Consider the following 115,343-nt stretch of genomic DNA (forward strand, 5'->3'; position numbering starts at 1 on the left):
TTGGGAACCGCCCTGTGCGGAGCCGCATGCAGGGTGGTGTGGGGGCTGGAGGCTAGATACCTCCGGCTACCCGATTATGTTTTGTTTTCGATGAGTTCTCTAACTGCGTTAAATATTTCTGTACTATCACTATATTCTACATCTTTATCCTCAATAGATTCGAATAGGCTCAATACACCGACTAATTGTTGCATTAGTCGTATTATCTTATGTGATCTTTTTACTTTGTTATCATCTGCCTTTCTCCATTGCATTTTGCTTACAGAATATTGATTATTTCTGTAATCATACTCAACATCATTTGTTATGTTAGAAAGCATATGATTCATTATATCAATTGGAGTTTCCGACAGGTCTAAATACGTTAGCAATGCTTGTGGGTTTAGACCTATATTATTTTGAATACAGCATTGATAAACAAAAGACTCATCATGAATTGTTATCTTATTGTGCGCTATTGAAATATCAGCCTCATTTCTTAGCCATTTTTTTAGTAACAAATAAATAGATTCACAATGATTAATAACTGAAGGTTCTTCAATTAGTGAAGGGTCGATAATCGCGGAAGAATGTATGTGACAGAGAACTATTTCAATAAATACTTGTACTTCGGATAATAAACTATCTAATGCTCGATCGACCACATTTTCATATTGCCACCCCGGTGTATCTGTATCAGGGGACAAGTATTTTTTCTCTAAATTTGGAATCCGAGTGTGTATTAGATTTAATGCCTTTTCCGATTCTCTTAATACCTCAATGTTAAGTTTCTCTTTTACACTTTCTTTTTTTGAAATTTTAGCTTTATTCCAAAGGTTATAAACAACACTATGTGTTATAGAAAGATCTTTTTTTTCTTTAAGCTCAAGTAGTTTTTCAACATGACTATTCACCTCTAGAATTACAGGCGTCAAATCAGGTATAAAAACTTTTCCTAGGTCACCACTTGGAGCAATTAATGACAAAAAGTCACTGAGATCTCGCTCATCAATCGCTTTAATAAACCTACCTGTATCAGGATCAACTATCTGAGCTCTAACCCTTAATTCTTTAGTCATTTAAGTAATCCTAATAATAAATTGAATTGAAAAACATAACAGCTTATTCAATAGCAGCACAATAATGTTCCAGGCTGCTCAATTCAAACTTCAAAGGTACCACCGCTAAGTCCCTGTTGTAAATCGAATATTTTCGTGAAAACGTAAGTAATGCTCAAAATATTGCCGGAGAAAGAATGCGTCTTTGTTTACGCGGTCTATACAACACTTTAAAAAATTTCGCAGGAGATTGATATGTATGGGTTTTCTCGAATGTTACAAAATTATCGATGCGTAAAAAGCTCATTTTACGCATCCTTTGGCGCCAGAATTATCTCAATTTGGAGAAAATCAGTTATACCTGTATAGGCAACCAGTCATTTGGACGACAAGTAAGGCGGTCATAATCGATTAGAAAAAGTAAGGTTATGCTGATTATCCCATTGCTAGCACCAACTCATTTTGGGGCAAAATGTTTTACGACCACCAACTTTATACTTCATTTATATTGGATCCGTTACGGTAGTCCATTACTTCAATTTAATCCATTGCCTGCCGCAGGTGATGTATAGGATATACAAATGTCGCGATCACATGGTCAATGATGTTCCCGACATCATCATGACATTTCCCAAATCCCTATGGGTCAGATGTGAAAGAGCGACCTTTTGTGCAGATACAACTGCGAGACGCTGCACTCTTTATATAAATCAAAAGGTCCATGTAAGCTCTGCCAAAACAAATAACATCCATGTTAAACGGCCAGTTCGGCATCCTTGCCTCTCGCTCAGAGCGTTTCACACTGTGAAATTTCGCCATGTTTTGGTCAAATTTGTTCCAGACAAATAATGACATTCTTGCCATCCTTGGCAGTCAGAAGCTCGCTGCTGCATCTACACTGGGATTATTATCTCTTCGATTTGACTGTATTCGTGGCAATTAAAAAAGCTAAAAAAACCAAGAATCTAATCAGCTAAAGGACTCCCTTTGAATTGAGGACGCAGAGAAAATAGCGTGAGCTTGACAGGACGTCAGGCTAGCTTTCGCGGTGCAGGGTCACTCCTTAGCATCCATGCCACCGTGACATTTGTAAATCCATTTACTTCAGACTCACCATCGGAAGCGTTAGCATTTTCGAATAAGACCGAAGTTATCAACAAACGAAGTTAAAAGCTGGATCAATCCCCATCGAAAATCATGCGCTTTTCAGCATTTTTCGTTAGGGCGCTGAGGGTTTGTTAAGGGCTTCTTTTGTAAAATGTGTGCGCTTTCCCCCTTGACTCAGCTCTTTGCAAAAGAAGGGGCGAAGCGCCACGACGTTAATCCAAACGGAGTTTGGAATTACAGGCTGAAACCCAGATATCAAAATCAGCAGTGGGCAGAAAACCCACGATATTAATCCAAACGAAGTTTGGAAATGCAGAATAAAATCCACAGGTCAAAATCAGCTGTGGGTGGAAAACCACGACGTTAATCCAAACGAAGTTTGGAAATACAAAAAGGAAACCAATGGTCTAAATTAGCTAAGCGCCGAAAAACGGTTTAAAATCACAAAAAATAGCAATTATTTAATGCTGTTAAGATGTTCTATTTTTTATCATTTACAATGTCAGTCCGACAAGAAATAATAACAACAATAACGATTTCTCTTGAGCTTATCTATGCCTACTTCTAATAACACTGAAATTTTTGCTAAAGCAGAACAACTATGTCACGACAATGGTGTAAAGCTAACGGCAAAAAGAAAGAATGTTTTAGGTGTATTACTTAACTCTAGCAAACCCTTATCAGCCTATGAAATCGTTGATATTTACCGTGCGACACACCAAGAATCATTAGCACCGATGTCTGTTTATCGTATGCTGGATATACTCAGTGAACTGCCTTTAGTGCATAAGCTATCATCTGAAAATAAGTACCTTGCTTGTTCACACATCACTTGCGCTCACAAGCACCAAGTACCGCAGTTTTTGATTTGTAAAAGTTGCGGCAAAGTGGCCGAGAAGGGCATTCAAGCCAGCGTGATCGAGGCTTTAAAAGAGAGCATTCAACAAGCGGACTTTCAACTGCTCAACTCTCAAATAGAATTACAATGCTTGTGTAATGACTGTGCTAACCCTAGTGAAAAGCCCAATGAGTAACGCATTCTTTATATTTGACACTTGAGCCACTCAGCGCAACTGATAGATTCACCTCTGATATCCTCAACAAAAAAGCGACCCTAAGGTCGCTTAATGTCATTGTGGTACTAAAACAATGCAGTTTGAGTTTACACCGCGGACTTGCCCCTTGTCTGTCGGGACTAGTGACAAGGTTTAACGCTATCAAATTTAACTATCCAAATAGCGTTAGTGGCGATGCTAAGACAATGAAGTTTGGGGTTTACCGCGGAGTTGACTGATGTCAATGAGCAGTGAAAACCTTAAACAGAAGCCGTATTAGCAAGTCCAAGCAGCAATTAATGCTGAAAATTAGAATTGATACTTTACACTCGCGGTAAAGTTAATCGGCTCACCCGGCATAGTCCATAACCTGTGATAGGAGCTTTCAAAGTATTGCTCATTAAACAGGTTATTCACATCAAGCATTACACTAAACTTGCTGCTTAACTCTATCGCTGCGGATAGGTTCACTAAGGTGTATGCAGGTAAAATATAATCAGGTGATGTGGTTTCACCTAGACGGTCGCCAACGTAATTGACCGTAGCGCCAAAATAAGCTTCTTTACCCATAATGTCAGTATAATGTCTTAGGGCCACATGACCGACATGCTCTGCAACGTTGATTAAACGTGAACCTTTAGGGATTGGCACGCCCCAGTCATTATCAATCAAATCGTTTGCTGTTCTTGCATCGGTATAAGCGTAGGCTAACTCAATGCTGGTATCAGCCGTTAGTAAGGTGGTCAGCTGAAACTCAACTCCCTGACTTTCAACCTCACCTAAAGTCGCAGAAAGCCCTGTGTCTGGCTCTGCTGTTAACATATTGGTTTTGCTGGCATCAAACAGTGCAAGGCTACCGGAGAACCTGTCAGCGACATTTTGCCATTTAAGACCGACTTCGAAAGATTTAGTTTGTTCTGGGTCAAAAGCATTTCTGTCTGAATCAAGCCCAGGATTAGGTCTGAAACCTTCAGCGTAGCTGGTGTAAATATTGATATTGTCATCCAATTCATAGACAAAACCGAAACGAGAAGATACTTCAGTTTGATCTTGCTCTTGAGACTCATTATCCAGTTTATTGACAATGTGCTGATTAAAGCTATCGACTCTGAAGCCCAATAACAGCTTGGCTTTATCAGTCAACTCAATTAAATCTTGGGCGTAAAAACCAAGGCCTTTTTGCTCTTCAAAGGTTAAGGTTGTTGGTGTGGTTTCAGGCTGATACATAGTGTAATCAGGGTTATTAGGGTTGATTGAGTATGTCGCATCGCCTGAACCCCAAGCGGTTCGCCACACTCTATAATCAGTATCTAGCTGGAAGTTATAATAATCTAACCCAATTAATAGATTATTGGTCATTCCACCAAGCTCTACGTCACCGCTAACTTCAAAACGCGCCGAGAAGTCTTGCGCCTGATAATCACGCTCTCTTCTTTGTCTTGATAAGGTATTTGGGTCGCTATAAATCAGCTGGCGGCCGTCAGATAGTTCAGCATCTGAAGATTGACCTTTAAAGGATGAATCCCGATAAGCTAAACCGGCTAATAAGTGCCACGAGTTATTAAGCTGATGATTTAATAGTAGTTGGTGTCCTAGCGCTTCAACTTTATGGGCTCCGTCTCGGGTATCACCATAAAATGCGGCAGTATCGACAGCGTCAAAATCATTATCTAATACATAGACACCGCGATCTAACGGCTTGCTTTGATGTAGAATTTCCATTTCATAACTTAAGCTGGTGGCGTCAGAGATATTCCACAAAAGTGACGGGCTTAAATTCAAGCTTTCAATATCAACATGGTCACGAAAGGTATCTGAATCTTCGTAAAAGCCATTGATGCGGTAAGCAACATCGTCACTAATGCCTTTGGTGTGATCAAATTCCACTTGTTTTTGATTGAAATTACCTAAGGTTCCCTGAATATAACCTTGTTCATCAAATTGCGGCTTTTTAGTGATGATATTGACCGTGCCACCCGGTTCACCTTGTCCGTACAGTGCTGAGCCTGGCCCTTTCATTACTTCAATGGTTTCAATATTGGCGGTATTTCTGTTGCCGTTATAACCTCGCGAGTTAAAGCCATTTACTAAGTAACCTGTCGGGTTATTTTCGTCGCCCGAAAAACCGCGAATAGCAAAGCTATCAAACATACCGCCAGAGTTATTTTGCCTTACGATACTAGGCGAAAAGTCCAAGGCGTCCATGAAACGAGTAATGCCCTCGTTTTTGATGGTATCGGCATTAATTCTATCTACTGCTTGGGGAGTATCAATCAATGGTACGTTGCCTCGGTAAGGCTGCCAAAGTCTATTTACCTCAATGCGCTCAATATCATCATTAGTTTCTGAGGTTGGGTTATTGCTATCTTGCGCTAACGCACCATTAGAAATGACAATAATTGAATATAGAAAATGCTTTTTCACGTGCTTTGCCCTATCAAGGATGGATTAAAAAGGCAATGTTATAACATATCATTTATTTCGTCAAAGTGAAGCCAGTAACAAACAGTCACTTTGGCCACTTAAGGGTTTTGAAATACATAAAGCTATTGAGAACGGCAAACAGAAAGTCCGCTGCTGGTACTTTTTAGCGGGGACAGTGAAAAACCAGTTAATCCCAAAGGAGTTTCGAGGTTCAGAAAGGGCGCATCTGGCTTAAACAGGAGATCTTTATTAATCCCATAGTTAAATACAAATAGTTAAATACAAATAGTTAAATACAAATAGTTAAATACAAATAGTTAGATGCAGAATGTTAAATAAAAACATTTAAATACAGTAGGTTAGGCGAAATCTGTTAGGTGGAATTAATTAGAGACAAATAGTTAGGTGCAATTTATTAGGTGGGATTAATTTGGGACATATAGTTAGATGCGATTTGTTAGGTGAAATTAATTCGAGACAATTAGTTAGATAGCATTATTAAACTATAAATAGTTAGCGGCAAATTGCGCTAATATCGCACCTTTTTCCTGTCGATTTAGAGTCCTTATCAAAGGCTATTTTAAGTTTTACCATTGAGTGTGTTACTGCTGCAGATAAGTTCACATTTTCAATCACGAAACAGCCTTTCGACTCGCATCTTTTATCAAAACCTATGTGTTCATCACCATGGGATCCTATTCCGTAGCTGTCAATAACGATAAAGGCGGGCGCGTTAAGTAGAATTTGCTCAATAGCATCACTGGTTAGCGCAGTATTCATAACGCCATAGTTTGGCGTGCCGTAACCATTTTGCTCAATGTTTGCGGTAAAAAGTACCAATGCTTTGTCTGCTAACGCTAAAGGCTCTAAATCATCCACTGACGGCATTTCGTGAGTACAATTTATAACAACGACATCGACTTCATACTGTGCTTCTAATGGCTCTGAATCGTAACAATCAATATGAGTACCTATGTGACCAAAAGCGCCGACGGCGTCAGACTGCTTTTTTGCCCATTCATAGGCAGGGTGGCCGCTTTCAATAACAAGGCTTAGCTTTTGTTCATGCATATGTCATCTCTTTAGGATTCATCGCCAACGAGTATTGGGCGGGGGCAACTAATGGGCAATATATAGATTATTATATGATTATATAAGCAGTAGTGTCCTAACTTATGTGTCCTAACTTATGTGTCCTAACTTATGTGTCCTAACTTATGTGTACTAACTTAGAGTTTATGGCTATGCATTGATTACTCTGTTGCAAGCGCCAATGATAAGCAAACTTTAAATTAGACAATAAAAAGCCCCTTAGAATATTAATCCTAAAGGGCCGATTATTGCTCTATGTTGCAAGAGCTGTTTTGCGCTAACAAAACATCAAGGGTAAACGTCCAACGGATTTAGCAAGCAATTGCATACTTAATGCGTCTTTAGTTTTATTGCTGCTAACACTCACCTAAATTGTAGGTATTGATGCTAGCAACAACATAATAGCGTTTAGTACGATTTGTGCATTTCAACAAAGATACGTTTGTAGCTGTTGATTACGCGATCAAATAATTTAGTCATCTTTTAAATCTCCACTCAGTAATAATTTCAAATTAGTAGAGTTGGGGATGTAACTTGAAATCCATTCTGTTCAAGTCCAATCGACCTTCTCTCAACACGGGGCGAATATTAAAGCCTGCCGATGTTTTTCTCAAACGAGTTAAATTAATCTCACGCATTAGCAAAACTAATGAGTGAGATGTGGCTGTCTGCTTTGTTTTTGAACTATTATTTTTATTTGTTGTTTGTATTCAATTGTTTAATTATTTAAATTGAAGCCGTAAGGGTTAAAATATGTATCCCATGGTTTTGTTTTGATCTAATTTTGTTACTTAGGCTAAATTCATTAGCAAAACATGGATTAGGGAACACTATTTTAAAAAAATGTAAAAAAATCCCTAGCAATATTCGGGGTATTGGTCAATACATAAAAGTTGGTAGTTTGCGCTATTGCCCAAAACCCACAGAAAACCCATTAAGGGTGGCAAGTTTGATTGATTTGAATCAAATTTAGATGATATAAAATAGAGGTGTGCACCATTAATTATTTTTATAAGTAACTGTTTTTGCTGATTTTATGATTTTGGTGGGCTTGGTTTATTTGCGCTGTGTCACCCTTTGCTATCTTGGTGTGACAAACGTCTCACTATTGTGGTGCTAAGGCGAAATAAACTAAAAACGAAATTGAGTTACGGTAGTCTTAAAATAACAATTCATTAACCTGTTTTTTTGGGTGCTGCTTTAGATTAATAAATTTATTTCCTGCAATAACACTTTTGTTTTTGAGGAAGTCGACATGACATTTGGATGTACTGGGTAAGGAGTCGCCAATGATTATTGAAGAGGTTGTTGAACTGTCACGGTTACAGTTCGCGCTAACAGCCATGTACCACTTTATATTTGTACCTTTAACCTTAGGTCTAGCGTTTATTTTGGCTATTATGGAATCCGTTTACGTGATGACTAATAACCAAATCTACAAAGACATGACTAAGTTTTGGGGTAAGTTATTCGGAATTAACTTTGCTTTAGGTGTTACCACCGGTTTAGCAATGGAATTCCAGTTCGGTACTAACTGGGCGTATTTCTCACATTATGTGGGTGATATTTTTGGTGCTCCACTGGCGATTGAAGGCTTAATGGCTTTCTTCTTAGAATCTACCTTAGTGGGTATGTTCTTCTTCGGTTGGGATCGCTTTAGTAAGCGTCAACATTTAGCGGTTACTTGGTTAGTTGCTATCGGCTCTAACATGTCAGCTTTATGGATCCTGATTGCTAATGGTTGGATGCAAAACCCAGTAGGGTCAGTGTTTAACTATGAAACAATGCGTATGGAAATGACCAGCTTCGCTGAAGTACTGTTCAACCCTGTTGCGCAAGTTAAGTTTGTTCATACAGTCGCATCAGGTTATGTTGCCGGCGCGATGTTCGTCTTGGCAATTAGTTCTTACTTTATCCTTAAAGGTCGTGATTTACCGTTTGCCCGTCGCTCGTTTGCGATTGCTGCAAGTTTTGGTATGGCGTCAATCCTATCGGTAATGGTACTAGGCGATGAGTCTGGCTATGAAGTAGGTGAAGTACAGCGCGTTAAATTAGCGGCAATTGAAGCGGAATGGCACACTGAGCCAGCACCAGCGGCCTTTACTGCAGTGGGTTTCCCAAATCAAGAAACCATGCACACTGACTACGCGATTAAGATCCCATACGTAATGGGGATCATTGCAACGCGTTCTTTAGATGAGCAAGTGACTGGTATTATCGACTTAATCGACGAGCATGAAATTCGTATCCGTAACGGTATGATTGCTTACTCTTTACTAGAACAACTTCGCGCAGGTAATGAAACAGAGCAAATTCGTGCTGATTTTGAAATGACCAAAGGCGATTTAGGCTATGGTCTACTGCTAAAACGTTACACAGAAAATGTAGTCGATGCGACAGAAGAGCAAATTAAAGCTGCCGCTAAAGACTCTATTCCTAACGTTGCCCCTATGTTCTGGTCATTCCGTATCATGGTTGCGTGTGGCGTGATTATGCTATTGGTATTTGCTGCGGCATTCTGGCAAAGCACCCGTCATAAAATTGAAGAAAAACCATGGGTATTACGTGCAGCGCTATACAGCTTGCCACTACCTTGGATTGCAATTGAATGTGGTTGGTTTGTGGCAGAGTATGGTCGTCAACCTTGGACCATTTCAGAAGTCTTACCGACCTTTATGTCAGCATCAACGCTAACGCCAGGTGATATATGGTTCAGTATCATTTCAATCACTGTGTTCTACTCAATACTATTAGTGATCGAAATGTTCTTAATGTTTAAGTTTGCTCGTCTTGGCCCATCATGCCTTAAGACAGGTAGATATCATTTTGAAAACCAAGATGCTTAATCTGAGGACCTGATTATGTTTGATTATGAAATGCTAAGATTTATCTGGTGGGCTCTGGTTGGCGTATTGCTAGTTGGGTTTGCTGTGACAGATGGTTTTGATATGGGTGTGGGTGCGTTATTACCAATTATTGGTAAAGACGACACTGAGCGCCGTATCATGATTAACTCGATTGCCCCTCACTGGGATGGTAACCAAGTTTGGTTAATTACTGCAGGTGGTGCGTTATTTGCCGCTTGGCCAACAGTATATGCCGTGTCGTTCTCGGGTTTTTATGTGGCAATGATGTTGGTGTTATTCGCCTTATTCCTGCGCCCTGTTGGTTTTGATTACCGCTCAAAAATTGAAGATCCAAAATGGCGTAAGTCGTGGGATTGGGCCTTGTTTGTCGGTGGTTTTGTACCTCCATTAGTTATCGGTGTTGCTTTTGGTAACTTATTACAAGGTGTACCGTTTGAGTTCGATGAATACCTACGTGCAACTTATCAAGGTGGCTTACTAGGCCTACTAAACCCATTTGGTTTATTAGCTGGCTTAATCAGTGCACTTATGATGATGATGCAAGGTGCTTCATGGTTACAAATGAAAACCGAAGGTGAGCTACGTGTTCGCGCTGCTAAAGCATCACAAGTGTGTGGTTTGTTAGTGACAGTGTTGTTTGCTGCTGCGGGTGTTTGGTTAGTAAATGGTATTGACGGTTATGTGGTTACTTCAGTAATCGATACTGCTGGTCCTTCTAATCCAACGGCTAAAACTGTTGCTATAGAAGCAGGCGCATGGTTAGTTAACTATGACAAGTATCCTCTGACTATGCTGTTCCCAGCATTAGGTTTGTTGATGCCAATCTTGGTGATTCTAGCAAGTCGCTTTAACCGAAGTGGTTTTGCATTCTTATTTAGCTCACTAGCTATTGCAGGCATTATCGTGACATGTGGCGCATCAATGTTCCCATTCGTCATGCCTTCATCGCTTGATCCAAATGTGAGCTTAACGATGTGGGATGCAACCGCAAGTGAAATGACCCTTAATGTGATGACTTGGGCGGCGATTATTTTCGTACCGACAGTATTAAGTTACACCATTTGGACTTACTACAAGATGTTTGGTCGCTTAAACCGCGACTTCATTGAAAAGAACAAAGCATCACTTTATTAATTAAGGAGCCATTATGTGGTATTTCGCTTGGATTTTAGGTGTATTACTGGCCTGTGCTTTTGGCATCATTAATGCGCTTTGGCTTGAAAACACTGAAAACTTAGACCGTATTAGCGAGTCTGAAGCTAAAAATAAGTAAGTGTTTTAAGTTGTAAAATATCAAACCCTGCCTAGTGCAGGGTTTTTTATTGTTTAAAATTAGCTGATGGGTGAAATAAGGGAAGCAAGCTTACAAAGGTTGAATGAGTTATCGTTTTTAAAGCGCTTAAATAGACTGGTACTGGGCTGCGGTAATAAACTGACCAAAGCTTTCACACCAAATAATGATGGTGTTGTAAGTTGCGATATCCACCTCTTTTGGTATTGGCACTAAGAAATTGTCGAAGGTTTTGATGTCGGCCACTTGCACCATCGTTGATTTTAAACGGTTAAAATCCGCTTCTGTTTCTACAAACTCTTTGGCCAAATACACTTTAAAGTCAGGACCTGGTGACAGCTTGCCATTCAGTGCAATAAATTCATCGCCTAGGGTCACTTTGCCTTCGCCCCAATGCAATGCGTCGCTATCTTTGAGGTTACGGCTGAATTGACCTGTAAAGCGTTGCACAGAGTCAATTGACTGCACTTGCTCGCGACTTGGTGCATCTGGTGCAGTAAGAATAGGTAAGGTATAAATGCCCGCGCCAAAGCCAATGGCGAGTACGAGTGCATGGGTTGAAAGTAGTGCGATAACGGTGCGTTTTTTCATTCTGTACCTGTTCTGTCATTAAAGTGGTAGTTAATCGTAACCTCATTATCAAATAAAGGGGCATGAACTTTACCGTTCATGCCCCATATAACGACCTGAGTTAACAATCTTTTATTACAAACAAATGATTAAATTTTAAAGAAGTTAATCTTGGTTTTTAGCTCTCCTGCCAGCGCTGTTAGTCCGTCAGCGACTTCAACTGTTTCTCCTGCGCGCTCTTGGCCTTCATTGGCAAGGGATGATATCTGATGCAAGTTACGGGTGATTTCATCAGCAACGGCGCTTTGCTGCTCTGTGGCGCTAGCGATACTGCTAGTGAAAGTGCTAGTGAAAGTGCTAGTGAAAGTCGCTTGCCCTAACACAGCACAATGCTTTGATTATGCATCAGTGCAGGGCGATATTACTGTAGGTTTAAAAGCTAACTTCTACACTTAAGCCGGGCTTATTATCATGTAATGCTATTTTGCCGTTATGCAGTTGAATAATGGCTTGTACTAAGGTGAGTCCTAAACCAAAACCGGCGATTTGACGACTTTTTTCGATGCGGTATAAACGCTGAAATACCTTGTCTTTCTCGCTATCACAAATACCTGGGCCGTTATCACTAATGATAAAACCGTTGGCGGTTAGCTCAACGTTAATGGCGGCATTAACGCCTGCGTATTTAGTGGCGTTTTCTAATAGATTATATATGGCCCGAAACAGGAGGGTGGCATCGCCTTGAATAGACAGAGCGTGAACGCTTTTTATCTTGACCACTTGCTGGTTTTCTTCCGCTAGCGGCTCAATTAAATCCACGGCATCGATAATGACGTCATGTAAATCAACCATTTTGAACTGTTGGCTATTATCGTGCTGTTGTTGCTGGAGACGGGTGAGTTCAAGCATTGCACTAAAGGTAAATAATATTTCGTCGAGCTTATTGAGCATATTCTGCAGCGGCTCAGTGGGCAAATTATGCTGTTGTTTATCCAGTAGTTCAGATTCAATTTGTTGCCTTAAATGGCCAAGCGGGGTGCGTAAGTCATGGGCAATGGCATCAGTAATGCCGGCAATGGTGTCAAAGGAGTGCTGTAATTGGCTAAGCATGGTATTGATATGCAATGCCATATGGTCATATTCATCATTTTGTTCAGAGACCGTCACCCGCGCGCTTAGCTCGCCCGATTCAACCCGTAATGCCACTTGGTTAAAGCTATTAATTCGCTTTAATACCCGCATAGAAAAAATCAAGCCTGTGAGTAAACCCAATAAAACAGCCAATAATAATGCTATGACTGAGGCACTGATAAATTGCGCTTTAAGTTCATGTAATGACTCATCATCTACCGCAATAATCAGCGTACCTGTAGCGGTTGAGTGAGCACAGCCTGAAACCAGTCTGATTTCATCATATTGATCAAGCCAAATAGGAAAGCGCGTTAAGCTTGGGCACTGGGATAGCGCAGTCGGGACTTCACTCAGCCTGCCTATAAGCTGTTGCTTGGTTTGATAACTGAGAATGTACTGCCGTGAGCTTTGGGCTTGCAGCTCAAATTGTTCACTAAACTGCTCGGGGGTTAATTGCTCAGCAAGTAAGGTTTGCTGCGCAATCAGGTTATCCATTTGCAACTGCTGTTGGCGGTTCATTTGCCCAATACTTAATTGGTACAAAACCACCAGTAAAATGCTGACAACCGCTAATAATAAAACGGTATATAAGCGGGTTAAACGCCAAACTGAATGGGCGCTTTTAACCCTGTGCCACCATTCTGTAACCAACGCCACGTACCGTTTCCAGTAAAGGGGGAAGACCATCAAATTCTACCTTTTTACGCAATCGTGCCATATGCACATCAATAACATTGGTTTGTGGATCAAATTGATAATCCCAAACGGCTTCAAACAGTAACGAGCGAGATAGTACTTGGCCACTGTGCTCCATTAAATGGCGTAACAACTTAAACTCTTTGGGTTGTAGTGAAATCTCAGTTAAGCCTCTAAACACCTTATGGGAAAGCAGATCCATTTTAAGATCGGCGACCTGTAACGTGCTGATGATTTTTTCATGATGGGTGCCTTTGCGCTGAATTAATATTTCAATACGCACCAGTAGCTCAGAAAGGGCGAAGGGCTTAATCAAATAATCATCCCCGCCTTCACGCAGGCCTTTTACACGCTCAGATACACTGTCTAAGGCACTTAAAAATAGCACTGGGGTTTGCTTGCCTGCATTTCTTAGGGTGCTTAATACACTTAAGCCATCTAATTTAGGCAGCATCCTGTCCAGTACAATTAATTGGTAATCACCCTCTAGGGCTAAAAATAACCCGTCTTGGCCATTATCCGCTAGGTCGATTTCATAGCCTTGTTCTTGCAGGGCTTTTTGCAAGTATTGCTGGGTTGTTAGATTATCTTCAATAACAAGAATGCGCAAAATACTCTTCCTCAAGGGGAGTTACCTCCCCAAAAAACAATGCTGAATTAGTGCTTTATAACAGGAATGATGGTGCCAGTTTTTACATCCACTATGATGCGTTTTGCGCCTTCTTCACCCATCAGTTTAAACTTGTAGAAAGTAATGCCTTTTTTGTTCTCTAATTCAAATTCAAAGATATCAGCCTGGTATTTTTGCTTTAATGTAGCAATGGTTGTTGCTAAGTTAAAGTCTGAAGCTTGCAACTCTTGTAATGCTAATAGCTCATCATCATCTAAGCGGCTTAGACTATTTTTGGTTTTGTGTTTTAGCACTGCGCCATCTTCAAGGCTGAGTTCAAGCTTATGCTTCTTTTGGGCATCAAGATTGACGGCTTCCATTTCATAGATGGCTTGATTGTTATGCTCATCAATTTCAAATTCAGTAATGTGCTTTGCATAATCAGTGCTGACCTTTTCAATCGCTTGCTCTAAGCTGAAGTTAGCCCGTTGCATTGCCAGTGTTGCCAATACGTCGTCTTCTTGTCCTGCGAATGCCGATAATGAGGTAATGGCCAATGTGGCGCAAATGAGTTGAGTCAATTTCATGTTATTTCCTAGTGATTTGTCTGTTGAGAACTGAATTGTACGCGTTAATCCATTTCAGCAGGGTGGACAAAAAATTACAAAAAGTTAATGTTCGAATTTAGGCTGCAATACAGGCGTTGATCTAAGTGTAGCGTAATGCAATAAGCTACTGCATCAACATGGTTAGGCAAATATAAAAAACGGCGCTTAATAGCGCCGTTTTTTATTGCAGAGGTAGCGACTAATATTAGGCGCTTATTGGTGTAAGGCTTGGCTGTTGCTGTGGCCTTTTCTTCATTAATAAAAGGTACATAGTTGGCACCCAAATTAACGATAACAAGGTGGTGAGTAAGGTGCCGCCAGCAATCGCTATTGCAAAGGGAGGCCAGAAACCGCCGCCTGCGATAATCAGTGGCAAGAAGCCGCCAATGGTGGTGATGGTGGTTGAGCCAATATGTCTGCCGCAGCCGCTAACAATGTTGATGATGGTTTCAAGGTTGCCAAGTCTTGCCTCTGGCATGTCTTCAAGTTCTGCCAAAATAACAATAGCGGCATTAATGGCCAGCCCCATTAGGCCTAATAAGCCGATAATCACGGTAAAGCCAAACGGAAACCCAAACACATACACTGCCAGCAGACCAAGCCCAGCTGATTGAAATGCGCTTAATAAGATAATCGCAGTTAATCTAAATGAGTTAAAAGACAGCACCACTGTTGCCAGTAATAAGGTCACCACCACTACGATGTTTGACAGTAAATTGCCCACCGCTTCATTGCGTTTGGCGTTTTCACCGCCGATCTCGATATGGTAACCCGCTGGCAACTCAATTTGGGCGAGTTTATCTTTAACATCATTGAGTACTTTTCCGGGCAGTACGCCACTGACAATGTAGGTTTCAATGGTGTTAACTCGCTCGCCATTGCGCCTTGGGATCCCGCCGCGACTGACATTGATTTCATTGTGGGAAATGGCTGACAGCGGAATAATATTGCCATTATTAGACAGTAAATTAAGCTCAGATAAACGAGTGGCTTGCTCTCTTGAGCTATCTGCTAACCTTACTCTTACTGGTAGCGATTCAGTTTGCTCTAAAATACTGCCGCCTATGATACCTGTGGTAGACATTTCAATTTGTTTGGCGATATCAGTTAAGCTTAAGCCGCTCATTAAGCTGGCATCTTCATTGATTTGCATCCACACCTTTGGTGAGCCTGCACTTAAGGTGGCGCGGGTATGGATCACATCTTTGGTTTGCATAAACAAGCCGCGGGCCTGTTCTCCTAGCTGAGTTAATACATCTAATGATGGCCCGTAAATGCGTAATTCAACTGGGGCGTTAAATGGTGGGCCCTGTTCTAGTTTTCTCACTAAAATTTGCGCTTGGGGAAAAGCATCATCAAACTCAGCTTGTAGCGATAAAATCAGTCGATTCGCCGCATCAAAGTCGGTCACTTTGACCATGGCTTGGGCGTAGTTAGCCGCCCCTTGTTGGCGCTGGGTCAGGTTGTAATAAAACGATGGCGTATTGCCGCCAATGACCCAAGTGCTCATTTCAACATCTTCAAGCGCCCGTAAACGCTGATCAATTTGTTCAACTTGCTGACGGGTATTGGCTAAGCTCACATATGGCGCTAAATACACTTCAATTTGAAACATATCCCGATCCGATGGCGGGAAAAACTGCTCGGTCATTTTAGTTGAAGCAACAAAACCGACAACCGGCAAAATACCAATCAGCACAGCGGTGATCACCGGTCTTTTTAAGCCAATGCGTAAACTGGTTTGAAAAGCATGACTAAGACGCGGGAAGGCCATGCCTTTTTGATACCACGCCATAGACGCATTATCTTGGCTAAAACGCCCCGCCAAACCAGCAATGATGGTGTGTGAAATTAAGTATGAGCCCAGTAGAGCAAACATCACTGAAATGGCGATACCACCAACAAACTCACCTGCTGCGCCGGGCATTAAAACTATCGGAGCAAAGGCCAACATGGTGGTAATGGTTGAGCCCGCAAGCGGCAGCCATAAGTGGTGCAAGGTTTTACTCACGGCTTCAAGTTTACTTAAGCCTTGTTTGCGGCGCTGGGCAATAGCATCAACAATTACAATGGCGTTATCCACCATAATCCCCAGTGCCACCACTAAACCAGTGACTGACATTTGGTGGATGGGCAGTCCGGTGTACTTCATACAGGCGAGGGTAAACAAGGCCGTTAGCGGCAGTGATAATGCCACAATCAGCGCATTTCTTAGCCCAAGGGTGAGCATCAGTACCAGTAAAATAATCACAAAGCCTTGGATTAAATTAATGACTAAATCCCCTAGGCGCACACTGGTATAGCCTTGTTGATCAAACAGCCATTGCACTTGAATGTTAGCCGGTAAGTTAGCGCTAAAGTCATCGACCACTTGGCTTACTTGCGCTTGCCATTGATCAACTCGGTTATCGTCAAGCATTCGGGCCGACACCAATACCCCTTCAGCGCCATTAATCAGCGCAATGCTGGTGGCAGGTGTTTTAGGTTGACGGCTAATATTGGCGACATCACCTAGGCGAATGATCTGACCATTAGTATCAATTTTTAACGGCACTTGGCCCACGCGAGTGATTGAATCAAGCTCGCCTGATACTTCTATCAGCGCTTTAAAGGTAGCGTTATGGATTTCACCAGCTGATATTTTACTGTCTGCATTAGACAAAATAGCGGCAATAGCAGCGGGAGTTAATTTAAGTTGACTGATTTTATTGCCATCAAGCTCAACCAGAATCTCTTCATCTGGGGTGCCAGACAAGTTGACGAAGTCAGTGCCATTAAGTACCCGTAACTTGCTTTGCAGCTCTTTAGCATAACGCCTGAGTACGTCAGTTCGAATTGGGCTGTCGTTTTGCCACACTAAGCCTAAAATCGCGGTGTTGGCGTAACCTGTTTGGTCATCCAAAATGCTGTTTTGCGCCGGTATCGGCAGTGTAGATTTACTGTCGGCGACTAAATCACGGGCTCGAGACCAAACCGGAGCTGTGTCAGTTACCGTGTCTTTAAGCTCTAACTGGATAACGGAAATGCCCGGGCGCGAGGTAGATTGCACTAGCTTTAATTCTTCTAAGCGGCGCAGTTGATTTTCTAACACTTCAGTGACCAAAGCTTCCACTCGCTCAGCCGATGCGCCAGGGTAATGAGTCACCACCGAAGCAAAGCGGTTGGTAATGTTAGGGTCTTCAGTGCGGGGTAAACTGCTAATGGCGCCTAACCCCGCCACCAATAGCAGGGCAATCATTAAACTTGCTAGCCTGCCATTTTCAACAAAGGCCTTAATCATAATGACCTCGCAACAGCTTGTGAGCTTGGGCTAACAATTTGGCCAACCACCAATTTATGTAAGCCCTGAGTGACTATGACATCATTTTTATCAATCGCGCCATTAATAAAGGCTTGTTGCTGGTTGGTGTAAATAATATCAACGTCGCGGCGCTCTAGTTGGGCTTGTCCGTCAGCATTTTTGGTGACCACAAACACATTCCATAAGCCTCGCATACCATCAGTGAGTGCGGAAATGGGCACCCAGTAACCGGCGCTATTGACCTGTTGTTGGTATTCAAGATAAGCGATTTCACCATTGATCAAGCGGCTGTTATTGGGTAAGTCTACCCGCAGCTGCACAGTGCGAGTGACCGCATCGATTTCTGCGCTGATCCCGGCAATGGTGCCAGTGTAGGTTTGATTGCCAACAGTGATGTTGACGCTTTGATTGGTTTGCATGGTCATCGCGACCGTGTTTGGCACCCCAATATAAGCCTGCTGCTGGTTGTTACCAATTAAGGTAAACACCGGACTACCCAAGGCGATAACTTCGCCGATATTATGGTGACGCTTACTGATGTTGCCATCAAAAGGCGCCACTAATGTGGATTTTGCTAGCTTTAATTCGGTGGCATGAAGCGAGGCTTGTAGGCGTTTTTGATTGGCTTGCAGGCTGGCGACTTGCTGCTGGCTTTCATCAAACTGCTGCTGGGATACATACTGCTTTTTCTTCAGCTTAACGGAACGATTAAAATTACTTTGCGCTAAATCTAAATCGGCTTGGGTTTGCAGTAGTGACGCCGCTAATTGTTGCTGCTCAGCCTGAAGTAATTGGGTATTAAGCTTGGCCAGTTGTTGCCCTTTAATGACGCTATCGCCACTATCAACAACAATGTCGCTTAATTTGCCCGCCAGTTCAAAGCCTATGGCGGTGGTATCGCTTGAGCGCACAATACCCGTGTATCGCTGCTGCTGAAGGTAACTGCTACTGGCATTAAGTGGCTGGGTCATCACATTAGGAATAGTCACTGTTGCCGTATTGGATATTGCGGCCTCATTACAGGCCGTTAACAAAATCAAACTGATGATAATGCCAAGCTTATTGACGCGACGCTGTACGGTGACTTTATTCATGGTGAACATTCCTATTGCTACTGCAACTTCCTTAATTTCAATTAAACCAAGGCTTAATAGCATTGACCAATTGAATACATCATGTGATGCTGGGCTAATAAAGAACTAGACTGTCTAGTCTATTTGGGTTTTAGTTTATTTCTATAAAACTAGACTGTCCAGTCTAATTTGTGATTAGATGTTATTTATTGTTAAGGCGTGGTTGCGCTTGTAGCGAAAACAAACATAAATACAAGAAGATGTGATTATGATAAATGAGGCAAACTCAGCACCGTGCAATCATGGTGCGGTGAAAACTCGTAGCGAACAAAAACGAATGCGGATTTTAGATGCAGCCATTGAGCTTTTTTGCGTGCAAGGTTTTCCTAATACCAGTATGGATTTGGTCGCGAAAAAAGCTGAAGTCTCTAAGCAAACGGTGTATTCACACTTTGGTTCTAAAGATGAGTTATTTGTCGCGGCGATAGAATCTAAGTGTGTGGTGCATCAACTGACCGGCAACTTATTAAATGACTCACTCAATGCTGAGCAAACAATAGTTACCTTTGCGAAACAGTTTAGTGATTTGGTTGTGAGTGAAGAAGTATTAGCAGTTTTCAAAACTTGTCTTGCTCATGCTGATAGCCATCCTGAGTTATCAAAGCTGTATTTTGATGCCGGCCCTAAGCATATTTTAGCCTTGCTGGCGGATTACTTTACCGCGGTGAATCAGCACGGTGAGTATTATTTCCCCCAGCCCCATGACTGCGCCGTTCGCTTAAGTTTAATGCTTTTTGGTGAGCTGAAGCTGCGTTTAGAGCTGCGCCTAGATGCCACAGACTTAATGCCTAAACGGGCGCAATATATTGAAGATACCACGCAGATGTTTTTAAAAGCCCATCGAGTGTAGCAGCGGTAAGCTGGGTTATCGCAAACTGGCTTAGATAACATGGTTATCAGCGCTGAAAAGTGTCATAAAATATTGAAATAGTGATCCAATTTAAAAGCGTTCCAGTATAGACGTTATGATTTATACCTGATAATTTCGATCGATATAATAATGAGAAAGGAAGCGATTAATGAAAACGATTTCAAGTTTGTCCCTCGTGCCAGAGCAAACTGCCTTTGAAGTTAAAAAGCGTTATTCAAAAAGGCTTTCTATTCCCTATGTTGCCAAGCTAGCAGCAGTGTCTAGCTTAGCGTTTAGCGCAACCGCTTCTGCCTACGATTACTCACCGTTTAAGTTTCATGTATCGCGCACTTCAACTGAAGCGGCTCAAGTCGGCAGCTCAGATACCGAACTGCAACGTGATGTATGGCGCATGAAGCTGTCGGCATCGATGCCTATTGGCAAAGAGTGGTCTATCGGCGCCAATGTAGGTTATGACAACCTCGATTATGGCTTTAAAAATGTTGGCGCAGGCCTACTGCAAGGTAACGTTACCCCTTGGAGTTCCATCAATAAATACAGTGCCGGTTTATCTTTAAGTTATCGCCCTAATGCCCAGTGGATGTTTTTATTCGCACCGAAATTACAATATTCCTATGCTAATACGGCATCGTCTTCAGATGCGCAAAGTTATGGGGTTGTGGCTTCAGGTATGTACCGCTTTAAGTCAGGTAACATGCTTGGGGTTGGGGTGGCGTACTTAAATGATATCTCTGAAGTAAAAACCATTCCTTACCTAGCGGTAAAATGGAACATAACCGACAAACTGTCGTTAAGTAATCCATTCCAAGCAGGCTTTAGTGGCCCAGCAGGTTTGGAGCTATCTTATAAACTTGATGACAAATGGAATTTTGGTTTAGGGGCTTCAAGACGTACCGAGCGCTTTCTAGTGACTGATGCTGAGCAAACTATTGAAGTAGAAGAGTGGGTTAGTTTTATTCGTGCGGGCTGGAATATCAGCAAGAAAGTATCGATTAATGCCTATGGTGGTTACTTCTTTGCTGGTGAAATGGAGCTAAGTCAACCTAAGGTGTCTGATGATATTGAAAATCAAGCGGCAGCAGGTTTAGCCATTGATATTAAGTTTTAAGCTTTATTAACTAGCCTTTTAGCAAAGGTGTTACATAAAACTAGCTATAAAAGCGACCATCAGGTCGCTTTTTAGTGGCTGTGGATTAAGCGCTATTAACAGCGTTTATTTTGCCAGCATGTTTTTGCGTAAGCTTTTTTGAGCAGGCTCATCGCCTAGCCAAATCTTGATTAACGCTTGTCTAAACGCTTCATTGGCAATTGTGGCTTGTTCTTGACCATTTTTAAAGCTGGTTACCCCAGCGTCTTTATGGGTGACAAAGGTAAATTGATCGCCTTTGCTGACTTCTTCGTTAAATAGTCCCATAAACGCATCAATACTGCTTTGAATGGATGCGCTATCGCCATTGGTGGCGGCATCAAAACCTTCGACAATGGCATCAGTCATTTTATCTGCGGTGATCATTCCAGAAGTGATATTGAGCCTAATCACTGATATCGGCTGGGCGATAACCGCATCTACATTGGTTGCAGGTGTTGCTAAGTACAAGCTGCCAACATATAAGTCCATAAAGAACTTGCTGCGCACCCCTGCGCCATTAAGGGCAAGCTGTTGCTCTGCAATCGTCATATTATCCGCCAGCTCAACACCTGAAACGGTTTTAGCTTCAGCCATTTGTGGTAACACTAACGCAGCGGTGAGGGCAATTATTGAAAGTCGTTTCATGGGCAACTCATTTTATAAAGTGTGATTTATACGGGCTGTATGCTGATTTTGCACAACAAGACTACGAACGCGTTCCTAGCTTATATTGGCCATTTTGCTCGAACATAATGGCTTGTTTCTTTTTCGGGGCGATCAAAATTGGACCATCATCGAAAAACAAAAAGGCTTTCCAGTTTTGAGCAAACACTGCCCAGGTGGTTTCGATGATTTGGTATTTTTCATAACAGAAAAATACTTGGGTATCGTCACTCCAGTCAATAAACTCAGCAATCGGTTCTGGCAGGGTATTATCTTCAGAGTCCCATGCCGCTTGCCAGTGCTCGGTTTGCTTCCAAGCATCTTGCTTAGCGGCCCAGTCACCCTTAGAAAATAATTCAGCACGATTACACTTATTACTTATCCATTGATTCCAAACCATCATGGCACTTTTGTCCGTTAACGGTTTGATTAATGCTTTGTCTTCATCAGCAACAGGCAAATCTTTATGGTTAAAAATCCACTTGCGCTTATACACATCTAGCGGGATGTAAGTGTGTGCCAAAAATAGCTCCTAGGGTTTAAAGGGTAATTAAGTGGCCAATTATAACTTTTCGCTATAAATAGTGCTAGCTATTGCCTAGCTTTGGGATAAGAACACAGAGAAGGGCTTTATTGAGGCTGGCTTGTTTTGGGATCAGCCTGTATTGCATCGCTTGATATTGAAACAGGCAGATTGAAGCAGGCTCATTACACAAGCTTGCCAAGAGGGTTATCATGACTTCAGTGCGCCCAATACAGCGCACTGAGATCAGTTTTCCCTATAGCGGCTTATAATTTAAAACGGCGAATAAGAGAGTGAAATACCTTGATGGTTTTTTCTAACTCCTCACTGGCATTGAGTGACTTATTGGCCGCAGAGCCCGTATCTGTTGCCCCATCAGCAATTTCAATAATTTGCTGGTTGATGTGCTCTGCAACAGCGCTTTGCTCTTCAACTGCTGAGGACATTTGAAAGGTCATATCGGTAATATTCGTCACCGCACCTTTTATTTTTTCCAGTGATGAGCGAGTTTTCTCAACTACTTCAAGGCCATTTTTAGTGGCAATTTCACCTTGGTGTGACATATCAACAGCGGCATTAGTACGAGCCGACAACTGCTTAATGACACTGTGGATTTGGTCGGTTGATTCACGGGTTTTTAAGGCAAGGGCGCGCACTTCATCGGCGACAACACTGAAGCCACGGCCTTGCTCTCCAGCCCGAGCCGCTTCAATGGCAGCATTGAGAGCCAGTAAGTTGGTTTGTTCAGCAATGGAGGAAATTAAATTGGCCGCTTGACCGATTTCTTCAGTTGAGGTGGCTAACTCTTTAATCGTAATAGCAATGCTGTCAACCGCATGACTTAGCTGGTGGATTGAGCTTAGGGACTCATCGGCCAGCGCTGCGCCAGAATCAACAAAGCTAATGGCATTTTCTGCACTGTGAGAGTTTTCTTCAATTTTTTGGGCGACTTCTTGAATAGCTTGGGACATCTGGGTGATCGCTGAGGCAATTTGTTGAGTCGCTAAGCCTTGATGCTCTACCGCTGCTTGAGTCACTGACACTTGAGTTTTACTGATATTGGAAATTTTGTCTAAGCCACTAACTGACTCATCGATACGAGTTAATGCTGTGCGGCAGCGGGCTATTTCACTAATGAAAGCCATTTTAGCTTGGGCGCTGGTGCCAGTATCATCAAAGTAGGTTTGGGCAACAGTTTCATTGGCAAATGATTTAGGGCTAATTAATAGTAGTTTATTCCACTGACTAGCTTGTTGCTGCAAACTCCAGCCAAGGCTTACTAGTCCAGCGATTAAGCTGGCTGTAGCCGCGACGCTGTTACCTTGCCAAGCAAGCATTAAGGTGAGTATTAGTGAGGGCAGAATAATTGGTAATGCTTTAGTGAAGCCCAATTTTAGGCGACTGCGCAGCGATGATGCTGACTTGCCAGCATTGATGCGCGCATAAGCACTGCTCGCACGTAGTTTTTCATCGGGTTCAGCTTGCACACGTACCGACTCATAGCCCACCAGTTTATTACCATCATAAACTGGAGTGACAAAAGCACTCACCCAGTAATAGTCTCCATTTTTGCGGCGATTTTTTACCAGCCCCATCCATACCTTGCCAGACTTTAATGTCTGCCACATAGTTTCAAATACCGCTTTGGGCATATCTGGGTGGCGAACAAGGTTATGCGGCTGACCAATTAGCTCTTCTCGGCTATAGCCACTGGTGTCGATGAATGCTTGGTTACAGTGGGTAATAACCCCTTGTGGATCAGTGCTGGAAATTAATGGTTTATCAGGTGAGAACAGATATTCTTTATTACTTGTTATACGTGCTGTCATATTTTTTCTTATTATTTTGTGACTAAGATCAAGTAAACTTGGGTGGTGTGACTCTGACCTCACTTTAAGGTAAATGCAATTTAAGCAACAAATAATTAACAGTGTAAATTCGGTTAGTTACGGTTTTATCGATAACAAAGAGATTTTAAGTGTATTAGAAACAGTTATTAAAACAATCGTTTAAATATTTATGGGTTATTTAACGGGTGATTCAAATTGTTACATTTGGCTGGGTGATATTAGGATGCTTTTAGCATTAGTTGCTGATTTTAAATACCTTACCTATCCCAATAAATCATATTGAGAAGACAAAAAAGCCCTGATGTCGCGAGCTACATCAGGGCTTTGTTACTGTTATCAATAAATCAGCGGGCTAGTATTACAAACCGTTGATGTACTGATCAACCGTTGACTCTGGCACCATAGTGGCAAGCTCTGATTTAACGTTTTGGTTGCCTTGTAGCAATTGCTCAAACTGTTTTATCAATGCCAGCTTGTCTGGTGAGACTCTATCGCCTGCCCCAATGTTGGTTAAATCAATCATGAAGCCGTCAAATAAATCAGCTAAATCGTCAACGATATCCATGTTCAAGAATTGGTCTTGATTATAAATACTTGGGTAACCTGCTTTTTGCTTATCAATGGCAAAAGAGTCACCTTTTAAGTTTTTAATGCTGGTGGATTTATCACATGACAACATACAACCATTATCAATTCGTGGTTTTTCACAGCCAACACTTTGTTGGAAGAAGCATTGTCTGCTGGCCATTAACAAAATTGGATGATAAATGCTGTAAAGCATTTTAAAGTCTTTAGGTCGGGCTAGTTGCTTCATTTGTTGGCGGTTAATTTCATTTGAAATAAACGCACCGCTACAATCAAAGCCTTCTTTTAAGGCTAATAAAGCGTATGAGTTGGTGGTATTTAAAAATGGTCCAGCAATCCATTTAACACCTAGCTTTTGGGCGTGATAAGCAATACCTGTATTGTTAGTTACGATAAGCTCAGGTTTTACTTGTTGTAAAATATTAAGCGCTGCATCGTAATCTTTACCAATCAATACTGGCGGGAACCATGGAATTAAGCGTGGGTTTTGCTTGAAGAATTCCACATATTTAGTGCAGCCACGTTTATAGGCATCTGGCAGTTTGAAATAAATATCAGCATCGGTTGCTTGGGCTAGTGCCACATCCGCTTCATCACAAATCAAAATAGATAACTGTGGCTGGGCTGTTTCAGCGTCAGCTTTTACTGCCACTTTAGGGTGGCGTTCAAGTTTTGGTAACTCAACCGTTGGGATCACTTCAATGCCATCGTTTAAATAAGCTAACAGCTGATTTTTAAGGGTGGTGATCTCGCGATATGGAATACTTAAGCCATCTGCTAAACCACTGCAATCTAAGCTGATTAATTCATAATTGGCGTTATTGATATTTTTAAACCGCTTTTCAATGGCTTCTTGGTCAACACTGAGTTTTTCGCTTGGCAGCATACTGCTGCTTGAATGCAGCACTAAGGTTTGCTGCTCTGCCGAGGCCAGTTTACTGCTCATTTGTTCAGTGGTAACAGTCAGGCTTAAGGGCTGACCTTGTTCACTGGCAAAGGCCAATGATAGCTTGATTTTCTCAATACTTAAGTGGGCAATTTTATCATCCACAGAGGCATTTATTTGCTGCTTATCGATTTGCAATTGCTGCTGGGCATCGTGGATTTGCACCACTGAAATCGACTCACCTTTTTCTGCTTTTAATTGCTCAACCAAATGATTTTTAGAGTTATCCCGTGGGTTATCAATAAACATTGATTGATTTAAATCGCCGCGTAAAAAGGCGTTGGTAAAGTCGCGGTTAAATACTTTATATAAGCGCTCGCCATCTTGGGTCAATTCACCTGTTTCAACATAGCCATCAATTTGCTTACGGAAACTATCAATCACAGTATGTACGTAACTGGCACCTTTAATACGGCCTTCAACTTTAAATGAATACACTCCAGCTTCAATTAACGCCGGTAGGTCAAAAAAGGCGGAGTTATCTTTAATGTTTAGCGGAAAATTATTACCTGATTCAGTGGTTTCATACTCTTCACGACAAGCTTGGCTACAGCGGCCTCGGTTACCTGAGTTACCCGCGCTGGCTGAGGTTGAGTAACATAAACCTGAAAACGCCACACATAATGAGCCATGGACAAACACTTCAAGGAGCATGTCATGCTCGCGGCCAACTTCAGCAAGGGTAGTGATTTCACGTAGGTTTAGTTCACGGGATAAATTCACCCGCTCTGCGCCTAAATGCTTTAAAAACGGGATTTGGCCTGCATTGTGGGTGGTTAACTGGGTTGAAGCGTGAATAGCTAAAGTCGGAAAATGTTTTCTCAGTACATACAGTAAGCCCAAATCTTGCACAATAACGCCGTCTAAGGTGGTATTTACCAACTTATTAAGTAACTTCATTAAGGTTTTAAATTCTTGCTCAAGAATAACGATATTCAAGGTTAAGAAGATTTCGCAGTCGTACTGATGGGCAAGTCGAATGATCCCAACCAATTGGTCAAAAGAAATATTAGCAGCGCGATTACGAGCGTTAAAGGTATCTAAGCCGCAATAAACAGCATCTGCACCAGCAATAATTGCGGCTTTAATCGCCTCGACATCACCGCCAGGGGCTAATAATTCAATCTTAGGTTTCATGTTTTAGACTTGCTCCGTTAATTTTAATGCAGGGATGTTACCCGTATATTTTACTAATGAATATGGTTAAAGTAGATAATTAATTAGCCAGTGTGCATATATGTAGTTGGGATTAACATATAACAATGAATAAAATCATAGATTTACCTGTACTCTATTCTCTAAGGAATTGCCCCTTTGCCATGCTAGCAAGAATTGCCATTTATAAGTCAAATCAGCCTATTTGGCTTAGAGATATTGTATTAAGTGACAAACCCGCTGAAATGTTAGCTGCTTCCCCTAAGGCCACAGTGCCGGTGATCGTGACCCCAAAAGGGCAGGTGATAGAAGAAAGTTATGAAGTGATGTTGTGGGCATTAAGCCAAAGCGATCCTGATGATTTACTGTTTGCCACTGACGCCGCTAAATTTGATTCGATGCTTGCGCTTATCTATCGTTTTGATAGTGAATTTAAGTCCTGCCTTGAAAACTACAAATGCGCCAAACGCTATAGCGAATCAAATATTGTGGAATGTCGTCTGGCCTGTGAAGTCTACGTACAACAACTTGAGCTGTTGTTATCCGAGCATGAATTTTTGTTTGCGGATCGTGAGAGTTTAGCTGATATCGCATTGTTACCTTTTATCAGGCAATTTGCCCGAGTAGAGCGGCAATGGTATTTGCAGTCGCCATATCCACATGTAAGAGCATGGCTTAATGCTTATCTGCAAAGTAAAATGTTCAGTAAAGTGATGACTAAATATCCTCTATGGCTTGAAAGCCGACAAGATGTAATATTTCCTGATTTACACTTTTAGCGATTATTACTTCTAGCGACTATCACTTCTAGCGATTGCCGAGCCCATAGTTAACAGCAAAAAGCCCGCAAATGCGGGCTTTATTTGTTGTTAACAGCAGTGCTTTAAGGCACTCCTGTTAAAACCAGCTGAACTAATTTAAGCGCTGATTAAACAGGGCTAATTAAAGCTCTACGTTAATCCACACTAAACGGTGATCTGAAGACAGCCACTTTCCGCCGCCCTTACTATAACCTGTACCAACACGTTCGTCATTCATCATCAAACGACCTTCTTCAAAAGTCGCCGGCCAGAACACCCCTGAGTCAGTGACATTTAAATCACTTGATGGAATAACATGGTCTAAGCGTAAACCTGAAGTACTGGTTACCGCATCTGGGTATTTAGTGTCCCAGTTTTCTTCTTTACATTCGCCGTTAGACAAACACTCTGGTCCGCCTAAGCTACTTGGTGCGTAAATTCCGTGAGTAGCAAGTTGGTTAACTTGATCGCTATACATTAAGTCTTTAATGGTATCTAAATAGCCGTCACCGCTTTCTGGATCGGCATTTAGATCACCTAAGATAACGAATGAGGCGTCATCTTTAAGGCCACCTTTTTCGCCTTCGTCATCATAAATGTAACTACCATCTCCAGAGGTGTAATCGTCCCAGAACTTAATCTCAGCGCGGTTAAGTGATTTATTGTTATCCGTCAGCGTGTCAAAAACAGGTGGTGTTGGATGAGACAGTAATAAGTGAATCACTTTGTCGCCATCAGCGGTTGGGATGACAATAGGCGCATCAACGTGGTTTTTTGATGACATTGGTTTGTCAGCCCAAGCGTCAGCAGTGTACCACTCATCGCCACAAGCCAGACCTTCCGGAATTGGGTTGTTTTCATCATCACAGTTAGTAATGATTGGGTTGGTTTCACCCGGCATGTCTTTCCATTTAAAATCTTGGAAAGTACGGATGTTTGCGGTATCGATTGGGTACTGAGACAATAAGCTGAAGGCATATTGACCGTGGTAGAAACCGAAGCCCCAGGCGTCATTAGGTAGCGCTATTTTGCCATCACGGTTTAAATCGTGACCACTTAATAGGCCTGTATTAGTGGCGAAGTTTTCAAAATAACCAAACTGGATTGGCTCAAGGGCTTTAAATTCTTCAGACGTTGAACCTAAAGCATTTTGTGGCACAGTTAGGTAGTTTAAACGGAAACCTTGGATTGCTTGTTGGTCTTCTGCTGTACCATCGTTATTGAATTCACCCATCCATAAGATTGCAGGTCGTTCAGTTTGGATAATTGCTGCAACGTTACGAATTTGAATAACCTTTTCTGCCACAGCGAGTTCTTCGTCGCTAAGTGACTCATCGAACCATTTATTCATTAATTCATCTTGTGCAGCAACGGTAAGCGTCATCTCTGCTACAAGATCTGTGAAAGTGCTTCTGTCAAAAGATAAGTTATAAGCACCGATACGAACATCTGTGGTTTCAGGTGTAGGCTCGCCTGGGTAGTAATTATTAGTTTCGTCATTGCAACCAGCAAGTAAAGCAACACTCACTGCCATGGCAGCAGCTGTTTTTAACACTTTCATTTTTAACCCCATTATTATAAATATATGCCTCCTTTCTTGGAAGCTAAGGGATTTTAAACACCTGAAAAGCTGGCTAACAAGTATAAATTGAAGTTGTGACTAGCTTGTTGCCACAGAGCTTTTTATTTTAAAGTTACGTTTCGCGCTTGGTGTTATTGTGTTTTTGTTTGGTTGTATTTGTTGGGGTTTATCAGCAGTAACTAAACTGATACATACTGACATTAGCTTTTAGTATGCTAGCGTATAAGCGAAACAAAGCGCTTTAATGAAAACTACTTTCACTTTTAGATGCTGACTTTAAAACCCAATGAGCTGCTAATTAATATTTTTTAGCTTATGTGACAATAAATAATGTAAATTTCCGGCTGCTTATTCAGCAGCGCGAACGATTTAATTAATGATTTTAGGTTGCACCATCAAGTGCCTGTCATTTCCCTATTTTGTAAAACATATAAAGAGGTAAATCATGAGTCGCTTGTTTTCTTCTGATAGCAAACAACAACATCAGAGCCAGCTAGATAGTAAGTTGCCAGATGCTAGTAACAAAGTGCCTTTAGGGAAAAAGATCTTCGGCTGGTTAAAGCAAATCGTCATACTGATTGTGTTCGTGATGGTCATTACGGGTTTAATGGATTTATGGCGCGGCAAAGACATTCAGCATGATAACTTACCTGAATTACAGGGAGTAACCCTTAAAGGTGAAAGGGTCGATGTATTGGCGATTAGCCAAGATAAGCCGGTGTTGGTGTATTTTTGGGGAAGCTGGTGCCCAATATGCCGCACAGTAAGCCCAGCCGTTGAAACCATGTCGGCTTATTATCCGGTGATCAGCGTGGCAATGGCGTCAGGCAACAATCATGAAATACAAGCTTACCTTGATGATAAAGGCTATAGCTTTGAAGTGATAAACGATCAGCAAAGTGAACTCAGCAATGACTGGTCGGTACAAGTCGCGCCAACCATTATGGTATTTAATAAAGGTAAACTCACATCCTATACAACAGGGATGACTAGCGTAGTGGGCCTGTGGTGGCGCATGCTGCTGGCATAATTTAGTTGTTGATAGCTAATCAGTTGTAGATAGTTAATCGGTTGTAAATAGTAAAAGCTCCCAAAGCAAAAGGTTCGAGAGCTTTTATTATGATATTTAAAACGAGTTAACAGAGATCTTTTATGGTGGTAGAGCTACCATTATCCATCACTGAACGAATACCATTATCTCGTGATGCGACACTGGCATACATCTGACTGGTACCAATAATTTGATGATTAGCCGCTTTAAGGTTGAAATAGGGCTTATCATTTTTAGCGGTTTCTTTAGTGAATTTATCTTCGCTTTGAGAATTGACTTGCACCGAGGCGATACCATTATTAGCGCCACTTTTAGCGGCATATAGCTCACTGGTCAGTATCACCTCGCCATTGCCAGCCTTTAATGCAAACTTGAACTGACCATTATTGCCTTTGCTTAACTCGAACCATCCAGACATAACACGCTCCTAATTACAGTGCTTATAGTGCTTATAGTGCTTATAGTGCATATAGTTAGTGCATACCAAAAATGGTATGCACTATGTTTTATGAAATTAAGTCTAGTAAAAAGAACGTTTAGCGGTAGCAACTTTAGTTTGAGATTTAGGTAAGGGAACTGAGTAAGCGGCGGATATCGTAAGTGGAGTAAGCAAGAGGCTAGTTGATTCACTGAGTCGTTATAATGCGGGGGATAAGGTTTTATTGGATGAGCAAAACGACCTGTAGCTGACAGGGTCATCGCTTTCTGTCGTGAGGCTGAGCAGAGGTCTAAACAAGAGTTACAACAGTCAGTGCCACTACAGCTTTCGAGGAAGTTAACAGCCAACTTATTCCCTTAATGACTCTGGCTGCTAGTTAGCACGACAAGCTTGAGGTGTATTCATGTGATGATTGAGAAACATAATTAGCAACACATTAGCAAGTGCGAATGTGGTTAATATCCCTTATGTTAGTTTTTTACTAAGGAAGCTAACCCTTTAAGGATTACCATGAATAAAACCCTCATCGCATCATTATTAGTCACTGCCACAAGCCTGTGTTCTTTTTCATCTATTGCAGCACTTACCCCCTTTCAAAAAGATGTCCTCAAAGTGATGAAGATGGAGCATCGCAATGCAGCTGATAAGGAACGCGATGATAACCGAGTGCCATATCAGGCTTTAGCGTTTTTCGGCTTAGAAAAAGATATGAAAGTGATAGAGTTTGCGCCAGGAAATGGTTGGTATAGCAAAATTCTCGCACCACTGCTTAAGGATGATGGCGAGCTACATCTGGCGTATAAAAAAGAATGGTTAGAGGGAATGAATGACACGCTAGCGATTGATGTCATGAGCAAAGCTAAGAAGCTGCCTATTGAACTTGATTGGAACCCTGAGGCGCGAAGCTACAAATTAGGTACGATTGATTTTGGCATGGCTGACGCTGATATGATGCTGAGTATTCGTGAATATCATAACTTTAACCTTGAGGATAAAACCAAATTAAACAAAGCCACATTTGATGCATTAAAGCCTGGTGGGACTTATGTTATCGTCGATCATTCTCGTAGACACATGATGCCAGAAACCGATGAAATGCGTCGCCGTGAAGATCCCATCGATGTCATTTTAGAAGTTCAAGCTGCAGGATTTGTATTAGAAAAATCATCAAAGATGTTTTATCGACCTGATGATGAGCTACGTTATGAAGTGGGTCGCAAATCGGTGACAGGTAATACCGATAGATTCACCTTGGTGTTTAAGAAACCTAAATAAATTATTCAAGTTAGATTGACGAAGCCTAAATAGTACTTGAAGTCAGTTTTTTGCTTTCAGAAAGTGTATTAAGTCTTTAATTAAAGATCCAATACAGAACTTCGATGATTAGTCATCATGTCAACGATTTGACGCTTGATTTTTTGAAGCTATAAAATTGCTTTTTACTAATAAATTACATTTAAATTAAATGAAATATTCAATTTTTAGACTAGTACGATCAATGTCTCATAAATAAAAAAATTATTTTAAGTCTATAAATTTTAAGATTTTTATAAACCTATATCGTAAGCTGCATTATGCTTGGTAATATACAGTATTTTCAATATAATAGATTGAAAGAATTTTTGGTGTGATTTTTGCTTTGTTTGTGTTCAGTTGTAAACTTAAAGTGAAATATTAAGAATTAATACAATAATAACTTGGAGAGTACATGTTTGATAATCAATCTATTCTGATAACAGGCGGTACTGGCTCGTTTGGTCGGAAATATACCAAAACAATTTTAGAGCGGTACAAGCCTAAAAGGTTGATCATCCTTTCCAGAGATGAGCTGAAGCAGTATGAAATGCAACAAGTTTATAATGATCCTTGTATGAGATATTTTCTTGGGGATGTGCGCGACGCTGACAGAATGTTACAAGCTTTTAAAGATGTTGATTATGTTATTCATGCTGCAGCAATCAAACAAGTTCCCGCAGCTGAATACAATCCAATGGAATGTATTAAAACCAACATTCATGGTGCTGAAAATGTCATCAAAGCTGCCATAGCCAATAATGTTAAACGTGTTATTGCACTCTCTACAGATAAAGCCGCTAATCCGATTAATTTATATGGGGCGACAAAGCTTGCTTCAGATAAATTGTTTGTTGCGGGTAATAATATTGTAGGGGAAGGGCGTACTCGTTTTTCTGCAGTACGTTACGGCAATGTGGTTGGCTCTCGTGGTTCTGTTGTTCCATTTTTTAAATCTCTCATTGATAACGGTACTGAATCACTGCCTATTACTCATCCTGATATGACTCGATTTTGGATCTCGCTACAAGATGGTGTGGATTTCGTATTAAAGAACTTTTCTCGTATGCATGGTGGAGAGATTTTTGTTCCTAAGATTCCTTCTGTACGCATTACTGAGCTTGCAGAAGCTTGTGGCCCTGGATTACCACATGAAGTTGTAGGCATACGACCTGGAGAAAAATTGCATGAGATTATGTGCCCAGGTGATGACTCCCATCATACGATAGAATTTAACGATCACTTTGTTATCATGCCAAGTATTACCTTCTTTGGAAAAGATAATGATTACTTCACTAATAAATTAGGTGAAGTCGGGGAGTTAGTTGAGCCAGGTTTTGAGTATAACTCCGGCAGTAATCCTGATTTCCTATCAGTTGAACAGATTACGAAGTTAGATGATGAGGCCTGCTAGATATGATTCCTTATGGGCGTCAGTCAATTTCTCAAGAGGATATTGAGGCCGTAACGGCAGTACTTCAGTCTGATTTTTTAACACAAGGGCCTCAAGTGCCTTTATTTGAATCGAGTATTGCAGCAATAACACAATCTAGTTATGCCATAGCGGGTAATAGTGCGACTTCAATGCTTCATGTTGCTTGTTTAGCTTTAGGTGTTACTGAAGGCGACATTGTTTGGACAAGTCCCGTTTCGTTTGTCGCTTCAGCTAATTGTTCTCTTTACTGCGGTGCGACGATAGATTTTGTTGATATCGATCCTGCTACCGCAAATATGTGTCCTGAAGCCTTAGCTATTAAGTTATCAATGGCCAGTAAAACGAATAAACTGCCCAAGGTCATTATCGCTGTTCATATGGCGGGGCATAGTTGTGATATGGAAAAAATCGCAGCATTAGCTGGCCAGTATGGCATTAATGTAATTGAAGATGCCGCCCATGGCATTGGTGGCCATTATTTAGCTTCCCCATTGGGTAGTTGTAAATACAGTGACATTACTATTTTTAGTTTTCATCCAGTAAAGATTATTACGACCGGTGAGGGTGGTGTTGCAACCACTAATAATCCAGACTTAGCTAAAGCAATGTCATTGTCTTGTAGTCATGGGATTACTAAAAACAAAGCAGATATGGAAAACTCTAATGAAGGCGATTGGTTTTATGAGCAACAATCGCTTGGTTATAATTATCGAATGACCGATATGCAAGCAGCATTAGGGTGTAGTCAACTTAAGTTATTGTCCCATGTTGTAGCTGTACGAAACCGCCTTGCGGAGCGTTACCAGAACTTATTAAACGACAGCGATATAAAGGTGGTTATACCGCTAGAAGGCAGTGTTAGTGCCTACCATTTATTATTAGTGCAGTTACCTGATAAGTGTGATCGTAAGTCAATATTTAATGCGATGAGAAAAGCGGGAATCGGTGTTCATGTTCACTATATTCCTATTCACTTACAGCCATATTATCAAGAACTTGGTTTTAAAAAGGGTAGTTTTCATAATGCTGAAAAGTATTATCAATCGTGCTTAACACTGCCTTTGTTTCCTAATTTAACTTTTGAGCAGCAAGATTATATTTGTAACACTTTGAAGGAGTTAGTCTGTTGAATATTGCTATTATCCCAGCAAGGGGCGGAAGTAAGCGAATCCCTAGGAAAAATATAAAATTATTTGATGGCAAACCTATTATTGCGCATGTCATTGAACGAGCCCTTGAAAGTGGTTGTATTGATCGCGTTATTGTTTCGACTGATGATGATGAAATTGCTGACGTTGCCAGAAGTTATGGTGCAGAGGTGCCTTTTTTAAGACCAGCAGACTTAGCTGATGATTATGCGACGACCGCAGTGGTTATTTCTCATGCATTAAATTGGCTAATTGAAGCGGGCCAAAAACCTGACTTTGCTTGTGTCATGTACGCGACTGCGCCATTTATTCGTGCTGACGTATTAAGTGAATCCTTCTCACTATTGAACGCTGCTCCCCATAAGAAGTTTTGTTTTGGTGTAGCTGAGTTTCCAGCGCCAGTTCAGCGAGCATTTAAAATTAGCTCATCTGGTGATGTTGAGATGTTTCAACCTGAATATTTTAATAGCCGCTCACAGGATTTAGAGAAAGCTTATCATGATGCTGGCCAATTCTATTGGGGAACAACAGATGGTTACCTTGATAGTAAAGGGATGTTCTCTAGTGACTCAATTCCTTATGTGTTGCCTTGTCATCAAGTGCAAGATATTGATTCGCTAGATGATTGGACAAGAGCTGAAGCTTTGTATCAAGTGATGATGGGAAAGTAAGCATTGATGAAAAGTATTGTTTTTAGGGTAAACGCAGGTCAAGCAGCAGGAGTCGGACACCTTGTTCGTTGTTGTTGTCTCGCGACAGAATTACAAGCGTTAGGCCATAAATGCTTTTTTTTATTCGCTAATTTTGATGCTTCAGTGTTGCCTTTTCTTGATGGGATTGAATATCGCTACCTTTTTAATGACGACCATCGTCAATCAAATAGTGATTTAAACCCATTGACATCCCCCCTTACACCAACCAAAAGCTTTGAACCAAACTGGAAACTGGATGCCCATTTGACCCAGAAATTTATTGACGCTAACCAAGTTGATTGGGTGGTATTAGATGATTATATATTGGGCAAAGAGTGGGAGGCGATAATTTGTGGCGGTGGCACAAAGCTGATGGTTATCGATGATCTTTGCCGGGAGCATGAGTGTGATACTTTGCTTGATATTCGTTGGCGAGGAAAGAGTACTCTTAATGCATACGATGATTTACTTCCAGAATTAACAACTAAATTGTTGGGGCCGCAATATGCATTACTGGCCAGTCAATATCAGCAGCAAGTGACGCTAGATAAAGTGCCAGTAGATAATGATATTTTCACTGTGCTTGTGGGTGTCGGGGGTGGTGGTGATAGTCAAGTTAGCAGTGATATTATCATGGCTTTATTGCAATTAACCACGTCGATTAATATTGTTATTAGACCGATATTGGGTCCTCTTACTGAAAATAAACAGCAGTTACTTGAAACATTCCAAGATAATGAACATGTTCAACCGATTACTGATTGTTTTGACCTTTATCCTTATTTGACTCAATGCGATCTTTATATTGGTGCTGCTGGTGGCGTGTTATATCAATTATTGGCCTTGAATAAACCGGCTTTGACTTTTTCTCTAGCTGAAAATCAACAAAACGTGCTCTCTGATTTAGAGGGCATTGGTCACTTCTTTCATTGCAACTCTGATTTTGATATAAAACAGTTGGCTTCATTAGTGCTGACGATATCAAATAAATATCAGCGAGTTAAAGCGCTTACCAGTAAAGCAGTCAACATCGATGGTTTTGGGGCATCTAGAGTGGCTAACGTTATATTAGGCTCGGAGGCACAACCTTTAGCTTCGTTTATTCAACCTGTGCACATGATTGATGAAGCATATGAGCAACTAAGCGATATTTATCGTATTCGAGGTGTTGTTGATGGTGATATTAATCATTACTTGGATAGCCGCAACCTACCTGCGAATAAACAAAATATGATAGAGCCCAAACCGATAGTTCGACTCGGACATTATGCTTGGTGGTTTAATACCCAAAGAGACTCTTATTTGTTAGAGAAAGACAATCAAGCAAGTCTGTATATTTGGCATCAAGTTCAATCGTATCAGCTGCGTGATTTTCTCATCGGAGGCTGGTTTGTTTGCCAAGCAGAGACCTCTTTTCAAGATGCGCTACTCGCATTAAATTGGCAGCTTGAACATTGCGATAAACGATGGCCAAGCATACCGTGGATAGCCGTTATCCACCGTAAAAATCGCTACGTTAAACTGATGAATGATTATTTAGGTTTTAAAGAAGTCGAACCTGAAAGCGACTATTTTAATGTAGTATCGTCCATTTTCGCCGATGCCTCAGTCGATGAGTTTTATTATGTAATGCGAGAGCCTTTGGGCTGATCAATTACACATGCAACATTATTACACCCAACATTACACCTAACGTCGTCACAGGATTGAGATGCAGCAAGTTAAACTTAGTAAGACTCCGCTTAAAATAGGGTTTATTGGTGGCGATCACGAATCTGCCGTGGGTTATGCTCATAGTGTGGCTTGCCAGTTAGATGGTTTTTGGGAACTGACTTCTGGTTGTTTTTCCCGTGATGCTGAAAAAAGCAATAAAACAGGTGAGTATTGGGGTCTTAGCTCTGAATTTATCTATAGTGATTGGGCGCGCTATATAGCAGAACAAGGTGCGAACCTTGATGCTGTTGTCGTGCTAACACCCACTCCAAGCCACGAAGAAGTGGTGTGTAAATTATTACGTGCTGGTATTGCTGTTATTTGTGAGAAAGCCATGGCTGCAAACCTGTCTCAATCGTTAGCAATACAACAAGCATTGCAGGAGACCAAAGGTTTCCTTGCGGTGACATTTAATTACAGTGGCTACCCGATGTTAAGGGTATTAAAAAGACATGTTGAAGCTGAAGACTTAGGTAAAATACTACAAGTTCGTGTTGAAATGCCTTCAGATGGCTTTATTCAAGATATTAATAGCATGTCTCCGCAAGCATGGCGCTTGGTTGATGGTGAAATACCGACGTTGTTACTGGATTTAGCGGTGCATGTTCATCATATAAGTGACTTTGTAACGGGATGTAAGCCAACTAGCGTGAATGCGAATTTCAATCATTACTCTGTGTTTGATGGGATTGTTGATGACGCTAACATTTGGCTGAAATGTGAAAATGATATACAGGCTTCTTATTGGGTGAGTAAAACGGCAATAGGATATAAAAACGGTCTGAAAATATCGGTGTTTGGCGATAAAGGTAGTGGGCATTGGGTCCAAGAGGAACCTGAAGTTTTGCACCTTTTCAATCAGCAATCGGTAGAAACAATCTATAACAGAGGCAATTGTCATTTTGCTGATGAGATAAGAGAGCGCTTTAAACCTGGGCATCCTGGAGGCTTTATTGAAGCTTTCGCGAATCTATATGAAGATATTGCCCAAGCACTTATAGAATATAAAAGTACGGGTTCACATCAGTCGCCTTATGTTTTTGGTTGGCAACATGCCCACGAAGGCTTGGTATTACTCAATGCCGCAACTGAATCCAATCAACAACAACGATGGATAGATATCATTTAAATTAGGGAGTTATCCATGAAAGGATTATTTCAAAAAGTCAGTATTGGTGAACGTCTTATCGGTCCTGATGAGCCCGCTTATGTTATTGCAGAGTTATCTGGTAACCATGGTGGCAGTTTAGACAAAGCAATTGAATTATTACGCGCAGGAGCGTCAACGGGCGCAGATGCGATAAAACTGCAAGTTTATCGCCCAGATACCATTACCTTAAATGTGAATCATGGTGACTTTGCTATTGCGCCTGATAATGCGTGGGCTAAATACAAAAACTTATATAATCTTTATGAGTACGCTCATACGCCATGGGAATGGTTACCTGCACTATTTTCTGAAGCTGAAAAGTTAGGTGTTGAACTGTTTGGTTCAGTATTTGATGACAGCTCTGTTGATGAACTTGAACAGTTTCCAGTTAAAGCTTATAAAATTGCTTCGCCTGAGATAGTTGATTTAGGATTGTTAAAAAAAGTGGCAGCCACAGGCAAACCCGTCATTGTATCTACTGGCGTTGCAAGTTTAAGTGATATTGTTACTGCTGTTGAATGTTTAACTGAGTTCGGCTGTACCCAGATTATCTTGCTTAAGTGCACCACCGCTTATCCAACTCCTCCTGAAGAAGTGAACCTTAAAACGGTACAAAGTTTAGCGCAGACATTCAATTGTCCAATCGGCTTATCTGATCATACTGTCGGCATTGGAGTGTCAATTGCCGCGGTGACAATGGGCGCTTGTGTGATTGAAAAGCACATTAAACTAGACGATGGTGAAGAAACTGTCGATAGCTTCTTCTCGCTAACGATTAGTGAATTCAAAAACATGATCACTGAAATCCGCCGCGCTGAAGTTGCCATCGGTAAAGTCGAATACAGTCTAACGCCAGAAGCAGCCAAAAATAGTAATGGTCGCCGTTCACTGTATATTTCCAAAGACATTAAAAAAGGTGAAAGCATTACTGAAGCTAATATTCGTTCAGTTAGACCTGGTTACGGGTTAGAGCCTAAATATCTTCCATTAGTGCTTGGACGAAAGGTCAACAAAGACCTAGAAGCCGGTGATCGATTAAGTTGGGATGTTATCGCTTAAGCGAACAGTTAAAAGTGTATTTAATATGAATAATGAACAGTACCCTCATGTTGTTGAGACGATTTTAGATTATATAGCACAGCATTGTGAAGTCAGCGTTGATGATAACAGTAATTTTGTTGCCGAAGGCCTACTTGATTCCTTTGCTATATTGAGCCTTATCATGATGCTAGAGTCAGAGTTTAACGTGAAATTTAAACCTATTGAACTTGCTAATCCTCAGTTACAGCTGGTTAAAGGTTTAGCTCAATCGGTTTGTGACAAGTTGTCATCATAAGGTAAGCCCTCTCATGTCTCCTATCTATGCTCGCTTTCACTTAGCTGCCATCACCATGCCGGAAAAATTAGCGCTGCATGATGGTGAGCAGCGTTATACCTACAAGCAACTTTTACAACGAGTTGATAGTTTAGCGTTATATATACTTTCAACAAGCGGCAAACTAAGGCCCCGAGCGGCATTAATTACCAATGAACAAATAGATAATGTCTGTGTCAGTATTGCACTTGCTAAAGTTGGGGGATGTTGTATCCCTATGAGTGCGCACCTATTACCTACGCAGATACAAGCAGCTTGTTTAGCTGTAGATGCCAACATGGTCATAGGTAAACAGCTTTTGCTTGATAAACTTGTTGGAGACACTGGATTGACAAGATTATTAACTGATGACTTTAATGAACGAAAGGCGTTAGATTGTTCAACTGCGTTTGGTAAGGAATGCCAGCAACAAGCTGAAAAATTAGAAATCGATGAATGGTTATTGGAAGATGATTTCCTTATCACACTCTCTTCTGGCTCTACGGGGCAACCAAAGCCCATTATGATATCTCAAGCTGTGAAGCTAGCGAGAGCTGAGCAGACATGGGCGCTTTATTTGCTTTCATCTAACGATACAGTGCTATGTGCATCGCCTTTTTTCCATTCTTTGGGCCAGCGATTAACCTTTGTTCCCTTATTGTTGGGCGCGAGTTTAGTTCACCTTTCACGCTTTACGCCATTAGCTTGGTTAAATTTAGTGGCAGAGCAAAAAGTGAGCTTTGTTATCGCCGTTTCATCACATCTTTATGCATTGAAAAATAGCTTAATATCCAATGCTGCAGCGTTGCAAAATCTACGTACTATTGTGACTTCTTCTGCCCCGATTGATGCAGGCTTTAAAGCGCAAGTATTTAATGCCATAGGTTGTGATTTTTACGAAATTTATGGTGCTACAGAAATTGCAGTTGCAACGAATTTAGTCCCTGCGGATGCCAAATATAAATATCAAACTGTTGGCCTTCCATGTGACAACGTAGATCTTCAAATAATCGACTCCAAATTACAGGTCGTTGACTGTGATGTTGTAGGGCAAATAGCGGTTAAATCACCACTGAGTTTTACTGGCTATTATGGTAAAACCGAACTTACAGCAGCGTCTATTGAGCGAGGATATTTCTTAACAGGGGATATTGGTTCAATGGATAAACAGGGGTTTGTTACTTACGTAGGTAGGCAAAAAGATGTCATTATTTCTGGGGGTATCAATATTTACCCTAAAGATATCGAAACAGAATTATTACGTCACCCTGAGCTTAATGAAGTCGCAGTAATTGGCGTTGAAGATAGCCTGTTAGGTGAAGTCATTGTTGCTGTTTGCATTACTGAAATAGGGGAAGAGTTAGAAACCCCGTTAAGACGATTATCTAATAAAAATCTAGCTTCATTTCAGAGACCATTAAAGTATTTTTTCCCTAAATCTTTGCCGTTAACTCCAACAGGGAAAGTTTCAAAGCTGTTATTACGAGATGAATATAGCAAACTTAATCAAGGGTGGACTGATATGTTGAGAGTGATGTTATATGGTGAGTAGCGGGTAAAGTATCGCTACCTCTAGAACTAAAAACTCATCCCTTTATCTACAGTATCGCCTAATTAGTAAGAACCCATAAGGAATTACATCTATGTGGACCGAACAAATTGACATCATCAGCCAAGATATGAAAAAGGTTGATTCAAAGTATTTACCGACCAGTTTTTGGCAATTTGGTGCAAAAGGCCTGCAAAAAGACATAGAAAACCACGGCATTGAAAACTTTCGCCGTTTATCGAGTGCGCGTTCATTTTTGTTCCAACCTACCTTTTTCATGGTTGGGCCACTCAAGCTGATAAATATCAGAATATGTTAGATATGTGTCAAAGCCAATTAAGTGATGACAACAAAGCTTGGTTGTCGATGCAAGATTTCTTGTCTGGTGAAATGCATGCTAAAAGTGATTTCAGAGTGTACAAAGCGAGTGAAAGTATAAAAGCGCCTTTTACAGACCGTTTTAGTGAAAGTGAAATTGGCTCGCCTATTGAGCAGTTTGAATTTAATGAGCAAAAGTTTAGTCGCTCAAGCTTGAACTACTTATTAGGACTAAGCTTTCTAAAGCAACAAATTAAAGATGTCCCAATTAAAACCGTGTTAGAAATTGGTGGTGGGTTCGGATCCCTCGGTGAGATTTTACTTAGCGATAGCCGTAATGACACATTCTATATGAATGTCGATATTGCACCGACGTGTTTATTTTCAACTTACTACCTACAAAGTAATTTTGGAAAAGATAATATTGCCGATTATCAAACAGTAAAAGCGATGAAAGAGCCATCGTTACACAATCTTTCTGAACGTTATAAAGGGGCTGTTCTTTGCCCATGGCAATTGCCAGACGTTAGCGGTGATTTAGATTTGTTTGTTAACTTTATCTCTTTTCAAGAGATGGAGCCGGATATTGTCAAAAACTACCTTGAGCATGTTGCTAGGCTCAACTGTAAATATGTACTTTTACGTAATTTACGAGAAGGTAAGCAGCTTGCTACAGATGGCAGTCATGCGGGTGTCAAAGAGCAAATAAAAGGTGATGATTACGATTCCTTTTTACCTGATTATGAGCTTATTTCTACCAATGTTCATCCATTTGGATTCGAAACCATAGACGGTTATAATTCTGAATTACGTCTCTATAAACATAAGAGTGTGGATTAATTATTCTGAAAACTGGGTTGGCATTATTGTTAAGCCAGTGACTTTGAGAGGGATGTGAGAGTTATTATATCCCTGCCTGTAATTACTCATCATCAGCGAATTTGGGATAAGGGAATCGGTTTATTCGTTCGTGCCGTAGCAAAGTATTATAAGGCAAACTTAGGTATACATTATTGATTGGTAAAATGTCTAAATATGGTCTCCCCACAAGGACTCGAACCCTGATCGATCGCTTAGGAGGCGACTGCTCTATCCTGTTGAGCTATAGGGAGACTGTGCGTAATTATACAAGTTTTCTTTTAGTTTTAAAGGTTTTATAGCTATTTGTTAAATACTGACTGGCTTAACTGTTTATCTTTTAGCCAAAAGTGCAGGGTAGGGGATAAAGCTTCATCAATTTATGAATGATTATGGCTTATTTAAAGCTGATATAAACTCAGTTTCTGGCTTAGTTTTTAAGTAATATGGGTAGCTCATATTCTAAATAATCAGCTAAGCATATCCAATCATGCTTTTCCTGAGATGCAAGGATCTCAGGCAGTATTTTCATAATATTAACTGCGTTATGATGATTTTCAAGTAACGGTTCGAGTAAGTTTATACACTCTCTAAACTGTTGCGACGCACTTGCTTCTTGGCCTAATCTAAATTTAATGGCTGTCGAAATACATAAGGTAGATAGCTCATTTTTTGCAGCATCTGCATTCGAACCATGGTTATTATGTTGATTGGTTTTCATATTACCGACTCCCTGTAAGCCACTCCGTTTATTTTGGCGCCGTCTTTAGTAGATTTATAAAATTGGACTTGAGGTTTCGATTTTATATACAGTTCAAGGTATCGAAGGTAAGCCCTGAAGTTGAGGTCAGTGGCGACTTTATTACCATTACCATCTAGAACCCAATGTTTATTCGAATAATTAATGGAAGGACCTAGTTCGCCATCTTTCCAAAATGCATGGGTTTTATTATGTGGATAGCTAAAGTCACATCCATATAGATTAATCTCTGTGAGCCCGAGTTGAACAGCGAGATCAATTGCTGGATGTATAACGCTGCCATTGGTATAAAGTCTTATTTTTGGCATGCGTGAGTGTAGGTCGTCAAAGGTTGCTCTGTTTGTATAAGCGTTATATTTTTTTCCGCCCCATTGGTTAATGACTATGGGATCTGTATTTGGAAAGTAAACTAAAGATATTTTTTCTGACAGATTTTCTGGTAAGTGCTTTAGAGTAATATTTTTATCGATTGTGACAACAATATCCGGAATGATCCCTTCATTTTCTAAGGCCATAAGCGCCGTATCAACAGCGATCATTAACGGTCTAATTTTATTGGGTAATTCACGCTGTTTTTTTAGAATCTTATACTGACTCTCAAGGGTTGGACCTGTGGCGATGATACTCGCAGCTTTTTGATAATGAGCTATCACTATTTGTTCGGCGCTAGGATCTCTTTGTAGGGCAATCATATTTTGGGTATGTCGCGCTATCATTTCAGCATCATTTACTTGGTGCTGGATATTGGCGAATTCTCGATTGTTTTCTAAAACCAAGAAATCTCTTAATACACTACTAGCTTCATCTGCCAGCGCCAAATCAGGGGTGATAGCAATATAGTTCTCTGCTAATTGATATTGTGGCGGAATAAATAAATTAACTCTTGAGTCTGCTAGCCATTCACTTTGGTCTGTGTAGGTGAGTAATAATGCGAAAAGACTAAGGTTTAGTGGTGCTATGTCAATGCTCTCGAGGTTGTTTATATCAATAAGCAAACTCGGAACATCTCCCATACCAACACCATAAAGAGTGACCGTATTACAATTAGTATCTAATTGGTCTATGTACAGTTGCGCTTCAGCCATGCGGTTGTGTCGGCTACTTAATTGAATTCCATTTACACTAATTGTTTGAGTATTCCCTGTTACAAGAGATGCAGAAAAATTCTCTATTGAATTTTGATCTAATTGAGTTGCCAGTTTAGGCCACCGCTGCTTAATTATATTTAAATTAGATAGAAATAGTTCACTCACTTTGGGGACTTACCTTATGTCATCAGGCTAATTGTGTTAGATAGTTGGATGCAGTTAAATTGTCAGGATTAAACGATAGTATTTGTTCAAAAGCTGATTTGGCTCCGTTTATTTCACCTAGGCCTGCGAGAAAAATACCAAGTTTGATTAAAGTGCTCTCATCGGTAGGGTATTTATCTAAAAAGTCCAAATACATGTCTAATGCTTGTTGGTTATTACCTTGTAAAGATAAAATATGAGCATGTTGTGGTAGATATTCATCGCTATATTGTGTGAGTTCACTAAGCGTTTTCTCTGCTAAATCAAGATCGTACAACTTCAGTGAAAGAAATAGAATTTGTTTTCTCTCTATTTCAGTTAACTGAACATCTGCAATTTTCTGTACTGATTCTAGGGCTAATTCAAAACGTTTTTCGATGATATAAAGATAATGCTCTGCTAAATGGAATAATCTGTCCGCCGTTTCATTTTCTTTCATTAAGGGCTCTAAACCCTTCAATAGTATTCTTAAGCCTGTGGCATTATTATTTTTTTGGAGGTCTAATATTTTTGTTTGAGTATTGACCAGTGATTGATTGGATTTTTGCATTGAAAAGTAAGGATGCGATAGACTCGTCAATTGTTGATGGTAGTTTTCTTGTAGTGCTTCTATTAGATGAGTGTCCTCCTTTGAATAAGATATTTTAGACTCTTCAGTTTGGGATGCTAGCCAAATATTGACTCTGCCTGGCTGATTATATTTGAGCCAGCCTTTATGCAGCAATGAAATTGATGCGGTTTCTTTTAATTCTTCTAGTCTCAACTCAACATAATCAATAGATTCAGCAATTGAACCAATTAAAGTAGAACTAATGACTTTAAAAGCATTGTAATATTGGTAAGTCATGTCATTCATCTGATCAACAGTCCAATCCTCAGTATCTTTTGTGGTTAAAAATTTAGAAAACTCATAATAACCATAGAATTTGATAGCATTGGTGTATTCGGCAAAATTGTTTTTTAATGTGTTTTCAATTGACTCAATTTTAGCGTTTATTTTTTGATGTTTCTTTGGTGTTTTTCTATTACTTACTAACTCTGAGTTCAATTCAATAGCTTTAATACATAGGCAATTTATTCTTTTGAAGTCAGTAAGTGCTGATGAAAGTTCATCATGTTTTTTCACAAAGAATTCTGCTTGGCTCGAACTCAATTCATCCACCAGAGCCAACAATTGCTGTGGATTTATGTTAGCAGGAATAATCTTGACGCTATCAATCGGTTGGTAATCGATACCATCAACTTGAGCAGCGTTTATTGATAGGTTAGATATTGTAACATCAGGGTAAGATTGAGCTTCTTCCTGGAGTGCTTGTGCTGCATAAACCAGCTGTATAGGTGTTTCTGCTATTTCACCTGCATAGGTTTCTACCCATTCGTTAATGGCACTATTACTGGTGCCAGCTTGAGCCTCAACAGTTCCTTGTGCATGAGTAATTCCATTATTGGAATGGCAAAAATCAACTCCAGATAACAGGATATTTTTAAAACCATATTCTATGGCAATTCTTAATGCACTATTAGTAACAGTAGGTCCAATGGTTGGAATATTATTTGGCTCGTTTACCCATGGTAAAGCCTCTCCTATATAGAGAGATGTCCCTTGCCATTGACTAACAATTCGGTGATTAACATGATGAGAAGTAATAAATAAACTTTCTTTGGAAAGCGACATCATGTCTCGGTTCACTTCAAAGCTATGCTCTTGAGGATCAACAGAAACAATAATATGTGCTGGAATTCCTGCTTTGGAAAGTATTGCAGCCATCCGAGACACTGCAATAATGAACAAATCTTGATAGTTGTTTTTTATCCAAGCTATATGGTTATCAAAGGATGGGCCTCCACCAACAATGATAGCCATTTTTCCCGTAAATTTATTATTTAATATCGATGCAGGGATATGATTATCACAAACATTCTTTAGCTGTTGTGTTACAAATATTTTCTGTGTAAAACAACTTTTCTTCAGTGATGTATGCTGAGATATTATCCGATGTGCTGTATTGAAAAATTCAATATATTCTTCAATGATGCCGGATGAGACTGCAAGAGAAAGCGTGATAATTGATTGATTCTTTATTAAAAAGAGATCGTCTTGACTTGATTCTAAGTGTTCAGACAATTGTTCTAGATTAAATATTTTTATGTAGCTACTTTTATTTTTTGGTATATCTACGTTAAGTAAACTTAGGACTACAGGTAACTCTACAAAAATATATTTGCTACCACTTGGTCTATCATTCTCTAATATATAGTTAACCAATAAGCCTGAATCAAGACCAAAAATAATATGGAGAGTATCCTCTTTAAAAATGTCCCTGCTATATTTTTGTTTATATAGTGTTCTTGAGTCAATTTTTTCAAATGTATTTCGATTTACACTGGGTAAGTAATACTCACCAAACTGGCTGATAGAAAATTGATTTTTAATCACTGAATGTGTATCCATATTTTTGCCTTTAGTATTAGCCATCTCAATATATTTAAATCTTAATCACGATATCTTGTATTTGAATATTCCCTGTTGCGTCTATGCCTTGTAATACTGCGGTGGCACTTTCTTCTGATACTTGATCAATGGTGACTGTTGCGCGGTTTGGTGTGGCAACGGCGCGCATTAAATTCACTCTGTCAGGGATGTTTTGTTGCAATACAATTTGAAAGCTATCACCGGCTCTCACATGGTGCTTACGGCCTAAGTTAATAATTATTCTATTGCCTTGTTTAGCCACAATTTGTCCCAGCAGTGGGCGACAATTTAGCAAATTATCAATGTCAGCATTGCTTTGCTGCATAAGCTGGTTAACCGTTTGGCCATAGCTTGAGCGCCAAAAACGTTTAGTGGTGGGTGATACGGTTTCGTCACGTTCAAACTCCCACGGCGCCTGTGCTGAGTAATCTTTACTCCAGACTTTTTCACCGCTAATAGCGTGATACAAAGTTAACTTAAAGCTGATTTGTCTTTGTGGATAGCTTGTAAATAAGCCAAATAAAAGGCTAGAGCTGGGCTCGGTAGAGATATCAAGAATATCAGGTTGCAATATGTATTGGCTGTCGGTGATTTCGCCTAACCAACTTGGGATGCGATTACCTTTAAAATTGATTAACTCATTGCTGTGATCGAGTGCTTCATCGGCGTGAATGCGGGCAAAGCTATTATGGGAGTGACTATTTAGTAGCACGCCATACTGTTGTGATAGTGCTTGAGTAAAGTTTAATAACTGACCATAACGTAATTGAGCGCGATCTTGAATACTGGCCTGAGGCACCATTATTGCCGCTCTTAATTGCTGACCTCGGCATTGCTGAGCTGAGTCGTCTTGAAGATCTAATCTTAGTAATACAGTAATGTCAGTGCTCGTGAGCATTTCAGATACCAGTTCAATATTATTGTCTTGTCCTATATGACTAAACTGAAATGCATCTTGGCTTAACTGCCCCTGACCCGAGATGTATTGACTATTAACGTTAACACCAACCCCAGCTTGCATGCTGGCATAGCTTAATGCTTGGCTTATTGCCGCTTCACGGGCTTTGTCGACATTACCATTGATGATATTCGCATGGCCTGTTACTTCAATAATTTCAGCTTTTAACGGCAGACTCAAGATACTGACAAACAGCAATATGGCTGCGGAGTAGAGTCGCTGGGTTGTTTTACTGCATATTTTCATATTAATCACTTGCTTAAAGATAACGATGAACGACTAATACAGTGCCAAGTTTATGGCGTTAAAGTACTAGGAGCGATTGTTTGAGAATAAATGCAAAGAATGTGCCTGTTATTGGTTTTCAATATATAAGTCGTTAAGCCAATGCTGAAAGGGATTAATTATCTAAAGTTTTTATCCTGATTGCCGATAGTGTTTTTAGAATTCATTTTTAACCTTTAGGCCTCAAACGCCTTAGCCCATAGCAATGCTTGAGTTAAATACAGGAATGCAATATGCGCCGAATTGGTTTACTTCCAATCATGATGTTGATGACAGCTTGTGCTGGCTCACAACCGACAGAGTATGATGATTTATCTTATGTCAATGAAGGCTATGAGATGAATTTTTGGTATGAGTCTGAGCCCAAAACGGATCATGTTATTCGCTACGATATTCAGCAGTCAGGCATAGCGCCCAAAGCTGGGGTTAACCGCTTGGCAGAAAAAATTGTCAATGAATTAGTGCTACAAAACGACAGCTTACGAGCTGATCAACCACTGCTGATCACCACACCTGTCATGCTTGATGATTACGGACAAACTAATTTGCTGGGGCAGCAATTGCAGCAAGGCATGTTGACTGCATTTCATGCCAATGAATTTAATCTTGTTGATATGAATGTGGCTAGTTCACTTCGCGCCACTGCGGAGGGTGAGTTTATTTTAAGCCGCGATTGGAAGCAGCTTGCCACAGATTTAGCGGTATCCCATGTGGTCGTAGCCACCATGGGCACTACCTCAGAGGGCGTGGTGCTCAATGCCAGAATTGTCAATACTAGCAATAATCGAGTAGTGTCAGCGGTACAAACCTTTGTTAAAACCCACAGCCTGCCAGGCTATTTAACACCTGCCAATAAGGTGATTTCAAAAGACGGCATCTTGTATCGAAACGAGCATGCAGGTATGGCAAGCGTGACTATTTTAGGAGATAACCAATGAAGGCAATACTGTTTGCAACCCTGACAGCAGCCCTCACCTTGTCCGGGTGTGCGGTAAACGACAAGTATGTGCAATGGGAAACCGAGGCGCCTAAACAATTTCCTAAACTAACCGCTATTGGTTATGCGCCGTTAGCAACGCAACCGGCAACAGAGCAATCTCACAAGGTGTTAATGGCGATGCAAGCGTCTAAAATTGCCGCTTATCGTGAACTGGCTGAGCAAGTGTATGGCCAGCAGATTGATGCCAGTAGCCAGGTCGATGATTGGTTGCTGAATAAGCAAACCGTTACCGCCAGTGTCTCGGGCATGATTAAAGGCGCTAAAGTGGTCAAAAGCTATCCGGCTGGTGATATGTATGTGACTGAGTTAGAACTGGATTTTTCACAGGTATGGAGCCTATATCAGCAGCAAAATAGGCCTAGAACGATTAAGCATGTGACTTACTTTTAGTTAAATTTAATTATTTAAATCCAGTCATTTAAATCCAGTCATTTAAATTAACTTAACTGAAGAACAAAAAAAACCGCTCTTTGAGCGGTTTTTTGGTTTTTAAAACACAATCTAGCAACTCGCAGGGCAGTTAATTACCGCCTCGATTATGCTTTAAGGTTTTGCCCTAAAGAGGAAATCGTTGAAGTTCGGCCTTTGTCATTATAGGTCAGGCTTGATGCATTACGGCTCATTTGCAGCGCTTGAGAGAAGCGATTAAGGCTGGCTATATTAAGCTCAATTAAGCTGGCATTTTGACTATTGATGGCCTTGCACTCGTCTAGAATCGCTTTGGCTTCTTCGACTTTAACAATGAGTTCTGGCTCAGCGTTTAATAATGCTTTTTCTGGGTGAGAGGCTAACTTTTCATCATTAAGTTTGAGGTTGTTTAGGCAGTCAACCTTGTCTTTTGCCAGTGACAGTAGTTTATCTGCGTCACGTTCAGTAAGGGCTAATTTTTCTTCAGATACAAGTAATTTCAGCGACGACAAGGTGTCGTGCTGAAAAGATAACAGCTGTAGTAATTCAGTCATAAGTTACTCTTTATTAAAACCCACATTACCCGTTAAGTAATGTGTGGCCGATAATATCAAGAGTAACGATGAGGTTACTCTTGGTCGAAATTTAATCCGTCAAGATCAGCTTCAAAGCTAGCAATGTTAGCAGCTAACTTTTCAGGATCGACTTTGTAGCGACCTTCTGAAATTGCTAATTTAATTGCATCAACTTTGCTTTGGTCAACTTCTGGTAAAGATGCCATATTACTCTGCACTCCCTGCAGCTGCTGCGCTTGTGCAGTAATACTGACCGAATCCGTTTTTACTGGGGCAGCCGTGGTCTTAGCCGCTGAGTCAGCTGTTTGCGTTGTTGCTCCTGCGTCGCGATTGGTGCGCAACTGAGCATGAGAAGCTGTTTTTAGATGGTTAATATCAATTGCCATGTGAGGCTCCAGCGTAATGTTAGGGTTTTCCAAACAGGTTATCGGCCTTGTCAGAAAAAACTTTAGAATATTTTACATTCTAACTTCAACTTCGCCAACGCCTGTGACAATGACATCTAATCGCCTGTTAGAATTGCTATTTCTGACTCTAATAGCATCGCCAATATTACCATCTCTTAGTGCTTCTCCGGCAGTTTTTATTTCAAATGCGTTTGTTTTAGCATAAATAGATACCGAATCTCCTTTGCAAACAAAGCATAAATTATTGTTTAGCAAAGGCGCTTTAGCTGACACACGCCTTTTTGAGCGGGTACCGAGTAATTGTGAGATCTCAGAAAAAAACTGCCCGCGGATACTGTGTTGGTCAACATAGTTAATTGCCACATTATCTGCTGTGATTAACTCACCTTTTTCAATAATTCCCAATGCTGTCACCACTGGATACATAACCTCAACTTTAACCGAGATAAACATTTGCCATGGGTAGTCATAGTCAGGGCTGATACAGCTAATTTTGACTGTGTTGGTGCGGCTAATTTCGCGGTCACTGGCCATTTCAACACTAATGGGTGGCAAACATCTTGGCGGTGTTAATCGGCCATCAAGATTTTGCGGGCTAATGTTGATCACCGCATTGGGCTTTTTAGCAATTTTTTTTGCTACTACCTCTTTAGCTAATTCAGTAATGGTCGATAGAGAGTAAGTTATGGTGGCATCTTCACTGGCGTTAACCGGTAAAGATAAAAAAATAATGATCAATAGTAGAATGTTTTTCTTCATAATATTCTAACTAGCTTGATTGGCCAGGTTACCTCTAAACTTCAATTTTAATTAGCAATGATAAGGCTAAACATTCTCAATGTTATCTTTGTCAGAAGTTTGACTTTTTTCATTGAAATCGTCGCTTAAATGCGATGTGACCACAATCAAGCAAAAACTATGCCTATAGCTAAATTTAAGCGCTAAACCAGCAAATTGGCATAAATTACTGTGTTACAATTTGCGAAAATGGTTTTACTGTCGCTTTAAAACACTGATTAACAGTGAACTCTAATAATAAATCCCACTAGGGAAAGCATTCATAAAACAAGGCAGGGTTATGTCGAGCATTCTTGATTCAGTTAATAAACGTACCCAACTGGTAGGCCAAAATAGACTGGAGTTACTGCTTTTTAAACTTAATGGTCGCCAACGTTTCGGTATCAACGTTTTTAAAGTAAAAGAAGTATTACAGTGTCCGCCACTGACAAAGTTACCCCGTTTAAGCCCAATGATTAAAGGCATTGCTCACATTCGGGGCTCGACTATTTCAGTGATTGATTTAAGTGCGGCAACTGGTGGCCGTCCGTTGGCATCGACTGAAAATTGCTTCATCATTATTGCTGAGTATAACCGCAGTATTCAGGGCTTTTTGGTTAGCTCAGTAGAGCGCATTATTAATATGAATTGGGAATCAATTATGCCACCGCCACAAGGGGCTGGGCGCAACTCTTATTTAACTGCAGTAACCGAAATCGAAGGTGAATTGGTTGAGATTTTAGATGTTGAAAAAATTCTTGATGAAATATCACCAGTAAAAACGGAATTAAGCCAAGCTGCCAGTGATGCTATTACCATTGATAAAGAGCAGCATTACCATATTATGGTGATTGATGACTCTGCAGTTGCTCGTAAGCAAATTATCCGTTCATTATCGTCATTGAACCTGCAAATTGACACTGCTATTGATGGTAAAGATGCCTTAGAGAAATTAAAAGCGATTGCCACTGAGATGGATAATGTTGCCGATGAAATTCCACTGATTATTTCAGACATTGAAATGCCAGAAATGGATGGCTATACCTTAACGGCGGAAATTCGCGACGATCCAAAACTTAAAGATATTAAAGTGGTGCTGCATACTTCATTAAGTGGCGTGTTTAATCAGGCCATGGTTGAAAAGGTCGGCGCAAACGACTTTATCGCTAAGTTTAATCCCGATGAGTTAGCGTCAGCGGTCAACAAACATCTCATTTTATAATAATTCAATCTACAACCTAGGGCTGATGATTCACCATAGGTTGTAGATTTCACGTTTGTTACCAAGTGCTCGGTAACCAAACAAAGCGGCGGCTTTAGATTGCAAACAATGTAAAGCGCCTCTTTAAAATAGGATGTAAAAGTGCCGAACAAATCACTTGCTGAAGCAGAATATAATCAGTTTAAGCTTTTTTTAGAGCAACACAGTGGCATTGTATTAGGTGACAACAAGCAATATTTAGTAAAAAGTCGCTTAGCGCCTTTAATGGGCAAGCATGATTTGCCCTCATTATCGGAAGTGGTTAAGCGCTCAATGAAGCCAATGGAGCGGCATTTACGGGCGGAAGTGATTGACGCGATGACCACAAATGAAACTCTGTGGTTTAGAGACAAATACCCGTTTGAATTACTTCATGATGCTTTATTACCTGAATATAGCCGCTTAGGTCGGCCGTTAAAAATATGGTCAGCCGCTTGCTCGTCAGGGCAGGAGCCCTATTCATTGGCAATGACTATTTTAGAGTATCAGCAGCGTAAGCCGGGGGCATTGCCTGGTAGCGCGACGATCCAAGCCACCGATTTATCACCTTCAATGCTAGCGCGTTGTAAAAAGGCCGAATATGACAGCTTAGCCTTAGCCCGTGGGCTATCAGATGAGCGAAAGCGACAATTTTTTGAGCCAATGCCGTCAGGTCATATGAAAGTGAAAGATAATGTTCAGCGGTTAGTGAATTTTAGAAGTCATAACCTGCTTGAAAGTTATAGCTTATTGGGTAAGTTCGATATTATCTTTTGTCGTAATGTGTTGATTTATTTTTCTCCAGAGGCAAAAGCTAAAATTTTGCGGCAATTTGCTGCCGCCCTTAATCCCAATGGGATTTTATTTTTAGGGGCGTCAGAATCTATCTCAGGTTTATCTGATGAATTTACGATGGTGCGTTGTAACCCAGGGATTTACTATCAAAAGAAAAATATATTGTAAGTTTATGAATTAATATGTTTTTAGTTAATAAAATGCCGACTTACGTCGGCATTTTTCATTTTTATCCTTTCTCATCTTAAAACCGCAATATTTTGGCATAAGGTTTGCTTTGTTAGTGACAGTTAGCTGATGGAGGCAATTTTATGGCGATTAATTTTGAAAATGGTTTAGGGGTACATCAATACTCGTTGGGCATACGTGCTCAAAGGGCTGAAGTGCTATCTAGTAATATCGCCAATGCCAATACCCCGGGTTACAAAGCCCGTGATGTAGACTTTGCCTCTGCCATGAATAGCGCCCGCTCTCATCAGCAAGGGCTGCAAATGAGTCAAACAACTGACAAGCACTTTGACCTTAAAGCGTTAAGCCAAGAGCATGTGCAGTTTCGGGTGCCAAATCAGCCAGACACAGGTGACGGTAATACGGTGGATATGCAAGAAGAGCAATCTGCATTTATGCAAAACTCTTTGGAATATCAAATGTCACTGGGCTTTCTTGAAAGTAAGTTTTCTGGCATGCGTAAAGCCATTAGAGGTGATTAATTATGAGTCTTTTTAATATTTTTAATGTGTCAGGCTCGGGTATGTCTGCGCAATCGGTGCGCTTAAATACCACCGCCAGTAATATTGCTAATGCCAACACAGTATCAAGCAGTGTCGGTGAGACCTATAGAGCTCGTCATCCTATTTTTGAGGCTGAAATGGCCAAAGCCAGTCATCAGCAAAATAGTTCTCATAGTGTCAGTGTTAAAGGCGTTGTAGAAAGCGATAAACCGTTATTAAAAGAATTCTCACCTAATCATCCAATGGCTGATAACGATGGGTTTATTTATAAACCCAATGTCAATGTGATGGAAGAAATGGCCGATATGATTTCTGCTTCTCGGTCATATCAAATGAATGTTCAAGTGGCTGATGCCGCCAAATCAATGTTGCAGCAAACGCTTCGTATGGGTAAGTAATATGAATTTAGTTGGAGGTAAACAATGAGCCTCGTTAATCCTTACAGTAGTCAGTCATTACCGCAGTTGCAGACGTCTACCACGGCTTCCACCGTCTCCACTAATTCAGTGGCGACAAACTCACAAACTACACAGGTATCAGACAGTAGCTTTTTAGATAGCCTAACTGCTGCGCAATCAGCTAGCACCACCGAAACTGGTGAAGCTAAAAGCCAAGAGCTAACCCAATCGGATTTCTTTGCGCTTTTGAGTCAACAGCTGTCAATGCAGGACCCGTTTAAACCTGTTGAAAACGATCAGATGATCGCACAAATGGCGTCCTTCGCGACCGTTGATGGTATTGCCAACTTAAATGCTGAAATTTTGAATTTGAACAGTGTGATGAGCTCAAGTCAGGCATTACAAGCCTCGGGCTTAGTGGGGCAAAAGGTGCTCATTCCATCAGATATTGGCCATGTCTCAGAAGAAAACCCAGTCATTAACGGTGTCATTAGTACGCCACAGCCAATCGATACCATTACCGTCACCATTGAAGACGAGTCAGGCCAAGTGATTAAAACCTTTGAGGTTGATGGCTCTGCAGGCGGCAACATTGATGTCAGCTGGGATGGCCTTGATAAAGATGGCGAACCCGTAGAAGAAGGCATGTATGCCATTAAAGCTAACGGTAAAGTTGATGGCAACGCCGAAGATTTAGCGGTTTCAACTTATGCCCATGTCACTAGTGTGTCTTTAGGCAGTGTCGCCAGCGGTCCGATCCTTAACCTCAGAGGCCTAGGTGGTATTCAATTGTCTGATGTACTGGCAGTGGCAGAAAGTTAATAACACAAACAATAATAAGCTGCCAGAAATCTGGCAGCCACACAGAACCTAATTTAAAGCGCTAAGAGGTGATTTATGTCGTTTAATATTGCATTGAGTGGTATCGCAGCTGCTCAAAAAGATCTCAACACCACGGCTAATAACATTGCCAACGTCAATACCATTGGTTTTAAAGAGTCTCGCGCTGAATTTGCCGATGTTTATGCTAATTCAATTTTTTCAAATGGTAATACCGCAGTGGGCGGCGGCGCAACCACAACTCACGTAGCGCAACAGTTTCAGCAAGGTAGCTTACTGTTTACCAACAACTCCTTAGATATGGCTATTAGTGGCGGTGGTTTCTTTGTTACTTCATCTGAAGCGGGCAGCCAAGATCATGCATTCACCCGTGCAGGTGCATTTAAAGTAAACTCAGAAAGTTTTATGACAGATTCAGCCGGTAACTATTTACAGGGTTTCCCTGTGGATGCTGATGGTAATTCGACTTCAGTGAGTTTAACCACCACCCAACCGATTAAAATCCCCGATACTGCAGGTAGCCCAGTGAAAACCGGTAACGTTGGTTTTCAAATGAACCTCAATGTTGGTGATGAAGAACTTGATCCAGCAAACTTTGATCCAGATGACGCAGATACTTACAATAACTCAACCTCAGTAACTATCTATGATTCACTTGGTGAGGCTCATATCTTGACCACTTATTTTGTTAAACCAGAAGGTGGTTCCCATACTGGTGAGAATAACTGGGTTGCCTTTTATGCTGTTGATGGCAAGCAAGTGGATATTGATGCGCCAACGGGTGGTTCATTCCCAACAGATACTACTGGTGATGGTATTGCTGATTCAACTGGTACCGCTGAAAACGCATCCGGCTGGAAAGGCTCAGTACTTACATTTAATGATGCCGGAACTTATACAGGATCTGATCCTGCGGTAGTGTCTACGGTTGAACTAGGTAGTAATGGCGCAGGTGTTATCGGCACCGGCGCTGACGGCTCGCAAAAGGTGAACATCGATTTTAATAATCCTACTCAATACGCCTCACCGTTTGAAGTGACAGAGTTAACCCAAGATGGCACCACAGTCGGGCGCTTAACCAATGTCGGTGTCGGCGATGACGGTTTAGTAACAGCCAGTTACAGTAACGGTTCAACCGTGCCATTAGCTCGGGTAGCATTAGTACGCTTTTCTAATGAGCAAGGCTTAACTCAAGTAGGTAATACCTCTTGGAAAGCCAGCTTAGACTCAGGCCCAGCACTAGCAGGTGAGGCCAATAGCGGCACTTTTGGTAGTATTCGCTCGTCAGCACTTGAGCAATCAAATGTTGATTTAACCACCGAGCTGGTGGATTTGATTTCAGCTCAACGTAACTTCCAAGCCAACTCACGTACCCTTGAAGTGAACAATACCCTTAACCAAACGGTATTGCAGATCCGCTAATTAATCTCGCGCTTTAGTAAAGAGTTGCCGCCATGGCAACTCTTTGCCTTATTGTTCACCTCATTCTTCACCTCGTTACTACAGCCATTAACCTGCCCAATATTGCTTATCTTGTAAATTTCCCCGCTGTTTATAACTGCAAATTTCATCTAAAACTCAAACCCTTAATTTTTTGGCACGTTGATTGCTAGTTCTGTGTATATCTTTTGTTATGAAGAAAGTTTGACGGAGCGGTAAATGGACAAATTACTTTATGTTGCCATGAGCGGCGCTAAGCAGAATATGAATGCTTTGGCGGTGCGAGCCAACAATTTAGCTAATGTGAATACTGACGGCTTTAGAGCTGATTTGGTTCAAGCACGCTCTATGCAAGCTTTTGGCGAAGGTTTACCGACTCGTGTTTTTGCAATGACAGAAAGCCCCGGGCATAACTTTGACTCAGGCCCACTTAAAACCACAGGTCGTGATTTAGATATTGCCGTTAAAGATAAAGGCTGGATAGCTGTGCAAGCTGCTGATGGCGGTGAAGCCTATACCCGTTCAGGCAGTCTAAATTTTGACACTACCGGCTTACTCACTAATGCGCGTGGCAATCCGATTATGGGGGAGGCTGGGCCAATTGTGCTGCCACTGCCGGTTGAAAAAGTGCAAATCTCCCCTGACGGTATTATCTCGGTTAGACCCCAAGGCGCCACAGCCGACATAGTCGAAGAAGTTGCGCGGATTAAATTGGTTAACCCCAACAACGCCGACATGATGCGCGGTGAGGATGGCTTGTTTCGTTTAACCACAGGGCAAAACATCCCTAATGATCCCAATGTTCAAGTTGAAAGTGGCGCAGTTGAAGGCAGTAATGTCAATGCGGTATCTGAAATGGTGGCGCTAATTGATATTCAGCGCCAATACGAAATGCAAGTGAAGATGATGAAAAACGCCGAAGATCTTGATCGCGCCTCGTCAGCTTTAATGAGAATTAGTTAGGAGTAATTATTATGCATCCTGCTTTATGGATCAGTAAAACCGGCCTAGATGCCCAACAAACCGACATTTCGGTTATTTCTAACAACGTGGCCAACGCCAGTACCATTGGCTATAAAAAAAGCCGCGCAGTGTTTGAAGATTTGCTTTATCAAACCGTTAACCAAGCGGGCGGCGTCAGTGCTGATAACACCAAACTACCTAATGGCTTAAACCTCGGTGCGGGTACCAAAGTGGTTGCCACGCAAAAGATGTTTACCCAAGGCAATATGTTAACCACAGACAATGCCTTAGATCTAATGATTGAAGGTCCAGGCTTTTTTGAAGTTGAAATGCCAGATGGCACCGCAGCTTATACCCGTAACGGCCAATTTAGCCTAGATGAAAATGGCCAAATTGTGACCCCAGGTTCGGGTTATGTCATCCAGCCTGCCATCACCATTCCTGATGATGCCACTTCAATCACAGTGTCATCTGAAGGTGAAGTTTCAGTGAAACTTTCAGGTGCTACAGAAAATACCGTCATTGGTCAGTTAGCCATGAGCGACTTTATTAATCCATCAGGGTTAGACCCACTAGGGCAAAACCTTTACACCGAAACCGGTGCCAGTGGCACGCCGATTCAGGGCACGGCTTCATTGGATGGTTTAGGGGCTATTCGTCAAGGGGCGCTTGAAACGTCAAATGTTAACGTGACTGAAGAACTGGTTAACTTGATCCAAAGTCAACGTAATTACGAAATGAACTCGAAAGTGATATCAGCTGTTGATCAGATGATGTCTTACGTAACACAGAACTTATAAGCTTTGATGATAAGAGAGGGGATGATGAATAAGGTTTTAGTCTTAGCATCAGCATTTGTGATGCTGGGTTGCAGCTCAACTCAGCAAAAACCCATAGCCGATGATCCATTTTATGCGCCTGTTTACCCAGAAGCGCCGCCAACCCAAATGGTGTCAACGGGTTCAATTTACATGGATCATCAATCATCCAGTTTGTACTCGGATATTCGTGCCCACAAAGTGGGTGACATTATTACCGTATTGCTTAATGAGTCGACCCAAGCGAAGAAAAGTGCCAATAACGAAATTAAAAGAGGCTCTGATTTAAGCGTCGATCCGGTTTATGCCGGTGGCAGCAATCTGTCGATTAAAGGAATTCCGCTAGATTTTCGTTATTCAGATGACATGAATACCAAGCGTGAGTCAGATGCCGATCAGTCAAACAGTTTAGACGGCAGCATCTCAGCCAATGTCATGCAAGTGCTTAACAATGGCAATTTAGTTATTCGCGGCGAAAAGTGGATTTCAATTAATAATGGTGATGAGTTTATTCGCGTTACTGGCATGGTACGTAGTCAAGATATCACTCCTGATAATACCGTTGAATCCACCCGTGTTGCCAATGCTCGGATTCAATATAGCGGTACCGGCACTTTTGCCGATGTCCAAAAAGTGGGTTGGTTAAGCTCCTTCTTTATGGGCCAATGGTGGCCTTTCTAAGGAGTTAACCATGAAAATCAAATCCCTCATTTTATTATTGCTCAGCATGGTGTTGCTGTCACAGCCAATTCAAGCCCAGCGCATTAAAGATATTGCCAATGTCCAAGGGGTACGAAGTAACCAATTAATTGGTTATGGCTTAGTGGTGGGGTTACCCGGCACAGGTGAAAAAACCCGTTATACCGAACAAACCTTTAGAACCATGCTAAAAAACTTCGGCATTAATTTAGCCGATAATGTTAACCCTAAAACCAAAAATGCCGCTGTGGTAGCCGTGCATGCAGAAATGCCTGCCTTTATTAAGCCCGGTCAAAATCTTGACATCACGGTATCAAGTATTGGTGAAGCAAAAAGCTTACGTGGCGGCACCTTGCTGCAAACCTTCTTAAAAGGGGTTGATGGTAATGTTTACGCCATTGCCCAAGGCACCTTGGTGGTCAGTGGCTTTAGCGCAGAAGGTCAAGACGGTTCACGGGTGATACAAAATACTCCTACCGTTGGGCGTATTCCTAGCGGCGCTATTGTGGAGCGCAGCGTGATGTCACCTTTTGCCAGTGGCGATCACCTCACCTTTAACTTGCGCCGTGCAGATTTTTCAACCGCCAAAAACATGGAACAAGCCATTAATGATTTGCTTGGCCCCGGTATGGCAAGGGCGCTTGATGCTACCTCGGTGCAAGTGAGTGCGCCTCGTGATGCATCCCAAAGAGTGTCATTTTTATCGACCCTTGAAAACATTCAAGTTGATATGGCCGATGAGTCAGCCAAAGTGATAGTCAATTCGCGTACGGGCACCATAGTGGTGGGGCAAAATGTACGCTTAATGCCAGCAGCTGTGACCCATGGTGGCTTAACCGTCACCATTGCTGAAGCGACCCAAGTATCACAACCTAATCCGTTTTCGGATGGTCAAACGGTTGTTACAACCGATAGCACCATAGATGTTGCCCAAGACGATAGCCGAATGTTTTTATTTGACCCTGGCACCTCGCTCGATGAGCTAGTCAGAGCGGTAAATTTGGTGGGCGCTGCCCCTTCAGATGTACTGGCAATATTAGAAGCGTTAAAGATGGCAGGCGCTTTGCATGGAGAGCTTATCATCATCTAAAAATTGTCGGTATGACTATGGAAAAGCTGTCAAATTCATCGAACTATCTGGATCTAGGGGGACTAGATTCATTACGTTCCAAGGCCCAGAAAGACGAGAAGGCGGCATTACAAGAAGTCGCCAAACAGTTTGAAGGGATATTTATTCAAATGCTGATGAAAAGTATGCGTGAAGCTAACGCAGTCTTTAAATCAGACAGCCCGATGAACAGTGAAACCACCGAATTTTTTGAAAACATGCGCGATCAACAAATGTCGGTGGATTTATCAAACAAAGGTATGTTGGGCATCGCAGACATGATGGTGCAGCAACTTTCTCCCCAAGAAAGCGGTTTTACCCCAGCCTCAGTGCTGCGCGGTAATATTGACGCTAACAGTACACCGTCATTAGTTAACTCTACGAATAAGCCGGTAGATTTTCTTAGCACAGTGGTGAGTGCAAATTCTGCCCCTGAGCGCTCAGAGGCTGCTCAGTCAATGTTTAACCACACAATGCCTAATCACTCAATGTCTGATCACTCAACTGTTAATATCTCAACTGCGAACGCTGCAATGGCTAAGCCGATAATTGATAGCCAAGAATTAGATCAAGTTTTGGCTGGTGATCGTGTTGCCACTAGTGGCAATAGCTTGCCGCAATCGATGGCACCAACGCCGAATCAGTTTGACAGCCCGCAACATTTTGTCTCAGTGCTTTATCCCCATGCTGAAAAGGCCGCGAAACAGCTTGGCACCACCCCTGAAGTATTACTGGCGCAATCGGCATTAGAAACTGGCTGGGGTCAAAAAATGATCCGTCGTGATGACGGCACAGCCAGCAACAACTTGTTTAATATCAAAGCCGACAGACGCTGGGACGGCGATAAAACCTCAGTCAGCACCTTAGAGTTTGAGCAAGGGGTGGCAGTAAAACAACAAGCAGACTTCAGAATGTACGACAACGTTGAACAAAGCTTTAATGACTTTGTGTCATTCATCTCCAATGGCGAGCGCTACCAAGAAGCCAAAAAAGTGGCAGCACAGCCCGCCAAATTTATTCATGCCCTACAACAAGCAGGTTACGCAACTGATCCTCAATACGCCAATAAAGTGTTGAAAGTCATGGAGTCAGTAACCAATGGACTTAAGTCCGTATTACCAAAAGAGACTAACTAATGGCTATCGATTTATTAAACATTGCCCGTTCAGGTGTTATGGCAGCCCAATCGCAAATGGGCGTCACCAGTAATAACATTGCCAATGCCAATACCGTGGGCTATCACCGCCAAGTTGCAGAGCAATCGTCATTAGGGTCCCAACAAATCGGTAGTAGCTTTTATGGTACAGGTACTTACGTATCTGATGTGAAAAGGGTTTATAACGAATATGCCGCAAGAGAGCTGCGCATTGGCCAAACCTCCATGAGTGGTGCTGAAACCCGTTACAGCAAAATGAACGAAATGGATCAGCTGTTCTCGCAAATTGGCGCCATGGTACCAGCCAGTTTAAATGACTTTTTTACCAGCATTAATAATGTTGGCGATTTACCGACAGATCTCGGTATGCGTAACAACATGCTTAGCTCTGCCGGGCAAGTGGCTAACAGCCTTAATCAAATGCAAAGCCACCTTGACTCGCAAATGAAGCAAACCAATGCGCAAATCGGCGCGGTTGCTGATCGCATTAATGAGATCAGTACTGAGCTTGCCAACATCAACCTCGAGATCATGAAGTCGCCAGGGGCTGACAGCCAATTATTAGACCGACAAGATGCGCTGATTTTAGAGCTAAGCGAATATTCTGAAGTTAATGTTATCCCGCTAGATAATGGCGCTAAAAGCGTCATGCTCGGCGGCTCAGTGATGCTAGTGTCCGGTGAAGTGGCGATGCAAGTAGGCACCACTACGGGCGATCCCTTTTCGAATGAGCCAAGGCTAACCACATCAACCGGTAATAGCACGTTAGTGATTGACGGCTCTAAATTAGGTGGCCAATTAGGCGAGTTATTTAACTTTCGTGATCAAACCTTAATTCCAGCCTCTCAAGAGCTAGGGCAACTGGCCTTAGGCGTGGCAGATGCCTTTAACCAAATGCAGCAAAATGGTTTTGACCTAGACGGCAATATTGGCAGCAATATTTTTACTGATATTAACGACCCCAGCATGGCCGCAGGTCGAGTCGGTGCCTACAGTACCAACACTGGTGACGCCAATCTGAAAGTTAATATTGACGATGTAGGCCAATTAACCGGCAGCGCATACGAATTATCTTTCACTGCGCCAAACACCTATGAGCTTAAAGACACCCAAACAGGCAAAGTTGAGCCACTAACCCTTAATGGCAATCAGCTTGAAGGCGGCAATGGTTTTAGTATTGAAATTGATGCTGGCAGTTTTGCTGATGGCGACCGTTTTGAAATTAGACCTAATGCGGGCGCTGCAGCAGGGCTCAATGTGGCAATGACAGATCCAAGAGGCATAGCTGCAGCTGGGCCTAATATCTCAGCTGACTCAGGCAACTCAGGTAACACCAGTGTAAAGCTCACAGACATTGACCGAACTCATGCCAGCTTCCCTGAAACGGGTAGTGAGCTTACCGTTAAAATTGATACCGCTAAAAATACTTTTCAAGTACTGGATGCCAACGGCGCCATAGTCGGCGCTGAAAAATCCTTTACCCCGCCGCAAATTGACACCGGCTTTGGTTTTAGTTTTGAAATTAACGACTCATCTTCAGCAGGTGTCACTGACAGCTATAGCTTTGATTTGTCCTTTGCCGAAGGCGACAACAGTAATGCGGTTGCTATGGCGCAATTGGCCGATGCCAACATTATGAATAATGGCTCAACCACCTTAACCGGGGTGTTTGAAGGCACCAAACTGGATATCGGCAGCAAAACGCAAGCTGCAGCGGTGAGCTTGGCCTCAAATGATGCCATGTATCAGCAAGCCTATAACCGAGTGCAAAGTGAGTCTGGGGTAAATTTAGATGAAGAAGCGGCCAATTTAATGCGCTTTCAGCAATCGTATCAAGCTTCAGCTCGCATCATGACAACTGCCCAGCAGATGTTTGACTCATTACTTAGCTCAGTTCGCTAGGAGAATTAATTATGCGAATTTCAACGGCGCAAATGTTTCAGCAAAACAGCTACAGCATAGCCAAAGGCCAATCTGAAACCAGCAAAACCCTCCTGCAATTAGCCACAGGAAAAAAAATTAATACCGCCGGTGATGACCCCGTGGCCGCCATTGGTATCGATAAGTTAAACCAGCAAAATAACTTGGTTGATCAATATGTCAAAAATATTGACTACGCTAAAAATCGATTAGGTGTTACAGAATCTAAAATAGGTAGCACTGAAACGCTTATCGATAGCATGCGACAACAATTACAAAAAGGTGCCAACGGCAGTTTATCGCAAAGCGAGCGGCAAATGATTGCCGATGAAATGAAAGTCAGCCTTGAAGAGTTACTTTCCATCGCCAATTCTAAAGATGAATCAGGAAATTATTTATTTTCAGGCAATAAAACCAGCTCAGTACCGTTTGCTTTTGATAACAATGGCGACATTGTTTATAGCGGCGACTCAGGTGTAAGGCAAAGTGTGGTGGCATCAGGGGTAACTATTGGTGCCAATGTTCCAGGTGATAGCATCTTTATGAATGCACCCAATCCTTTGGGCGATTATGGCGTCAATTATCTGTCATCTCAGCAAGGCGATTTTGTAGTTGATAGTGCCAAAATTGTTGATCAGTCAACCTATGTAGAAGATACCTATAGCTTTAATTTTGTAGCTAATGGTTCAAATGTTGATCTGGAAATTGAAGATGCTAACGGGAATATAGTCAAGACAGTGGCCAATTTTGATCCAAGTGTTCCTGTTAAATTTAATGGTATAGAAGTTGAAATATCAGGAACCCCAGCGGCTGGCGACAGTTTTACCATGGCGCCTCAATCAACAGTGAGCATTTTAGATGAGCTCAATAGCGCTATCGCCCTGCTAGAAAGCCCTGACGGCGCCAATTCTCCCCAAGGAAAATCAAAGTTGGCACAGCTATTGAATAATATTGATAGTGGTCAAAATCAAGTCAGTACGGCAAGAAGTATTGCTGGTAATAGTTTAAAAGGGCTTGAGAGTATCTCGACGAATCATGCTGAAGAGAAAATTGTTAATGATAGTGCGCTGTCTATGCTTGAAGACTTGGATTATGCCGAGGCTATTATAGAGTTTGAAAAACAGCAGCTTGCACTTAATGCAGTATCCAGTGTTTTTAGCAAAGTCGGCACTATGTCTTTATTTGATTATATCTAGTAAGAGTTTTCAGATTAATTACATAACAAACCTAACGTTAAATTGTAAATTTAGCCAAGCTCCAAAGTCTTGGCAACAAAACTAAGAATGAGGATTTATCTATGGCTATTACAGTAAATACCAACGTAACATCAATGAAAGCGCAAAAGAACTTAAGTGCTTCAACGCAAGGGCTTGCTACCTCGATGGAGCGTTTATCATCAGGTCTTCGCATTAACAGTGCTAAAGATGATGCGGCTGGTTTAGCTATTTCAAACCGTTTGGACTCACAAGTTCGTGGTCTGGATGTGGGTATGCGAAATGCCAATGATGCCATTTCTATCGCGCAGATTTCTGAAGGTGCGATGCAAGAGCAAACTAACATGCTACAACGTATGCGTGATTTGACCATTCAATCCGAAAACGGTGCAAACAGTACTCAAGATCTCAAAGCAATTAAAGCTGAAATGGACGAATTAGCATCTGAAATTAGTGAAATTGGTAAAAATACCGCTTTTGGTGAGACTAAGTTATTAGATGGCAGTTTCGGCACTGGTAAATCTTTCCAAGTAGGCCATCAGTCTAACGAGAAAATTACCATTAGTGTCCAAACATCTAATGCAACTTCTCTATCAGTTTCTAGCCTAAGTAATTCTACAGCGGCTTTTCGTTCGACGGCACTAGAGAAAATTGATGCAGCAATCGCAACCATTGATAGCCAGCGCGCAGACTTAGGTGCAAAACAAAACCGTTTAGCACACAACATTGCTAACAGTGCGAATACTCAGGCAAACGTTGCTGACGCTAAGAGCCGCATTGTTGATGTTGATTTTGCTAAAGAAACAGCTGCAATGACCAAGAACCAAGTATTACAACAAACTGGCAGTTCAATGCTTGCGCAAGCGAACCAGCTTCCTCAGGTCGCGCTATCTTTATTGGGTTAATCCTCATCCAATAATAATGTCAAATTATGCAATAAAAAACCGCAATTGATAAATTTATTGCGGTTTTGTTGTTTAGGCTTTATGACAAACCGTACCAGACATCTAGTAATAGATTTGAAGCTGCTCTAAATAAAATATTATATTTGTGTAAAAAAAAACCTAAAGAATAAAAACATACTGCCGTTACAGTATTTGTAACCCAATAGACCCGCCTGGCGACACTAGACAGGCAATGTTTTAAAGCCAGGTATAAAGAGGAATCAAATTATGGCTATTACTGTAAATACAAACGTAACGTCAATGAAAGCACAAAAGAACCTTAACTCGTCAACTAATGGTCTTGCTACCTCAATGGAGCGTTTGTCTTCAGGTTTACGTATTAATAGTGCAAAAGATGATGCTGCTGGTTTAGCAATTTCAAACCGTTTGGACTCACAAGTTCGTGGTCTGGAAGTTGGTATGCGTAATGCTAACGATGCCATTTCAATCGCACAAATTTCTGAAGGTGCAATGCAAGAGCAAACAAACATGCTTCAGCGTATGCGTGACCTAACGGTACAATCAGAAAACGGTGCCAACAGTACCGCTGATTTAACAGCAATTAAAGCAGAAATGACCGAATTAGCGACTGAAATTACTGAAATTGGTACAAATACCGCTTTTGGTGAGACTAAGTTATTAGATGGCAGTTTCGGCACTGGTAAATCTTTCCAAGTAGGCCATCAGTCTAACGAGAAAATTACCATTAGTGTCCAAACATCTAATGCAACTTCTCTATCAGTTTCTGGCCTAAGTAATTCTACAGCGGCTTCGCGTTCGTCGGCACTAGTGAAAATTGATGCAGCAATCGCAACCATTGATAGCCAGCGCGCAGACTTAGGTGCAAAACAAAACCGCTTAGCGCACAACATTGCTAACAGTGCAAATACTCAGGCGAACGTTGCCGATGCTAAGAGTCGTATTGTTGATGTTGATTTCGCGAAAGAAACGGCTGCAATGACTAAGAACCAAGTTCTACAGCAAACAGGTTCTTCTATGTTGGCGCAAGCGAACCAACTGCCTCAAATAGCATTATCTCTTCTTTAATCGAAAACTAAGCTAAAGTTCGATTAAAAACGATTTAAAGAAGGGAGATTCTACTAGAATCTCCCTTTTTTTAATCAAATTGTTTTTTCTGGGGGTATAATATGACTATGGAATTAAATCTTAATGGTCCTCAACAAGTTGTATCTGACTATATAGGAACTCAGCGATTAGCCGAAAACAATATCAAAAATAATGAAGACAAGCTTAAAGTGTCTGAATTAACTAAAGCTGAATCGCTAACCGAAGAAGTAGCAAAAGAAAAACCTAAAGGTGTTGAGGTTGCTGAGCTCGTTGATGAACTCAACAGCATGGTATCGCTAATGCGTAAAGGCTTAGCCTTTAAAATTGATGATGAGTCGGGTAAGCAAATCGTCAATGTGCTGGATCTTGATTCTGGCGATATTATTCGGCAAATTCCCAATGAAGAAGCATTAGAATTATCGCAAAAACTAGCGGAAGTGGCAGGTTTTTTGCTTAAAGCTGAGGCGTAAGTCAATATTAGCTAGTAGCATTTTAGGAGTACATCATGGCATTAACAGCAACCGGTATCGGATCTGGATTAGATATTAACACTATTGTTGGGGTATTGGTTGATGCTGAAAAGCTTCCTAAAGAAGCCTTATTTGATAAAACGGAACAAACCATTGAATCAAAAGTTTCAGGTATTGGTACTTTAAAAAGTAAGTTAGCCACGTTCCAAGATGCTCTCGAGAAATTGACCGATCCAGACTCTTTGAATATCAGGAAGGTTTCAACGGGTGACAGCATTTACTTTGGCGCTTCAGCCGATAAAACGGCGCAAACTGGCAACTATCAAATTCAAGTGGAGCAATTAGCTTCCTCACATAAAATTGCCGGAACGAATGTTGCTGATGCAACGTCTGCCATTGGTGAAGGTAGCCTCGATTTATCGGTAAATGGCGAAGCATTTTCAGTTGATATTGAAGATACCGATAGCCTTGAAGATATCGCTAATAAAATTAATAGTGCTGATGACAACTCAGGTATTACAGCCACCATCATTAAAAGTGATGCAGGTAGTCGGTTGGTATTTAGTTCTGATGAAACTGGAACTGATAATGAAGTTTCTGTTATTGCAAATGATACAGCAGGTTCCGGTTTAAATGACATGTTTGGCTCTGGCAATTTGACCACATTAAGTGATGCAAAAAATTCAATAGTCTACATTGATGGGCAAAAGGTCACATCACAATCTAATGAAGTTAAAGATGCCATAGTGGGAGTGACTTTATCATTGACTGAAGCTGATATGAGTAAAACCTCGACGCTCAGAATTGAGCAAGATGATGAATCAGTTAAAGAGAATATTCAAGGGTTTGTCGATGCTTATAACAGTTTAATTGACTCTGTTAGTGACCTTTCTAAGTATGATGTAGAGAATGAAGAAGCCGCTGCACTGCAAGGTGACTCAATGATCCGCTCTATTGAATCTCAAATGCGCAGTGCTATCAGTAATCGGGTGGATGTTGGTGGGACAACCGTTGCTTTATATGACATAGGCATTGAAACCGACCGCTATGGGAAGTTATCTATTAATGACGACAAACTGGATAAAGCCATCAATGATGATATGGGTTTAATTGAAGGTCTGTTTGCTAGCCCTGACATTGGGCTTGCCAATCGATTAGATACCATGGTCGAAGGCTATGTTAAAACCGGCGGATTAATTGACACCCGAAATAACAGTTTAACCAGCGAAAAAAACCGTCTTGATGATCAAAGAGATGCTTTTAGCTTAAAAATGGATTTGTTAGAAGCTAGGCTATTTAAACAATTTAATGCAATGGATTTAGTTGTGGCTAATTTAAATCAGCAAAGCTCTGGTTTAATAAATAGCTTAGGTTCATTACCAGGCGTTGTGCCACAATCATAGAGTTTTATAATTGGCTTAGCTAGGAGTTACATTGCTTACAAATATTAATCACTTAGTTGATGAAACACTCATTCAACTGGAAAGCTTACCTTCTGAAGATGTGCAATCAGACGAGCTGGTACTAAAATTGCAAGAATTGGTACAGAGGCGTCAAATTTTACTTGATGAGATTAAAGCTAAAGACATTGCAGCTGGAGAGGTTGAATCTGCAAGAGCTATTTTGAATGCGCAATTACTAATAACTCAGGCATTTCAAGCAAGAGCTTATAAGATACTTACGCATATTCAATCTTTACTTAATCTCAAAAAGAAAAATAAGCGCCAGATAAATCTATATCAATCCGTTGATGCAAATAAGTAAAAGGTGGTTCCTATGAGAGGATCAATACAGTCTTATCGTAAAGTCTCTTTAGATAGTGAGATAGCAGTTGCTTCTCCGCACAGAATTATACAAATGATGTTTGACGGCGCATTACTGCGTTTGGCTCAAAGTCGCTATGCTATTGAAAATAATGATATTGCAAGTAAAGGCGTGTTCATCAATAAAGCTATTGGGATCATTAATGGTTTAAATGGCAGCTTAAATATGGATGATACAGATTCTGTAGCAAGCAATTTAGCTGAACTGTATGATTTTATGCTTCGCCGAATAACTGAAGCTAATTTGAATAATGATGTAGCAGCTATTGACGATGTTACTTCAATCCTCAGAACCATTAAAGAAGGTTGGGATGCTATTCCACAGGACATGCATCATATGACTTCAGAAGCCAGTTAAGCTGTGACGTAAAAAAAACAGGCGCTTTTAGCGCCTTTTGTTTGTTTCATGATGGCTAACTTAGTAACAGTTTGTTTGCATCTGTTTACTAAATCATCTGTTAATTTATTAAATCAATGAGATGCTGTAATTTTGTGGTTTGTCACTTGATTCTCACTGGCTGATAATACAATATTCATTTTATAAAAACGTTTAAACTATATTGCGCAGATGTCCGTGTTTACACTATGTGTAACCAAAGCGTATAGGTAGGATGTTGTATTAATGTATTTGTGGTAAGTTTGTCACCAAATATTTATCCATATTGCATATAATAATCACAATCAAGTCGCACTTCCGTTTTATCTCGTATAGCGTGATAATGGCTGTGAAATAATAATAACTCGAGCTTTGGCCTTCTTAATGATGCAAATAGAACAACGAATATTAATTGTTGCTGACCCTTCTGAGCGTGTCTCTCGTCTTTGTTGTATTTTTGATTTTTTAGATGAAAAGTATCATCTAATTACTAAAGACGATCTTGCCTCATTAACCGCAGACTGTCGTTATCGGGCGTTAGTGCTTGATACCCAATCAGTCACGGCTGAGTTTATTAAAAGCGTGAAGTCATCAATGCCTTGGCAGCCAGTGCTATTATCAGGTGAAAGTAACCTTAATGGTGGCAACGTATTAGGCACCATTGCTGAGCCAATAAGCTACCCGCAATTGACCGAATTACTGCATTTTTGTCAAGTCTATGGCCAAGCTAAACAGCCGCAAACACCCACCAGCGCTAACCAAACTAAACTATTCAGAAGTTTAGTGGGCCGCAGTGAAGGTATTGCCAATGTCAGACACCTTATTAGCCAAGTGGCCAGCTCTGACGCAACCGTGCTGGTACTGGGTCAGTCTGGCACCGGTAAAGAAGTGGTAGCCCGTAATATTCATTACATGTCTGATCGCCGCGATGGACCATTTATCCCGGTCAACTGTGGTGCTATTCCGCCTGAGTTATTGGAAAGTGAACTATTTGGCCATGAAAAGGGCTCATTTACTGGGGCGATTTCAACCCGTAAAGGCCGCTTTGAATTAGCTGAAAATGGCACGCTGTTTCTTGATGAAATCGGCGACATGCCACTGCAAATGCAAGTAAAGTTACTGCGGGTATTGCAAGAAAAAGTATTCGAACGTGTCGGTGGTTCTAAAACCATCAATACCGATGTACGCATTGTTGCGGCCACTCACCGTGACTTAGAAACCATGATCAGCGAAAATGAATTTCGAGAAGATTTATATTATCGTTTGAATGTGTTTCCAATAGAAATGCCTTCATTAAGTGAGCGCAGTGATGATGTGCCATTATTATTGCAAGAGCTTGTGAGCCGTGTTTTTAACGAAGGCCGCGGTAAAATCCGCTTTACCCAGCGCGCAATCGAATCATTAAAGGCCCATAATTGGTCTGGTAATGTCCGCGAACTGTCGAATTTAGTCGAGCGTTTAACGATTTTATTCCCTGGTGGCTTGGTTGATGTGAATGACTTACCAAGAAAATATCGTTATATCGATGTGCCAGAATATTGTGTTGAAGTCAGTGAAGAGCAGCAAGAGCGTGATGCATTAGCATCTATCTTCAGTGATGAGGAACCCATAGAGCTACCTGATACCCGCTTTCCAAGTGAATTACCGCCTGAAGGGGTAAACCTTAAGGATTTATTGGCAGAGCTTGAAATTGACATGATCCGCCAAGCGTTAGAGCAACAAGATAACGTGGTTGCCAGAGCCGCTGAAATGTTAGGCATACGCCGAACCACCTTGGTTGAAAAAATGCGTAAGTATGGCATGGGTAAGGATTAAATTACTCACGAGTATAAGTTCTTTAATTAATTGAAAAAGAAAAGAAAGCATGCCTTATGGCATGCTTTTTTGTTTTCAGAAATATAAATGTTCTGAAACTGGCATACCTCATGCATTAGCTTGTGAAAAGTTATTATTTTGACGGAGTGACCATGTATTCAGCGCAATCACTAGTAGAACAGCCGCAGTATTGTGATAGCTACAAACTAGCCGAGCCTGCAGCAATTGTCAGCGAGGCGCCAGCAGCGCCAATTACACTGCGTCAATCAGTGAACCTCGATCTGCAAGCTGAAACATCACGTCCGCAAAAGGCAGCTAATATGTCTAATCAAATGGCGCATATTCTTCAAGCTATGCCTTCAGGTGTAGTGATTATCAATGGTGACGGTATTGTGACCTTGGCCAACCCAGTCGCAACTGACTTATTAGGCCGGCCGCTGCAAGGGGCCAAGTGGTTTGACATTATTAACCGCGCTTTTTCACCCCAAGATGATGACGGTTATGAAGTGTCACTAAAAGATGGCCGCCGAGTAAAGCTGGCGATTACTCCGCTGTCGCCAGAGCCTGGGCAGTTAATTGTGTTAACTGACTTAACTGAAACCCGCTTATTACAGAAAAACCTCTCTCATTTACAGCGCTTATCAGCACTGGGCAAAATGGTGGCAACCTTGGCGCATCAGGTCAGAACGCCGTTATCGGCCGCGATGTTATATGCATCAAACCTTGCTAGCCCTAAATTAAATGATACGGCTAAAAAGCGTTTTCAAGGCAAGTTAGTCGATAGGCTTAATGAGCTAGAGCGTCAAGTTAATGACATGCTACTGATGGCAAGAAACAAACAAGATGGCGCCGCAGAGTCGACATCTACTGCAGATATTATTGAGCCTGTGCTGGCAAATTGTGAGCCCATTGTTGAAAACAAACAGTGTAAATTACACTTTATTGATCAAACCGATAAACACATTATGGCTAACACGAATGCCTTAAGCTCGGCGATTAACAATCTGGTGATGAACAGCCTAGAGGCCAATGCCACAGAAATTCAGATTGTGACTGGCGAAGATGAACACGGCATTAATATCGATGTGATTGATAACGGTAAGGGTTTATCAAAAGAGATGCAGCAACAAGTATTGGAGCCTTTTTTTACCACTAAAAGCCAAGGGACAGGCCTAGGCTTAGCGGTAGTGCAAACCGTGGTGAGAAATCATGGCGGCAGATTACAGGTGACATCGCAGCCCCACAAAGGCAGCTTAATTCGACTATCATTTCCTATGGCTAAAGACACGGAACAAGCCAAAAAAATAGTGGAGGGATCCCATGAGTGAAGCCAAGTTACTGTTAGTTGAAGATGATGCCGCGCTGCGTGAAGCCTTACTTGATACCTTGATGTTAGCCCAATATGACTGCGTTGATGTGGGCTCTGCAGAAGAGGCCATTATTGCCATGAAAACCACGACGTTTGATATGGTTATCAGTGATGTGCAAATGGAAGGTATTGGCGGGCTAGGGCTATTAAACTATTTACAGCAAAACCATAGTAAAGTCCCCATTTTATTAATGACCGCTTTTGCCACCATTGACAGTGCGGTTAGCGCCATAAAACTTGGTGCGGCGGATTATCTGGCTAAACCTTTTGCGCCTGAAGTGTTGTTAAATCAGGTATCTCGCTACTTACCCCTTAAACAAAATTTAGGTCAACCTGTGGTCGCCGATGACAAAAGCTTGGCGCTACTGAATATTGCCCAGCGGGTGGCAAGCTCTGATGCCTCAGTGATGATCATGGGGCCAAGTGGATCGGGCAAAGAAGTGCTAGCACGTTATATTCATCAAAACAGCCCTCGAGCAGAAAAACCTTTTATCGCCATTAATTGCGCAGCAATACCTGAAAATATGCTTGAAGCCACCTTATTTGGCTATGAAAAAGGCGCTTTTACAGGCGCTTATCAGGCATGCCCTGGAAAATTTGAACAGGCTCAAGGCGGCACCATATTGCTTGATGAAATTTCTGAGATGGAGCTAGGGCTGCAAGCCAAATTGTTGCGAGTACTGCAAGAGCGTGAAGTTGAGCGTTTAGGTGGCCGTAAAACCATAGCCCTTGATGTGAGGGTACTTGCCACTTCAAACCGTGATTTAAAGTCCATGGCAACATCGGGCGCATTTCGAGAAGATTTATATTACCGCATTAATGTATTTCCACTAACCTGGCCGGCATTAAACCAACGACCGGCTGATATTTTACCCTTAGCAAGGCACTTGCTGGTTAAGCATGCTAAGGCATTTAATGTCTCACCAGTGCCAGAGTTAGATGAGATAGCTTGTCGTCGTTTATTGGCTTATCGCTGGCCAGGTAATGTCCGTGAGCTGGATAATGTTATTCAGCGCACCTTGATACTGAATAATGGCGAGGAGATAACTGGCGCGGATATTATTCTTGAAGCTGAAGATGTTACTTTGAGCCCCAATGAGCAACCCGTGGCCGCTGCTGAAACGGATGGGCTTGGGGGCGAACTGCAGGCTCAAGAGCATGTGATTATTTTGGAAACCTTAAATCTATGTAATGGTAGCCGTAAAGACGTAGCTGAGAAGCTGGGAATTAGCGCCAGAACATTGCGCTATAAAATGGCTAAAATGCGTGACTTGGGTATTCAAGTCCCTGCTTAAATATCGACGTTTAGTTCATCTTTATACTTAACTCTAAATTCTAAAATATTAGCTTAACCGCTTTGATGATACTAAAGCGGTTCTATTTTGTGTATTTTTCACCCTTTCAAGTTGTTTTTAAGCTCTTTTCATGGGCTTAAGTGTATTTAAGCTATTGTTGGCATCCTACTTGCTAATTCTATTGTAACTGTTTTTAAGTCGTCAAATATCCGACGAATGGAGTTTACAATGCAGATTAGTTCAAATCCTTTTTTACAAGAAATGCAATCCTTAAAGGGTGAGATTTCGCCTAATCTTGGCTTACCTATTCAAGCGGATATGATTCAAAAAGTCGGTAATACTTCTGGTGCTGACTTTGGCCAATTGTTATCTCAAGCGGTTGGTGGCGTGGCTGATTTACAATCAAACTCAGCTAATTTAGCCACCCGATTAGAGATGGGCGATAGCACTGTGACCTTATCTGATACCGTGATTGCCCGTGAAAAAGCCGGGGTTGCATTTGAAGCAACGGTGCAAGTGAGAAACAAACTTGTAGAAGCGTATAAAGAAATTATGAGTATGCCTGTTTAGGCTTTTGTTAATAGTATTGTTGTTGATATTCTGGTATTGAAGTAGGTAAATATTGTGAGCACAGATCTAGTATTAGATTCAGATAAAGTCGATAGCACAGGGATTCAGCAGGAAAATAAACCTGGCTTGAAAAGCTCGTTTGGTAGTGCTGACTTTATGCGTCAAATCACTATGATATTGGCTTTAGCTGTATGTCTTGTGCTGGCAGTATTTATGATTATTTGGGCGCAAGAGCCTGAATATAGGCCGTTAGGGCAAATGGAAACTGCTGAAATGATCCAAGTATTGGACGTTTTAGATAAGAATAAAATTGCCTATAAAATCTCCGGCGATGTAGTCAGTATTCCTGAAAACAAATATCAAAATGTCAAACTGCTGCTGGGCCGTGCAGGCGTTGAAGCCAGTAGTCAACCAACCGATTATTTAAGCCAAGACAGCGGTTTTGGTGTTAGTCAGCGCATGGAGCAAGCCCGCCTAAAACAAAGCCAAGAAGTTAATTTAGCCAGAGTGATAGAAGAGCTAAAAAGTATTAGCCGCGCCAAAGTGATATTAGCTATTCCCAAAGAAAATGTGTTTGCCCGTAATAAATCTAAACCTAGCGCTACCGTAGTTGTGAGCGTTCGTCGTGGTAGCCTTGGCCAAGAAGAAATTGACTCTATCGTTGATATTGTCGCCTCAGCAGTACAAGGCTTAGAGCCAAGCCGGGTGACAGTGACCGATTCAAATGGCCGCCTGCTAAATTCAGGTAGCCAAGATGGCGCCTCCTCAAGAGCCCGCCGCGAGCTTGAATTAGTGCAACATCAAGAAGCAGAATATCGTAACAAAATCGATTCGATATTAATGCCTATTCTAGGCCCTGAAAACTTCACTTCTCAAGTGGATGTCAACATGGACTTCACCGCGATTGAGCAAACCGCGAAACGATTTTCGCCTGATTTACCCGCTGTACGCAGTGAAATGACCATAGAGCGTAATTCAAGCGGTCAATCAATGGGTGGCATTCCAGGGGCATTAACCAATCAGCCTCCTATGGATTCAGATATTCCACAAGAAGCAGGCGCAGAGCAAACTACAGCGGTTAATGGCAATAGCCATCGAGAAGCAACCCGTAATTTTGAACTTGATACCACCATCAGCCATACCCGCCAGCAAGTGGGTGTGGTGCGCAGAGTCAGTGTGTCGGTGGCCATTGATTATAAACCGGGACCAGCTGATGAAAGTGGCATAGTGACCCGCATTCCGCGCACCGAACAAGAGCTAACCAATATTCGTCGCTTACTTGAAGGGGCGATGGGCTTTACCAGTCAACGTGGTGATAGCTTAGAAGTGGTCACAGTACCGTTTATGAACCAGCTTATTGAAGAGCTGCCCGCCGCTGAAATGTGGGAGCAGCCTTGGTTTTGGCGCGCGGTGAGATTGGTGTTAGGGGCGTTTTTAGTCTTAGTGCTGATTTTGTTTGTGATTCGCCCTATGTTAAATCGTTTGTTTAATAACGACGAAGTCGAGATGCCCGAAGAGCCGCGCTTAGGTCATGAATTGGCTGAGATTGAAGATCAGTATGCCGCCGATACCTTGGGTATGCTCAATAGCCAACAAGCAGATTATAGCTATGCCGATGATGGCTCGATTCAAATACCAAACCTGCATAAAGATGATGATATGATTAAGTCGATTAGGGCATTAGTGGCTAATGAACCTGAACTTTCTACCCAAGTAATTAAGAGTTGGTTACAAGAAGATGGCAAATAATACCCTGGCAGCACCCGTAGGCGAACAGCCTAGTCTTGAAGAGCTGAGTGGCATTGATAAAACTGCTATTTTGTTACTGAGCTTAAGTGAAGCAGATGCCGCCTCAATCTTAAAGCACTTAGAGCCAAAACAAGTGCAAAAAGTCGGTATGGCCATGGCCGCCATGCAAGACTTTGGTCAAGAGAAAGTCATTGGGGTGCATAAGCTGTTTTTGGAAGAGATTCAGAAGTTTTCTTCCATTGGCTTTAACAGTGAAGAGTTTGTCCGCAAAGCATTAACTGCGGCCCTAGGTGAAGACAAAGCCGGTAATTTGATTGAACAAATTATTATGGGCAGTGGCGCTAAAGGCTTAGATTCGCTTAAGTGGATGGATGCACGCCAAGTGGCGACCATTATTCAAAACGAGCATCCACAAATCCAAACTATTGTTTTATCTTATTTAGAACCTGATCAAGCGGCTGAAATCTTCAGTCAGTTCCCTGAAAATACCCGTTTAGATTTAATGATGCGCATTGCTAACTTAGAAGAAGTTCAACCAGCAGCTTTGCAAGAATTAAACGACATCATGGAAAAACAATTTGCCGGACAAGGCGGCGCACAAGCTGCGAAAATGGGCGGCTTGAAAGCGGCGGCCAATATCATGAACTTCCTTGATACGGGTGTTGAAGGCCAGATCATGGAAACCATGCGTGAATCTGATGAAGAAATGGCGCAGCAAATTCAAGATCTGATGTTTGTGTTTGAAAACTTAATTGATGTAGATGATCGCGGTATTCAAGCTTTGCTGCGTGAAGTTCAACAAGATGTGCTAATGAAAGCATTAAAAGGTGCTGATGATCAGTTATCTGACAAAATTATTGGTAATATGTCTAAGCGAGCAGGTGAGCTATTACGTGATGATCTTGAAGCCATGGGGCCGATAAGGATCAGTGAAGTGGAAATGGCTCAAAAAGAGATCCTTGCGATTGCGCGTCGATTAAGTGACAGCGGCGAAATTATGCTCGGTGGCGGCGGTGGTGATGAGTTCCTATAGTCCGATTTAAGCCGATTTTATAACGAGGTACAACCAGAGCAATCATGACTAAAGCTAATAACAATAATAACCTAACAGAAGTTGATGAAGATTTTAGCCATTGGCAATTACCGGATGTTTCCCAACAAAAAACTGACACTGGCTCAAATTTATTTGGCCAACTAGGACGTCAAAATTCCCAGCCTGTTGCTGAAGACAAGCCCCTTTTACCGCCTACCATGGCTGAAATAGAGCAAATTCGAGTTGAAGCTGAACAAGAAGGTTTTGAGCAAGGCCAGCTTGATGGGCTAGCGAAAGGCACGGAGCAAGGTCGGCTTGAAGGTTTAGAGCAAGGTCACGCTGAAGGCTTTAGCCAAGGAGAACAACAAGGTTATGAAGTGGGTTTAGCCAAAGCTAATGAGATGCTTGAGCGTTTATCTGGCTTAGTTGAGCAATTTGAGCAACCCTTATTAGTGCTTGATGCTGAAATTGAAGCTGAGCTATTACAGCTATCCATTAATCTGACCAAATCCATCGTCGGTAATGAATTACAAACTCATCCTGAACATATTTTATCTGTACTGCGTCAAGGGGTAGATTCGTTACCGATTAAAAAACAACAAGTCACTCTGAGGTTTAGCCCAGATGATGCTGCACTTGTTAATCAATTATACAGTGAAGCGCAATTAGCTAAGAATCGTTGGGAAATTGAAGCTGATCCATCTCTTAAAAACGGTGACTGCATCATTCACAGCGAGCGCTCCAGTGTCGACTTACGAGTTGAAGCGCGTATGAGTCAAGCTCTTAGTGGCTTGCAGCAACAGGTCGCAGCGATTCAGGCCAATGTGCAAACGATTAAGTCAGATTCAAGTCACTACACCACTAGCATTGCCGAGGATGCTAGCGAATGTAGCCTTAAGGTGGTGGGAGCAAAGCGGGATCAACTCACTGATGACAATGTTTCTTCTGTCGTACATGAAGAGGGTTTACACCTTGTTGATGAGGTAGATGATGCTAAATCGCCAACATCAGTTACTAAATAAATTTAAACTTCATAGTAATAAAGTCACCCCCATTCGGCCTGTGGCCAGTGGTCAGCTGGTTAGGGTTGTTGGCTTAACCCTCGAAGCTACCGGCTGTAGAGCCCCTGTCGGCAGTTTATGCTCTATCGAAACCATGGCCGGTGAGCTAGTGGCTGAAGTCGTTGGATTTGATGATGAATTACTTTATCTCATGCCCGTAGATGAATTAAGAGGGGTGTTACCGGGAGCAAGAGTGCAGCCTTTAGGTGAGCAGTCAGGGTTAAGTGTCGGCTTAAGTTTACTTGGTAGAGTTTTAGACGGTAGTGGTTTACCCCTTGATGGCCTTGGACCATTAAATACTGAGCAACATGCCTCGCGTCATGCGCCGCCCATTAACCCTTTATCGCGCCGCGCGATTACCGAACCATTAGATGTGGGGGTTAGAGCCATTAATGCCATGTTGACCGTAGGTAAAGGCCAGCGGATGGGCCTGTTTGCCGGCTCTGGTGTGGGTAAAAGTGTGCTGTTAGGCATGATGACTCGCGGCACCACTGCTGACATTATTGTGGTGGGGCTGGTGGGTGAACGTGGCCGTGAAGTAAAAGAGTTTATTGAAGAGATTTTAGGCCCAGAAGGCCGAGCCAGATCTGTGGTGGTCGCAGCACCTGCTGATACTTCACCATTGATGCGATTACGCGCCTGTGAAACCTCAACACGTATTGCGGAGTATTTTAGAGACCTTGGCTATAACGTATTGTTATTGATGGACAGTTTAACCCGTTACGCCCAAGCCCAGCGTGAAGTAGCCTTGGCAGTGGGTGAGCCTCCGGCGACCAAAGGTTATCCGCCATCGGTGTTTGCTAAATTACCCCGCTTGGTCGAACGGGCAGGTAACGGCGGCCCAGGTCAAGGTTCGATTACCGCATTTTATACCGTGCTTACCGAAGGTGATGATCAACAAGATCCCATTGCCGATGCGTCACGGGCGATTTTAGATGGTCATATTGTGTTATCAAGAACGCTGGCAGATTCTGGCCATTACCCCGCGATTGATATTGAGCAGTCCATTAGCCGCGTCGCACCTATGGTGATTAGCACTGAGCATTTAGAGTCCATGCGTCTGGTTAAACAGATGTATTCACTTTATCAGCAAAACAGAGACTTAATTTCAATTGGGGCTTATTCCCAAGGCAGCGATCCACGCATTGATAACGCTATTCGGTTACAACCAGCGATGAATGCATTTTTACGCCAAGGATTTAAAGATGTTATTTCCTTTGATAACAGTCAAACCATGGTTGGGCAGATTGCTGCTCAGTGTAAATAATGCGCCGGGCTGATCCATTAATCACAGTGCTTAAACTCAATAAAGAAGCAGAAGAACAGGCGGCTTTACAGCTTAAATCTGCACAATTAGAACTACAAAAATGTGAGGGGCAATTAGAGGCGTTAAATAATTATCGCCTAGAGTACATGAAGCAAATGAATGAAAATCAAGGTAAAACGCTAAGTGCCAGTGAATATCATTCTTTTCATGAATTTATTAAGCAAATTGACCAAGCACTAGTGCAGCAAGTTAATACCGTTAAAGAAGCACAAAATCAGACCCAACATCGACAAGTTAATTGGCAGCAAAAGCAACAAAAGCGTAAAGCGGTTGAATTGTTGTTAGCTAAAAATGATCAAAAAGCTCAGCAAATAGCCAATAAACAAGAGCAAAAAGCCTCAGATGAATTTGCGATGCAGCAGTTTATTCGTAAAACCCCGCGTTAAATTCCCTTATCCGTTTTTAGCCTAATTAATTTTTATTCTGGCACTCTTATTGCTTGGTTCGTTATTAATAATAAAAGCGTCAGCAATGTGACTTTCATAATTTTATAGCACCAATAGGTTTTCGGTGTTATTAACTCGGAGTTTGTTATGCAGCAAGTGAGTAATATTTTACTTGGAAATAGCAATAAAATGGCGAATTCCCCAACGGGAGAGACGCCGCAAGGTACTGATAGCCCATCTTTTTTGTCGGCGCTTAATCAAGTTTCTCAAACTGATGAGATGCAGGGTAACACTGAGCAAGCTTCTGAAAATAACTCAGATATCAATCTGGTGGATGACAATGCCTCACAAGAGCATATTGCTGCAGAAACCGATATTGCTTTAATCTTTGCTCAAATTGACTTAGCAGAAAATTTTGAAACCAATAGCCAACCAACTGGTGGCAACATATTGCCGCTGGCTATTGAGGCCGATTCAGCTGAACTGTCACAAGAGGCTTTAGGTAACTTAGCTGAAGCGATTTCAATGCCCCAAATAGATGCTATGGCAGCAGATAGCGACAGTTCAACTACAGAATTTTTAAGTGACTATTCAGCTGAGCAACTACAAAATTTATCTGAATTTAGTGCAATGTCTGCAGCTGAGTTGTCAGCATTATCAGTCAAGGAGTTAAATCAGCTGATCACTGACTTTAACCAGCAAACTCCCATCCAAGGTGGAGCCTTACTCCCTTTGATTGAGTTAGCAACAACCAGCGCCATAGATAATGCTGAAAAACCAGCCCTTGCACTTAGCAGTGGCTTTAGTTCAATTCATAAAAACATAATGGATAACAATAGCGCTGCTGTTGATGTAAACAAAAACCTAGTTGATGTAAACAAAGGCTTAGTTGATGCAAACAAAACTTTAGGCGCTCCTGACAGTATTGAAGGTAAAATAACCTCAAAGGAATCTGGGGTTAACCTGAGTAAAGCTGAGTTCTCGGTATCCATGGATAAGTCTGCTATTCCTTCCTCTGCCAATAGTCCTAGTAGTAATGCCCTAGCAAATAATGCCATTGCCCTTAGCGCTGGTGAGTTTACTCTTGATGCAGAATCTGTGGATCTCAAGGCGATACAAAATCAAAGTAGCTTAACGTCAGTGCATAAAAGTGATGTGCCGCAATTTCAATTATCGTTACGCCAAGGATCTGAGTCGGTAGGGCAAATGCAGGAGATGATCCAAAAGTTCGCCCCTGTGATGAAGCAACAACTCATGACGATGGTAGGACAGGGCATTCAACATGCGGAAATTCGATTAGATCCGGCAGAGCTTGGCCATATGGTGGTCAGAGTTCAAGTTAATGGCGATCAAACCCAAGTGCAATTTCAAGTGGCGCAGACACAAACCCGAGACCTATTGGAGCAAGCTATTCCGCGGCTACGGGAAATGCTAGCAGAAGAAGGGCTGCAATTGGCTGACAGTCATGTTTCTCAAGACGGCGAACAGCAGAAAAACGCTGATTATGATGAGTCAAGTGCTAGCAATGACGGGCTTTTGGATGAAATTTCAGCACAAGAACTTGAGATAGTCACAAAACATGCCATGAGTGGCAGTTCAGCTATAGATTATTACGCTTAAGTCGGTAACCTATGGGTTAATGATCGCAAAATCAAAAACTAAGCTGAAACTTAGTTAACACAATAATAACAACAGCGTGATGGAATCATTTATGCCAGAAGAAGCTTCTTTAGAATTAACTACCCAGAACCCACCAAAAAGTATCAATAAAATGATTATTTTTTTGGTGGTTGGCATGTTGCTGCTGGCAGGCATTGCTGTGACAGTGCTGTTTTTTATTGGCGACAATGCGAAAGCTACTGCAAACTCACCTGCAACTGACATAAGTACTGCAACTGTAGTAACTGATGCTGCTACTGGTAAGGCAAATTATGTGGGTATGCCAAGACCATTTTTATTCAATCTAGCGGGTGCTAATCGTTCACGTTTAGTTGAAATAAAAGTGCAGTTAATGGTGCGAGGCGATGACGGCGTTACTGCAAAAATGCACATTCCTTTAATTGAACATGCGCTTTTAAACACATTTAGCGCAGCAGATGTACAAAAGCTAAGTACCCAAGCGGGTAAAGATGAATTACGCCAATTAGCCCTATTAAATGTTCAAAATACATTGCAACCCATAACCGGCCAAAAAGTCGTTGAAAGAGTACTTTTTACTGGTTTTGTAATGCAATAACGCCATGAAAAATCCAAGGTGATGATGTGAGTGATTTATTAAGCCAAGACGAAATTGATGCGCTACTCCATGGCGTCGACGATGTTGATGAAGATGATATTTATGATACTGATGAAACCAGAGCATATGATTTCTCCTCTCAAGATCGCATTGTTCGTGGGCGAATGCCAACCCTTGAAATTGTAAATGAACGTTTTGCTCGTCACTTACGCATCAGCATGTTTAACATGATGCGCCGTGCTGCTGAAGTGTCTATTAACGGCGTGCAAATGCTTAAGTTTGGTGAGTACGTTCATACCCTATTCGTACCAACCAGCCTGAATATGGTGCGCTTTAGTCCGTTAAAAGGCACGGCGCTTATCACCATGGAAGCAAGGTTAGTCTTCATTTTGGTGGATAACTTTTTTGGTGGTGATGGCCGCTTTCATGCAAAAATTGAAGGGCGTGAGTTTACTCCCACAGAGCGTCGTATCGTCCAGCTGCTATTGAAAATCATTTTTGAAGATTATAAAGATGCCTGGGCACCAGTAATGGATGTTGAGTTTGAGTATTTAGACTCAGAGGTCAACCCTGCCATGGCCAATATTGTTAGCCCAACAGAAGTGGTGGTCATTAACTCTTTTCATATTGAAGTGGATGGCGGCGGCGGTGATTTTCATATCACCATGCCATATTCGATGATCGAGCCTATTCGTGAGCTGCTTGATGCCGGTGTTCAAAGTGATAAACAAGATACTGATATGCGTTGGGGACAAGCATTGCGTGATGAGATCATGGATGTGCAAGTAGGGATTGATGCCAACATCATTGAGCATGAAGTGACATTAAGAGATGTGATGGGCTTTAAAGCTGGGGATATTATTCCTATTGAGCTGCCTGAGCATGTGATGATGCGAGTTGAGGACTTACCGACTTACCGCTGTAAGCTAGGTCAATCCCGCGAAAATCTGGCATTAAAAATTAGCGAAGTTATTCCAAGGCCTGAAACGGCGAAATCAGAATTACAGCTAATTACTCGTAAAGGCAAAGCCCGCGATCTTACTGTGCTATAGACAGGCTTATTTCAAAAAAAGTTTTATTTTAACAATCTTTTTTAAAAAGTTTTTTAAACAAGATGCTGAAATTAATAATAATTTATAGATTTAATAATTATTGTCCGTGAATGTTTAACGGATAACATGTCAGAATTTTAAGGTGAAATAAATGAGTGATACCGATGATTGGGCTGCAGCAATGGCAGAGCAGGCACTTGAAGAAGCAAAAGAAGCTGAACAAGTCGCCCTTGATGAACTGGTAGATGAAGCCGCGCCAATCTCGCATGATCAAGCTGAAAAGCTCGATGCCATTATGGATATACCGGTAACGATTTCGATGGAAGTCGGTCGCAGTTTTATTAGTATTCGTAACTTGCTGCAACTGAACCAAGGTTCGGTGGTCGAGCTAGATCGGGTGGCGGGTGAGCCCCTTGATGTGATGGTAAATGGCACGCTTATCGCTCATGGCGAAGTGGTTGTGGTGAATGACAAGTTTGGTATTCGTCTGACAGATGTGATTAGCCAAACAGAACGCATTAAGAAGTTAAAGTAATCGAACAAGCATTAAGGATTTAACCCTGTGTTGAATGTGTTCTCCTCGCTAGCGTTAGCTAGCTCTGCGCTTACTGACACGGCAACAACCGCAGTTGCCACAACCGTGTCTAAAGCCCCAGAAACATCAAATGTGGCTGCGCTTTCAAGCATGGTGGGCGGGCTTATTCTCGTTATCGCCATCATCTTTTTACTGGCATTTATTGTCAAAAAATTAAACTTAGTGCAGTCAAATCAAGGGGTGATAAAAACCATTGCCATGACGCCACTTGGTCAAAAAGAAAAGCTGGTTCTGGTTGAGCTTGAAGGTCAGCAATATCTGTTAGGGGTGACCTCACAGCAAGTTAACCTTATTGATAAGCTAGACACAAACGTTGAAATAGAAAGCACTAGTTTTGCCACTCGTCTCAAGCAAGCCAAAGCGCAAGCAACAGTCAAGGCCAAGGATCTGCAATAATGAAAAGATGGATAGTGCTGGCTTTGTTGGCTGGATTAATGTTCACGCCAGTTAGTTTTGCAGAAGATGGCTTACTAAAAGCAGTGACAGTGACTGCAGGGGCTGACGGCAGTACCGAATATTCAGTCACTATGCAGATTTTACTGCTAATGACGGCCATGAGCTTTATTCCAGCAATGGTAATAATGCTGACCTCATTTACCCGCATCATCGTGGTGCTATCAATTTTGCGCCAAGCATTAGGTTTGCAGCAAACCCCATCAAATCAGGTGCTCATTGGCATTACCATGTTCATGACCTTTTTTATCATGGCGCCAGTATTTGATAAAATTCATGCTGAAGCGGTAAAACCTTACATGAATGAAACTCTGACAATGCAGCAAGCCTTTGAAGTGGGTAAAGAGCCCTTAAGGCAGTTTATGTTGGCGCAAGTCAGAACCACAGATTTAGAAACCTTTGTCGAAATTTCAGGTTATACCGATATCACTTCCCCTGAGCTGGCTCCGATGAGCGTTTTGATACCAGCGTTTATCACCAGTGAGCTTAAAACCGCGTTTCAAATTGGCTTTATGTTATTTGTGCCATTTTTGGTATTGGATTTGGTGGTCGCCAGTATTTTGATGGCAATGGGTATGATGATGTTATCGCCGATGATTGTGTCCTTGCCCTTTAAAATCATGCTGTTTGTGTTGGTTGATGGTTGGGGCTTAGTACTGGGCACCTTGGCCAGTAGTTTCGGCACTTAGGTTTAGGGAGCAGGGCTAATGTCACCAGAGTCATTGATTGATATTTTTCGTGAGGCGCTGTCCGTTATCGTGCTCATTGTCTCGGCTATTATCTTACCGGGTTTATTTGTCGGTTTGATTGTGGCGGTGTTTCAGGCTGCCACCTCCATTAATGAACAAACCTTAAGTTTCTTACCGCGTCTATTAATGACCCTGTTTTCACTGATGTTTTTAGGCCATTGGCTGGTGCAAACCATGATGGATTTTTTCTATAATATGGTGGATATGATCCCGCAGGTTATAGGTTAGGTCATTGGATATTCTGTTCGAGGAAATTAGCCAAACCATTGCCGCCTATATTTGGCCGCTGTTTCGTATTTCTTCAATGCTAATGGTAATGACGGTCTTTGGCGCCAATACGACTCCGTCGCGGATCCGCTTATTATTGGCGATGGCCATCACCATTGCCGTTGCGCCGGTACTGCCAAAAACAGCATATGTGGAGCTATTTTCATTAACTGCAGTATTTGTTTCAGCTCAGCAGATTTTAGTGGGCACAGCTATTGGTTTTGTGACCATTTTAGTGATGCAAACTTTTGTATTAACAGGGCAAATTATTGGTATGCAAACCAGTTTAGGCTTCGCTTCCATGGTGGACCCAGGCTCCGGTGAGCAAACCCCGGTAGTGGGTAACTTCTTTTTATTGCTGGCGACCTTGATTTTTTTAAGTGTAGATGGTCATTTATTGATGTTTAAAATGCTGGTGGCCAGCTTTGAAACCATTCCGGTTTCAACCGAAGGCTTTAGCATTGCCAATTATAAAAAACTTACCGAGTTTGGCAGTTATATGTTTGGCGCGGCGTTAACCATGTCAATATCAGCGATTGTGGCATTATTGCTTATTAACCTTTCGTTTGGAGTAATGACCCGGGCTTCACCGCAGTTGAATATTTTTGCCATCGGTTTTCCAGTGACTATGGTCAGTGGCTTATTTATTCTCTGGCTGACCCTAGGCCCTATCATGTCTCATTTTGATCAGGTGTGGCTGCAAGCCCAGCTGCTGATGTGTGATATTTTACAACTGACCTGTCACATTGACGGTTCCATAAGCCAGTAGGGACAAGATGGCAGAAGATACCGGTCAAGAACGCACCGAAGACCCCACCGCCAAGCGACTGGAACAATCCCGTGAAAAAGGTCAGGTCGCCCGTTCTAAAGAGTTAGGTACTGCAGCGGTATTATTAGCATCTGCTGTGGGGTTTGCGTTTGTTGGCCAAGATCTGGCGCGCAGCTTACACAGCGTGATGACGCAAATGCTCACCATGGAGCGGGATCAGATCTATGACACCAACTCTATGTTCCTAGTTTGGGGGGTTATTGGCGCTGAGCTTGCTTGGCCATTATTCAGTTTCATTGCTTTTCTCGCCTTTATTGCCTTTCTTGGCAATATTGTCTTAGGCGGTATTACTTTTTCGGTTAAAGCTTTTATGCCTAAGGGCAGTAAAATGAACCCTGCTAAAGGCTTTAAAAGAATGTTTGGCACCCAGGCCTTAGTTGAACTAACTAAAGGTATTGCTAAATTTTTGGTGGTGGCAATATCGGCGTATTTTTTATTGTCGTTTTATTTTTACGATATTTTGACCTTATCTATGGGTCATTTACCGGGAAATATTTACCATGCGCTGGATCTATTGGTATGGATGTTTATTTTATTGTGTTCATCAATGCTATTGATTGTGGTGATTGATGTGCCATTTCAAGTTTGGAATCACAATAAACAGCTTAAAATGACCAAACAAGAAGTAAAAGATGAACATAAAGATAGTGAAGGTAAACCTGAAGTAAAAGGCCGTATACGGCAATTGCAACATGAAATGGCCAATAAACGCATGATGTCTGAAGTGCCAAATGCCGATGTGATTGTGGTTAACCCAGAGCATTACGCTGTGGCAGTAAAATATGATGCCAGTCGTTCATCTGCGCCATTTTTAGTGGCAAAAGGGGTTGATGATGTGGCCTTTAAAATTCGCGAAATAGCCCGAGAGCACGAAGTGCCAATTGTATCAGCGCCGCCGCTAGCCAGAGCCATATATCATACAACTAAAATTGACCAACAGGTACCGGAAGGACTATTTACCGCCATTGCACAAATCTTAGCTTACGTATTTCAGTTAAAACAATACCAAAAGGGTCGCGGTAAACGTCCAAAACCTATTCCGCTCAATCAACCTATTCCGGATGATTTAAAACATTAGCTGCGGTGTTTTTAGGCATTCAAACCGCAACAGCTGCTATTAACTAATAGCTTGGCTTAGTAATTGCATTTCGCTGATGTCAGCGTCAAAAATATTACGAAAGGGTTTACGGTTAATGGATGTAAAGACAGCGCTAGGTCAAGCAAAGCAAATACGATTTAGCACATTCAAAGGTATTGGTACCCCTTTATTGGTGCTGGCTGCATTAGGTATGGTGGTATTGCCGATGCCGCCATTTCTGCTTGATATTCTATTCTCCTTTAACATTTCCCTCGCTTTAATCGTGTTACTTGTCGCTATTTATAGTGATCGCCCACTAGATTTTGCCGCATTTCCGACTGTTTTACTGGTGGCCACCTTATTACGCTTAGCATTGAATGTGGCCTCAACACGAATAGTGTTACTTGAGGGGCATAACGGTGGTGACTCCGCGGGTAAAGTGATTGAAGCCTTTGGTTCGGTGGTGATTGGCGGTAACTATGCTGTGGGTTTAGTGGTGTTTTTAATCCTGATCATCATCAACTTTGCCGTAGTAACCAAAGGTGCGGGGCGTATTTCAGAAGTGAGCGCGCGTTTTACCTTGGACGCCATGCCGGGTAAACAGATGGCCATTGATGCCGATTTAAATGCCGGCACATTAACTCAAGATCAGGCACGTATTCGCCGTGCTGAAGTGACGAAAGAAGCTGACTTTTATGGCGCGATGGACGGTGCGTCAAAATTTGTGAAAGGGGATGCTATTGCTGGGATTATGATTCTGGTGATTAATATCCTTGGCGGTTTTGTCATCGGCATGGTGCAGCACGGCTTGGATTTTTCAAGCGCGGTGGAGATTTATACCTTACTGACCATTGGTGATGGTTTGGTGGCGCAAATACCCGGATTGCTTTTATCTATCGCCGCCGCCTTGATGGTGACGCGCCAAAATGAGTCTGGCGATATGGGCGGGATGATGATCAGCCAAATGTTCCATAGTCCTAAGTCTATGGCCATTGCATCAGCCGTGCTTTTTGTTATGGGTGTTGTACCTGGTATGCCACATTTCGCGTTTTTAACGTTCGCATTTATTACCGCAGGCGCAGCTTACTTTATTTATAAACGCAATAACGACAATAAAACCCTTGCGCTAGAAAAAGCAGTTAAAGGCCCAAGCGATGTCAAAGAGGCTGAGCCCAAAGAGCTAAGCTGGGAAGATGTACATCATGTAGACACCATTGGCCTTGAAGTGGGCTATCGACTTATTCCGCTGGTAGATAAAGGTCAAGGCGGCGAGTTACTCAGTCGAATTAAAGGGGTACGTAAAAAATTATCGCAGGAATTGGGCTTTTTGGTACCGGCAGTGCATATTCGTGACAACTTAGATTTATCCCCCAACTGCTATCAAATATCCTTAATGGGCGTGGTAGTTGGCGAAGCAGAAGTAAGACATGATTGCGAGTTAGCGATTAATCCAGGTCAGGTTTACGGCAAGCTTGATGGCATAGAGACCAAAGATCCAGCTTTTGGTTTAGAAGCCGTTTGGATAGCTCCAGCGCAACGTGAACATGCGCAAACATTAGGTTATACAGTGGTTGATACCGCGACTGTTGTTGCTACTCATATAAGCCAGTTACTGACCAATAATGCGGCTAAATTATTGGGCTATGAAGAAGTGCAGCAGTTAATGGATATGCTATCGAAAAACTCGCCGAAGTTAGTGGATGGCTTTATACCAGACGTTATGCCGCTAGGTTCAGTGGTAAAAGTGATGCAAAACCTTCTTAATGAAGGAGTTTCTATCCGAGACTTGCGCACAATCGTGCAAACACTGTTAGAATACGGCAGCAAAAGTAATGATACTGAAGTGTTAACCGCTGCAGTACGTATTGCCTTGAAACGAATGATAGTGCAAGAGATCTCTGGGCCCGAATTGGAAATCCCTGTCATAACATTGGCGCCAGAGTTGGAACAGATGTTGCACAAGTCTATGCAGGCAACCGGCGGTGAAGGGCCCAATATTGAGCCAGGCCTTGCAGAACGTATGCAGAAGTCATTATTAGATGCTTCTCAGAAGCAAGAAATGGTCGGTCAACCAGCCATTTTATTGACATCAGGCATGCTTAGGTCAACTTTGTCGCGGTTTGTGAAATACACCATTCCTAATTTACGGGTTATTTCTTACCAAGAAATACCCGATGAAAAGCAAATACGCATAGTATCTGCAGTTGGGCAATAGCAATGACTTTCAGTTTGAAAGAGGTACGTAGTGAAAATTAAACGATTTTTTGCCAAGGATATGCGCTCAGCATTAGCTCAAGTCAAAGAGACTTTGGGCTCTGACGCGGTGATCATGTCGAATAAGAAAGTAACTGGTGGCATCGAAATTGTTGCAGCAGTTGACTACGATGAGCCTAAAGTTGATGTTGCAGTAAAATCGCCCGTTGCAGCCTTTATGGATGTGACTGAAGACCGTGTGTCAATTGGTGCTAATAAACCTGCTATTAAAGCACACACTAAAGTCAGCCCACCGCCAGTAGCTGATTCATTACAGGCGTTATTAGAAAAGCAGCATAGCCGCCTGCAGCAACAAATTTCCCAGCAACATGAAGAGCAGGAATTACCAGATTGGGCTAAACAGTTAGAAGCAAGCAAACCTGCAGCTAAAGAACCAAGACAGCATCAGCAACACATTGAGCCGTCTAGATCTCCAAATAAAGGTCATTCAGCTGAAATGGAAGCAATGCGCGAAGAGATGGCGTCACTGCGTGGTTTGCTAACTCATCAAGTTTCTTCATTAATGAAAGAACAGAAAAAACGCACCGATCCTGTGGGCGCGATGCTTGAAAGTAAATTAATTGCCGCAGAGTTCTCGCCTGCTGTCGCTGCCAAGTTATCCAGCCTAAGTCAGCAGTTTTCTCCCGCCGATTTAGTCAGAGCCTTACCCCAAAGTTTGGCCAACCTGCTCGATAACCAAGGTGACGATATTGTGCGCACTGGTGGCGTAGTCGCATTTGTCGGTCCAACTGGTGTCGGCAAAACCACTTCATTGGCTAAAATTGCTGCCAGATTTGCCGCTCATCATGGCCCAGAACAAGTTGCGTTAATTACCACAGATCATTATCGTATTGGAGCCTTTGAGCAATTGGCAACTTATGGCAAAATAATGGGCTGTCCAGTTAAACAAGCACATGATTTAACTGAATTAGAACAAATTCTTTATCAGTTTAAGAATCGTAAGTTAGTATTGATTGACACTGCGGGTATGGGGCAACGAGATTTACGCCTTTATCAGCAGTTAGATGATTTGATGGCAAACACCAGAATACCCATTCGTAGTTATTTGGTGATGTCGGCAACCTCTCAACGAAGAGTGTTACTCGATGCCGTAGAACATTTTAAAAGAATCCCGTTATCTGGGTGTATACTGACAAAATTAGATGAGTCAGTATCTATTGCTGGCGCATTAAGTGTATTAATCCAAAATGGGTTGCCACTAAGTTATGTTACTGATGGGCAACGTGTTCCAGAAGATATGCAGGTTGCCGATACGCTTTCATTAGCAAGACAAGCGTTAGCAGCACTTAACGAAACAAAACCTCAAACGTCACCTGACACTGCGTGGTCAAATGACATGGCCTATGCATTCGAGTAAAGATATGACCCGAGATCAAGCAAGTGGTTTACGTATGATGAATCAACCAAATAACGATAAAGTAAAAGTAATTGCAGTCAGCGGTGGTAAAGGCGGCGTGGGTAAAACCAGTGTGTCGATTAATACCGCGGTAGCACTTGCTGAGAAAGGCAAACGGGTTTTAGTACTCGATGCCGATTTAGGACTCGCCAACGTTGATGTGATGTTAGGTATTCGAGCTGAGAAAAACTTATCTCACGTATTATCTGGCGAAGCAGAATTAGACGACATTATTGTTCGAGGCCCGAAAGGCATTGGTATTGTACCTGCCACATCAGGCACTCAAGCGATGGTGGAATTGACCCAAGCGCAACATGTTGGATTAATTCGTGCCTTTAGCGATATGAAAACCCAGTTTGATATTTTAATCGTTGATACCGCAGCGGGTATCTCTGATATGGTGCTGAGTTTTTCCCGTGCCTCACAAGATGTATTGATTGTAGTTTGTGATGAACCGACATCAATAACCGATGCCTATGCCCTGATCAAAATATTAAGTCGTGAGCACGGTGTGTTCCGCTTCAAAATTGTGGCAAATATGGTGCGCAGTTTGCGAGAAGGCATGGAGTTATTCGCCAAGTTAAGTAAAGTAACCGATAGATTTTTAGATGTGGCTTTAGAGCTTGTTGCGACAGTGCCATTTGATGAAAATTTACGTAAATCAGTACGTAAGCAGAAGTTGGTTGTGGAAGCATTTCCAAAATCACCAGCAGCCATTGCTTACCACGGTTTAGCCAATAAAATCATGAGCTGGCCTGTGCCACAGCAGCCTGGTGGTCATCTAGAGTTCTTTGTTGAACGTCTTGTTCAGCGCAAAGAAGTAAAAGAGGATACACCGAGTGAATAAAGCCGCCGCGTATACTCAGTTTGATAATAAAACCTCAATTGTTGAACAGTATGCACCGCTGGTAAAAAGAATTGCACATCATATGTTGGCAAGGCTGCCAGCATCGGTACAACTTGATGACTTATTGCAAGCTGGGATGATGGGGCTGCTGGAAGCATCATCAAAGTTTGATGGCTCTAAAGGCGCCAAATTTGAAACCTTTGCTGGGATCCGAATTCGTGGTTCGATGATCGACGAAATTCGCCGTGGTGATTGGGTGCCGCGCTCGGTACATCGTAACCAACGCCGTGTTGCACAAGTTATCGATGAACTGGGTCAAGAATTAGGTCGTGATGCCAGAGATACTGAAATCGCAGAAAAATTGGAAATATCTCTTGAAGAGTATCACCATATTTTAAACGATGTTTCAGTAGGAAAAGTTATTGGGATTGAAGACTTAGGTGTTTCAGAAGATGTGATTGTGTCTGATGAATTAACTGAGGATGAAAGTTTTGATTCTTTAGCCGAAGTGCAGTTTAAATCGGCATTAGCACAAGCAATTACCACATTACCCGAAAGAGATGCGCTAGTTTTGTCGCTATATTATGACGAAGCGTTAAATTTAAAAGAAATCGGTGCCGTTCTTGAGGTCAGCGAGTCGCGTGTTAGCCAGATTTTAAGTCAGGCAATGCTGCGTCTCAAAGGCAAACTCAAGCATTGGACACAGGTATAATTACTAATAAGAGCAACGAATTAAGCTCACCGGAGGAAACCTTGGACAAGAATATGAAGATACTGATTGTTGATGATTTTTCAACAATGAGACGTATCATAAAGAACTTGTTGCGAGACTTGGGATTTAATAATACTCAAGAAGCAGATGATGGCAATACCGCACTACCGATGTTACAAAAAAGCGATTTTGACTTTGTCGTAACCGATTGGAATATGCCGGGTATGCAAGGGATTGATTTGTTAAAAGCCATTAGAGCTGACGATTCATTAAAACACTTGCCAGTATTAATGGTAACAGCAGAAGCAAAACGTGAACAAATTATTGCCGCAGCGCAAGCTGGCGTTAATGGCTATGTGGTTAAACCTTTTACCGCAGCAACGTTAAAAGAAAAACTCGATAAAATCTTTGAACGTTTAGCCTAAGCAAAGGATAAGTTATGCAGGCAGCAATATCAGGGCTCATAGATCTTGAGCAAGCCCAGCAACTTGTTAAATTGCTTGAAGATGGACAACAAGAGCAAGCTGATGCGGTCATTCGTGACCTGTCAGTGCCAATACAACGTGAACTGTTTGATGAAGTTGGCAAGCTGACCCGTCAGTTACACAGTTCACTAAATGACTTTCAATTGGATACCCGTCTGGTTGAACTTGCTAACCATGAAATACCCGATGCAAAAGAAAGACTCAACTTTGTCATTGATATGACAGAGCAAGCTGCAAATAAAACCATGGATGCAGTTGAAGAATGTTTACCTTTGGCCGATACAATAATAAATAACATTCAATCGGTCACGCCAATGTGGGACAAATTGATGCGTAGGGACATTTCCTTAGTGGAATTTAAGTCCTTGTGTCATGACGTTCAACATATCATGTCCCATAGCGAACATGATTCAAATCGACTAAGAGAACTGCTCAATCAAATATTGATGGCGCAAGATTTTCAAGATTTGACTGGCCAAATGATCCGCCGAGTTATTGACTTAGTCATCGAAGTTGAAAGCAGTTTAGTGTCTATGCTGACAATCTTTGGCGAAAATGCAGCCGACTCGGATCGAGTCATTGATGATAATAAAATTGAAGCAGAAGGCCCTATCTTAAATGCTGACACCCGCGAAGACGTGGTGACTGGCCAAGATGAAGTGGATGATCTGCTATCAAGTCTGGGTTTCTAATTAGGAGTCAAATTTAATGTCTTTTGATGTTGATGAAGAGATACTCCAGGACTTTTTGATTGAAGCTGGTGAAATTTTAGAGCTTCTACAAGAGCAACTCGTCGCTCTTGAAAATAATCCTGATGATGCTGATTTACTGAATGCGATTTTTAGAGGTTTTCATACTGTAAAAGGTGGCGCAGGCTTTTTGAGCTTAGGCCCTATGGTCGATGTGTGCCACGAAGCTGAAAATACCTTTGACTTACTGCGAACGGGTAAGCGTCAAGTAAATGCCGAATTGATGGACATCATTTTGCAAGCTGTTGATGCGATTAATTCGATGTTTGCACAGACCCAGCAAGGTCAGCCACAAGATGATGCCGACGCCGACTTATTAGCTCGTTTAAAGCTGTTAAGTTCTGGAGCGCCATTAGCCTCAGAGCTTGCCAGCACGCCCGAAGACGCGTTAATTGCTGAAGAGGCTTTAATTGAAGAGACTTTAATTGAAGAGACTTTAGCTGAAGTTGAGCCGATTGCTGCAGACTCTGAAGCATCAGTGGGCTCTATTGATGATATCGACGAGAGTGAATTTGAAGCCTTACTCGATGCACTTCATGGCGCAGGAAACAGTCCTACCTCTAATTCAACAAAAGACCTTATTGATGATACCTCGAGTGCTTCAGTCGCTAATGGTGACACTGCTGTTGCCAGTGATGAAATCAGTGATGATGAGTTTGAAGCCTTACTGGATGAATTGCACGGCGCTGGTAGTTTTAAAGCCGCGAGTACCCCAATTGCAGAAGTAAAACCTGCGGTAATAGAACAAGATCCAATTGTTGATGGCGATGATATTACCGACGATGAGTTCGAAAAGTTATTAGACGAATTACATGGTAAAGGTGCCGCTCCTCAGGCTGTTAGCCTAGCGCCTTCAGCAGTTACTCCCGCAACTCCTGCAACTCCCGTTTCAATGCCCGCAGATATTGCGCCATCAAAAGCCGTCTCAAACACAGCTGCGCCAGCACAGCCAAGTGCGACAGACACAAAACCAGTGCCAGCCGCTAAAGCTGCCGCGCCAGTAAAAAAAGCAGAACCTGCTAAAACCCAAGGTGCCATGCCACAGGGTGAAACCACCGTAAGGGTTGATACTTCACGCCTTGACCAAATTATGAATATGGTTGGTGAGCTGGTGCTGGTACGAAACCGCTTAGTGAGTTTAGGTATTTCTCGCGATGATGAAGAAATGTCGAAAGCACTTGCCAATTTAGATCTGGTTACTGCCGACCTACAAGGCGCGGTAATGAAGACCCGCATGCAGCCAATTAAGAAAGTATTTGGCCGCTTCCCAAGAGTGGTTCGCGATTTAGCCAGAACACTGAATAAAGAAATTGATTTAATCATGGTAGGTGAAGATACCGATCTTGATAAAAATCTAGTTGAAGCACTGGCAGATCCATTAGTCCATTTAGTACGTAACTCGGTTGATCATGGCATTGAAATGCCTATTACTCGCGAAGCGAATGGCAAACCAAGAACCGGTACGATAACTCTTTCTGCAAGCCAAGAAGGCGACCATATTCTTCTTAAAATTGAAGATGATGGCGCAGGGATGGATGCCGATAAGCTAAAAGAAATCGCCATTAGCCGCGGGGTTCTAGACGAAGAATCAGCCGCAAGAATGACTGATAATGAAGCTTATAACTTAATTTTTGCCCCAGGTTTTTCAACCAAAGTTGAAATTTCAGATATTTCAGGCCGCGGCGTTGGAATGGACGTGGTGAAAACCCGCATCAGCCAATTAAACGGCACAGTGCATATTGATTCGGTAAAAGGCCAAGGCACCATTTTAGAAATTAAAGTGCCACTGACATTAGCGATTATGCCCACATTAATGGTGGATGTTGCTAAGCAGGTGTTTGCCTTACCGCTTTCAAGCGTTAATGAAATTTTCCACCTCGATTTAACTAAAACTAATGTTGTCGATGGTCAGCTCACCGTCATAGTGCGCGATAAAGCCGTGCCACTGTTTTATTTAGAGCAATGGTTACATCGCAACAAGACCACGCTTACTCATGGCGATAAAAAGCAAGGCCATGTAGTGATTGTGCAACTTGGAACCATGCAAATTGGTTTTGTGGTTGATGCATTAATCGGTCAAGAAGAAGTTGTGATTAAGCCTTTAGGCAGTATGCTGCAAGGTACGCCGGGTATGGCAGGGGCAACAATTACCTCCGATGGAGGTATTGCATTGATCCTTGATGTACCGGGTTTATTAAAATATTACGCCAAAAGTAAAAGATAAAATTCCAATTGATAAGGAATGAAATGGCTACCAAAGTTTTAGTTGTTGATGATTCAAGTTTCTTTAGACGTCGAGTCAGCGAAATAGTGAATCAAGATGACGACCTCGAAGTGGTGGGTGTTGCAGTCAATGGCCAAGAAGCCATCGACATGGCTGAGAAATTAAAGCCACAAGTCATCACCATGGATATCGAGATGCCAGTGATGGACGGCATTACTGCTGTGCGTAAAATAATGGCAACTAACCCAACACCGATACTGATGTTTTCGTCTTTAACCCATGATGGCGCTAAAGCGACGCTTGATGCGCTTGATGCCGGCGCATTGGATTTTTTACCGAAACGCTTTGAAGATATAGCCTCTAAAAAAGAAGAGGCCATTAAGCTACTGCAACTAAGGGTTAAAACCTTAGGCAGAAGACGATTATATAAGCCATTACCAAGAACGGTTACAGCTCGAAATGCAGCAGATGCAGCTAACCCTGCAAGCTTGAGAACCACATTAGCATCGAAACCGGCCTTAAATAATCGCTCGCAAGCGAATAATTCACAGGCCAGTAGCGCCCAAAACGTGTGTTCTGCCAGCGCCATTAGAGCGAGCGGTAAAAAATATAAAGCCTTGCTGATAGGCACTTCAACGGGTGGGCCTGTTGCACTGCAAAAAGTCTTAACGGCATTTCCTGCAAATTACCCACACCCAATATTACTTATTCAGCACATGCCGGCTGCGTTTACGCCTGCTTTTGCCAGTCGCTTAAATAGCTTATGTCAGATTACGGTAAAAGAAGCGCAAAATGGGGATGTACTGCAACCCGGTTGTGCTTATTTAGCCCCAGGTGGCATGCAATTGATGGTGGAGCGAAGTGGTTCATTTGGACGTTTAAAAGTTATCGCCGGTAATGCCGAGATGAACTACAAACCCAGTGTGGATATTACCTTTGCATCAGCCTCAAAAGTGTTTGGCGGTGATGTATTAGCGGTTGTACTTACCGGTATGGGCGCAGATGGCAGAGAAGGCGCCAGAATGCTGAAAGCCGCTGGAGCAACGATTTGGGCACAAGATGAAGCTAGTTGTGTGGTGTATGGTATGCCGCAAGCGGTTACCGTAGCAGGTTTATCAACTCATTCCATTGCTATCGACAGTATGGCGGAGTCCATTATCAAAGAGACGGCCCGTGGCTAAGGTCAACAAGGCAATGAACACCCAACAAATGTCAGTGGTGTTTTTATTGATTATCGCGGTTATTACGCTGGCAGGATTATATTTTGAGGCGGCAAAAACTAACCGCGAATTGTCTCAACAAGTTGCGCAACTAAAAGCATCGCAAGTGTTGTTAATGGTGCCTGATGAGCAGGCAGCGGACATTGCTGCTTGGCTTGGAAAACATCCAGAACCCACCAAAGCATTAGTGCAAAAGGCGGCGAATGGTGAAGCGGTGACATTAAGCCTAGGGCCTGGAACGACAGCTGAAAATAACCAGCACTTTCAGCCAAAGGAACAGCAGAATATACAAACGCTTGAAAACGCTCAAGGGGTAAAAGTAATCCCCTTACCCCATGGTGGGATCAGGATAACCACCCGTGAATCAGACTCACTTTAGAGCAGATTGTAATCTAGTGTAGTCAGTTAATAATCAATTGAATAATAACAATAATAAAGCTGTGAGGCGTCATTTGAAAGTTTGGACAATCGCAAATCAAAAAGGCGGCGTAGGTAAAACAACTACGGTTGCCAGCCTTGCTGGCGCGTTAATTAAGCGTGGTCAAAGGGTATTGATGATTGATACAGACCCTCATGCATCGCTAGGTTATTATTTAGGGATTGATTCTGAGCAAATCCCCAGTTCACTTTACGATATTTTTTTGGCGCATAAGCCGTTATCTTTAGCGGATGTTGAAAAGCATATTGTGCCGACCTCAATTGATGGTTTAGATCTTATTCCTGCCTCAATGGCGCTAGCCACATTAGATAGAGCTTTGGGACATCAAGAAGGGATGGGACTGGTTTTACGTAACCTATTAGCCTTGCTAGATGACAAATATGATATTGCTATCATTGATTGCCCGCCTATTTTAGGGGTGTTAATGGTTAATGCTCTGGCGGCAAGTGAACATATAATCATTCCAGTTCAAACTGAGTTTTTGGCCATAAAAGGCTTAGAGCGAATGGTGAAAACCATGGCGCTAATGGGGCGTTCAAAGAAAACAGATTACAGCTTTACCATTTTAGCAACCATGTATGATCGGCGCACTAAAGCGTCACCTGTAGCGTTACAATCCTTGCAGCTAAGCTATCCAGAAACTTTATGGCCTGATGTTATTCCTGTGGATACTAAATTTAGAGATGCCAGTTTAGCCCATGTGCCACTATCCCATCATATGCCCAGCAGCCGTGGGATGAAAGCCTATAATCGCTTACTGGATTTTTTAATGTCTAGGGAGTTAACTCATGTCAAAATCGGTTGATGAAACTGTTTTTGATTTCTTCTCAGTATTATTACAAGAGCCTTCTGATAAGGCTTTAGATGCTGCTACAAGCTGCAATAAACAGACTTCAATCAGCAGACTACAAGTCGCTCAACACACAGACTCTACTAGCAGTACAGAGGTTGCAGAAATTTATGAAGGCTCCCTGCACAATAGTGAAGATAAATATTTACATGCCACAACTAAGTTGGCAGCTCCAAGTCTTCGCTTGCAAACGGTCGCGACGCTGGGTGAATCTTTAAGTTCGTCATTTGCTGAGCCGCAAGTGGATAAAAATGCCTTATCTAAATTATTGGCGGTAGTCTCAGCACCAGTATCAACAACTTCAGAACAATGTGTTGAATCTCCACTTGAGGTAAAGCAAGTACTTAAAGGTACGGTGCAACAGGCAAAGCTGCCAATAGCTCAACCTGCAGCACAGGCCGCGAAATTATCCGTAGTGGATAATAAAGATTCTCAAATCTCAGCCGATATAGATAATCATAAGCGAGCTTATGTTGAAACCGCGGTTATCGACGTCAGTCAGTCGCCCGCTAAAGCTGAATTAGCATCGATTCCGCCAAGTATCACCACAGATTTACAAGATGTTTTAGATGATGAATTTCAGGTGTTATTTTTCAATGTGGCAGGCTTGACGCTTGCGGTGCCATTGGTGAGTTTGGGCGGTATCGTAAAAATTGAACATATTAATCACCTGATAGGGCGCCCCAAATGGTTTTTAGGGGTACAAACTCGTCGAGATCAAAAGGTGAATGTTGTAGATAGTTGCCGCTGGGTGATGCCAGAAAAGTACACCACCGAAATGGCGCAATCTATTGATTATCAGTATATCGTCATGCTTGAAAACAGTGACTGGGGACTGGCATGTGAATCCTTAGTTAACGCGGTGAAAATTAATAAATCTCATGTCAATTGGCGTGAAAAAGCGGGTAAGCGTCCATGGCTTGCCGGCGTAGTAAAAGAACAAATGTGTGGCATTTTAAATGTGCAAGCGCTCATTGAAATGCTAGATGCAGGATTAGGTTGTCAAGATTCGATTGTCTGAGGTTATTTATGACAGATTCAAGAAATGTAGCAGCGGTTGCTGCAGGTAAAGAAGATGTAGTTTTACAGTGGGTTACTTTTAAGTTAGATAACGAAACTTATGGTATCAACGTCATGCAAGTTCAAGAAGTATTACGTTATACCGAAATTGCCCCCGTTCCCGGTGCGCCTATGTATGTGCTTGGTATCATTAATTTACGTGGCAATGTCGTCACTGTGATAGATACTCGTTCACGCTTTGGCCTTGATGCTGCAGAAGTTGATGACTCATCGCGAATAGTCATCATTGAAGCAGAAAAGCAAGTGATTGGTATTTTGGTTGATAGCGTTGCCGAAGTGGTTTACCTACGCCGCTCTGAAATCGATAATGCCCCGAATGTCGGCACTGAAGAAAGTGCTAAATTCATTCAGGGAGTCAGTAACCGAGATAATGAGTTATTGATTTTAGTCGACCTTGATAAGTTACTATCTGACGATGAGTGGGCAGAAATAACTCAGTTATAAGCGTTTTTTGCGTTTCAACTAAAGCCAGCATTATTATTTGCTGGCTTTTGTGTTTTAATGACAAAAATCAGTCTTATCAGGAAGTATGAATGTCGCAAGAATTGCTTATCACTATTGTTATTTATGTTGTCACTTGTGCCGCAATAGCGATGTTTTTTTCAAAAAGAGCCAGCAAGCTGCAAAGCAAAGTAGATGCATTAACTGTGTTGGTAAAAGAAAATGATCGCCAGCGAGAAACCGTTAAACGAGAGCTGCAGGAATTACGCAGTGGCACTATCGGTGTTGGTAAGCGTGTTTTAGAGTTAGAGCAAAAATTAACTAAACAATCACAGCGCCTAGAAGAGGCAAGTCAGCAAGACCCACAATCTAAATTATACTCTAGAGCATTAAAAATGGTGGGGTTAGGTGCTGGAGTGGAAGAGCTGATTAATGAGTGTGAACTACCTAAAGCAGAAGCGGAATTAATTATCCGTTTACATAAAAAGTAGCTCGTCATTTTGCGAAAGCGCTAAGCTTGTTCAATGATTTTTTGATGTAAGTTATCCCATTGCTCTGGAAATTTACCATCTAACATATACACAAATGCAATGAGCTCGGCGATTAAGGTGTAGAGCTCTTGGGGCACTTGTTCACCGAGTGCTAATAACTGTAAAAATTCACTTAAATTCTCATCTTGATGGATATAGACGCCAGCATCTTTTGCTAGTGCTATTATCTCTTCAGCGACTAAATCTTTGCCTGTGGCGGTGACCGTTGGCGCGCTAATGCCATCAAAGCTTAGCGCGACCGCTTTCTTAATTTTAGTCATTATTTGCTCCTAATTTCACGTCTTAAAGTGCATCTTAAGCATTGGTTTTTACTAGATAATGATCGCCTGGTAATAAGGTTGCGGGTACATTATCAATTACCGTGGTGAACTCTCGCGCGACAAAGCCTGCCTGATTTATTTTTATGCTTAATAGCGCTTGAAAATCACTCACTTTATCTAACAGGCTTTGATTTTCACTGGTAAATTTAACATCAAGAAAATCTCCTATCTTATGGGCATTAACCAATAAAGCCCCCTGAGCCAGATTAAATTTTAATTGCAACCGCCAACTTGTTATCGCGCTGTTATCATTAGAAGAGCCCCGTTCAAACTTGCCCTCTAATTGCTCTTTTCGTGGGCCAATGGAGTAAGGCAGCGCTATATACCAAGCGAGATGCTGATTAGCGTCGCTACTCGCTTGTTGGTATCCGCCAAAGCTAGTGGCTAGTTTGCCTAAGGACTCGACGCTGCGGGCTTTATCTAAGGCACTTAAAAGCAATTGGCTTTGGTCAGTGTTGTTGAGAACTTTTTGCTGCAGTTTATCAAGGTAGTGCTGCAATGACGGGCTCAGCTGGGTGTGAGCGCCTTGGCGTTTAAAGCCAATGAGCAACTGAAATAGTGCGCTAATTGCCCCAGCTGTTAATGCTGTATTGGGTAGCTGCTGCGTATTGGCCAGATTTAAGCTGGTTAAGCTCAGTAGCTCTTGTTTTAATAAGCTTTGATCTGCAAGTTGGGTTAATGGCCGTGGATTTAAGCTCGGCAGTAATGCTAATAAAGCACTGACAAGGGTATTAGTTGCATTATTGCTGCAAGCATTTTTAAGTGGCATTGCGCCAGCTTTATGTAAATTTTGTTTCAGTACTTCAACGGGGCTTTTGTTTACTTGAGCCACAGTTGAGCTTGCAGCGTGTTGATGCGAGTTTACCTGTTGCTGAGGTGGTTTTACATTGGTCACCGTGGTTTCAACACTGGCTCTTAAAGGTATTTGCTCAAGCTTTTTTAATAGCTGACTCAGTAATTGGGCCGGTTCATCTTTTCTTACCACAATATGTTCTGAGATCGCCTTTAACTTATTGTGATTGTTGTCATTGTGGCTATTGGTGTCAATCGTAAACAAATCAGCAGTCGCAACATGCAATATTGGGGTTAATGTTAACAGCGGTTTCCCAGCCACTTGGTTGATATGAGCAAGGTGTTGGCCTTGAGGCAATTTTGCTGATGCTGACACTGAAATCTCAGCCCCGGTATTAAAGCGCAAGTGATTATGTTTTATTTCAACCACAGGTAGCGGGTAACCTTGTGCTCTGGCGGCCAAGGCCAATAATTGCGGTGATGAAATATTATTGCTTTGTGCCAGTTTTAGCAGCTCAATAGGCAGCTTAGTTTGTATCGCAGGTGCGACTAGCACTAACTGCTTATTGGTGAGACTGCTCGTTGTGGCCTGTTTATGAGATGCGGTACCAGTGAGCTTAGTTAATTGCTTTATCGTGTCATTGTTTAACATTAACTGCCCACCAGAACGCAGGATTTGCTGTATTTGATGGCAGGCTGAAAATTGAAATGTTTTATTCGCGACGGCAAAGGTAACCGCGGCATGGTTTTTAGTATCTTGAGATAACTGGGGTATAGATGATGAGCAGGCTGTAGACGCTTGGTTTGTACCTGATAATAGCGATGTCGATGATGATTGTGTTGTCGATGATGACCGTATTGAAGATGACAGCGTAACAGGCACTAAGCTTGCTGGTTTAGCGATATTCGCGCTGGTTAAATTGTGGCGCATTTTTGAGGCTTCAGTTGTCGCCAGTCTTGCTGTGATTAAGCCTTGTGTCATATTTTTTTATCGTCACTCAAGTTGTTTATTGCTATTTACGTAACAATTTACGAAACCATTACCTAACTATCACCTTTAAATATGTTCTATTACAATTTAAGCGTTGATCTCCTACACTCCTTGAGTATCCTTAGCCGTAATTGTTGACTATAGGTGTTGTAGTTGTAGTATTTTTGACTATCAACAGTGATAAATTCGCGCAATTAATACTGTAAATGAAATCTTAAAAGTTTATTTGGCTAACTTAAATAGCGTTACACAGAATAGGTTATACAGACTGTATCGACTTGATAGTCCTTTGCTTTAATCTTCAATGTAAATCTTTGCTAGAGTTAATCTGTAAGCTTTACTGGTAAGTGAATACAAGTTGAATTTGTAATCTAGCGCGACTGAAATAGAGCCTTAACTCAGAGTATTTCAGTATTGAATTTTCCCGAAAGAGAGATGTATGAAGTATAAATTGTTGTTGCTTTCTTTATTGATGGCTTGCAGTGTCTTTTCATTAAAAGCCGAACCTATTCAGCAGGCAAACAAGCCTGATGTTGAAGTCATCTATGATGATCCTCGCGATCCCATAGAGGGATTTAACCGTGCCATGTGGGATTTTAATTACCACTATCTTGATCGTCATTTTTTCCGCCCTATAGCCCATGGATATAATGATTATTTGCCAACACCAGTAAAGTCTGGGGTTAATAATTTTGTGCGTAACTTTGAAGAACCAAGTTCGTTAGTGAATAACGCATTACAAGGTAAGTGGGGCTGGGCAGCCAATGCTGGTGGCCGATTTACCGTTAATACCACTCTAGGACTTTTTGGGGTGATTGATGTGGCAGACATGATGGGCATGACCCGCAAACAAGATGCCTTCAATGAAGTGTTAGGTTATTACGGCGTGCCAAACGGCCCTTATTTTATGGCGCCTTTTTTTGGTCCTTATGTGACAAGGGAACTCGCCTCAGATTGGGTTGATAGTCTATACTTTCCTTTGTCAGAGTTCTTGTTATGGCAGTCAGTCCTTAAGTGGGGCTTGAAAAACCTCGACTCACGAGCATCAGCCATCGATCAAGAACGTCTATTAGATAATGCACTTGATCCATACACATTTGTCAAAGAAGCCTATTTTCAATATATGGATTACAAAGTTTATGATGGCAACGTGCCAGTCAAACAAGATGATGATGAATTACTAGAAGAATATTTATTAGAGCTTGAGTGATATTGCTGAACGATGAGGCTTCTTCGACAGCAGTGCTATCGGGGGAGTTTTATGGCATTAACCAATGTCGCCGTGTTATTAGTTGAAGATGATGCAGTTTTTAGGCAGTTAGTCGCTGACTTTTTAACTCAGCAAGGCGCTGTGGTTTTTGAAGCAGAAAATGGTGAAGAGGGCGTCAAAGCCTTTCAAGCACAGCCTGTTGATATCGTCATTGCTGATTTAAGCATGCCACGCTTAGGGGGCCTTGGTATGCTTAAACAGATAATCGAGTTAAACCCTTCAGTCCCTTCAATTGTCATATCAGGTAATAATGTGATGGCTGATGTCGTGGAAGCTTTGCGCTATGGCGCCAGCGATTACTTAGTCAAACCCGTTTCTGATCTTTTTATCATCCAGCAAGCCATTGAACAAGCTATAGCGCCGCAGGCTCAGTCCGATAAGCTTGATTTTAATGACAGCCATGCAGTTATCAACTCTGCCGCTAAGATGAGCGAAGATTTATCATATCAAGAATTAGCTGATAACTTTAGCCTACTGGAAAGCAGTGCTGAAGCAGCTAAGAGTGTGCAGCAGCAATTGTTTCCTACCTCAAATATTGGTTACCCTAACGCCGATGTTCACTATAGCTTGTGTAAAAATAGTGATGTAAGTGCTTATTTTATCGATTCCACTATGGTGGGAGATAAGCATTTAATGATGTACATGGCGCATTTTTATCCTGAAGATAATCGCGCCGCATTCGGCTGTGTATTAATGCGAAGCTTTGTTAACCAAAAATTAAAACAATACCGTAATGGCGTCAGTAATACCTTAATCGAGCCTTACAATATGCTGAGCTACTTGAATGAGCGTATGGTGACTTCAGGCCTGAACTTGTATGTGGATATGGTGTATGTGTGTGTTGAGCTTGAACACTTCAGAGTTGCGATTGGCCAAGCTGGTAGCGGACTGCGTTGCTATTTACGTAATAATAACGGTTTAGCACCATTGGCGATTTCACCTTCACGACAACTAGGCTCAGATGAGTGGAATAAGCCTAGTATGCAGTTTAGGAGTTTACTGCCAGAAGAAAAGATCTGTATTGTCAGCAGTGATGCAAATCATCGAGCTCGATTACTGAATAACCAATTTAATGGCTTGTTCTATGATGAAGCGCTAGCCGCTGGCGGCTTTATGGAGTTAGCTCTTAAGCTGTAATAGATTAAATGCAAGCTGCCCACGTCATAAACACAGTATTGGATAAATAAAGCTGAAATAAAAAACCTCGCAAATGGCGAGGTTTTTTAATTCATGATGCACTAAAGCTAAGTATTAATGCTTTATTGCTTCATGTTCAGCGGTTACTGCAATTTCTTCAGTTAACGCTTGTTCTTCAGTTTCGTTGTGACCTTCAGCACCGTGCATCCAGCTAACTAACTTGTCTGCCATGAAGTAAAGAATAATACCTGAAATAGCAGAAGTAATCGCGATACCAGCGAAGATAGCCATTGCGTTTGCAAGTTGCTCTTCTTTGCCGCCGTCATGTCCAATAAATGAGCCAACTACGCCGCCAATTTTGTTCGCAATAGCGATAAATAGGAACCATGCGCCCATCATTAATGATGCAATACGCAGAGGAGCCAATTTAGTGACCATTGATAAACCAATTGGAGATAAACATAATTCACCCATGGTATGGAAGAAGTATGCACCGACTAACCACCACATGCTTGACTTAGCGTTTGCATCGCCACCCATTTCAAGTACTGCACCGATCATGAATAGGAAACCAATACCAAGTAACACTAGACCTAAGGCAAACTTAACAGGAGAGTTAGGCTCATTCTTACCAAGGCGTACCCAAATAGAAGCAATCACTGGTGCAAAAATAACAATGAACATAGCGTTAAGTGATTGGAACCAAGTGGTAGGTACTTCCCAGCCGCCAATCATTCTGTCGGTAAAGTCGTGGGTGAATAAGTTAAGTAAACCACCAGCTTGCTCAAAGCCCGCCCAGAAAATAATAGTAAATAGACCCATAACCATGATCACTTTAATGCGATCACGTTCAATTTTAGTCAGAGGTTCTTTACGAACATTACCTGCAGCGGCGTCTCTTTCTTTTTCAAGCTTTGCAGCAGGGTAACGGCCGATGTCACCAAGTAGCTTTTGAGAGAAGATAAACTGGATGATAAGTGAGAATATCATACCGATACCAGCACATAAGAAGCCCATTTGGAAGTTGCCATCATAGGCTGCAACAACAGAACCTACGATAATACCAGACAGGAATGCACCAACGTTAATACCCATATAGAAGATAGTAAATGCACCATCACGACGATGATCGCCTTCTTCGTATAAGTCACCAACCATGGTAGAAATATTTGGCTTAAATAGACCGTTACCAATAATAAGTGTACCTAGGCCAATATAGAACATCATTGTTTCTTGACCAGGGATCCAGCTATGAGGTAATGCTAATAGGAACTGACCCGCGGCCATTAAGGCGCCACCAATCATAATTGCTCTACGTTGACCTAAATAGGCATCGGCTAGCCATCCACCAATGAGTGGGGTTAAATATACAAGACCAGTAAAAGTACCATAAAGTGAAATTGCATCTGCTTGGGACCAACCTAAACCATGGCCGCCCTCTGTTTGTACTTTATCGACCAGATATAGCACCAAAATGGCACGCATAGCGTAATAACTGAATCTTTCCCATAGTTCTGTTGTAAACAGCAGGAAAAGCCCCTTGGGATGACCAAGCATGGTCCCCTGTGGTTTTGCATTGCTCATTAAGTCTTCCACCTTAAGCTTGTGATTTGCCTGTGCGACCACTGTCGCCACAGAAATTGTTGTTTGCAATTGTGATTATGTTCAACGTATTGATATTTTCAGAATTACATTCTGTCTCGTTTCAATTTAGTTGCTTTAAATCTAATCACTTTGTTGTTTATTTATTATAGTAAATGTTGTCATTTTAAAGTTTTAAGGATTAAAACCATAAAAAGCTACCCTTATATACATCTTATAAGCCGTAAAAGTCAATGGCCATGGGCGATCAGCGTTTGTAAATGTAAACGTTGAATCAGTTTTTAACCGCTTGCAAAGATACCTTTGTTGTTTTTTTGGTGCTAGTTGGCAAGCTTTTAGCTGGCAAATGCTATTAAAGTCACCATAACAACGGATAACAGAATTTGTGACGATTATTTAGTATGAGGTCGGTTAGCGGGCTGACAAATAGAATCTATACTTGTTTTAATTGTGTAAACGCTTTGCAAATTTTTAACAAGTATATAAAATGTAACTCATTGGATTTTAGTGTCAAAAAAACAATTTTTAGTTTTATTGAATATTAAGTGTCTGGCCATTGAGTGTAATTAACTGACTTTGATGGCGGAGGCAGGATCTTGTATCGACAACTTGTTTGTTTATGCAGCTTAGTTTTTAGCAGTTCAGTGCTTGCTTGGGTTGATAGTGATCTTGATGGCGTACCAGATAAAAAAGATGCCTGTCCCAATACACAGATTAATACAGCTGTACTTGCCAACGGTTGCCAGCAAAGTTTGGGCTTAGTGAGCGTCAGCCCGATATATTTTAATTTTGGCCAGTCTCGGGTGTTAAGGTCGCAATTACCCAGTATTGAGCGGGCGCACCAGCTCATTAAGGACAATAAGCTTGTCAGTATTTCTTTACTAGGTCACACCGACAACATTGGTAGTGAGCAATTAAACGCCAGTTTGTCAGTAAAAAGAGCCCAATCAGTTAAAGATATTTTGGTCGAGCAGTTTGCGATTGATGCCGATGTAATAGAAGTTAGTGGTATGGGGAGTTTGGCTCCCATATCAACAAATCGTACCGCGCTAGGTAGGCAAAAAAATAGACGCGTTGAATTCAAGTTTGAATAATTATTATTAATAAAGGGAGTAAACCATGGAAAGCATCGAGAGTTTGATGGCACAAGCGCCTGAATTTTTAATCACTTATGGATTAAAAGTTGTGATGGCCATTTTGATATTTATCGTAGGTAAATATCTATCTAACGTAGCTAAGAAATTAACTACAAAACTATTACTGGGCCGTAAAATTGATGAAACCGTAGCATCATTTGTCGGTAATTTGGTTTGGGGCGTGGTATTTGTATTTACGATTATCGCAACCTTAGGTCAAATTGGCGTACAAACAGCATCACTAGTCGCTGTATTGGGTGCTGCAGGTTTAGCTGTAGGTTTAGCGCTGCAAGGTTCATTGTCAAATTTTGCCGCAGGTGTGTTGATGGTTATCTTCCGCCCTTGTCGTGTAGGTGATTTTGTTGAAGCCGCTGGTGTAGCGGGAGTGATTGAAGAAATAACTATTTTCTCAACTAAACTTCGTACTGGCGATAACAAGACCATTATTGCTCCAAACTCAGCGATGATGGATGGCACTATTATTAATTACTCAACTAAAGAAACACGTCGAGTTGATTTAGTTATCGGTGTGGGTTACACCTCAGATATCGCAGCAACCAAGAAAGTTATCTCTTCTGTATTAGACAATAATCAATATGTTCTTAAAGATCCTGCATACACTGTTGCACTAGGTGAACTAGCAGATTGTTCTATTAACTTCGTGGTTCGTCCATGGGTTAACACTGCCGATTACTGGCCAGCTCATTTTGAGTTACTAGAACAGATTAAGAATGCGCTAGATGCTGCAGCTATTGAAATTCCATTCCCACAAATGGATTTACATTTAAAAGAAATGCCAGCTAAATAGCCTATTTAGTGCATTTTGTTCACAAAGCCAGCTATTATGCTGGCTTTTTTATGGCCATTTTATCGCAATGATTTCGTGAGGTTAAAAATGTACAATAATATTCTATCTTCAGTCGCAGTGGTTATTGCACTTACCTTGCCTAATGTCAGTGTTGGCAGTGAAGTGACGACAATTACTATGGGCGGTAAGCCGATGGCGTTAGTAGGCCAGCAATTAAGCGTTAATACTCAAGCGCCTGACTTTACCCTTGTTAATGAGATATTCGAGCCCATAAGCCTGGCTGACTTTAAAGGAAAAACCGTATTAATTAGTGCTGTGCCTAGCTTAGATACTGGGGTCTGTGCGTTGCAGACTAAGCGATTTAATAAATCAGTCAGTCAATACAACGACAATGTGGTGATGTTAACTATTAGCACCGATTTACCTTTTGCTCAAAAGCGTTTTTGTCAGGCAGAGCAAGTGGATAAAATAACAGTGCTATCAGATGCTGTATGGCGAGATTTTGGTCATAAATATGGTTTACTGATCAAAGACCGCGGTTTACTTGCGAGAGCTATTTTGATTATTGATACGAACGGAACACTCAAATATAAAGAACTTGTAGCTGAGGTGGCTAATCATCCAGATTACGACGCCGCATTATCGGCATTAAATAAAATTTCTGCCGACTAGCACAAGCTTAAGCACGAATAACTGGGGTAGAATAAGCTAATTTTACAGTACTAGAAACAGTACTCGCGCCAGTTTATTGAGAGTGGATATGATTGATTTTCGCAGTGATACGGTAACAAAACCCACAGATGCCATGCGTAAAGTCATGGCGAATGCCGAGGTTGGCGATGATGTTTATGGTGATGATCCCACGGTAAACCATTTACAAGATATGGCTGCTGACTTATATGGCTTTGATAGTGCTTTGTTTGTTAGTTCTGGTACTCAAGCTAATTTATTGGCCTTAATGGCACATTGTGAGCGAGGTGATGAGTACCTTTGTGGTCAACAGGCTCATAATTATAAATTTGAAGGTGGCGGGGCAGCAGTACTGGGCAGTATTCAACCGCAACCGTTAAACAATCAGCCAGACGGTTCAATTTTACTTGCAGATATTGAAGCTGCTATTAAGCCTAATGATATTCATTTTGCGCATACTCGTTTATTGAGCCTTGAAAATACCATTGGTGGTAAGGTGTTACCGCAGAAATACCTTGCTGATGCCCAAGCATTAGCCTTTAATCATAATTTAAAAATCCACTTAGATGGCGCGCGCGTAGCGAATGCTGCAGTGGCACAAAATATACCCATTAGTGAGATTACTCAGTATTTTGATTCGGTTTCAATTTGCTTATCAAAGGGCTTAGCTGCGCCAATAGGTTCAATATTGCTTGGGGATGAGCGCTTAATACAAAAAGCTATACGCTGGCGTAAAGTGCTCGGTGGCGGTATGAGGCAAGCGGGTATTATTGCAGCAGCAGCCCAATTGGCTATTACCGAGCAAGTGGATAGGTTGGCAGAAGATCATGATAATGCCGCGCTTTTAGCACAGCTGTTATCTGAAATGCCTGAGTTTTCAGTGGATATCAATTTAGTTCAAACTAATATGGTGTTTGCATCTTTAGATAAGGCATATGATGTCAAGCATCTCGCTTTACTATTGGCGCAAAAGGGCATCATTATCAGTCCGTCATCGTCATTACGCTTGGTGACCCACAAAGATATTAGCCGGCAGGATATTGTGACTTTTATCACTACCTTGAAGCAAATAATTGTCCAGCTGAATAATAAATAATCCAGATAAAACTGTCTTAGCTCAAATGTGGCACCCATAAATGAGCGCTCAATCAGTTATTGATTGTCTTTAAAAGCACTTCTGCCAAGAGGTGCTTTTTTTTGGTGCAAGCAAGTACTGAGGTTGTAATATTATGGCGCAGTTAAGAGACCATATTTAAATCATGGTTTTATCATTTTTAATTATTTCAACAGCTTGAAGAGTTGGCTTTAAAGTTGCTACCTATAAAGTGGTATAGTAATTCAAGGAGCAATATTATGGAATATTTAGGCCGTCATATTGTAAAACCAGTAAATTTAAATGCAGAACAAAGTCTATGTTGTGGCCAGCTACTGATGTGGCTTAATCAAGAAGCGTCGATATTTGCCCGCTGTCAAATGCACAGTAAGCAGCTAATGGCTAAGTTAGTGTCAGAAATTAATTTTATGAGTCCCGCTAAAATGGGTGATGTGATTGAGTTTGGTATGGAAGCCATTAGCTTAGGGCAAAGTTCTATTACATTAAGATGTAAAGTGAGAAATAGCCTTAGCAATGCACCGATCGCTTATATCGATAAAATTGTGTTTGTGAACATTAATGAAAGAGGTTTACCGATCCCTCATGGCATTAGAGCTAATGCCGCCTAAGGGGATGGTTTAATCATTGCGAGTACCGGTAAAGGTAAGTGTTTAGCAAACTAGCCCCAATAGAGTCGTTCACTGGCGTTAACCTTGCCAGCTTTAATTGATCTAAAGCTGGCAAGGTTAATGTTTTATCTTTATCAGTTAGCGCTTAAGCGCCTAATTCCACTTTAGTGTAATTTAAGATGCGGATGAATAATGCGGCTGATCCCTTTTGCCAGCATCATTAAGGTGCCTTTCACCACACCGTGCAGCTCAATTAAGTGACGACGATAAAGTGAGGTGTAAACAAAACGGGCAATTTTACCCTCAACCAAAACCCCGCCACCCATAAATGACATTAGGTTACCGACAGTGTGGAACTTCGACAGGTTCACCAGCGAACCTAAATCTTTGTAAACGTATTCATTTTTAGGATCTTTGCCAGCAAGCATCAACATAATGTTATCAGCTGTCATTAATGCCATTTGTCTTGCTGACTGGCCTCGTGGAGGTACCCAGCTGCCATCAGCTTGTGGGCAAGCTGCACAATCGCCAATAGAGAAGATTGAGGGATCTAGGGTGGTTTGCATATTTTGCTTCACCATCACTTGGTTAATATGATTACTTTCAAGACCACCAATATTATTTAAAAAGTTTGGTGCTTTAACACCTGTTGACCATATAACCATATCTGCAGGGATCAAGGTGTTATCTGTTGTCGATAAGCCTTCTGGTGTCACTTGTGTAATGCGGGTGTTTGTCATGACCTTCACTCCCAATTGCTTGAGTTCACGGGTCACTGAGTCAGAAATTTCTACTTTGCCGACTTTAGGTAAAATGCGCTCATCAGCTTCAATGAGGGAAACTTCCAGCAAACTGGTATCAATTTTATAGCCAAAGCCACTGAGTTGCTCTACCGCATGGTGCATTTCAGCCGACATTTCCACACCAGTCGCACCTGCACCTACCACAGCAATTTTAATTTTATCATCCAGTTGATGATGACTGGCATAGCGCATAAATTTATTTAATAACAGCTTACGAATTTGCATCGCTTGTTCAGTGTTATCTAAAAACAGGCTGTGCTCTTTGACGCCAGGAATATTAAAGTCATTGGCTACGCTGCCAATGGCAATCACTAAATAGTCATAAGGAATATGACGAGCGGGTAAGAGTTCATCCCCGTTTTCATCATTAATTGGCGCTAAAATAATATGTTTATCATCACGATTAATATCAATCATTGCACCTTGTTGAAAATGGTAACCATGTGCTGAGGCGTGGCCACGGTAGCTAATTGCATCAATGCCAATATCTAAGGCGCCAGTAGCCACTTCATGAAGCAGTGGTTTCCACACATGGCTTTCGGCACAATCCACGAGTGTGACTTTTGCTTTGGCTTTTCTACCAACTTTATGACCCAATTTAGTGGCGATTTCCATGCCACCTGCGCCGCCGCCAACGATGACGATATTCGGAACTGCTTGCATCTAAGATGCTCCTTTAGTGAAGTTAAAATAATTCGGTTATATTTTTATCGGTATGGCTTTAACGACAAGGAACAGAATCGACAAAATCTTATAAAAATTATGCGCTTTAGCGTTGCAAACTCACTTGTCATGTAAAGGTAGTCAGAGTAAAGCGAGTTAATTTATAAGATTAAAAAAGAATGCAGCATATCGAAGCGTTAAAAGGCAGTCGTAAAGCGTGTTAAAAATTATGAGAAGCAGTTTATATAGTAAACAAAGCTGGGATGTCTTAATAAGAGTGTGGAACTGTGAACTGATGGTTAACTAGTTTGGAATAGTGTTAACTGGATCACGTATTGGCTTTGGTAATATTTGAGATTGTCACCGAAAAACATAACAGCGTTTTTCGGTGATTCAGTAATCCTTGGAAACGTTACTGAGCTTTAGCAAGACGCTTGTTATAGTCTTCGACTAAATGGGCAATGATTTTCTCTGGATCTGCATCTTGGCAGCAATCATCGAGGAAGATCTTAAAGGTGACCATAGCGTGGGCATCATTTAACAGGCGATTGCTTTGCATTGAGTAATAAGTGTTGTCGGTGTCCGACTTTCTAACGACAAACTTTCCGCTTTCAAATGATTTTGAACCGGGTGCATTGTGCCATTTGGTGATGCGGTTTAGTGCAATTTCTGAGGATTGGTTGATTTCTATGTGGTTTAACCAGCTAGCTGTTTTATCTTTTTCTTTATAGTGAGGACATCTTACTGTGTAGTTATACACATGAGTGATTGCAGTCATAGCTTACCTACTTATTTAAGAATGTAACTTCATCATAGACCCCTATTTTAAGGCAGGTCAATGGTTATTTTGAGAAGTTAGACGCGGTTAACAGTTATGTGTGTAAGTGTATTATTTATTAAATAAAAGTATCAGTTTGTAGTTAGAATACTTAAGTGTGACTATTATTTTTAGCGCTGTGGCTGGCGCTATTTCAATAGCTTAATGGCAATTTTATTGGCCTTAAGCTGTGTTTTAGTCAGGTTGTTCTCTAGTAGAGAATGCCAGCCATTGACAGGCTTTATTCGCGGATCAGCTTGAGCCGCGAATATATGAAACTTACGGTTGTAACCTATAGTGCGTTAGTGAATATTTCACAAATCTCACCATGGGTCGCTTGTTTTGGGTTAGTGAGGCCACAGGCATCTTTTAACGCATTATCAGCCAATGTAGGGATGTCTTCTGGGTTAACTCCAAGTTCAGTTAAATTCGCTGGGATATTGACTGCAACAGACAAGGTTTTAATGGCTTCGATTGCAGCCGCTGCGCCTTGAGTATCATCTAATTGCGCCACATCTACACCCATTGCTTTAGCAATGTCTTTTAATTTACCTGGCACCACTTGCGCATTGTAAGCTTGTACATGCGGCAGTAATAGTGCATTACACACACCGTGTGGTAAATCATAAAAGCCGCCAAGTTGATGGGCCATCGCATGAACATAACCTAAGCTAGCATTATTAAATGCCATTCCCGCTAAGAATTGCGCGTAAGCCATTTGCTCACGAGCATTGATATCATCACCTTGTTCAACCGCATTAACCAAGTTAGCTTTAATCAGCTCGATGGCTTTAATTGCACAAGCATCGGTAATTGGGTTCGCAGCTGTTGATACATAAGCTTCCACCGCATGAGTTAATGCATCCATACCGGTTGCGGCTGTTAACGCCGCAGGTTTTTCAACCATGAGTTCAGGGTCATTTACTGACAAAATAGGGGTGGTGTTTTTATCGACAATCGCCATTTTAATATGACGTGACTCATCAGTAATAATACAGAAACGGGTCATCTCACTGGCTGTGCCAGCCGTAGTGTTAATTGCGACTAGCGGCATTTGTGGTCTTGTTGAAACATCTAAGCCTTCGTAGTCTTTGATGCTACCACCATTGGTCGCCACTAAAGCGATACCTTTAGCGCAATCATGTGGCGAGCCGCCACCTAACGAAATAACAAAATCACACTCGTTGGCATTAAGCATTGCTAAGCCTGCTTCAACATTTCCCATGGTTGGGTTAGGTTGTACGCCATCAAAGATAAATACTGCAATGCCATTGTCCATAAGCTTAGCCGCTACTTTATCAACTAAACCAATTTTTACTAACGGTGCATCAGTAACAATAAGTGCGCGCTTAAAGCCCAGTGTTTTGATGTCATTGATTGCTTCATTAACACTGTCTTGACCGAGAATATTTACGCTAGGAATGAAAAATTTAGTCGCCATGGGAAACCTCTTTAATGATTAAAATGAGTAAAGATAAAATTTTAATATGACGTTAAAGTAGCAACCAAATGCGCTGCAGTTTGTGATGAAAATCATATATTCATACTTGTTTTGTGCAGTTTTGTAGTTTTAATACCAAAAAGGGAGTTAGCGCCAATTTTACTGTTTAGCTTTGAACTTACGCATATTTGTACATAAAATAAAAATGCCTATAACTAAATTAGTTACAGGCATTTAAAGTCTGTTGAATCAGAAGACTTTAGGAGTTTATATTGTAGGACAATTTGTTTCCACAACACTGTTAATGACGATGTCAGTGACAGGTACATCGCTACTTGTGCTGGTAATGTTGATCTGATCTGCTACATCAAAGCCTTCAACTACTTGACCAAATACTGCGTATCCTGGTTTAGTACTATTTTGATAATCAAGATCAGTGTTATCTAGAGCATTAATGTAAAACTGTGATGTCGCAGAGTTCAAGTCATTTGTTCTTGCCATCGCAATCGTATAATGAGCATTTGTTAAGCCTAGATTGGTTTCAAGCTCAATAGGGTCATTACCAGGTTTTGCTACTAAGCCTGAAGTAAACCCTCCACCTTGAGACACAAAGTTATGAATCACTCGATGGAAAATGGTGCCATCATAAAATTGCTCATCCACGTAATTTTTGAAATTTTGCCCTGTAATTGGAGTGGTTGTTGTATCAATAGCTATGGTCATATCACCCAGTGTGGTAGACATTAAATAACAGATATCCATTTGAAGTTCTTTGTCTTCAACTGGTGGGGTCGGGTCTGGGTCTACTGGAGCTGGAGAGCTTGAATCTGAACTTCCGCCACAAGCGGATAAAGTGAGGGCGAATAGCAGAGGGTACAACAATTTCATTTTAGGCCTTTAGTATGTTTTGTTTTTGTTGGGCTTATGTTGCTTAAAGGGTGTAATGAAAGCAATAGGAAATAGTCAAAGATACAAACTGTTACTTAGCTATTGCTAAAGTCGGTAATTGAAACGAGCTCATTAAATGGGGAACGGGTTTATATGGGCTTGAATAC

Annotated in this window: 107 protein-coding genes, 1 tRNA gene and 1 pseudogene; 78 read left to right on the forward strand and 31 right to left on the reverse strand. The window is 41.7% G+C overall.

The annotated features are described in order from the left end of the window. Positions 1 to 74: 74 nt before the first annotated feature. Positions 75 to 1,058 (reverse strand): hypothetical protein, encoded by a 984-nt coding sequence (locus Q4533_RS05785; protein ID WP_303502277.1) that lies wholly within the window; start codon positions 1,056 to 1,058, stop codon positions 75 to 77. A 1,640-nt stretch (positions 1,059 to 2,698) separates the two neighbouring features. Here Q4533_RS05785 and Q4533_RS05790 point away from each other — a divergent pair. Next, positions 2,699 to 3,178, forward strand: a complete 480-nt coding sequence (locus Q4533_RS05790; protein WP_102531868.1) for a Fur family transcriptional regulator — start codon at positions 2,699 to 2,701, stop codon at positions 3,176 to 3,178. A 330-nt stretch (positions 3,179 to 3,508) separates the two neighbouring features. Here Q4533_RS05790 and Q4533_RS05795 read toward each other — a convergent pair whose 3' ends face one another. Next, complete coding sequence (locus Q4533_RS05795) at positions 3,509 to 5,623, reverse strand: TonB-dependent siderophore receptor (protein WP_102436252.1); 2,115 nt, start codon at positions 5,621 to 5,623, stop codon at positions 3,509 to 3,511. A 513-nt stretch (positions 5,624 to 6,136) separates the two neighbouring features. After that, on the reverse strand, positions 6,137 to 6,694 hold the full coding sequence (locus Q4533_RS05800) for a hypothetical protein (protein ID WP_102475426.1): 558 nt from the start codon (positions 6,692 to 6,694) through the stop codon (positions 6,137 to 6,139). 1,310 nt (positions 6,695 to 8,004) lie between these two features. Between Q4533_RS05800 and Q4533_RS05805 the strand changes: the two genes are divergently transcribed. From Q4533_RS05805 to cydX, 3 genes are read left to right on the forward strand one after another with little or no spacing between them, the layout of a single operon-like run. Next, a complete protein-coding gene (locus Q4533_RS05805) occupies positions 8,005 to 9,561 on the forward strand; it encodes a cytochrome ubiquinol oxidase subunit I (RefSeq protein WP_102438741.1) in 1,557 nt (518 codons plus the stop codon). 15 nt (positions 9,562 to 9,576) lie between these two features. After that, entirely contained in the window at positions 9,577 to 10,716 is a 1,140-nt protein-coding gene (gene cydB / locus Q4533_RS05810) for a cytochrome d ubiquinol oxidase subunit II (protein ID WP_102438739.1), read from the forward strand. A gap of 13 nt (positions 10,717 to 10,729) precedes the next feature. After that, positions 10,730 to 10,855: a cytochrome bd-I oxidase subunit CydX gene (cydX, locus tag Q4533_RS05815; RefSeq protein ID WP_102438737.1), complete on the forward strand. Its 126-nt coding sequence runs from the start codon at positions 10,730 to 10,732 to the stop codon at positions 10,853 to 10,855. Positions 10,856 to 10,981: 126 nt separating this feature from the next. Here the strand turns inward: cydX and Q4533_RS05820 are convergent, their stop codons facing one another. From Q4533_RS05820 to Q4533_RS05850, 7 genes and pseudogenes are all read right to left on the reverse strand, one after another. Next, a complete protein-coding gene (locus Q4533_RS05820; protein WP_102519880.1) occupies positions 10,982 to 11,464 on the reverse strand; it encodes a DM13 domain-containing protein in 483 nt (160 codons plus the stop codon). Between the two features lie 128 nt (positions 11,465 to 11,592). Next, positions 11,593 to 11,778 (reverse strand): annotated as a pseudogene (locus tag Q4533_RS05825) (methyl-accepting chemotaxis protein); the annotation flags it as partial. A 97-nt stretch (positions 11,779 to 11,875) separates the two neighbouring features. Further along, on the reverse strand, positions 11,876 to 13,231 hold the full coding sequence (locus tag Q4533_RS05830; protein WP_303502280.1) for a HAMP domain-containing sensor histidine kinase: 1,356 nt from the start codon (positions 13,229 to 13,231) through the stop codon (positions 11,876 to 11,878). Beyond that, positions 13,197 to 13,880, reverse strand: a complete 684-nt coding sequence (locus tag Q4533_RS05835; protein ID WP_303414335.1) for a response regulator transcription factor — start codon at positions 13,878 to 13,880, stop codon at positions 13,197 to 13,199. The genes Q4533_RS05830 and Q4533_RS05835 overlap by 35 nt, the downstream gene beginning before the upstream one ends. 47 nt (positions 13,881 to 13,927) lie before the next feature. Beyond that, on the reverse strand, positions 13,928 to 14,467 hold the full coding sequence (locus Q4533_RS05840) for a PepSY domain-containing protein (protein WP_303414337.1): 540 nt from the start codon (positions 14,465 to 14,467) through the stop codon (positions 13,928 to 13,930). A 226-nt stretch (positions 14,468 to 14,693) separates the two neighbouring features. Beyond that, a complete protein-coding gene (locus Q4533_RS05845) occupies positions 14,694 to 17,768 on the reverse strand; it encodes an efflux RND transporter permease subunit (protein ID WP_303502283.1) in 3,075 nt (1,024 codons plus the stop codon). Continuing rightward, positions 17,765 to 18,883, reverse strand: a complete 1,119-nt coding sequence (locus Q4533_RS05850) for an efflux RND transporter periplasmic adaptor subunit (protein WP_303502285.1) — start codon at positions 18,881 to 18,883, stop codon at positions 17,765 to 17,767. Before Q4533_RS05850 ends, Q4533_RS05845 begins: the two co-directional genes overlap by 4 nt. A 247-nt stretch (positions 18,884 to 19,130) precedes the next feature. Here Q4533_RS05850 and Q4533_RS05855 point away from each other — a divergent pair, with 247 nt between their 5' ends. Together Q4533_RS05855 and Q4533_RS05860 are read left to right on the forward strand one after the other, a co-directional pair. Further along, positions 19,131 to 19,772: a TetR/AcrR family transcriptional regulator gene (locus Q4533_RS05855; protein WP_303502287.1), complete on the forward strand. Its 642-nt coding sequence runs from the start codon at positions 19,131 to 19,133 to the stop codon at positions 19,770 to 19,772. Between the two features lie 169 nt (positions 19,773 to 19,941). After that, entirely contained in the window at positions 19,942 to 20,901 is a 960-nt protein-coding gene (locus tag Q4533_RS05860) for a DUF6268 family outer membrane beta-barrel protein (protein ID WP_133126422.1), read from the forward strand. A 105-nt stretch (positions 20,902 to 21,006) separates the two neighbouring features. Here the strand turns inward: Q4533_RS05860 and Q4533_RS05865 are convergent, their stop codons facing one another. From Q4533_RS05865 to Q4533_RS05880, 4 genes are all read right to left on the reverse strand, one after another. Further along, entirely contained in the window at positions 21,007 to 21,567 is a 561-nt protein-coding gene (locus tag Q4533_RS05865) for a chalcone isomerase family protein (protein WP_102438720.1), read from the reverse strand. Between the two features lie 61 nt (positions 21,568 to 21,628). Beyond that, positions 21,629 to 22,108, reverse strand: a complete 480-nt coding sequence (locus Q4533_RS05870; RefSeq protein ID WP_102475418.1) for a DUF2947 domain-containing protein — start codon at positions 22,106 to 22,108, stop codon at positions 21,629 to 21,631. Between the two features lie 266 nt (positions 22,109 to 22,374). After that, positions 22,375 to 23,937 carry a PAS domain-containing methyl-accepting chemotaxis protein gene (locus Q4533_RS05875; RefSeq protein WP_303414348.1) on the reverse strand — a complete coding sequence of 521 codons (1,563 nt, stop codon included), beginning with the start codon at positions 23,935 to 23,937 and terminating at the stop codon, positions 22,375 to 22,377. Between the two features lie 379 nt (positions 23,938 to 24,316). Continuing rightward, complete coding sequence (locus tag Q4533_RS05880) at positions 24,317 to 26,626, reverse strand: peptidase U32 family protein (RefSeq protein ID WP_303502289.1); 2,310 nt, start codon at positions 26,624 to 26,626, stop codon at positions 24,317 to 24,319. Between the two features lie 125 nt (positions 26,627 to 26,751). Between Q4533_RS05880 and Q4533_RS05885 the strand changes: the two genes are divergently transcribed. Further along, complete coding sequence (locus Q4533_RS05885; protein WP_303502292.1) at positions 26,752 to 27,423, forward strand: glutathione S-transferase; 672 nt, start codon at positions 26,752 to 26,754, stop codon at positions 27,421 to 27,423. Positions 27,424 to 27,586: 163 nt separating this feature from the next. On the opposite strand, the gene Q4533_RS05890 is transcribed toward Q4533_RS05885, so the two are convergent. Next, positions 27,587 to 29,005, reverse strand: coding sequence for an endonuclease/exonuclease/phosphatase family protein (locus Q4533_RS05890; protein WP_303502296.1), 1,419 nt, complete (start codon positions 29,003 to 29,005; stop codon positions 27,587 to 27,589). Positions 29,006 to 29,471: 466 nt separating this feature from the next. On the opposite strand from Q4533_RS05890, the gene Q4533_RS05895 reads away from it, so the two are divergent. Continuing rightward, on the forward strand, positions 29,472 to 30,056 hold the full coding sequence (locus Q4533_RS05895) for a protein disulfide oxidoreductase (RefSeq protein WP_102438710.1): 585 nt from the start codon (positions 29,472 to 29,474) through the stop codon (positions 30,054 to 30,056). 106 nt (positions 30,057 to 30,162) lie between these two features. Here Q4533_RS05895 and Q4533_RS05900 read toward each other — a convergent pair whose 3' ends face one another. After that, positions 30,163 to 30,495 carry a YegP family protein gene (locus tag Q4533_RS05900; RefSeq protein WP_102438708.1) on the reverse strand — a complete coding sequence of 111 codons (333 nt, stop codon included), beginning with the start codon at positions 30,493 to 30,495 and terminating at the stop codon, positions 30,163 to 30,165. A 531-nt stretch (positions 30,496 to 31,026) separates the two neighbouring features. Here Q4533_RS05900 and Q4533_RS05905 point away from each other — a divergent pair. The 11 genes from Q4533_RS05905 (at position 31,027) to Q4533_RS05955 (ending at position 42,008) form a co-directional block, all read left to right on the forward strand. Then, the gene (locus Q4533_RS05905) at positions 31,027 to 31,791 is read left to right on the forward strand and encodes a class I SAM-dependent methyltransferase (protein ID WP_303502299.1); all 765 of its coding nucleotides are present in this window, start codon (positions 31,027 to 31,029) and stop codon (positions 31,789 to 31,791) included. A gap of 433 nt (positions 31,792 to 32,224) precedes the next feature. Further along, positions 32,225 to 33,223, forward strand: coding sequence for a UDP-N-acetylglucosamine 4,6-dehydratase (inverting) (gene pseB, locus Q4533_RS05910; RefSeq protein ID WP_303502302.1), 999 nt, complete (start codon positions 32,225 to 32,227; stop codon positions 33,221 to 33,223). A 2-nt stretch (positions 33,224 to 33,225) separates the two neighbouring features. Further along, positions 33,226 to 34,374 carry a UDP-4-amino-4,6-dideoxy-N-acetyl-beta-L-altrosamine transaminase gene (gene pseC / locus Q4533_RS05915; protein ID WP_303502306.1) on the forward strand — a complete coding sequence of 383 codons (1,149 nt, stop codon included), beginning with the start codon at positions 33,226 to 33,228 and terminating at the stop codon, positions 34,372 to 34,374. Further along, the gene (gene pseF / locus Q4533_RS05920; RefSeq protein ID WP_303502309.1) at positions 34,371 to 35,063 is read left to right on the forward strand and encodes a pseudaminic acid cytidylyltransferase; all 693 of its coding nucleotides are present in this window, start codon (positions 34,371 to 34,373) and stop codon (positions 35,061 to 35,063) included. Before pseC ends, pseF begins: the two co-directional genes overlap by 4 nt. A gap of 6 nt (positions 35,064 to 35,069) precedes the next feature. After that, complete coding sequence (gene pseG / locus Q4533_RS05925) at positions 35,070 to 36,734, forward strand: UDP-2,4-diacetamido-2,4,6-trideoxy-beta-L-altropyranose hydrolase (RefSeq protein WP_303502312.1); 1,665 nt, start codon at positions 35,070 to 35,072, stop codon at positions 36,732 to 36,734. A 61-nt stretch (positions 36,735 to 36,795) separates the two neighbouring features. Continuing rightward, a complete protein-coding gene (locus Q4533_RS05930; protein WP_303502313.1) occupies positions 36,796 to 37,926 on the forward strand; it encodes a Gfo/Idh/MocA family protein in 1,131 nt (376 codons plus the stop codon). Positions 37,927 to 37,941: 15 nt separating this feature from the next. Continuing rightward, positions 37,942 to 39,006 (forward strand): pseudaminic acid synthase, encoded by a 1,065-nt coding sequence (gene pseI, locus Q4533_RS05935; protein ID WP_303502315.1) that lies wholly within the window; start codon positions 37,942 to 37,944, stop codon positions 39,004 to 39,006. Between the two features lie 25 nt (positions 39,007 to 39,031). After that, positions 39,032 to 39,283 (forward strand): acyl carrier protein, encoded by a 252-nt coding sequence (locus Q4533_RS05940; RefSeq protein WP_303502318.1) that lies wholly within the window; start codon positions 39,032 to 39,034, stop codon positions 39,281 to 39,283. A gap of 13 nt (positions 39,284 to 39,296) precedes the next feature. Next, the gene (locus Q4533_RS05945; protein ID WP_303502321.1) at positions 39,297 to 40,853 is read left to right on the forward strand and encodes a class I adenylate-forming enzyme family protein; all 1,557 of its coding nucleotides are present in this window, start codon (positions 39,297 to 39,299) and stop codon (positions 40,851 to 40,853) included. 91 nt (positions 40,854 to 40,944) lie between these two features. After that, positions 40,945 to 41,169, forward strand: a complete 225-nt coding sequence (locus tag Q4533_RS05950) for a hypothetical protein (RefSeq protein WP_303502324.1) — start codon at positions 40,945 to 40,947, stop codon at positions 41,167 to 41,169. After that, entirely contained in the window at positions 41,163 to 42,008 is an 846-nt protein-coding gene (locus tag Q4533_RS05955; protein WP_303502326.1) for a putative sugar O-methyltransferase, read from the forward strand. The genes Q4533_RS05950 and Q4533_RS05955 overlap by 7 nt, the downstream gene beginning before the upstream one ends. 196 nt (positions 42,009 to 42,204) lie before the next feature. Here the strand turns inward: Q4533_RS05955 and Q4533_RS05960 are convergent. The 5 genes from Q4533_RS05960 to Q4533_RS05980 form a co-directional block, all read right to left on the reverse strand. Continuing rightward, positions 42,205 to 42,280 (reverse strand) — tRNA-Arg (locus tag Q4533_RS05960). Positions 42,281 to 42,456: 176 nt separating this feature from the next. Beyond that, positions 42,457 to 42,747: a hypothetical protein gene (locus Q4533_RS05965; protein ID WP_303502328.1), complete on the reverse strand. Its 291-nt coding sequence runs from the start codon at positions 42,745 to 42,747 to the stop codon at positions 42,457 to 42,459. Beyond that, positions 42,744 to 44,039, reverse strand: coding sequence for a motility associated factor glycosyltransferase family protein (locus Q4533_RS05970; protein WP_303502330.1), 1,296 nt, complete (start codon positions 44,037 to 44,039; stop codon positions 42,744 to 42,746). The genes Q4533_RS05965 and Q4533_RS05970 overlap by 4 nt, the downstream gene beginning before the upstream one ends. Positions 44,040 to 44,061: 22 nt before the next feature. Further along, positions 44,062 to 46,530 (reverse strand): 6-hydroxymethylpterin diphosphokinase MptE-like protein, encoded by a 2,469-nt coding sequence (locus tag Q4533_RS05975; RefSeq protein ID WP_303502332.1) that lies wholly within the window; start codon positions 46,528 to 46,530, stop codon positions 44,062 to 44,064. Between the two features lie 34 nt (positions 46,531 to 46,564). After that, complete coding sequence (locus tag Q4533_RS05980; RefSeq protein WP_303502335.1) at positions 46,565 to 47,755, reverse strand: flagellar assembly protein T N-terminal domain-containing protein; 1,191 nt, start codon at positions 47,753 to 47,755, stop codon at positions 46,565 to 46,567. Between the two features lie 272 nt (positions 47,756 to 48,027). Here Q4533_RS05980 and Q4533_RS05985 point away from each other — a divergent pair, with 272 nt between their 5' ends. Continuing rightward, positions 48,028 to 48,732: a FlgO family outer membrane protein gene (locus Q4533_RS05985; protein ID WP_303502336.1), complete on the forward strand. Its 705-nt coding sequence runs from the start codon at positions 48,028 to 48,030 to the stop codon at positions 48,730 to 48,732. Continuing rightward, positions 48,729 to 49,184, forward strand: coding sequence for an LPP20 family lipoprotein (locus Q4533_RS05990; RefSeq protein ID WP_303502341.1), 456 nt, complete (start codon positions 48,729 to 48,731; stop codon positions 49,182 to 49,184). The genes Q4533_RS05985 and Q4533_RS05990 overlap by 4 nt, the downstream gene beginning before the upstream one ends. Before the next feature lie 146 nt (positions 49,185 to 49,330). Here Q4533_RS05990 and Q4533_RS05995 read toward each other — a convergent pair whose 3' ends face one another. The 3 genes from Q4533_RS05995 to flgA form a co-directional block, all read right to left on the reverse strand. Next, entirely contained in the window at positions 49,331 to 49,756 is a 426-nt protein-coding gene (locus tag Q4533_RS05995; protein WP_102440679.1) for a flagella synthesis protein FlgN, read from the reverse strand. A 74-nt stretch (positions 49,757 to 49,830) separates the two neighbouring features. After that, on the reverse strand, positions 49,831 to 50,163 hold the full coding sequence (gene flgM, locus Q4533_RS06000; RefSeq protein ID WP_102440678.1) for a flagellar biosynthesis anti-sigma factor FlgM: 333 nt from the start codon (positions 50,161 to 50,163) through the stop codon (positions 49,831 to 49,833). Between the two features lie 72 nt (positions 50,164 to 50,235). Beyond that, positions 50,236 to 50,943, reverse strand: coding sequence for a flagellar basal body P-ring formation chaperone FlgA (gene flgA, locus Q4533_RS06005; protein ID WP_102440677.1), 708 nt, complete (start codon positions 50,941 to 50,943; stop codon positions 50,236 to 50,238). A 319-nt stretch (positions 50,944 to 51,262) separates the two neighbouring features. On the opposite strand from flgA, the gene Q4533_RS06010 reads away from it, so the two are divergent. The 50 genes from Q4533_RS06010 (at position 51,263) to Q4533_RS06255 (ending at position 100,036) form a co-directional block, all read left to right on the forward strand. Beyond that, complete coding sequence (locus Q4533_RS06010) at positions 51,263 to 52,183, forward strand: chemotaxis protein CheV (protein WP_102440676.1); 921 nt, start codon at positions 51,263 to 51,265, stop codon at positions 52,181 to 52,183. A 141-nt stretch (positions 52,184 to 52,324) separates the two neighbouring features. Further along, positions 52,325 to 53,164 carry a protein-glutamate O-methyltransferase CheR gene (locus Q4533_RS06015; RefSeq protein ID WP_303502343.1) on the forward strand — a complete coding sequence of 280 codons (840 nt, stop codon included), beginning with the start codon at positions 52,325 to 52,327 and terminating at the stop codon, positions 53,162 to 53,164. 143 nt (positions 53,165 to 53,307) lie between these two features. Beyond that, a complete protein-coding gene (flgB, locus tag Q4533_RS06020) occupies positions 53,308 to 53,706 on the forward strand; it encodes a flagellar basal body rod protein FlgB (RefSeq protein ID WP_076540181.1) in 399 nt (132 codons plus the stop codon). Positions 53,707 to 53,708: 2 nt separating this feature from the next. Then, positions 53,709 to 54,125 carry a flagellar basal body rod protein FlgC gene (gene flgC, locus Q4533_RS06025; protein WP_102439333.1) on the forward strand — a complete coding sequence of 139 codons (417 nt, stop codon included), beginning with the start codon at positions 53,709 to 53,711 and terminating at the stop codon, positions 54,123 to 54,125. Positions 54,126 to 54,149: 24 nt separating this feature from the next. After that, positions 54,150 to 54,947, forward strand: a complete 798-nt coding sequence (flgD, locus tag Q4533_RS06030) for a flagellar hook assembly protein FlgD (RefSeq protein WP_102439332.1) — start codon at positions 54,150 to 54,152, stop codon at positions 54,945 to 54,947. Between the two features lie 75 nt (positions 54,948 to 55,022). Next, positions 55,023 to 56,387, forward strand: coding sequence for a flagellar hook protein FlgE (gene flgE, locus Q4533_RS06035; RefSeq protein ID WP_102439331.1), 1,365 nt, complete (start codon positions 55,023 to 55,025; stop codon positions 56,385 to 56,387). A gap of 237 nt (positions 56,388 to 56,624) precedes the next feature. Beyond that, the gene (gene flgF / locus Q4533_RS06040; protein ID WP_076540191.1) at positions 56,625 to 57,368 is read left to right on the forward strand and encodes a flagellar basal-body rod protein FlgF; all 744 of its coding nucleotides are present in this window, start codon (positions 56,625 to 56,627) and stop codon (positions 57,366 to 57,368) included. Positions 57,369 to 57,379: 11 nt separating this feature from the next. Further along, on the forward strand, positions 57,380 to 58,168 hold the full coding sequence (flgG, locus tag Q4533_RS06045; RefSeq protein WP_102439330.1) for a flagellar basal-body rod protein FlgG: 789 nt from the start codon (positions 57,380 to 57,382) through the stop codon (positions 58,166 to 58,168). A 24-nt stretch (positions 58,169 to 58,192) separates the two neighbouring features. Then, positions 58,193 to 58,867 (forward strand): flagellar basal body L-ring protein FlgH, encoded by a 675-nt coding sequence (gene flgH, locus Q4533_RS06050; RefSeq protein ID WP_102439334.1) that lies wholly within the window; start codon positions 58,193 to 58,195, stop codon positions 58,865 to 58,867. A 10-nt stretch (positions 58,868 to 58,877) separates the two neighbouring features. Continuing rightward, positions 58,878 to 59,975, forward strand: coding sequence for a flagellar basal body P-ring protein FlgI (locus tag Q4533_RS06055; protein WP_102439329.1), 1,098 nt, complete (start codon positions 58,878 to 58,880; stop codon positions 59,973 to 59,975). A 17-nt stretch (positions 59,976 to 59,992) separates the two neighbouring features. Next, complete coding sequence (gene flgJ / locus Q4533_RS06060; protein WP_303502346.1) at positions 59,993 to 61,129, forward strand: flagellar assembly peptidoglycan hydrolase FlgJ; 1,137 nt, start codon at positions 59,993 to 59,995, stop codon at positions 61,127 to 61,129. After that, complete coding sequence (gene flgK, locus Q4533_RS06065; RefSeq protein WP_102530950.1) at positions 61,129 to 63,051, forward strand: flagellar hook-associated protein FlgK; 1,923 nt, start codon at positions 61,129 to 61,131, stop codon at positions 63,049 to 63,051. Before flgJ ends, flgK begins: the two co-directional genes overlap by 1 nt. A gap of 11 nt (positions 63,052 to 63,062) precedes the next feature. After that, entirely contained in the window at positions 63,063 to 64,265 is a 1,203-nt protein-coding gene (gene flgL / locus Q4533_RS06070; protein ID WP_303459756.1) for a flagellar hook-associated protein FlgL, read from the forward strand. Between the two features lie 101 nt (positions 64,266 to 64,366). Further along, positions 64,367 to 65,188, forward strand: a complete 822-nt coding sequence (locus tag Q4533_RS06075) for a flagellin (RefSeq protein ID WP_303502350.1) — start codon at positions 64,367 to 64,369, stop codon at positions 65,186 to 65,188. A gap of 267 nt (positions 65,189 to 65,455) precedes the next feature. Next, positions 65,456 to 66,274 carry a flagellin gene (locus tag Q4533_RS06080; RefSeq protein ID WP_303502352.1) on the forward strand — a complete coding sequence of 273 codons (819 nt, stop codon included), beginning with the start codon at positions 65,456 to 65,458 and terminating at the stop codon, positions 66,272 to 66,274. 101 nt (positions 66,275 to 66,375) lie between these two features. Then, a complete protein-coding gene (locus Q4533_RS06085; RefSeq protein WP_303502355.1) occupies positions 66,376 to 66,765 on the forward strand; it encodes a flagellar protein FlaG in 390 nt (129 codons plus the stop codon). Positions 66,766 to 66,800: 35 nt separating this feature from the next. Beyond that, entirely contained in the window at positions 66,801 to 68,168 is a 1,368-nt protein-coding gene (fliD, locus tag Q4533_RS06090; RefSeq protein WP_303502359.1) for a flagellar filament capping protein FliD, read from the forward strand. A 31-nt stretch (positions 68,169 to 68,199) separates the two neighbouring features. Next, positions 68,200 to 68,529 carry a hypothetical protein gene (locus tag Q4533_RS06095; RefSeq protein WP_303459743.1) on the forward strand — a complete coding sequence of 110 codons (330 nt, stop codon included), beginning with the start codon at positions 68,200 to 68,202 and terminating at the stop codon, positions 68,527 to 68,529. A 12-nt stretch (positions 68,530 to 68,541) separates the two neighbouring features. Beyond that, positions 68,542 to 68,946 carry a flagellar export chaperone FliS gene (gene fliS, locus Q4533_RS06100; protein ID WP_303502361.1) on the forward strand — a complete coding sequence of 135 codons (405 nt, stop codon included), beginning with the start codon at positions 68,542 to 68,544 and terminating at the stop codon, positions 68,944 to 68,946. 402 nt (positions 68,947 to 69,348) lie between these two features. Then, positions 69,349 to 70,779: a sigma-54 dependent transcriptional regulator gene (locus tag Q4533_RS06105; RefSeq protein WP_102439483.1), complete on the forward strand. Its 1,431-nt coding sequence runs from the start codon at positions 69,349 to 69,351 to the stop codon at positions 70,777 to 70,779. A gap of 152 nt (positions 70,780 to 70,931) precedes the next feature. After that, positions 70,932 to 72,107, forward strand: coding sequence for a PAS domain-containing sensor histidine kinase (locus tag Q4533_RS06110; protein WP_102439484.1), 1,176 nt, complete (start codon positions 70,932 to 70,934; stop codon positions 72,105 to 72,107). Continuing rightward, positions 72,100 to 73,443, forward strand: a complete 1,344-nt coding sequence (locus Q4533_RS06115) for a sigma-54 dependent transcriptional regulator (protein ID WP_102439485.1) — start codon at positions 72,100 to 72,102, stop codon at positions 73,441 to 73,443. Before Q4533_RS06110 ends, Q4533_RS06115 begins: the two co-directional genes overlap by 8 nt. A gap of 228 nt (positions 73,444 to 73,671) precedes the next feature. Then, complete coding sequence (fliE, locus tag Q4533_RS06120; RefSeq protein WP_102439486.1) at positions 73,672 to 74,013, forward strand: flagellar hook-basal body complex protein FliE; 342 nt, start codon at positions 73,672 to 73,674, stop codon at positions 74,011 to 74,013. A gap of 54 nt (positions 74,014 to 74,067) precedes the next feature. Next, positions 74,068 to 75,762: a flagellar basal-body MS-ring/collar protein FliF gene (fliF, locus tag Q4533_RS06125; RefSeq protein WP_102439487.1), complete on the forward strand. Its 1,695-nt coding sequence runs from the start codon at positions 74,068 to 74,070 to the stop codon at positions 75,760 to 75,762. Then, positions 75,752 to 76,795 (forward strand): flagellar motor switch protein FliG, encoded by a 1,044-nt coding sequence (gene fliG, locus Q4533_RS06130; protein WP_303502365.1) that lies wholly within the window; start codon positions 75,752 to 75,754, stop codon positions 76,793 to 76,795. The genes fliF and fliG overlap by 11 nt, the downstream gene beginning before the upstream one ends. 44 nt (positions 76,796 to 76,839) lie before the next feature. Then, positions 76,840 to 77,817 carry a flagellar assembly protein FliH gene (gene fliH / locus Q4533_RS06135; protein WP_102475401.1) on the forward strand — a complete coding sequence of 326 codons (978 nt, stop codon included), beginning with the start codon at positions 76,840 to 76,842 and terminating at the stop codon, positions 77,815 to 77,817. Further along, positions 77,786 to 79,123 (forward strand): flagellar protein export ATPase FliI, encoded by a 1,338-nt coding sequence (fliI, locus tag Q4533_RS06140; protein ID WP_303502415.1) that lies wholly within the window; start codon positions 77,786 to 77,788, stop codon positions 79,121 to 79,123. The genes fliH and fliI overlap by 32 nt, the downstream gene beginning before the upstream one ends. Continuing rightward, positions 79,123 to 79,569, forward strand: a complete 447-nt coding sequence (gene fliJ, locus Q4533_RS06145; protein ID WP_102439491.1) for a flagellar export protein FliJ — start codon at positions 79,123 to 79,125, stop codon at positions 79,567 to 79,569. The genes fliI and fliJ overlap by 1 nt, the downstream gene beginning before the upstream one ends. Before the next feature lie 147 nt (positions 79,570 to 79,716). Then, positions 79,717 to 81,189: a flagellar hook-length control protein FliK gene (locus Q4533_RS06150; protein WP_303502368.1), complete on the forward strand. Its 1,473-nt coding sequence runs from the start codon at positions 79,717 to 79,719 to the stop codon at positions 81,187 to 81,189. Positions 81,190 to 81,280: 91 nt separating this feature from the next. Further along, positions 81,281 to 81,805, forward strand: coding sequence for a flagellar basal body-associated protein FliL (fliL, locus tag Q4533_RS06155; RefSeq protein ID WP_102439493.1), 525 nt, complete (start codon positions 81,281 to 81,283; stop codon positions 81,803 to 81,805). 26 nt (positions 81,806 to 81,831) lie between these two features. Then, positions 81,832 to 82,857 carry a flagellar motor switch protein FliM gene (gene fliM, locus Q4533_RS06160; RefSeq protein WP_102439494.1) on the forward strand — a complete coding sequence of 342 codons (1,026 nt, stop codon included), beginning with the start codon at positions 81,832 to 81,834 and terminating at the stop codon, positions 82,855 to 82,857. 151 nt (positions 82,858 to 83,008) lie between these two features. After that, the gene (gene fliN / locus Q4533_RS06165) at positions 83,009 to 83,392 is read left to right on the forward strand and encodes a flagellar motor switch protein FliN (protein ID WP_076540237.1); all 384 of its coding nucleotides are present in this window, start codon (positions 83,009 to 83,011) and stop codon (positions 83,390 to 83,392) included. 30 nt (positions 83,393 to 83,422) lie between these two features. After that, entirely contained in the window at positions 83,423 to 83,848 is a 426-nt protein-coding gene (fliO, locus tag Q4533_RS06170; protein WP_241901020.1) for a flagellar biosynthetic protein FliO, read from the forward strand. A gap of 38 nt (positions 83,849 to 83,886) precedes the next feature. Next, entirely contained in the window at positions 83,887 to 84,594 is a 708-nt protein-coding gene (fliP, locus tag Q4533_RS06175; RefSeq protein WP_241901019.1) for a flagellar type III secretion system pore protein FliP, read from the forward strand. An 18-nt stretch (positions 84,595 to 84,612) separates the two neighbouring features. Beyond that, positions 84,613 to 84,882, forward strand: coding sequence for a flagellar biosynthesis protein FliQ (gene fliQ / locus Q4533_RS06180; RefSeq protein ID WP_076540242.1), 270 nt, complete (start codon positions 84,613 to 84,615; stop codon positions 84,880 to 84,882). Positions 84,883 to 84,886: 4 nt separating this feature from the next. Next, positions 84,887 to 85,690: a flagellar biosynthetic protein FliR gene (fliR, locus tag Q4533_RS06185; protein WP_102439496.1), complete on the forward strand. Its 804-nt coding sequence runs from the start codon at positions 84,887 to 84,889 to the stop codon at positions 85,688 to 85,690. Positions 85,691 to 85,697: 7 nt separating this feature from the next. Further along, positions 85,698 to 86,828, forward strand: coding sequence for a flagellar biosynthesis protein FlhB (gene flhB, locus Q4533_RS06190; protein ID WP_303502370.1), 1,131 nt, complete (start codon positions 85,698 to 85,700; stop codon positions 86,826 to 86,828). Between the two features lie 115 nt (positions 86,829 to 86,943). Then, positions 86,944 to 89,043, forward strand: a complete 2,100-nt coding sequence (flhA, locus tag Q4533_RS06195; RefSeq protein WP_102439498.1) for a flagellar biosynthesis protein FlhA — start codon at positions 86,944 to 86,946, stop codon at positions 89,041 to 89,043. A gap of 30 nt (positions 89,044 to 89,073) precedes the next feature. Next, complete coding sequence (gene flhF, locus Q4533_RS06200) at positions 89,074 to 90,459, forward strand: flagellar biosynthesis protein FlhF (protein WP_303502372.1); 1,386 nt, start codon at positions 89,074 to 89,076, stop codon at positions 90,457 to 90,459. Between the two features lie 4 nt (positions 90,460 to 90,463). Next, entirely contained in the window at positions 90,464 to 91,345 is an 882-nt protein-coding gene (locus Q4533_RS06205) for a MinD/ParA family protein (protein WP_076540438.1), read from the forward strand. Further along, a complete protein-coding gene (locus Q4533_RS06210) occupies positions 91,338 to 92,057 on the forward strand; it encodes an RNA polymerase sigma factor FliA (RefSeq protein WP_102439500.1) in 720 nt (239 codons plus the stop codon). Before Q4533_RS06205 ends, Q4533_RS06210 begins: the two co-directional genes overlap by 8 nt. A 41-nt stretch (positions 92,058 to 92,098) precedes the next feature. Then, positions 92,099 to 92,482, forward strand: coding sequence for a chemotaxis response regulator CheY (gene cheY, locus Q4533_RS06215; RefSeq protein WP_076540257.1), 384 nt, complete (start codon positions 92,099 to 92,101; stop codon positions 92,480 to 92,482). A gap of 14 nt (positions 92,483 to 92,496) precedes the next feature. Continuing rightward, the gene (locus tag Q4533_RS06220; protein WP_102439501.1) at positions 92,497 to 93,234 is read left to right on the forward strand and encodes a protein phosphatase CheZ; all 738 of its coding nucleotides are present in this window, start codon (positions 92,497 to 92,499) and stop codon (positions 93,232 to 93,234) included. Between the two features lie 16 nt (positions 93,235 to 93,250). Further along, the gene (locus Q4533_RS06225; protein WP_303502375.1) at positions 93,251 to 95,515 is read left to right on the forward strand and encodes a chemotaxis protein CheA; all 2,265 of its coding nucleotides are present in this window, start codon (positions 93,251 to 93,253) and stop codon (positions 95,513 to 95,515) included. Between the two features lie 23 nt (positions 95,516 to 95,538). Beyond that, complete coding sequence (locus Q4533_RS06230; protein WP_102439502.1) at positions 95,539 to 96,696, forward strand: chemotaxis response regulator protein-glutamate methylesterase; 1,158 nt, start codon at positions 95,539 to 95,541, stop codon at positions 96,694 to 96,696. Between the two features lie 13 nt (positions 96,697 to 96,709). Then, on the forward strand, positions 96,710 to 97,114 hold the full coding sequence (locus tag Q4533_RS06235; RefSeq protein WP_241901015.1) for a membrane anchored protein in chemotaxis locus: 405 nt from the start codon (positions 96,710 to 96,712) through the stop codon (positions 97,112 to 97,114). 73 nt (positions 97,115 to 97,187) lie between these two features. Further along, positions 97,188 to 97,979: a ParA family protein gene (locus tag Q4533_RS06240; protein ID WP_102439503.1), complete on the forward strand. Its 792-nt coding sequence runs from the start codon at positions 97,188 to 97,190 to the stop codon at positions 97,977 to 97,979. Further along, complete coding sequence (locus tag Q4533_RS06245; protein ID WP_102439504.1) at positions 97,963 to 99,045, forward strand: chemotaxis protein CheW; 1,083 nt, start codon at positions 97,963 to 97,965, stop codon at positions 99,043 to 99,045. Before Q4533_RS06240 ends, Q4533_RS06245 begins: the two co-directional genes overlap by 17 nt. A gap of 8 nt (positions 99,046 to 99,053) precedes the next feature. Further along, complete coding sequence (locus Q4533_RS06250) at positions 99,054 to 99,548, forward strand: chemotaxis protein CheW (RefSeq protein ID WP_076540271.1); 495 nt, start codon at positions 99,054 to 99,056, stop codon at positions 99,546 to 99,548. A gap of 89 nt (positions 99,549 to 99,637) precedes the next feature. Beyond that, positions 99,638 to 100,036 (forward strand): DUF2802 domain-containing protein, encoded by a 399-nt coding sequence (locus Q4533_RS06255; protein WP_102439505.1) that lies wholly within the window; start codon positions 99,638 to 99,640, stop codon positions 100,034 to 100,036. A 20-nt stretch (positions 100,037 to 100,056) separates the two neighbouring features. Here Q4533_RS06255 and Q4533_RS06260 read toward each other — a convergent pair whose 3' ends face one another. After that, the gene (locus tag Q4533_RS06260) at positions 100,057 to 100,356 is read right to left on the reverse strand and encodes an EscU/YscU/HrcU family type III secretion system export apparatus switch protein (RefSeq protein WP_102439506.1); all 300 of its coding nucleotides are present in this window, start codon (positions 100,354 to 100,356) and stop codon (positions 100,057 to 100,059) included. Between the two features lie 34 nt (positions 100,357 to 100,390). Continuing rightward, the gene (locus tag Q4533_RS06265) at positions 100,391 to 102,190 is read right to left on the reverse strand and encodes a hypothetical protein (protein WP_303502379.1); all 1,800 of its coding nucleotides are present in this window, start codon (positions 102,188 to 102,190) and stop codon (positions 100,391 to 100,393) included. Between the two features lie 481 nt (positions 102,191 to 102,671). On the opposite strand from Q4533_RS06265, the gene Q4533_RS06270 reads away from it, so the two are divergent. Beyond that, complete coding sequence (locus Q4533_RS06270; protein WP_241901018.1) at positions 102,672 to 103,409, forward strand: VacJ family lipoprotein; 738 nt, start codon at positions 102,672 to 102,674, stop codon at positions 103,407 to 103,409. 51 nt (positions 103,410 to 103,460) lie between these two features. Next, positions 103,461 to 104,606 carry a response regulator gene (locus tag Q4533_RS06275; RefSeq protein ID WP_102439509.1) on the forward strand — a complete coding sequence of 382 codons (1,146 nt, stop codon included), beginning with the start codon at positions 103,461 to 103,463 and terminating at the stop codon, positions 104,604 to 104,606. 114 nt (positions 104,607 to 104,720) lie between these two features. On the opposite strand, the gene Q4533_RS06280 is transcribed toward Q4533_RS06275, so the two are convergent. Next, the gene (locus Q4533_RS06280; RefSeq protein WP_303413535.1) at positions 104,721 to 106,190 is read right to left on the reverse strand and encodes a peptide MFS transporter; all 1,470 of its coding nucleotides are present in this window, start codon (positions 106,188 to 106,190) and stop codon (positions 104,721 to 104,723) included. A gap of 614 nt (positions 106,191 to 106,804) precedes the next feature. On the opposite strand from Q4533_RS06280, the gene Q4533_RS06285 reads away from it, so the two are divergent. From Q4533_RS06285 to Q4533_RS06305, 5 genes are all read left to right on the forward strand, one after another. Next, positions 106,805 to 107,302 carry an OmpA family protein gene (locus Q4533_RS06285; protein WP_277869331.1) on the forward strand — a complete coding sequence of 166 codons (498 nt, stop codon included), beginning with the start codon at positions 106,805 to 106,807 and terminating at the stop codon, positions 107,300 to 107,302. 25 nt (positions 107,303 to 107,327) lie between these two features. Next, complete coding sequence (locus Q4533_RS06290) at positions 107,328 to 108,152, forward strand: mechanosensitive ion channel family protein (RefSeq protein ID WP_102439512.1); 825 nt, start codon at positions 107,328 to 107,330, stop codon at positions 108,150 to 108,152. An 87-nt stretch (positions 108,153 to 108,239) separates the two neighbouring features. Then, positions 108,240 to 108,824: a thiol peroxidase gene (tpx, locus tag Q4533_RS06295; RefSeq protein WP_303502382.1), complete on the forward strand. Its 585-nt coding sequence runs from the start codon at positions 108,240 to 108,242 to the stop codon at positions 108,822 to 108,824. A gap of 88 nt (positions 108,825 to 108,912) precedes the next feature. After that, the gene (gene ltaE / locus Q4533_RS06300; protein ID WP_303502384.1) at positions 108,913 to 109,938 is read left to right on the forward strand and encodes a low-specificity L-threonine aldolase; all 1,026 of its coding nucleotides are present in this window, start codon (positions 108,913 to 108,915) and stop codon (positions 109,936 to 109,938) included. A 257-nt stretch (positions 109,939 to 110,195) separates the two neighbouring features. Next, positions 110,196 to 110,564, forward strand: a complete 369-nt coding sequence (locus tag Q4533_RS06305; RefSeq protein WP_076540291.1) for a hotdog domain-containing protein — start codon at positions 110,196 to 110,198, stop codon at positions 110,562 to 110,564. Positions 110,565 to 110,728: 164 nt separating this feature from the next. Here Q4533_RS06305 and Q4533_RS06310 read toward each other — a convergent pair whose 3' ends face one another. From Q4533_RS06310 to Q4533_RS06325, 4 genes are all read right to left on the reverse strand, one after another. Then, positions 110,729 to 112,030: an NAD(P)/FAD-dependent oxidoreductase gene (locus Q4533_RS06310; RefSeq protein ID WP_102439514.1), complete on the reverse strand. Its 1,302-nt coding sequence runs from the start codon at positions 112,028 to 112,030 to the stop codon at positions 110,729 to 110,731. Between the two features lie 412 nt (positions 112,031 to 112,442). After that, complete coding sequence (locus Q4533_RS06315; protein ID WP_102439515.1) at positions 112,443 to 112,808, reverse strand: cytoplasmic protein; 366 nt, start codon at positions 112,806 to 112,808, stop codon at positions 112,443 to 112,445. Between the two features lie 331 nt (positions 112,809 to 113,139). Next, positions 113,140 to 114,288, reverse strand: a complete 1,149-nt coding sequence (gene yiaY, locus Q4533_RS06320) for an L-threonine dehydrogenase (protein ID WP_102439516.1) — start codon at positions 114,286 to 114,288, stop codon at positions 113,140 to 113,142. Between the two features lie 267 nt (positions 114,289 to 114,555). After that, positions 114,556 to 115,176 carry a peptidylprolyl isomerase gene (locus Q4533_RS06325; RefSeq protein WP_303502386.1) on the reverse strand — a complete coding sequence of 207 codons (621 nt, stop codon included), beginning with the start codon at positions 115,174 to 115,176 and terminating at the stop codon, positions 114,556 to 114,558. Positions 115,177 to 115,343 lie beyond the last annotated feature (167 nt).

This window comes from Shewanella sp. 6_MG-2023 (genome assembly GCF_030547195.1).
Taxonomy (GTDB): domain Bacteria; phylum Pseudomonadota; class Gammaproteobacteria; order Enterobacterales; family Shewanellaceae; genus Shewanella.

Bases quoted from the DNA above. Each gene is read 5' to 3' on its own strand.
- Q4533_RS05885 (WP_303502292.1), top strand. From the start codon at position 26,752: ATGAATAAAATCATAGATTTACCTGTACTCTATTCTCTAAGGAATTGC.
- fliE (WP_102439486.1), top strand. From the start codon at position 73,672: ATGCAGATTAGTTCAAATCCTTTTTTACAAGAAATGCAATCCTTAAAG.
- Q4533_RS05900 (WP_102438708.1), bottom strand. From the start codon at position 30,495: ATGTCTGGATGGTTCGAGTTAAGCAAAGGCAATAATGGTCAGTTCAAG.
- Q4533_RS06290 (WP_102439512.1), top strand. From the start codon at position 107,328: ATGGAAAGCATCGAGAGTTTGATGGCACAAGCGCCTGAATTTTTAATC.
- Q4533_RS05930 (WP_303502313.1), top strand. From the start codon at position 36,796: ATGCAGCAAGTTAAACTTAGTAAGACTCCGCTTAAAATAGGGTTTATT.
- Q4533_RS06085 (WP_303502355.1), top strand. From the start codon at position 66,376: ATGACTATGGAATTAAATCTTAATGGTCCTCAACAAGTTGTATCTGAC.
- fliS (WP_303502361.1), top strand. From the start codon at position 68,542: ATGAGAGGATCAATACAGTCTTATCGTAAAGTCTCTTTAGATAGTGAG.
- Q4533_RS05940 (WP_303502318.1), top strand. From the start codon at position 39,032: ATGAATAATGAACAGTACCCTCATGTTGTTGAGACGATTTTAGATTAT.
- Q4533_RS06315 (WP_102439515.1), bottom strand. From the start codon at position 112,808: ATGACTGCAATCACTCATGTGTATAACTACACAGTAAGATGTCCTCAC.
- flhB (WP_303502370.1), top strand. From the start codon at position 85,698: ATGGCAGAAGATACCGGTCAAGAACGCACCGAAGACCCCACCGCCAAG.
- Q4533_RS05895 (WP_102438710.1), top strand. From the start codon at position 29,472: ATGAGTCGCTTGTTTTCTTCTGATAGCAAACAACAACATCAGAGCCAG.
- flgB (WP_076540181.1), top strand. From the start codon at position 53,308: ATGGCGATTAATTTTGAAAATGGTTTAGGGGTACATCAATACTCGTTG.
- Q4533_RS05875 (WP_303414348.1), bottom strand. From the start codon at position 23,937: ATGACAGCACGTATAACAAGTAATAAAGAATATCTGTTCTCACCTGAT.
- Q4533_RS05990 (WP_303502341.1), top strand. From the start codon at position 48,729: ATGAAGGCAATACTGTTTGCAACCCTGACAGCAGCCCTCACCTTGTCC.
- Q4533_RS05890 (WP_303502296.1), bottom strand. From the start codon at position 29,005: ATGAAAGTGTTAAAAACAGCTGCTGCCATGGCAGTGAGTGTTGCTTTA.
- flgG (WP_102439330.1), top strand. From the start codon at position 57,380: ATGCATCCTGCTTTATGGATCAGTAAAACCGGCCTAGATGCCCAACAA.
- Q4533_RS06250 (WP_076540271.1), top strand. From the start codon at position 99,054: ATGACAGATTCAAGAAATGTAGCAGCGGTTGCTGCAGGTAAAGAAGAT.
- Q4533_RS05955 (WP_303502326.1), top strand. From the start codon at position 41,163: ATGTTAGATATGTGTCAAAGCCAATTAAGTGATGACAACAAAGCTTGG.
- Q4533_RS06265 (WP_303502379.1), bottom strand. From the start codon at position 102,190: ATGACACAAGGCTTAATCACAGCAAGACTGGCGACAACTGAAGCCTCA.
- Q4533_RS05850 (WP_303502285.1), bottom strand. From the start codon at position 18,883: ATGAATAAAGTCACCGTACAGCGTCGCGTCAATAAGCTTGGCATTATC.
- Q4533_RS05865 (WP_102438720.1), bottom strand. From the start codon at position 21,567: ATGAAACGACTTTCAATAATTGCCCTCACCGCTGCGTTAGTGTTACCA.
- Q4533_RS06110 (WP_102439484.1), top strand. From the start codon at position 70,932: ATGTATTCAGCGCAATCACTAGTAGAACAGCCGCAGTATTGTGATAGC.
- Q4533_RS06280 (WP_303413535.1), bottom strand. From the start codon at position 106,190: ATGAGCAATGCAAAACCACAGGGGACCATGCTTGGTCATCCCAAGGGG.
- Q4533_RS05800 (WP_102475426.1), bottom strand. From the start codon at position 6,694: ATGCATGAACAAAAGCTAAGCCTTGTTATTGAAAGCGGCCACCCTGCC.
- flgC (WP_102439333.1), top strand. From the start codon at position 53,709: ATGAGTCTTTTTAATATTTTTAATGTGTCAGGCTCGGGTATGTCTGCG.
- Q4533_RS05975 (WP_303502332.1), bottom strand. From the start codon at position 46,530: ATGGATACACATTCAGTGATTAAAAATCAATTTTCTATCAGCCAGTTT.
- flgL (WP_303459756.1), top strand. From the start codon at position 63,063: ATGCGAATTTCAACGGCGCAAATGTTTCAGCAAAACAGCTACAGCATA.
- Q4533_RS05860 (WP_133126422.1), top strand. From the start codon at position 19,942: ATGAAAACGATTTCAAGTTTGTCCCTCGTGCCAGAGCAAACTGCCTTT.
- fliP (WP_241901019.1), top strand. From the start codon at position 83,887: ATGTTCACGCCAGTTAGTTTTGCAGAAGATGGCTTACTAAAAGCAGTG.
- Q4533_RS06235 (WP_241901015.1), top strand. From the start codon at position 96,710: ATGAACACCCAACAAATGTCAGTGGTGTTTTTATTGATTATCGCGGTT.
- fliJ (WP_102439491.1), top strand. From the start codon at position 79,123: ATGCGCCGGGCTGATCCATTAATCACAGTGCTTAAACTCAATAAAGAA.
- yiaY (WP_102439516.1), bottom strand. From the start codon at position 114,288: ATGGCGACTAAATTTTTCATTCCTAGCGTAAATATTCTCGGTCAAGAC.
- Q4533_RS06255 (WP_102439505.1), top strand. From the start codon at position 99,638: ATGTCGCAAGAATTGCTTATCACTATTGTTATTTATGTTGTCACTTGT.
- Q4533_RS05980 (WP_303502335.1), bottom strand. From the start codon at position 47,755: ATGAAAATATGCAGTAAAACAACCCAGCGACTCTACTCCGCAGCCATA.
- Q4533_RS06245 (WP_102439504.1), top strand. From the start codon at position 97,963: ATGTCAAAATCGGTTGATGAAACTGTTTTTGATTTCTTCTCAGTATTA.
- flgH (WP_102439334.1), top strand. From the start codon at position 58,193: ATGAATAAGGTTTTAGTCTTAGCATCAGCATTTGTGATGCTGGGTTGC.
- pseB (WP_303502302.1), top strand. From the start codon at position 32,225: ATGTTTGATAATCAATCTATTCTGATAACAGGCGGTACTGGCTCGTTT.
- Q4533_RS05785 (WP_303502277.1), bottom strand. From the start codon at position 1,058: ATGACTAAAGAATTAAGGGTTAGAGCTCAGATAGTTGATCCTGATACA.
- pseI (WP_303502315.1), top strand. From the start codon at position 37,942: ATGAAAGGATTATTTCAAAAAGTCAGTATTGGTGAACGTCTTATCGGT.
- flgD (WP_102439332.1), top strand. From the start codon at position 54,150: ATGAGCCTCGTTAATCCTTACAGTAGTCAGTCATTACCGCAGTTGCAG.
- fliH (WP_102475401.1), top strand. From the start codon at position 76,840: ATGACTAAAGCTAATAACAATAATAACCTAACAGAAGTTGATGAAGAT.
- Q4533_RS05880 (WP_303502289.1), bottom strand. From the start codon at position 26,626: ATGAAACCTAAGATTGAATTATTAGCCCCTGGCGGTGATGTCGAGGCG.
- Q4533_RS06115 (WP_102439485.1), top strand. From the start codon at position 72,100: ATGAGTGAAGCCAAGTTACTGTTAGTTGAAGATGATGCCGCGCTGCGT.
- flgJ (WP_303502346.1), top strand. From the start codon at position 59,993: ATGGAAAAGCTGTCAAATTCATCGAACTATCTGGATCTAGGGGGACTA.
- pseG (WP_303502312.1), top strand. From the start codon at position 35,070: ATGAAAAGTATTGTTTTTAGGGTAAACGCAGGTCAAGCAGCAGGAGTC.
- Q4533_RS06305 (WP_076540291.1), top strand. From the start codon at position 110,196: ATGGAATATTTAGGCCGTCATATTGTAAAACCAGTAAATTTAAATGCA.
- Q4533_RS06225 (WP_303502375.1), top strand. From the start codon at position 93,251: ATGTCTTTTGATGTTGATGAAGAGATACTCCAGGACTTTTTGATTGAA.
- flhA (WP_102439498.1), top strand. From the start codon at position 86,944: ATGGATGTAAAGACAGCGCTAGGTCAAGCAAAGCAAATACGATTTAGC.
- Q4533_RS05805 (WP_102438741.1), top strand. From the start codon at position 8,005: ATGATTATTGAAGAGGTTGTTGAACTGTCACGGTTACAGTTCGCGCTA.
- ltaE (WP_303502384.1), top strand. From the start codon at position 108,913: ATGATTGATTTTCGCAGTGATACGGTAACAAAACCCACAGATGCCATG.
- fliG (WP_303502365.1), top strand. From the start codon at position 75,752: ATGGCAAATAATACCCTGGCAGCACCCGTAGGCGAACAGCCTAGTCTT.
- Q4533_RS06010 (WP_102440676.1), top strand. From the start codon at position 51,263: ATGTCGAGCATTCTTGATTCAGTTAATAAACGTACCCAACTGGTAGGC.
- Q4533_RS05840 (WP_303414337.1), bottom strand. From the start codon at position 14,467: ATGAAATTGACTCAACTCATTTGCGCCACATTGGCCATTACCTCATTA.
- Q4533_RS06220 (WP_102439501.1), top strand. From the start codon at position 92,497: ATGCAGGCAGCAATATCAGGGCTCATAGATCTTGAGCAAGCCCAGCAA.
- Q4533_RS05995 (WP_102440679.1), bottom strand. From the start codon at position 49,756: ATGACTGAATTACTACAGCTGTTATCTTTTCAGCACGACACCTTGTCG.
- Q4533_RS05820 (WP_102519880.1), bottom strand. From the start codon at position 11,464: ATGAAAAAACGCACCGTTATCGCACTACTTTCAACCCATGCACTCGTA.
- Q4533_RS06275 (WP_102439509.1), top strand. From the start codon at position 103,461: ATGGCATTAACCAATGTCGCCGTGTTATTAGTTGAAGATGATGCAGTT.
- cydX (WP_102438737.1), top strand. From the start codon at position 10,730: ATGTGGTATTTCGCTTGGATTTTAGGTGTATTACTGGCCTGTGCTTTT.
- flgE (WP_102439331.1), top strand. From the start codon at position 55,023: ATGTCGTTTAATATTGCATTGAGTGGTATCGCAGCTGCTCAAAAAGAT.
- Q4533_RS06080 (WP_303502352.1), top strand. From the start codon at position 65,456: ATGGCTATTACTGTAAATACAAACGTAACGTCAATGAAAGCACAAAAG.
- Q4533_RS06055 (WP_102439329.1), top strand. From the start codon at position 58,878: ATGAAAATCAAATCCCTCATTTTATTATTGCTCAGCATGGTGTTGCTG.
- Q4533_RS05945 (WP_303502321.1), top strand. From the start codon at position 39,297: ATGTCTCCTATCTATGCTCGCTTTCACTTAGCTGCCATCACCATGCCG.
- fliN (WP_076540237.1), top strand. From the start codon at position 83,009: ATGAGTGATACCGATGATTGGGCTGCAGCAATGGCAGAGCAGGCACTT.
- Q4533_RS05905 (WP_303502299.1), top strand. From the start codon at position 31,027: ATGAATAAAACCCTCATCGCATCATTATTAGTCACTGCCACAAGCCTG.
- Q4533_RS06150 (WP_303502368.1), top strand. From the start codon at position 79,717: ATGCAGCAAGTGAGTAATATTTTACTTGGAAATAGCAATAAAATGGCG.
- Q4533_RS06205 (WP_076540438.1), top strand. From the start codon at position 90,464: ATGACCCGAGATCAAGCAAGTGGTTTACGTATGATGAATCAACCAAAT.
- Q4533_RS05965 (WP_303502328.1), bottom strand. From the start codon at position 42,747: ATGAAAACCAATCAACATAATAACCATGGTTCGAATGCAGATGCTGCA.
- flgF (WP_076540191.1), top strand. From the start codon at position 56,625: ATGGACAAATTACTTTATGTTGCCATGAGCGGCGCTAAGCAGAATATG.
- pseC (WP_303502306.1), top strand. From the start codon at position 33,226: ATGATTCCTTATGGGCGTCAGTCAATTTCTCAAGAGGATATTGAGGCC.
- flgM (WP_102440678.1), bottom strand. From the start codon at position 50,163: ATGGCAATTGATATTAACCATCTAAAAACAGCTTCTCATGCTCAGTTG.
- fliL (WP_102439493.1), top strand. From the start codon at position 81,281: ATGCCAGAAGAAGCTTCTTTAGAATTAACTACCCAGAACCCACCAAAA.
- flgA (WP_102440677.1), bottom strand. From the start codon at position 50,943: ATGAAGAAAAACATTCTACTATTGATCATTATTTTTTTATCTTTACCG.
- flgK (WP_102530950.1), top strand. From the start codon at position 61,129: ATGGCTATCGATTTATTAAACATTGCCCGTTCAGGTGTTATGGCAGCC.
- tpx (WP_303502382.1), top strand. From the start codon at position 108,240: ATGTACAATAATATTCTATCTTCAGTCGCAGTGGTTATTGCACTTACC.
- Q4533_RS05950 (WP_303502324.1), top strand. From the start codon at position 40,945: ATGTGGACCGAACAAATTGACATCATCAGCCAAGATATGAAAAAGGTT.
- Q4533_RS05790 (WP_102531868.1), top strand. From the start codon at position 2,699: ATGCCTACTTCTAATAACACTGAAATTTTTGCTAAAGCAGAACAACTA.
- Q4533_RS06270 (WP_241901018.1), top strand. From the start codon at position 102,672: ATGGCTTGCAGTGTCTTTTCATTAAAAGCCGAACCTATTCAGCAGGCA.
- fliQ (WP_076540242.1), top strand. From the start codon at position 84,613: ATGTCACCAGAGTCATTGATTGATATTTTTCGTGAGGCGCTGTCCGTT.
- fliI (WP_303502415.1), top strand. From the start codon at position 77,786: ATGCTAAATCGCCAACATCAGTTACTAAATAAATTTAAACTTCATAGT.
- cydB (WP_102438739.1), top strand. From the start codon at position 9,577: ATGTTTGATTATGAAATGCTAAGATTTATCTGGTGGGCTCTGGTTGGC.
- Q4533_RS05845 (WP_303502283.1), bottom strand. From the start codon at position 17,768: ATGATTAAGGCCTTTGTTGAAAATGGCAGGCTAGCAAGTTTAATGATT.
- Q4533_RS06075 (WP_303502350.1), top strand. From the start codon at position 64,367: ATGGCTATTACAGTAAATACCAACGTAACATCAATGAAAGCGCAAAAG.
- Q4533_RS06105 (WP_102439483.1), top strand. From the start codon at position 69,349: ATGATGCAAATAGAACAACGAATATTAATTGTTGCTGACCCTTCTGAG.
- Q4533_RS05985 (WP_303502336.1), top strand. From the start codon at position 48,028: ATGCGCCGAATTGGTTTACTTCCAATCATGATGTTGATGACAGCTTGT.
- Q4533_RS06230 (WP_102439502.1), top strand. From the start codon at position 95,539: ATGGCTACCAAAGTTTTAGTTGTTGATGATTCAAGTTTCTTTAGACGT.
- Q4533_RS05855 (WP_303502287.1), top strand. From the start codon at position 19,131: ATGATAAATGAGGCAAACTCAGCACCGTGCAATCATGGTGCGGTGAAA.
- Q4533_RS06325 (WP_303502386.1), bottom strand. From the start codon at position 115,176: ATGAAATTGTTGTACCCTCTGCTATTCGCCCTCACTTTATCCGCTTGT.
- Q4533_RS06260 (WP_102439506.1), bottom strand. From the start codon at position 100,356: ATGACTAAAATTAAGAAAGCGGTCGCGCTAAGCTTTGATGGCATTAGC.
- Q4533_RS06310 (WP_102439514.1), bottom strand. From the start codon at position 112,030: ATGCAAGCAGTTCCGAATATCGTCATCGTTGGCGGCGGCGCAGGTGGC.
- fliD (WP_303502359.1), top strand. From the start codon at position 66,801: ATGGCATTAACAGCAACCGGTATCGGATCTGGATTAGATATTAACACT.